General features: G+C 62.0%; 93 protein-coding genes, 2 pseudogenes and 1 riboswitch (2 of these 96 cut by a window edge). Of the genes and pseudogenes, 53 read left to right on the top strand and 42 right to left on the bottom strand.

The window, feature by feature from the left end; genetic code table 11:
- The 10 genes and pseudogenes from pilM to hemE form a co-directional block, all read left to right on the top strand.
- On the top strand, positions 1–571 hold the 3' portion of the coding sequence (gene pilM / locus HCF10_RS12100; RefSeq protein ID WP_131697042.1) for a type IV pilus biogenesis protein PilM. 86 nt of this gene lie to the left of the window's left edge; 571 of the gene's 657 nt are visible here — the last part of the coding sequence; its start codon lies off the left edge, out of view; the stop codon is at positions 569–571.
- Positions 568–1,119, top strand: a complete 552-nt coding sequence (locus HCF10_RS12095) for a PilN domain-containing protein (protein WP_167655595.1) — start codon at positions 568–570, stop codon at positions 1,117–1,119. Before pilM ends, HCF10_RS12095 begins: the two co-directional genes overlap by 4 nt.
- Positions 1,116–2,087, top strand: a complete 972-nt coding sequence (locus tag HCF10_RS12090) for a pilus assembly protein PilP (protein ID WP_167655594.1) — start codon at positions 1,116–1,118, stop codon at positions 2,085–2,087. Before HCF10_RS12095 ends, HCF10_RS12090 begins: the two co-directional genes overlap by 4 nt.
- 138 nt (positions 2,088–2,225) lie before the next feature.
- Positions 2,226–3,482 (top strand): annotated as a pseudogene (locus HCF10_RS12085) (type IV pilus secretin PilQ); the annotation flags it as partial.
- A 4-nt stretch (positions 3,483–3,486) separates the two neighbouring features.
- Positions 3,487–4,005, top strand: coding sequence for a shikimate kinase AroK (gene aroK, locus HCF10_RS12080; RefSeq protein WP_003171222.1), 519 nt, complete (start codon positions 3,487–3,489; stop codon positions 4,003–4,005).
- A 125-nt stretch (positions 4,006–4,130) separates the two neighbouring features.
- Positions 4,131–5,231 carry a 3-dehydroquinate synthase gene (aroB, locus tag HCF10_RS12075; RefSeq protein ID WP_122673881.1) on the top strand — a complete coding sequence of 367 codons (1,101 nt, stop codon included), beginning with the start codon at positions 4,131–4,133 and terminating at the stop codon, positions 5,229–5,231.
- Positions 5,232–5,241: 10 nt separating this feature from the next.
- Positions 5,242–6,774 carry an SPOR domain-containing protein gene (locus tag HCF10_RS12070; RefSeq protein WP_167655593.1) on the top strand — a complete coding sequence of 511 codons (1,533 nt, stop codon included), beginning with the start codon at positions 5,242–5,244 and terminating at the stop codon, positions 6,772–6,774.
- A gap of 351 nt (positions 6,775–7,125) precedes the next feature.
- Positions 7,126–11,571, top strand: coding sequence for a glutamate synthase large subunit (gltB, locus tag HCF10_RS12065; RefSeq protein ID WP_131696859.1), 4,446 nt, complete (start codon positions 7,126–7,128; stop codon positions 11,569–11,571).
- Between the two features lie 32 nt (positions 11,572–11,603).
- The gene (locus tag HCF10_RS12060; RefSeq protein ID WP_092489391.1) at positions 11,604–13,022 is read left to right on the top strand and encodes an FAD-dependent oxidoreductase; all 1,419 of its coding nucleotides are present in this window, start codon (positions 11,604–11,606) and stop codon (positions 13,020–13,022) included.
- 242 nt (positions 13,023–13,264) lie between these two features.
- Positions 13,265–14,332, top strand: coding sequence for a uroporphyrinogen decarboxylase (gene hemE / locus HCF10_RS12055; RefSeq protein ID WP_131696858.1), 1,068 nt, complete (start codon positions 13,265–13,267; stop codon positions 14,330–14,332).
- 115 nt (positions 14,333–14,447) lie between these two features.
- Here the strand turns inward: hemE and HCF10_RS12050 are convergent, their stop codons facing one another.
- The gene (locus HCF10_RS12050) at positions 14,448–15,674 is read right to left on the bottom strand and encodes an MFS transporter (RefSeq protein WP_205885663.1); all 1,227 of its coding nucleotides are present in this window, start codon (positions 15,672–15,674) and stop codon (positions 14,448–14,450) included.
- Between the two features lie 172 nt (positions 15,675–15,846).
- Here HCF10_RS12050 and HCF10_RS12045 point away from each other — a divergent pair, with 172 nt between their 5' ends.
- Complete coding sequence (locus tag HCF10_RS12045; RefSeq protein WP_167655591.1) at positions 15,847–16,770, top strand: LysR family transcriptional regulator; 924 nt, start codon at positions 15,847–15,849, stop codon at positions 16,768–16,770.
- Between the two features lie 118 nt (positions 16,771–16,888).
- Here HCF10_RS12045 and HCF10_RS12040 read toward each other — a convergent pair whose 3' ends face one another.
- The 20 genes from HCF10_RS12040 to HCF10_RS11945 are packed head-to-tail and all read right to left on the bottom strand — an operon-like array spanning position 16,889 to position 34,142.
- On the bottom strand, positions 16,889–17,335 hold the full coding sequence (locus HCF10_RS12040; RefSeq protein ID WP_131696855.1) for a hypothetical protein: 447 nt from the start codon (positions 17,333–17,335) through the stop codon (positions 16,889–16,891).
- A gap of 25 nt (positions 17,336–17,360) precedes the next feature.
- Positions 17,361–18,587 carry a beta-ketoacyl-ACP synthase gene (locus HCF10_RS12035; protein ID WP_167655590.1) on the bottom strand — a complete coding sequence of 409 codons (1,227 nt, stop codon included), beginning with the start codon at positions 18,585–18,587 and terminating at the stop codon, positions 17,361–17,363.
- The gene (gene fabG / locus HCF10_RS12030; protein ID WP_145335929.1) at positions 18,587–19,315 is read right to left on the bottom strand and encodes a 3-oxoacyl-ACP reductase FabG; all 729 of its coding nucleotides are present in this window, start codon (positions 19,313–19,315) and stop codon (positions 18,587–18,589) included. Before fabG ends, HCF10_RS12035 begins: the two co-directional genes overlap by 1 nt.
- Entirely contained in the window at positions 19,312–19,773 is a 462-nt protein-coding gene (locus HCF10_RS12025; RefSeq protein ID WP_131696852.1) for an ApeP family dehydratase, read from the bottom strand. The genes fabG and HCF10_RS12025 overlap by 4 nt, the downstream gene beginning before the upstream one ends.
- Positions 19,770–20,936 (bottom strand): beta-ketoacyl-[acyl-carrier-protein] synthase family protein, encoded by a 1,167-nt coding sequence (locus HCF10_RS12020; RefSeq protein WP_167655588.1) that lies wholly within the window; start codon positions 20,934–20,936, stop codon positions 19,770–19,772. The genes HCF10_RS12025 and HCF10_RS12020 overlap by 4 nt, the downstream gene beginning before the upstream one ends.
- Positions 20,933–21,415, bottom strand: coding sequence for a hypothetical protein (locus HCF10_RS12015; RefSeq protein ID WP_167655587.1), 483 nt, complete (start codon positions 21,413–21,415; stop codon positions 20,933–20,935). The genes HCF10_RS12020 and HCF10_RS12015 overlap by 4 nt, the downstream gene beginning before the upstream one ends.
- Positions 21,412–22,146, bottom strand: coding sequence for a methyltransferase domain-containing protein (locus tag HCF10_RS12010; protein ID WP_167655586.1), 735 nt, complete (start codon positions 22,144–22,146; stop codon positions 21,412–21,414). The genes HCF10_RS12015 and HCF10_RS12010 overlap by 4 nt, the downstream gene beginning before the upstream one ends.
- Complete coding sequence (locus HCF10_RS12005) at positions 22,143–23,390, bottom strand: NAD(P)/FAD-dependent oxidoreductase (RefSeq protein WP_337782121.1); 1,248 nt, start codon at positions 23,388–23,390, stop codon at positions 22,143–22,145. The genes HCF10_RS12010 and HCF10_RS12005 overlap by 4 nt, the downstream gene beginning before the upstream one ends.
- Positions 23,391–23,423: 33 nt before the next feature.
- Positions 23,424–25,736, bottom strand: coding sequence for an MMPL family transporter (locus HCF10_RS12000; RefSeq protein WP_167655585.1), 2,313 nt, complete (start codon positions 25,734–25,736; stop codon positions 23,424–23,426).
- Positions 25,726–26,316, bottom strand: coding sequence for an outer membrane lipoprotein carrier protein LolA (locus tag HCF10_RS11995; protein WP_145335936.1), 591 nt, complete (start codon positions 26,314–26,316; stop codon positions 25,726–25,728). Before HCF10_RS11995 ends, HCF10_RS12000 begins: the two co-directional genes overlap by 11 nt.
- Positions 26,313–26,738, bottom strand: a complete 426-nt coding sequence (locus HCF10_RS11990; protein ID WP_131696846.1) for an acyl-CoA thioesterase — start codon at positions 26,736–26,738, stop codon at positions 26,313–26,315. The genes HCF10_RS11995 and HCF10_RS11990 overlap by 4 nt, the downstream gene beginning before the upstream one ends.
- Positions 26,731–28,272 (bottom strand): HAL/PAL/TAL family ammonia-lyase, encoded by a 1,542-nt coding sequence (locus tag HCF10_RS11985; protein WP_167655584.1) that lies wholly within the window; start codon positions 28,270–28,272, stop codon positions 26,731–26,733. Before HCF10_RS11985 ends, HCF10_RS11990 begins: the two co-directional genes overlap by 8 nt.
- Positions 28,256–29,191 carry an LpxL/LpxP family acyltransferase gene (locus tag HCF10_RS11980; RefSeq protein WP_167655583.1) on the bottom strand — a complete coding sequence of 312 codons (936 nt, stop codon included), beginning with the start codon at positions 29,189–29,191 and terminating at the stop codon, positions 28,256–28,258. The genes HCF10_RS11985 and HCF10_RS11980 overlap by 17 nt, the downstream gene beginning before the upstream one ends.
- On the bottom strand, positions 29,188–29,922 hold the full coding sequence (locus HCF10_RS11975) for a glycosyltransferase family 2 protein (RefSeq protein WP_131696843.1): 735 nt from the start codon (positions 29,920–29,922) through the stop codon (positions 29,188–29,190). The genes HCF10_RS11980 and HCF10_RS11975 overlap by 4 nt, the downstream gene beginning before the upstream one ends.
- A complete protein-coding gene (locus HCF10_RS11970) occupies positions 29,915–31,585 on the bottom strand; it encodes an acyl-CoA synthetase family protein (protein ID WP_167655582.1) in 1,671 nt (556 codons plus the stop codon). The genes HCF10_RS11975 and HCF10_RS11970 overlap by 8 nt, the downstream gene beginning before the upstream one ends.
- Positions 31,582–32,127 (bottom strand): hypothetical protein, encoded by a 546-nt coding sequence (locus HCF10_RS11965; RefSeq protein ID WP_131696841.1) that lies wholly within the window; start codon positions 32,125–32,127, stop codon positions 31,582–31,584. The genes HCF10_RS11970 and HCF10_RS11965 overlap by 4 nt, the downstream gene beginning before the upstream one ends.
- Entirely contained in the window at positions 32,124–32,378 is a 255-nt protein-coding gene (locus tag HCF10_RS11960; protein WP_003187949.1) for an acyl carrier protein, read from the bottom strand. Before HCF10_RS11960 ends, HCF10_RS11965 begins: the two co-directional genes overlap by 4 nt.
- Before the next feature lie 9 nt (positions 32,379–32,387).
- Positions 32,388–32,657 carry a phosphopantetheine-binding protein gene (locus HCF10_RS11955; protein ID WP_145335942.1) on the bottom strand — a complete coding sequence of 90 codons (270 nt, stop codon included), beginning with the start codon at positions 32,655–32,657 and terminating at the stop codon, positions 32,388–32,390.
- A complete protein-coding gene (locus HCF10_RS11950; RefSeq protein WP_167655581.1) occupies positions 32,635–33,447 on the bottom strand; it encodes a lysophospholipid acyltransferase family protein in 813 nt (270 codons plus the stop codon). Before HCF10_RS11950 ends, HCF10_RS11955 begins: the two co-directional genes overlap by 23 nt.
- A complete protein-coding gene (locus tag HCF10_RS11945; RefSeq protein ID WP_131696838.1) occupies positions 33,423–34,142 on the bottom strand; it encodes a beta-ketoacyl synthase chain length factor in 720 nt (239 codons plus the stop codon). The genes HCF10_RS11950 and HCF10_RS11945 overlap by 25 nt, the downstream gene beginning before the upstream one ends.
- A 337-nt stretch (positions 34,143–34,479) precedes the next feature.
- Here HCF10_RS11945 and HCF10_RS11940 point away from each other — a divergent pair, with 337 nt between their 5' ends.
- Both HCF10_RS11940 and HCF10_RS11935 read left to right on the top strand, forming a co-directional pair.
- The gene (locus HCF10_RS11940; protein WP_053139210.1) at positions 34,480–35,250 is read left to right on the top strand and encodes a ParA family protein; all 771 of its coding nucleotides are present in this window, start codon (positions 34,480–34,482) and stop codon (positions 35,248–35,250) included.
- Positions 35,251–35,720: 470 nt separating this feature from the next.
- On the top strand, positions 35,721–35,936 hold the full coding sequence (locus HCF10_RS11935) for a DUF6124 family protein (RefSeq protein ID WP_095186109.1): 216 nt from the start codon (positions 35,721–35,723) through the stop codon (positions 35,934–35,936).
- Positions 35,937–36,024: 88 nt separating this feature from the next.
- Here the strand turns inward: HCF10_RS11935 and trxC are convergent, their stop codons facing one another.
- The 6 genes and pseudogenes from trxC to HCF10_RS32020 all read right to left on the bottom strand — a co-directional run.
- Complete coding sequence (trxC, locus tag HCF10_RS11930; protein ID WP_167655580.1) at positions 36,025–36,459, bottom strand: thioredoxin TrxC; 435 nt, start codon at positions 36,457–36,459, stop codon at positions 36,025–36,027.
- Positions 36,460–36,611: 152 nt separating this feature from the next.
- Positions 36,612–38,075, bottom strand: a complete 1,464-nt coding sequence (selO, locus tag HCF10_RS11925; RefSeq protein ID WP_167655579.1) for a protein adenylyltransferase SelO — start codon at positions 38,073–38,075, stop codon at positions 36,612–36,614.
- Positions 38,076–38,123: 48 nt separating this feature from the next.
- Positions 38,124–41,507 (bottom strand): mechanosensitive channel MscK, encoded by a 3,384-nt coding sequence (gene mscK / locus HCF10_RS11920; RefSeq protein ID WP_167655578.1) that lies wholly within the window; start codon positions 41,505–41,507, stop codon positions 38,124–38,126.
- A gap of 52 nt (positions 41,508–41,559) precedes the next feature.
- Positions 41,560–43,302, bottom strand: a complete 1,743-nt coding sequence (locus HCF10_RS11915) for a potassium/proton antiporter (protein WP_167655577.1) — start codon at positions 43,300–43,302, stop codon at positions 41,560–41,562.
- A gap of 233 nt (positions 43,303–43,535) precedes the next feature.
- Positions 43,536–44,399, bottom strand: a complete 864-nt coding sequence (locus HCF10_RS32025; RefSeq protein WP_443200911.1) for a methyl-accepting chemotaxis protein — start codon at positions 44,397–44,399, stop codon at positions 43,536–43,538.
- Positions 44,391–45,146: pseudogene (locus HCF10_RS32020) on the bottom strand (MCP four helix bundle domain-containing protein); the annotation flags it as partial. The gene HCF10_RS32025 and the pseudogene HCF10_RS32020, both read right to left, overlap by 9 nt.
- 291 nt (positions 45,147–45,437) lie before the next feature.
- On the opposite strand from HCF10_RS32020, the gene HCF10_RS11905 reads away from it, so the two are divergent.
- On the top strand, positions 45,438–45,668 hold the full coding sequence (locus HCF10_RS11905; RefSeq protein ID WP_003187970.1) for a hypothetical protein: 231 nt from the start codon (positions 45,438–45,440) through the stop codon (positions 45,666–45,668).
- Positions 45,665–45,955, top strand: coding sequence for a cell division protein ZapA (locus tag HCF10_RS11900; protein WP_017526490.1), 291 nt, complete (start codon positions 45,665–45,667; stop codon positions 45,953–45,955). The genes HCF10_RS11905 and HCF10_RS11900 overlap by 4 nt, the downstream gene beginning before the upstream one ends.
- Here HCF10_RS11900 and HCF10_RS11895 read toward each other — a convergent pair.
- Both HCF10_RS11895 and putA read right to left on the bottom strand, forming a co-directional pair.
- Complete coding sequence (locus tag HCF10_RS11895) at positions 45,952–47,754, bottom strand: acyl-CoA dehydrogenase (RefSeq protein ID WP_131696832.1); 1,803 nt, start codon at positions 47,752–47,754, stop codon at positions 45,952–45,954. The two genes, HCF10_RS11900 and HCF10_RS11895, sit on opposite strands and share 4 nt — an antisense overlap.
- Before the next feature lie 169 nt (positions 47,755–47,923).
- A complete protein-coding gene (putA, locus tag HCF10_RS11890; protein WP_131696831.1) occupies positions 47,924–51,877 on the bottom strand; it encodes a trifunctional transcriptional regulator/proline dehydrogenase/L-glutamate gamma-semialdehyde dehydrogenase in 3,954 nt (1,317 codons plus the stop codon).
- A gap of 460 nt (positions 51,878–52,337) precedes the next feature.
- Here putA and putP point away from each other — a divergent pair, with 460 nt between their 5' ends.
- The 3 genes from putP (at position 52,338) to HCF10_RS11875 (ending at position 56,782) form a co-directional block, all read left to right on the top strand.
- Positions 52,338–53,822: a sodium/proline symporter PutP gene (gene putP, locus HCF10_RS11885; RefSeq protein WP_131696830.1), complete on the top strand. Its 1,485-nt coding sequence runs from the start codon at positions 52,338–52,340 to the stop codon at positions 53,820–53,822.
- A gap of 205 nt (positions 53,823–54,027) precedes the next feature.
- Positions 54,028–56,082, top strand: a complete 2,055-nt coding sequence (locus HCF10_RS11880; RefSeq protein WP_131696829.1) for a type VI secretion system Vgr family protein — start codon at positions 54,028–54,030, stop codon at positions 56,080–56,082.
- Positions 56,057–56,782: a DUF4123 domain-containing protein gene (locus tag HCF10_RS11875; RefSeq protein WP_167655575.1), complete on the top strand. Its 726-nt coding sequence runs from the start codon at positions 56,057–56,059 to the stop codon at positions 56,780–56,782. Before HCF10_RS11880 ends, HCF10_RS11875 begins: the two co-directional genes overlap by 26 nt.
- Here the strand turns inward: HCF10_RS11875 and HCF10_RS11870 are convergent.
- Entirely contained in the window at positions 56,768–58,045 is a 1,278-nt protein-coding gene (locus HCF10_RS11870) for an O-acetylhomoserine aminocarboxypropyltransferase/cysteine synthase family protein (protein WP_167655574.1), read from the bottom strand. The genes HCF10_RS11875 and HCF10_RS11870 overlap by 15 nt on opposite strands.
- Before the next feature lie 175 nt (positions 58,046–58,220).
- Between HCF10_RS11870 and HCF10_RS11865 the strand changes: the two genes are divergently transcribed.
- On the top strand, positions 58,221–59,057 hold the full coding sequence (locus HCF10_RS11865) for a 23S rRNA (adenine(2030)-N(6))-methyltransferase RlmJ (protein WP_131696826.1): 837 nt from the start codon (positions 58,221–58,223) through the stop codon (positions 59,055–59,057).
- A gap of 68 nt (positions 59,058–59,125) precedes the next feature.
- On the opposite strand, the gene msrA is transcribed toward HCF10_RS11865, so the two are convergent.
- From msrA to aceE, 4 genes are all read right to left on the bottom strand, one after another.
- Positions 59,126–59,773 (bottom strand): peptide-methionine (S)-S-oxide reductase MsrA, encoded by a 648-nt coding sequence (msrA, locus tag HCF10_RS11860; RefSeq protein ID WP_167655573.1) that lies wholly within the window; start codon positions 59,771–59,773, stop codon positions 59,126–59,128.
- Between the two features lie 72 nt (positions 59,774–59,845).
- Positions 59,846–62,539 (bottom strand): putative bifunctional diguanylate cyclase/phosphodiesterase, encoded by a 2,694-nt coding sequence (locus HCF10_RS11855; RefSeq protein ID WP_131696824.1) that lies wholly within the window; start codon positions 62,537–62,539, stop codon positions 59,846–59,848.
- A gap of 304 nt (positions 62,540–62,843) precedes the next feature.
- Entirely contained in the window at positions 62,844–64,496 is a 1,653-nt protein-coding gene (aceF, locus tag HCF10_RS11850) for a dihydrolipoyllysine-residue acetyltransferase (RefSeq protein WP_167655572.1), read from the bottom strand.
- Between the two features lie 11 nt (positions 64,497–64,507).
- Complete coding sequence (gene aceE, locus HCF10_RS11845) at positions 64,508–67,153, bottom strand: pyruvate dehydrogenase (acetyl-transferring), homodimeric type (protein ID WP_131696822.1); 2,646 nt, start codon at positions 67,151–67,153, stop codon at positions 64,508–64,510.
- Positions 67,154–67,536: 383 nt separating this feature from the next.
- Here aceE and glnE point away from each other — a divergent pair, with 383 nt between their 5' ends.
- The 12 genes from glnE to HCF10_RS11785 all read left to right on the top strand — a co-directional run bounded on the left by glnE (position 67,537) and on the right by HCF10_RS11785 (position 82,082).
- Positions 67,537–70,476 carry a bifunctional [glutamate--ammonia ligase]-adenylyl-L-tyrosine phosphorylase/[glutamate--ammonia-ligase] adenylyltransferase gene (gene glnE, locus HCF10_RS11840; RefSeq protein WP_167655571.1) on the top strand — a complete coding sequence of 980 codons (2,940 nt, stop codon included), beginning with the start codon at positions 67,537–67,539 and terminating at the stop codon, positions 70,474–70,476.
- Between the two features lie 54 nt (positions 70,477–70,530).
- The gene (gene waaF / locus HCF10_RS11835; RefSeq protein WP_167655570.1) at positions 70,531–71,565 is read left to right on the top strand and encodes a lipopolysaccharide heptosyltransferase II; all 1,035 of its coding nucleotides are present in this window, start codon (positions 70,531–70,533) and stop codon (positions 71,563–71,565) included.
- A gap of 1 nt (position 71,566) precedes the next feature.
- Positions 71,567–72,628, top strand: coding sequence for a lipopolysaccharide heptosyltransferase I (gene waaC, locus HCF10_RS11830; RefSeq protein WP_131696819.1), 1,062 nt, complete (start codon positions 71,567–71,569; stop codon positions 72,626–72,628).
- Entirely contained in the window at positions 72,628–73,752 is a 1,125-nt protein-coding gene (locus HCF10_RS11825; protein ID WP_167655569.1) for a glycosyltransferase family 4 protein, read from the top strand. Before waaC ends, HCF10_RS11825 begins: the two co-directional genes overlap by 1 nt.
- Complete coding sequence (gene rfaP / locus HCF10_RS11820) at positions 73,749–74,555, top strand: lipopolysaccharide core heptose(I) kinase RfaP (protein ID WP_167655568.1); 807 nt, start codon at positions 73,749–73,751, stop codon at positions 74,553–74,555. Before HCF10_RS11825 ends, rfaP begins: the two co-directional genes overlap by 4 nt.
- Positions 74,555–75,289, top strand: coding sequence for a lipopolysaccharide kinase InaA family protein (locus HCF10_RS11815; protein WP_167655567.1), 735 nt, complete (start codon positions 74,555–74,557; stop codon positions 75,287–75,289). Before rfaP ends, HCF10_RS11815 begins: the two co-directional genes overlap by 1 nt.
- Positions 75,286–76,038, top strand: coding sequence for a lipopolysaccharide kinase InaA family protein (locus HCF10_RS11810; protein WP_131696815.1), 753 nt, complete (start codon positions 75,286–75,288; stop codon positions 76,036–76,038). The genes HCF10_RS11815 and HCF10_RS11810 overlap by 4 nt, the downstream gene beginning before the upstream one ends.
- Entirely contained in the window at positions 76,038–77,480 is a 1,443-nt protein-coding gene (locus HCF10_RS11805; RefSeq protein WP_167655566.1) for a lipopolysaccharide kinase InaA family protein, read from the top strand. Before HCF10_RS11810 ends, HCF10_RS11805 begins: the two co-directional genes overlap by 1 nt.
- Before the next feature lie 190 nt (positions 77,481–77,670).
- Positions 77,671–78,657, top strand: a complete 987-nt coding sequence (locus HCF10_RS11800; protein WP_131696813.1) for a sugar ABC transporter substrate-binding protein — start codon at positions 77,671–77,673, stop codon at positions 78,655–78,657.
- Positions 78,657–80,180 carry a sugar ABC transporter ATP-binding protein gene (locus HCF10_RS11795; protein WP_167655565.1) on the top strand — a complete coding sequence of 508 codons (1,524 nt, stop codon included), beginning with the start codon at positions 78,657–78,659 and terminating at the stop codon, positions 80,178–80,180. The genes HCF10_RS11800 and HCF10_RS11795 overlap by 1 nt, the downstream gene beginning before the upstream one ends.
- Positions 80,173–81,159 carry an ABC transporter permease gene (locus HCF10_RS11790; RefSeq protein ID WP_145335974.1) on the top strand — a complete coding sequence of 329 codons (987 nt, stop codon included), beginning with the start codon at positions 80,173–80,175 and terminating at the stop codon, positions 81,157–81,159. The genes HCF10_RS11795 and HCF10_RS11790 overlap by 8 nt, the downstream gene beginning before the upstream one ends.
- The gene (locus HCF10_RS11785; RefSeq protein ID WP_167655564.1) at positions 81,156–82,082 is read left to right on the top strand and encodes an ABC transporter permease; all 927 of its coding nucleotides are present in this window, start codon (positions 81,156–81,158) and stop codon (positions 82,080–82,082) included. The genes HCF10_RS11790 and HCF10_RS11785 overlap by 4 nt, the downstream gene beginning before the upstream one ends.
- Before the next feature lie 191 nt (positions 82,083–82,273).
- Here the strand turns inward: HCF10_RS11785 and HCF10_RS11780 are convergent, their stop codons facing one another.
- Entirely contained in the window at positions 82,274–84,373 is a 2,100-nt protein-coding gene (locus HCF10_RS11780) for a TonB-dependent receptor family protein (RefSeq protein ID WP_167655563.1), read from the bottom strand.
- Positions 84,374–84,689: 316 nt separating this feature from the next.
- Here HCF10_RS11780 and HCF10_RS11775 point away from each other — a divergent pair, with 316 nt between their 5' ends.
- From HCF10_RS11775 to HCF10_RS11745, 7 genes are read left to right on the top strand one after another with little or no spacing between them, the layout of a single operon-like run.
- Positions 84,690–86,447, top strand: a complete 1,758-nt coding sequence (locus HCF10_RS11775) for a carbamoyltransferase family protein (protein ID WP_131696808.1) — start codon at positions 84,690–84,692, stop codon at positions 86,445–86,447.
- Entirely contained in the window at positions 86,431–87,561 is a 1,131-nt protein-coding gene (locus HCF10_RS11770) for a glycosyltransferase (RefSeq protein ID WP_131696807.1), read from the top strand. Before HCF10_RS11775 ends, HCF10_RS11770 begins: the two co-directional genes overlap by 17 nt.
- Positions 87,561–88,457 (top strand): GNAT family N-acetyltransferase, encoded by an 897-nt coding sequence (locus HCF10_RS11765; protein ID WP_167655562.1) that lies wholly within the window; start codon positions 87,561–87,563, stop codon positions 88,455–88,457. The genes HCF10_RS11770 and HCF10_RS11765 overlap by 1 nt, the downstream gene beginning before the upstream one ends.
- On the top strand, positions 88,454–89,851 hold the full coding sequence (locus tag HCF10_RS11760; RefSeq protein ID WP_167655561.1) for a PIG-L deacetylase family protein: 1,398 nt from the start codon (positions 88,454–88,456) through the stop codon (positions 89,849–89,851). Before HCF10_RS11765 ends, HCF10_RS11760 begins: the two co-directional genes overlap by 4 nt.
- 11 nt (positions 89,852–89,862) lie before the next feature.
- Positions 89,863–90,819: a glycosyltransferase family protein gene (locus tag HCF10_RS11755; protein ID WP_145335984.1), complete on the top strand. Its 957-nt coding sequence runs from the start codon at positions 89,863–89,865 to the stop codon at positions 90,817–90,819.
- A gap of 49 nt (positions 90,820–90,868) precedes the next feature.
- Entirely contained in the window at positions 90,869–91,633 is a 765-nt protein-coding gene (locus HCF10_RS11750; RefSeq protein ID WP_131696803.1) for a glycosyltransferase family 2 protein, read from the top strand.
- Positions 91,634–91,672: 39 nt separating this feature from the next.
- Entirely contained in the window at positions 91,673–92,770 is a 1,098-nt protein-coding gene (locus tag HCF10_RS11745; protein ID WP_131696802.1) for a glycosyltransferase, read from the top strand.
- Here HCF10_RS11745 and HCF10_RS11740 read toward each other — a convergent pair.
- A complete protein-coding gene (locus HCF10_RS11740; protein WP_178116734.1) occupies positions 92,759–93,325 on the bottom strand; it encodes a toluene tolerance protein in 567 nt (188 codons plus the stop codon). The genes HCF10_RS11745 and HCF10_RS11740 overlap by 12 nt on opposite strands.
- A gap of 148 nt (positions 93,326–93,473) precedes the next feature.
- On the opposite strand from HCF10_RS11740, the gene HCF10_RS11735 reads away from it, so the two are divergent.
- From HCF10_RS11735 to HCF10_RS11710, 6 genes are all read left to right on the top strand, one after another.
- The gene (locus HCF10_RS11735) at positions 93,474–94,652 is read left to right on the top strand and encodes an O-antigen ligase family protein (RefSeq protein WP_131696801.1); all 1,179 of its coding nucleotides are present in this window, start codon (positions 93,474–93,476) and stop codon (positions 94,650–94,652) included.
- A 9-nt stretch (positions 94,653–94,661) separates the two neighbouring features.
- Positions 94,662–96,470, top strand: coding sequence for a lipid A export permease/ATP-binding protein MsbA (msbA, locus tag HCF10_RS11730; protein ID WP_131696800.1), 1,809 nt, complete (start codon positions 94,662–94,664; stop codon positions 96,468–96,470).
- Between the two features lie 153 nt (positions 96,471–96,623).
- Positions 96,624–97,328, top strand: coding sequence for a sulfotransferase family 2 domain-containing protein (locus HCF10_RS11725; RefSeq protein WP_131696799.1), 705 nt, complete (start codon positions 96,624–96,626; stop codon positions 97,326–97,328).
- Entirely contained in the window at positions 97,321–97,929 is a 609-nt protein-coding gene (gene cysC, locus HCF10_RS11720) for an adenylyl-sulfate kinase (RefSeq protein ID WP_145335986.1), read from the top strand. Before HCF10_RS11725 ends, cysC begins: the two co-directional genes overlap by 8 nt.
- 103 nt (positions 97,930–98,032) lie before the next feature.
- Positions 98,033–99,457 carry a bifunctional D-glycero-beta-D-manno-heptose-7-phosphate kinase/D-glycero-beta-D-manno-heptose 1-phosphate adenylyltransferase HldE gene (gene hldE / locus HCF10_RS11715; RefSeq protein ID WP_145335988.1) on the top strand — a complete coding sequence of 475 codons (1,425 nt, stop codon included), beginning with the start codon at positions 98,033–98,035 and terminating at the stop codon, positions 99,455–99,457.
- Positions 99,450–100,385 (top strand): NAD-dependent epimerase/dehydratase family protein, encoded by a 936-nt coding sequence (locus HCF10_RS11710; RefSeq protein ID WP_167655560.1) that lies wholly within the window; start codon positions 99,450–99,452, stop codon positions 100,383–100,385. The genes hldE and HCF10_RS11710 overlap by 8 nt, the downstream gene beginning before the upstream one ends.
- Before the next feature lie 24 nt (positions 100,386–100,409).
- On the opposite strand, the gene HCF10_RS11705 is transcribed toward HCF10_RS11710, so the two are convergent.
- The 4 genes from HCF10_RS11705 to HCF10_RS11690 form a co-directional block, all read right to left on the bottom strand.
- Positions 100,410–101,378, bottom strand: coding sequence for a metal ABC transporter ATPase (locus HCF10_RS11705; protein ID WP_131696795.1), 969 nt, complete (start codon positions 101,376–101,378; stop codon positions 100,410–100,412).
- A 41-nt stretch (positions 101,379–101,419) separates the two neighbouring features.
- Positions 101,420–102,232, bottom strand: coding sequence for an aldo/keto reductase (locus HCF10_RS11700; protein WP_167655559.1), 813 nt, complete (start codon positions 102,230–102,232; stop codon positions 101,420–101,422).
- Positions 102,229–103,404: an NAD(P)/FAD-dependent oxidoreductase gene (locus tag HCF10_RS11695; RefSeq protein ID WP_167655558.1), complete on the bottom strand. Its 1,176-nt coding sequence runs from the start codon at positions 103,402–103,404 to the stop codon at positions 102,229–102,231. The genes HCF10_RS11700 and HCF10_RS11695 overlap by 4 nt, the downstream gene beginning before the upstream one ends.
- Positions 103,405–103,524: 120 nt before the next feature.
- Positions 103,525–103,860, bottom strand: coding sequence for a DMT family transporter (locus tag HCF10_RS11690; protein WP_074848568.1), 336 nt, complete (start codon positions 103,858–103,860; stop codon positions 103,525–103,527).
- 102 nt (positions 103,861–103,962) lie between these two features.
- Between HCF10_RS11690 and HCF10_RS11685 the strand changes: the two genes are divergently transcribed.
- Together HCF10_RS11685 and waaA are read left to right on the top strand one after the other, a co-directional pair.
- Positions 103,963–104,853, top strand: a complete 891-nt coding sequence (locus HCF10_RS11685) for a LysR family transcriptional regulator (RefSeq protein ID WP_131696792.1) — start codon at positions 103,963–103,965, stop codon at positions 104,851–104,853.
- 23 nt (positions 104,854–104,876) lie between these two features.
- Positions 104,877–106,154: a lipid IV(A) 3-deoxy-D-manno-octulosonic acid transferase gene (waaA, locus tag HCF10_RS11680; protein WP_167655557.1), complete on the top strand. Its 1,278-nt coding sequence runs from the start codon at positions 104,877–104,879 to the stop codon at positions 106,152–106,154.
- Positions 106,155–106,181: 27 nt separating this feature from the next.
- On the opposite strand, the gene HCF10_RS11675 is transcribed toward waaA, so the two are convergent.
- A complete protein-coding gene (locus HCF10_RS11675; protein ID WP_131696790.1) occupies positions 106,182–107,621 on the bottom strand; it encodes a TolC family outer membrane protein in 1,440 nt (479 codons plus the stop codon).
- Positions 107,622–107,817: 196 nt separating this feature from the next.
- Positions 107,818–107,923: riboswitch (TPP riboswitch) on the top strand.
- A gap of 148 nt (positions 107,924–108,071) precedes the next feature.
- Here HCF10_RS11675 and thiC point away from each other — a divergent pair.
- Entirely contained in the window at positions 108,072–109,961 is a 1,890-nt protein-coding gene (thiC, locus tag HCF10_RS11670) for a phosphomethylpyrimidine synthase ThiC (protein WP_145335998.1), read from the top strand.
- Positions 109,962–110,141: 180 nt separating this feature from the next.
- Complete coding sequence (gene cytX, locus HCF10_RS11665; protein WP_131696788.1) at positions 110,142–111,431, top strand: putative hydroxymethylpyrimidine transporter CytX; 1,290 nt, start codon at positions 110,142–110,144, stop codon at positions 111,429–111,431.
- On the opposite strand, the gene HCF10_RS11660 is transcribed toward cytX, so the two are convergent.
- Positions 111,400–112,146, bottom strand: coding sequence for an RsiV family protein (locus tag HCF10_RS11660; protein WP_167655556.1), 747 nt, complete (start codon positions 112,144–112,146; stop codon positions 111,400–111,402). The genes cytX and HCF10_RS11660 overlap by 32 nt on opposite strands.
- Positions 112,147–112,340: 194 nt before the next feature.
- Between HCF10_RS11660 and HCF10_RS11655 the strand changes: the two genes are divergently transcribed.
- The 5 genes from HCF10_RS11655 to parE form a co-directional block, all read left to right on the top strand.
- Positions 112,341–112,958 (top strand): NUDIX domain-containing protein, encoded by a 618-nt coding sequence (locus HCF10_RS11655; protein WP_131696786.1) that lies wholly within the window; start codon positions 112,341–112,343, stop codon positions 112,956–112,958.
- Complete coding sequence (locus tag HCF10_RS11650) at positions 112,949–113,398, top strand: DUF1249 domain-containing protein (RefSeq protein WP_003171323.1); 450 nt, start codon at positions 112,949–112,951, stop codon at positions 113,396–113,398. Before HCF10_RS11655 ends, HCF10_RS11650 begins: the two co-directional genes overlap by 10 nt.
- Before the next feature lie 97 nt (positions 113,399–113,495).
- Positions 113,496–114,311, top strand: a complete 816-nt coding sequence (gene cpdA / locus HCF10_RS11645; protein WP_167655555.1) for a 3',5'-cyclic-AMP phosphodiesterase — start codon at positions 113,496–113,498, stop codon at positions 114,309–114,311.
- Positions 114,312–114,360: 49 nt separating this feature from the next.
- Positions 114,361–114,969, top strand: a complete 609-nt coding sequence (locus HCF10_RS11640; protein WP_167655554.1) for a YqiA/YcfP family alpha/beta fold hydrolase — start codon at positions 114,361–114,363, stop codon at positions 114,967–114,969.
- A gap of 54 nt (positions 114,970–115,023) precedes the next feature.
- A protein-coding gene (parE, locus tag HCF10_RS11635; protein WP_027604917.1) for a DNA topoisomerase IV subunit B crosses the window boundary here: on the top strand, positions 115,024–115,343 show its 5' end (the start). Its footprint extends 1,585 nt past the window's final position; the window shows 320 of its 1,905 coding nt (coding positions 1–320); the start codon lies at positions 115,024–115,026; its stop codon lies beyond the right edge, outside the window.

Below are 115,343 nucleotides of genomic sequence, written 5' to 3'. Positions count from 1 at the left end.
CTGTTCAGCCAACCGTTACACCGTGCAGGGCTACGCCACACAGGCGCTGCCGGCCCAGGCGGTAGCCGACGGCGTCTGGCTGGACCTGGAAGGCATAGGCCATGCGCTGTACATGGCACTGTCCCGGCTGCGGACGTCAACCAGGCAGGCGGCAGTCGCCGTTTCCGGTCCATCGGTCATTACACAGGTAATTGAAATGCAGGCGGGGCTTGGCGACGACGAAATGGCCTGGAGGGTGCAGATGGAGGCAGATCAATATATTCCCTACCCGCTGGACGAGGTGGCGCTGGACTTTCAGGTTCAGGGGCCGTCGACACAGGATCCCGCGCGGGTCGAGGTGTTGCTGGCGGCGTGTCCCAAGGAACACGTCGAGGTCCGTGAAGCCGTTTTGGCCTTGGCGGGGCTGGTGCCCAGGGTGGTGGATGTCGAAGGGTTTGCATTGGCGCGCGCTTGCCGTCAGGATTTCTCCAGCTTTACGCCGGGCCATCGAGTCGATGGTGCACAGTGGATCGTGGACGCCCCTGGGATGGGAGTCGCTTGCGGGTTGGCCCTGAGGAGTTTCGCTGGATGACACGAATCAATCTTTTGCCTTGGCGCCAGGCGCTGGCTGAACGGCGGCGTAAATATTTCCTGATACTGCTGGTGGCGTTTGCCTGCGTGGCGCTCGGGACGGTGTGGCTGGCAGACCAGGTGATCGACCAGGCGATCGACCGGCAGGTGACGCGAAACGATCATGTGCGTAAGGACGTCGGCGTCCTGGACTCGCGTATCAAGACCATTGACGACCTCCAGGTGCAAAGCCAGCAATTGGAGGAGCGTATGAAAGTCGTGCAAGACCTGCACGATAATCGCTCGGCCGGTGCACAACTGCTGGATCAGTTGGCCCGTGCGGTGCCTGACGGTGTGCATTTGCATGAGGTCGTGGCGAAAGGCGATACGGTGAGTATCAGCGGCAGTGCTGAATCCAGCCAGGATATTGCCCAGTTGATGCGTCGCCTGGAGGCATCCGAGGGTGCCCACGCCACTCGCCTGCAACACGTACGAACCGACAGCACTCGCGGCAATAATGAATTCCAGTTGATGGTGCGCCAGGGCGAATCGTCCGAGGCCCAGCCATGAGCCGGCCCTGGCTCGAATTTTCCGCGCTGACTCACACTGCTGCCAAATGGCCCTTACCCGGCAAGATCTTACTGGGCTGCGCGTTGGCCGGCGTGGTGCTGCTGGTGGGCGACCTCGTGTACCTCAGCCCGTCGCGGGAGCGCTTGCGTGAGGTCCAGGTGCAGGAAGTGAGCTTGCAGCAGCAACTCGCGGAAAAAGCCGTCTTGGCTGTCAATCTTGAAAGGCGGGCTCGCCAGGTCCAGCTTATGCAGGAGAAGGTCAGCGGGCTTTTGCAGCAAATGCCGGAAGAGTCCGAAATGCCCGGCTTTCTTGAAGACATCGCCAGGATGGCGCTGGCCAACGGTTTGTTGATTGAGAGCGTCACTCCGTTGGATAAGCTGTCTCGGCCGTTCTATCACGAACAGCCCGTTCGCATCGGCGCCACCGGTACCTATCACGACCTGGCGACGTTTGTGGGTGCCCTGGGTAGCCTTTCGCGAATCGCCACAGCGCACGATATTGCCATGCGACGTGACGGCAAACTGCTGCACCTTGATCTGCTGGCCAAGACTTATTGGCATGAGCGACAAGGCATCAAGCGGGACACGGCTGTCATGCAAGGGCAATCCTTTGTATACGGCGCCTCCGGTATTCGTGATCCGTTCCAACCCATTGCCCTGCAAGTCGAGCGTGCGCCAGGGCGGACGGCCGCTGCGCCGGACCTCGCTCGACCGCGCGAAGCCTTGGAAGGCTACCCAGTGGATCAGTTCGAGATGGTCGGCACGTTGTCCCGTGGGGCGCAGACCTTCGCCTTGCTGCGCCAAGCCTCAACCGTGCATCGCCTGGCAGTCGGCGACTATGTGGGGCCGGATCATGGTCGAGTCACAGCGATTCATGAGGGCCATATCGAACTGGTCGAGTTATTTCCCGATGAACAGGGCGCATGGCTGGAGCGCCCTCGAACCCTCGTGCTAAACGTCAACTCATAACGGAACCAAACAATGAAAAGGACTTTCTCGTCCTTCGGTGTGGCGCTATGGATAGCGTTCACGGCACCGATGGCTGCAGCTGTGCCCAACCGCGTGGACCTGATCCAGCTACCGCCTCCCGGCAGCGCGGTGTCCGGTGCCTATAGCGGTGACAAATTGAACCTCAACTTCCAGGACATCGGGCTGCGCGCTGCCTTGCAGCAAATCGCCGACGTGGCAGGCCTCAATCTGGTGGTCGGCGATGACGTGCAGGGCTCTATCACCCTACGGCTCAAAGACGTGCCCTGGGATCAGGCGCTGGACCTGGTGCTGCAAACCAAGGGCTTGGATAAGCGGATAAAGGCCGGCGTCCTGCTGGTGGCGCCTGCCGAGGAGCTGGCCGCTCGCGAGCTGCTGACGCTGGAATCGCGCAAGCAGATGGCCGACCTGGCGCCGCTGCGCCGTGAGCTACTGCAAGTCAACTACGCCAAGGCAGCAGACCTGGCCAAGCTGTTTCAGTCGGTGAGCGGCTTTGAAGGCACGACCGATGAGCGTGGTTCAGTGGCAGTGGATGACCGCACCAATAACATCATTGCCTACCAGACCGGCGAGCGCCTGGAAGAGTTGCGGCGGATCGTGGCGCAACTGGATGTGCCGGTGCGCCAGGTGATGATCGAAGCACGGATTGTCGAGGCCAACGTCGACTACGACAAAAACCTGGGCGCGCGTTGGGGTGGGCGGCTCAATCGAGGGAATTGGGCGGCTGGAGGTATCCAGAAACCTTTGCCGGACGGCGCCCAGGCGCCGGAAAACGTGCCCAGCTCGCCATTTGTCGACCTGGGTTCACTCACGGGTACATCAGGCCTGGGGATCGCCTTCATCACCGATAACCTCCTGCTGGACCTGGAACTGACCGCCATGGAGAAAACCGGCAATGGCGAAATCGTCTCGCAGCCCAAGGTGGTCACTTCCGACAAGGAAACCGCGCGCATTCTAAAGGGCACCGAAATTCCCTATCAGGAATCCACCTCCCAAGGGGCTACGTCGGTGTCGTTCAAGGAGGCTTCCCTGTCATTGGAGGTCACGCCGCAAATCACCCCCGATGACCATGTGATCATGGTGGTCAAGGTCACCAAGGATGAGCCCGACTATCTCAATAAACTCAACGACGTACCGCCGATCAAGAAAAACGAGGTGAATGCCAAGGTGCTGGTCAAGGATGGCGAGACCATCGTCATCGGCGGGGTTTTCTCCAATACTCAAAGCAAAGTGGTAGATAAAGTGCCATTTTTGGGCGATGTACCGTATCTTGGCCGCCTTTTCCGGCGCGATGTGCTGGCGGAGAAAAAATCCGAGCTGCTGGTATTCCTGACTCCGCGTATTATGAATAACCAGGCGATTGCTGTGAGTCGTTGATTCTGTGCGAAATTTGATTCTTGTAGGACCGATGGGGGCTGGAAAAAGCACCATCGGCCGATTGCTGGCCAAAGAGCTGCGCCTGCCATTCAAAGATTCCGACAAGGAAATTGAATTGCGCACGGGTGCCAATATCCCATGGATCTTCGATAAGGAAGGCGAGCTGGGCTTTCGCGACCGCGAGCAGGCGATGATTGCCGAGCTGTGTGGCTGTGACGGCGTGGTATTGGCCACCGGCGGCGGTGCGGTAATGCGCGATGAAAATCGGCGGGCGCTGCATGCCGGTGGTCGGGTGGTCTATCTGCATGCGTCGGTCGAGCAGCAGGTGGGTCGTACCGCCCGCGATCGCAATCGTCCTTTGCTGCGCACGGCGAACCCGGAAAAAACCTTGCGGGACCTGCTCGCGCTGCGCGATCCGCTGTATCGGGAAATCGCCGATCTGGTGGTGGAAACCGATGAACGGCCGCCTCGGATGGTGGTTCTCGACATTCTTGAGCGCCTGCAACGGCTGCCACCCCGTTAAAGCCAGGCCCGAAATGCGCTATTCTCGGCGGCGCGCTATCACCCTGCGGGGTGTGGCGTAGAGCCATCAGGCGGCGTCAGATATCGACGTTACCGGTCGTCAATACATCTTCAACGCGGGGACACATGCAGACACTTAAGGTCGATCTAGGCGAGCGCAGCTACCCGATCCATATTGGCGAAGGTCTGCTGGACCAGCCTGAATTGCTGGCACCGCATATTGCCGGGCGGCAAGTGGCAATCATCTCCAATGAAACGGTCGCGCCACTGTATCTTGAGCGTCTGAGCCGCAGCCTGGCGGCGTACTCAGTGATCTCCGTGATATTGCCCGATGGCGAAGCCCACAAGAACTGGGAAACCCTGCAACTGATCTTTGATGGCCTGCTGACCGCGCGCCATGACCGCCGAACCACCGTGATTGCTCTGGGCGGCGGTGTGATCGGCGACATGGCCGGCTTTGCAGCGGCCTGTTACCAGCGCGGCGTGGACTTTATCCAGGTGCCGACCACCCTGTTGTCCCAGGTCGATTCGTCGGTGGGCGGCAAGACCGGCATCAACCACCCGCTGGGCAAGAACATGGTCGGCGCGTTCTACCAGCCTCAGGCCGTGCTGATCGACACCGCAACCCTCAACACCTTGCCACCGCGCGAACTCTCGGCGGGGCTGGCGGAAGTCATCAAGTACGGGTTGATCTGCGACGAACCCTTCCTGACCTGGCTGGAAGAGCATGTGGACGCCCTGCGCGCACTCGACCAGGTGGCGCTCACCGAGGCGATTTCCCGCTCCTGCGCCGCCAAGGCGTTGGTGGTGAATGCCGACGAACGGGAGTCCGGTGTACGGGCCACCTTGAACCTGGGCCACACGTTCGGCCATGCGATCGAAACGCACATGGGCTATGGTGTGTGGTTGCATGGGGAGGCCGTAGCGGCTGGCACAGTGATGGCGTTGGAAATGTCGCAACGCCTGGGTTGGATCAGCGCCCAGGAGCGGGATCGCGGTATCCGCCTGTTCCAGCGTGCCGGTTTGCCGGTTATCCCGCCGGAAGAGATGACCGAGGCGGACTTCCTCGAACATATGGCAATAGACAAGAAAGTGATCGACGGTCGACTGCGACTGGTGCTGTTGCGCCATATGGGCGAAGCGGTAGTGACCGACGATTATCCGAAAGAGATTTTACAGGCCACGCTGGGAGCGGATTACCGCGCCCTGGCTCAGCTGAAAGGTTAATAAGATCCCGATGACTAGTTTGCATGCCGACGAGGCGTTCCTCGGCCATTACCAGTTAAGCCACGACCCTTTTGCTCCACGGGTGCCTGGTTTCAAATTTTTCCCGGCCCAGCGCAAGCCGGTGCTGGGGCAACTGCACCATCTCGCGCGCTACAGCCAACTGCTGCTGGTCGTCACGGGCCCGCTGGGCAGCGGCAAGACCTTGCTGCGCCAGGCCCTGGTGGCCAGCACCAACAAACAGTCCGTACAGAGCGTGGTGGTGTCTGCCCGTGGTGCCGGTGATGCGGCGGGCGTGCTGCGCCAGGTAGCCCAGGCGCTGGATGTCGCCACTGCCGAGCCGAATGCGATCCTCAAGCAGGTGGTGCAACTGGGTCTGACCGGCCAGGAAGTCTACCTGCTGGTGGATGACGCCGAGCAGCTCGACGAATCCGCCCTGGAAGCGCTGCTGGCGCTGGCAGCGGGCACGCCGGAAGGTCGCCCCCATGTGTTCCTGTTCGGTGAATCGTCGTTGATCGCCGATCTGGAGCAGATCAGCGGTGATCAGGAGCTGTTCCACGTCATCGAACTGCAGCCGTACGAAGAGGAAGAAACTCGCGAATACCTGGCCCAGCGCCTGGAAGGCGCAGGGCAGGGCATCGAACTTTTCTCCGCTGCGCAGATCTCTGATATTCACGAAAGCTCCGACGGCTGGCCTGGCACCATCAACCAGGTCGCCCGCGATGCCATGATCGAAGCCATGATTGCCAGCCGCTCTGCGGTCAAGCGTCCTAAGATGGGGTTCACTATGCCTAAGAAGCACGTATTGGCAATTTCCGCCGTTGTCGTGGTCGCTGTAGCCGCTGCCTGGTTGATTCCGGGTCGCAGCAAGGCACCGACCACTGCGGGCGCGCCAACCGAACAGGCGCAGTTGCCACTGGGCAAGCCCACGCCAAACGTTGAATTCGCGAACTCCGGTCAACCGACCAATCTGCCGATGGTCGGCCAGCCAGTGATGCGCGGCCCGCTCGCCGAAGAAGCCGGTGGTATCTCCGAAGGCGATGACGGCGTGCCTGTGGAAGGCTCCAGTGCCACGCCGCCGACCGTAACCACTACAGCGCCACCTGCGGGCGTCCCCGCTGGTACGCCAGCGGCCCCTGCTGCACCAGCCGCCAAGCCGACCCCGGCACCGACCGTTGCCACCGCCAAGCCGGCTCCAGCGCCAGCCGCCAAGCCGGCTGAAAAACCAGTCGCCACCGTTGCCAAGGCTGGCGCTGCCGGCAGCAGCTGGTACAGCAGCCAGCCCACCGGCAACTTCGTCGTGCAGATCCTCGGCACCAGCTCCGAAGCCAACGCTCAGGCGTTCGTGAAAGAGCAGGGCGGCGAATACCGTTATTTCAAGAAAGTGCTCAACGGCAAGCCTCTCTACGTGATCACCTACGGCAGCTTCCCAAGCCGTGCCGCAGCTGATTCCGCCATCAAAGCCTTGCCAGCGAAGGTTCAGGCTGGTAAACCTTGGCCTCGCACTGTCGCCAGCGTTCAACAAGAACTGGCAGCAACTCGCTGAAGATCCGGCGGCCTTACCCAGGTCGCCCTCCCGGCACCTCAAAAAAGATCGCAAGGCGTGCAGCCCCTCCAGGCCGCGCGCTTTGTGGTGTCTGCGTTACAGTAGCTTTTGAGTCGTAGCGGTCAGAATTAAAAAAGTTTTGACTAGCACAGCATATCGCTTTAAACCTTTCATAAATGCGACATAGATTTGCGACATTTCGTCGCTAAATTTGTGAGCGTCTGTGTCGGTGTGTACAATGACCTCCCTTTTGCCCCCGCTAAGTCGGCGTACGTTCGGCGTGGAAGGTAACCGGTTGAATTGAAAAGAAATTTGCCTCGATATAAGAGGCAGCCTGGTGAGAAAGTGTCTATGAAAGCAGGTCTGTACCAACCCGATGAATTCAAGGATAACTGCGGTTTCGGCCTGATAGCCCATATGCAGGGCGAGCCCAGTCATACCCTTTTGCAAACGGCCATCGAGGCCCTGACCTGCATGACCCACCGCGGTGGGATCAACGCCGACGGCAAGACCGGTGACGGTTGCGGCTTGCTGATTCAAAAGCCCGACCAGTTCCTGCGCGCAGTCGCCAAAGAGCATTTCGCTGTCGACCTGCCCAAGCAGTACGCCGTGGGCATGGTGTTTTTCAACCAGGACCCGGTCAAAGCCGAAGCCGCTCGCGAGAACATGAACCGCGAGATCGTCGCTGCCGGCCTGCAACTGGTCGGCTGGCGCAAAGTGCCGATCGACACCAGCGTGCTCGGCCGCCTGGCCCTGGAGCGCCTGCCGCAGATCGAACAAGTGTTCATCGCAGGCGACGGCCTGAGCGACCAGGACATGGCGATCAAGCTGTTCACGTCCCGTCGTCGCTCGTCCGTGTCCAACGCGGCGGATGCCGACCACTACATCTGCAGCTTTTCCCACAAGACCATCATTTATAAAGGCCTGATGATGCCGGCGGACTTGACCGCCTTCTATCCAGACCTGAGCGATGAGCGCCTGCAAACCGCCATTTGCGTGTTCCACCAACGCTTCTCCACCAACACCTTGCCGAAATGGCCGCTGGCCCAGCCATTCCGCTTCCTCGCCCACAACGGCGAGATCAACACCATCACCGGCAACCGCAACTGGGCCGTGGCCCGTCGCACCAAGTTCGCCAACGATTTGATGGACCTGGAAGAGCTCGGCCCGTTGGTCAACCGCGTGGGTTCCGACTCCTCCAGCATGGACAACATGCTCGAACTGATGGTCACCGGCGGCATCGACCTGTTCCGTGGCGTGCGCATGATCATTCCGCCTGCGTGGCAGAACGTCGAGACCATGGACCCCGATCTGCGGGCGTTCTATGAGTACAACTCGATGCACATGGAACCGTGGGACGGCCCGGCCGGCGTGGTCATGACCGACGGTCGCTACGCGGTGTGCCTGCTCGACCGTAACGGTCTGCGCCCGGCACGTTGGGTCACCACCACCAACGGTTTCATCACCCTGGCGTCGGAAATCGGCGTGTGGGACTACAAGCCTGAAGACGTGATCGCCAAGGGCCGCGTAGGCCCTGGCCAGATCCTCGCCGTCGACACCGAAACCGGGCAGATCCTCGACACCGATGCGATCGACAACCGCTTGAAGTCCCGTCACCCGTACAAGCAATGGCTGCGCAAGAACGCCCTGCGCATCCAGGCGACCATGGAAGACAACGACCACGGTTCGGCTTTCTACGACATCGACCAACTCAAGCAGTACATGAAGATGTACCAGGTCACGTTCGAAGAGCGCGACCAGGTGCTGCGTCCACTCGGCGAGCAAGGCTACGAGGCCGTCGGTTCCATGGGCGACGACACGCCGATGGCCGTGCTGTCCCAGCGCGTGCGTACGCCGTACGACTATTTCCGCCAGCAGTTCGCCCAGGTGACCAACCCACCGATCGACCCGCTGCGCGAAGCCATCGTGATGTCCCTGGAAGTCTGCCTCGGTGCCGAGCGCAACATCTTCCAGGAGTCGCCTGAGCATGCCTCCCGCGTGATCCTCAGCTCGCCGGTCGTGTCTCCGGCCAAGTGGCGTTCGCTGATGACCCTGGAGCGCCCGGGTTTCGACCGCCAGATCATCGACCTGAACTACGACGAGAGCCTCGGCCTTGAAGCCGCTGTGCGCAACGTCGCCGACCAGGCCGAAGAAGCCGTGCGCGCCGGTCGTACCCAGATCGTGCTGACCGACCGTCATATCGCTCCAGGCAAGTTGCCGATCCACGCTTCGCTGGCCACCGGCGCGGTGCATCACCGCCTGACCGAAAAAGGCCTGCGCTGCGATTCCAACATTCTCGTGGAAACGGCCACCGCCCGCGACCCGCACCACTTTGCGGTGTTGATCGGCTTCGGCGCCTCGGCGGTGTACCCGTTCCTCGCCTATGAAGTGCTGGGTGACCTGATCCGTACCGGTGAAGTACTGGGCGACCTCTACGAGGTGTTCAAGAACTACCGCAAGGGCATCACCAAAGGCCTGCTGAAGATCCTGTCGAAGATGGGCATCTCCACCGTCACCTCCTACCGTGGCGCGCAGCTGTTCGAAGCCATCGGCCTGTCGGAAGAAGTTTGCGAGCTAAGCTTCCGTGGCGTGCCGAGCCGCATCAAGGGTGCGCGTTTCGTCGACATCGAAGCCGAACAGAAAGCCCTGGCCGCTGAAGCCTGGAGCGCGCGCAAGCCGATCCAGCAAGGTGGCCTGCTCAAGTTCGTGCACGGTGGCGAATATCACGCCTACAACCCGGACGTGGTGAGCACCCTGCAAGCCGCCGTGCAGCAGGGCGACTACGCCAAGTTCAAGGAATACACCGCGCTGGTGGATAACCGCCCGGTGTCGATGATCCGTGACCTGCTCAAGGTGAAGACCCTGGACACGCCGTTGGCCATCAGCGAAATCGAACCGCTGGAATCGATCCTCAAGCGCTTCGACTCTGCCGGTATTTCCCTGGGCGCCTTGTCGCCTGAGGCCCACGAAGCCCTGGCCGAAGCCATGAACCGCCTGGGTGCGCGTTCCAACTCCGGCGAAGGCGGTGAAGACCCGGCGCGCTACGGCACCATCAAGAGCTCGAAAATCAAGCAGGTTGCCACTGGCCGTTTCGGCGTGACCCCGGAATACCTGGTCAACGCCGAAGTGCTGCAGATCAAGGTTGCCCAGGGCGCCAAGCCCGGTGAGGGCGGCCAGCTGCCGGGCGGCAAGGTCAACGGTCTGATCGCCAAGCTGCGTTATGCGGTACCCGGCGTGACCCTGATTTCGCCACCGCCGCACCACGACATCTACTCGATTGAAGATTTGTCGCAGCTGATTTTCGACCTGAAACAAGTCAACCCGCAGGCCCTGGTCTCGGTGAAACTGGTAGCAGAAGCGGGCGTGGGCACCATCGCCGCCGGCGTGGCCAAGGCCTATGCCGACCTGATCACCATCTCCGGCTACGACGGCGGCACTGGCGCATCGCCGCTGACCTCGATCAAGTACGCCGGCGCGCCGTGGGAACTGGGCCTGGCGGAAACCCACCAGACTTTGCGCGGCAACGACCTGCGCGGCAAAGTGCGGGTGCAGACCGACGGCGGCCTGAAAACCGGCCTCGACGTGATCAAGGCCGCCATCCTCGGCGCCGAGAGTTTCGGTTTCGGCACCGCGCCGATGATCGCCCTGGGCTGCAAATACCTGCGCATCTGCCACCTGAACAACTGCGCCACCGGCGTCGCCACTCAGAACGAGAAGCTGCGCAAGGATCACTACATCGGCACCGTCGACATGGTGGTGAATTTCTTCACCTACGTCGCCGAAGAAACCCGTGAGTGGCTGGCCAAGCTGGGCGTGCGTTCGTTGGAGGAGCTGATCGGTCGCACCGATCTGCTGGACATCCTCGAAGGCCAGACCGCCAAGCAACAGCACCTGGACCTGACTCCATTGTTGGGCAGCGATCACATCCCGGCAGACAAGCCACAATTCTGCCAGGTGGATCGCAACCCGCCGTTCGACAAAGGCCTGCTGGCCGAGAGAATGGTCGAAATGGCCGGTTCCTCGATCAACGACGCCAGCGGTGGCGAATTCGCCCTGGATATCTGCAACTGCGACCGTTCCATCGGCGCACGCATCTCCGGCGAAATCGCACGCAAGCACGGCAACCAGGGCATGGCGAAGGCGCCAATCACCTTCCGCTTTAAAGGCACTGCGGGCCAGAGCTTCGGCGTCTGGAACGCCGGCGGCCTGCACATGTACCTGGAAGGCGACGCCAACGACTACGTAGGCAAGGGCATGACCGGCGGCAAGCTGGTCATCGTTCCGCCCAAGGGCAGCGTCTACAAGACCCAGGACAGTGCCATCATCGGTAACACCTGCTTGTACGGCGCCACCGGTGGCAAGCTGTTCGCCGCGGGTACGGCCGGTGAGCGTTTCGCCGTGCGTAACTCCGGTGCCCACACCGTGGTGGAAGGCACTGGCGATCACTGCTGCGAGTACATGACTGGGGGCTTTGTCGCGGTATTGGGCAAGACCGGTTACAACTTCGGTTCGGGCATGACCGGCGGTTTCGCCTACGTGCTCGACCAGGACAACACCTTCGTCGACCGGGTCAACCACGAGTTGGTCGAGATCCAGCGGATCAGCGGCGAAGCCATGGAGTCCTACCGGAACCACTTGCAGCACGTGCTGGACGAGTACGTCGAGGAGACCGGCAGCGAATGGGGTCGTAACCTCGCCGAAAACCTCGATGATTACCTGCGTCGTTTCTGGCTGGTCAAGCCCAAGGCTGCCAACCTGAAATCGTTGCTTTCCAGCATCCGTGCCAACCCGCAGTGATATGCGCCTGAAGAGTTTGATGAGGTTTTAACATGGCTGAACGTCTGAATAACGACTTCCAGTTCATCGATGTCGGGCGCAAAGATCCGAAGAAGAAACTGTTGCGTCAACGCAAGAAAGAGTTCGTGGAAATCTACGAGCCCTTCAAACCCCAGCATTCGGCCGATCAGGCCCACCGCTGCCTGGGTTGCGGTAACCCGTATTGCGAATGGAAGTGCCCGGTGCACAACTTCATTCCCAACTGGCTCAAGCTGGTGGCCGAGGGCAACATCCTCGCCGCCGCTGAGCTGTCGCACCAGACCAACACCCTGCCGGAAGTCTGCGGCCGGGTGTGCCCGCAGGACCGTCTGTGCGAGGGCGCGTGCACCCTTAACGACGGCTTCGGCGCGGTGACCATCGGTTCGGTGGAGAAGTACATCACCGACACCGCGTTCGCCATGGGCTGGCGTCCGGACATGTCCAAGGTCAAGCCGACCGGCAAGCGTGTGGCGATCATCGGTGCGGGCCCGGCGGGCCTGGGCTGTGCCGACGTGCTGGTGCGTGGTGGCGTGACCCCGGTGGTGTTCGACAAGAACCCGGAAATCGGCGGCCTGCTGACCTTCGGCATCCCCGAGTTCAAGCTGGAAAAAACCGTACTGAGCAACCGTCGTGAAGTGTTCACCGGCATGGGCATCGAGTTCCGCCTGAACACCGAAATCGGCAAAGACGTGACCATGGAGCAACTGCTCGCCGAATACGATGCCGTGTTCATGGGCATGGGCACCTACACCTACATGAAGGGTGGCTTTGCCGGTGAAGACCTGCCGGGCGTATATGACGCGCTGGATTTCCTGATTGCCAACGTCAACCGCAACTTGGGCTTTGAAAAGTCGCCGGAAGATTTCGTCGACATGAAAGGCAAGAAGGTCGTAGTACTCGGCGGTGGCGACACCGCGATGGACTGCAACCGTACCTCGATCCGCCAGGGCGCCAAGTCGGTGACCTGTGCGTATCGTCGTGACGAAGCCAACATGCCCGGTTCGCGCAAAGAGGTGAAGAACGCCAAGGAAGAAGGCGTGAAGTTCCTCTACAACCGCCAGCCGATCGCCATCGTTGGCGAAGACCGCGTCGAAGGCGTGAAGGTGGTCGAGACCCGTCTCGGCGAACCGGACGCCCGTGGCCGTCGCAGCCCCGAGCCGATCCCGGGCTCCGAAGAGATCATCCCGGCCGACGCCGTGGTCATCGCCTTCGGTTTCCGTCCAAGCCCGGCGCCGTGGTTCGAGCAGTTCGAGATCCAGACCGACAGCCAGGGCCGTGTCGTGGCCCCGGAACAAGGCCAGTACAAGCACCAGACCAGCAACCCGAAAATCTTCGCCGGTGGCGACATGGTGCGCGGGTCTGACCTGGTGGTGACGGCGATCTTCGAAGGCCGCAATGCCGCCGAAGGGATCCTGGACTACCTGAACGTCTAACCCTGATCCCAGGTTGAAATGGGCTCAAAATGTGGGAGGGGGCTTGCCCCCGATAGCGGTGGTTCAGTGACAGATTCTGAGACTGACACACTGCAATCGGGGGCAAGCCCCCTCCCACATTTGATTTGCGAAGGTTCAAGATATTGTCGTAAATCAACCCGATAGACAAAAGGCACCGCTCTTGCCGTGCCTTTTGCGTCGCGCTCTGAGAAAATGCCCGCACTTTTTTTGCGGATGCCGACATGACTGCCCTCAAGAACGACCGTTTCCTTCGTGCCCTGCTCAAGCAACCCGTGGACGTCACCCCCGTGTGGATGATGCGTCAAGCCGGTCGCTACCTGCCGGAATACCGCGCCAGTCGCGCCCACGCCGGCGACTTCATGAGCCTGTGCATGAACCCGGAGTTCGCCTGCGAAGTCACGATGCAGCCACTGGACCGCTACCCTCAACTGGACGCGGCCATCCTCTTCTCCGACATCCTCACCATCCCTGACGCCATGGGCCAAGGCCTGTACTTCGAGACCGGCGAAGGCCCGCGTTTCAAGAAAGTCGTCAGCACCCTGGCCGATATCGAAGCCCTGCCGATCCCCGATCCACACAAAGACCTCGGCTACGTGATGGACGCCGTGAGCACCATCCGCCGCGAGCTGAACGGCCGCGTGCCGCTGATCGGCTTCTCCGGCAGCCCATGGACCCTGGCCACCTACATGGTCGAAGGCGGCTCGTCGAAAGACTTCCGCAAGACCAAGGCCATGCTCTACGACAACCCGCAGGCCATGCACCTGTTGCTGGACAAGCTGGCCCAGTCGGTCACGTCCTACCTCAACGGGCAGATCATGGCCGGTGCGCAAGCCGTACAGATCTTCGATACCTGGGGCGGCAACCTGTCGGCGGCGGCGTACCAGGAGTTCTCCCTGGCCTACATGCGCAAGATCGTCAGCGGCCTGATCCGTGAACACGAAGGCCGTAAAGTGCCGGTCATCATGTTCACCAAGGGCGGTGGCCTGTGGCTGGAAAGCATCGCCGATGCTGGCGCAGATGCATTGGGCCTGGACTGGACCTGTGACATTGGCGACGCCCGTCGTCGTGTCGGTGACAAGGTCGCGCTGCAAGGCAACATGGACCCGACCGTGCTGTACGCAAAGCCGGAAGCGATCCGCACCGAAGTCGGTCGCATCCTGGCCAGCTACGGCAAAGGCAGCGGCCACGTGTTCAACCTCGGCCATGGCATCACTCCGGAAGTGAACCCGGAGCATGCCGGCGCGTTCCTGCGTGCGGTGCATGAGTTGTCGGCGCAGTATCACGAGTAATTGCAGCCCAATAAAAAACGCCCGGCTTATGCCGGGCGTTTTTGTTTGAGGTCAACGGATGAAGCGCAAGCCTGTTGCGAAAAAAACGCTGTGAAGCGGTTTTTTCAGCAGTACTTCAAGCTGCTGTTCGCCCCAACGGTGGCAACTTCGCCAGCTTCAACGCCACCAGCAACGCACCTATCAACAGCGCCACGATAAAAGCGCCGATGCCGTTCCATCCACCGAAGTGCCAGAAGAACCCGCCCGCGGTGCCGGCGATGCTCGATCCCACGTAATAGCAAAACAGATACAGCGACGACGCCTGCCCCTTGGCTTTCACTGCGCGGCGCCCGATCCAGCTGCTGGCCACCGAGTGGGCGCCAAAGAAGCCGAAGGTGAAGATCAGCATGCCCGGCACCACCAGCCACAGCGGGGTGAACAGAGTCAGGGCCATGCCGGCGAGCATCAGCACAATGGTGGCCCACAGCACGCGGCGGCGGCCGAGGCGGTCGGCCAGGGAGCCGACTTTCGCCGAGCTGTAGATGCCCGAGAGGTACACCAGTGACAGCAGGCCCACCACGGCCTGGCTCAGATCGTACGGGTCCGCCAGCAGGCGATAGCCGATGTAGTTGAACATCGTCACGAACGCGCCCATTAGCAGGAAGGCTTCAAGGAACAGCCACGGCAGGCCGGCGTCCTTGAAGTGCATGACGAAGCCATCTACCAGGCTGCGCGGCTTGAGGCTGCTGGCGCGGAAGTTGCGCGATTCGGGGAGGATCTTCCAGAACACCGTGGCGGCAATCAGCGCCAGGGCGCCGATGATCAGCATTGCGGTGTGCCAGCTGACGAAGTCGATCAGTACGCCGATGATCAGGCGCCCGCTCATGCCCCCGATGGCGTTGCCGCCGATGTACAGGCCCATGGCCAGGCCGATGTGCTGGGGGTGGATCTCTTCGCTCAGGTAAGTCATCGCCACGGCAGCCAGGCCGCTCAAGGACAGGCCCACCAGCGCACGCATCAGCAGGATCCCTTCCCAGGACGGCATCAAGCCACTGGCAATGGTCGCCAGCGCGGCGCAGAACAACGCGGCGACCATCACCGGCTTGCGCCCCAGGGTGTCGGAAATCGGCCCGGTAATCAGTAGACCCAGCGCCAGCATCGCCGTGGACACCGACAGGATCAGACTGCTCTGCGCCGCATTGATCGAGAACTCGTGGGACAGTGCCGGCATCATCGGTTGCACGCAATACAGCAGGGCGAACGTGGCGAAACCGCCGGAGAACAATGCCAGCACCGTGCGCATGAACATCGGCGTGCCTTTTTCGATATACGCGTCGTTGAGCTGCGCCACTACCTCATCCAGTGCGGTGGGTGGGACTTCTTGAGCGTATGGAGCGACAGCAGATTTCACGGGGACCTCGGGGAGGAAGGGCGTGCCAGGACCGGCAATGTGAAAAAGAATATAGCTGGCTAATGATTCTTTCCAATATATTGTTCGACCTGTTTGATAGCTTTTACGACCTAATGAGGCTGGTATGGAATTACGTCACCTGCGGTACTTCATCGCCGTCGCCGAAGAGCTGCACTTCGGCCGCGCCGCGCAGGTGCTGGGCATCTCGCAACCGCCGCTGAGCCAGCAGATCCAGGCGCTGGAGCAGGAGGTGGGCGCTCGGTTATTCGAGCGTACCAATCGTCGGGTCGAGCTGAGCGAGGCCGGGCGCCTGTTCCTGCACGAGGCGCGGCTGGTACTGGCCCAGGTCGACAAGGCGGCGGATGTGGCCCGCCGTGCACAGTTGGGTGAACTGGGCGAGTTGAAGATCGGCTTCACCTCGTCGGCGCCGTTCAACTCCAGCATCCCGCAGGCGATCTTTGCGTTTCGCCAGGCCTTCCCGGCCGTGCACCTGAACCTGCAGGAAATGAGCAGCACCGAAGTGGCCGAATCGCTGGTGGATGAGTCGATTCAGGTTGGGCTGATGCGCCCGTTGCCGTTGCCGGATTCATTGACCGTCATCGAGCTGATGCGTGAACCGCTGGTCGCTGTGTTGAATGCCGGTCATCCGTTGGTGGAGGGCAGCGAGAGCGGCCTGCACTTGGCGCAACTGGCGCAGGAGCCGTTTGTGTTTTTCCCGCGCACTTACGGCAGTGGCCTGTATGCCCAACTGCTGAACCTGGCCCGCGATGCCGGCTTCAGCCCGCACTTCGCCCAGGAAGCGGGGGAGGCGATGACCATTATCGGTTTGGTGGCGGCGGGCTTGGGCGTGTCGGTGTTGCCGGCGTCCTATCAACGGATACGGATCGATGGTGTGGTCTATCGCACGTTGCTGGATCAGGAGGCGGTGACGGCGGTATGGCTGGTGCAGCGCAAAGGCGCACAAACGCCGATGGCGAAGGCGTTTGTGGAGTTGTTGGTGGCGAGCGGGCTTGCCCCGCGTTGGGCTGCGCAGCAGCCCCAAATCTGACGCTGTGATCTGCCTGAAAAAACGCGGTGATCTTAATGGGGCTGCTACGCAGCCCAACGCGGGCGGTGCGACGATTCGACAAGCCCGCTCGCCACAGAGGTTATGCCTGGCCTTGGTTTTACTTTGAGGTGCCCGTCTGCTCGAACAACTGCGCCGCCGACCCTGCCTCACCACTCACGCCATTGCTGCGCAATCCCGCCATGATGTCGCTGTCCAGATTGTTCACCCAACGGTTGTAGTTGCGATGGATCTTGCCGTCCTTGTAGCCCAGCTGGCGGCTGTCGCGGTAGGTGATGGCGTAGCTGTTGCGGGTGTAGCGGATGTCGATGGCCGCGTAGTACTGGTTGCGCACGGTGATCTCGGCCTGAACCAGCTGCGGGCTCAGGCGTTGCACCGTCCACTCGCGTTTTTGCAGGGCGTTGACGATCACCGTTTTCATTTTTTCTTCGCTGACCTGGGCATCGGCCGGCAGGTCGTGCTGGGTGTTGAGGATCGGTTTGCTGGTACAGCCGGCGGTGGTCAGCAGGGCCAGGGTGATCAGCGTAGCGCGTAGTAAGGAAGACATTCCGTATTCTCCAATCATTAAAAAGTCAGGACCAGCGGCGGAAGATCAGCGACGTATTGACGCCGCCAAAGGCAAAGTTGTTGTTCATCACGTAGTCGTGGTGCATCTCGCGAAATTCACCCTGCAGGTAATCCAGCGCGCCGCATTGCGGGTCGACGGAATCCAGGTTGAAGGTGTGCACGTACTGGTCGCGGTTCATCATCTCGATGCTGAACCATGACTCCAGCGCCCCGCAGGCGCCCAAGGTGTGACCGAGGAAGCTTTTCTGCGAGCTGATGGGCATGCGGCTGCCGAACAGGCTGCTGGTGGCCTGGGTTTCGGCGATGTCGCCCTGGTCGGTGGCGGTGCCGTGGCCGTTGACGTAGCCGATGGCGACAGGCTCCAGGCCCGCATCTTCCAGGGCCAGTTCCATGGCGCGGCGCATGGTTTTCTGTTCCGGGCGGGTGGTGTGCTGGCCGTCGGCATTGCTGCCAAAGCCGACGATCTCGGCATGGATATGCGCACCCCGCGCCAGTGCGTGGTCCAGCTCTTCGAGCACCAGCATGCCGCCGCCTTCGCCGATCACCAGGCCATCGCGGCCGCTGTCGTAGGGGCGCGGGCTGGTCTGCGGCGCATCGTTCTTCAGGCTGGTGGCGTAGAGCGCATCAAACACCATGGCTTCGGTGGGGCACAGCTCCTCGGCGCCGCCGGCGAGCATCAACGGCAGGCGACCGAACTTGATCGCCTCATAGGCGTAGCCGATGCCCTGGCTGCCACTGGTGCACGCGCTGGACGTGGGGATCAGCCGCCCAGTGAGGCCAAAGAAAATGCTGATATTCGCCGCCGTGGTGTGCGGCATCATGCGCACGTAGGAATTGGCATTGAGCCCCTCGGCCACCGAGTTCAGCAGCATATTGCCGAACGCCTTGATCTCGTCGGTGCTGCCGGTGGATGAACCGCAAGCGACGCCCATGCGCCCGTCCTTGATCGACTCGTCACCGAGTAAACCTGCGTCCTGCAACGCCTGCTCCGCGGCCCATACCGCCAGGCGCGAGACGCGGCCCATGCTGCGCAGCTGCTTGCGCGTCCAGTGGGCGGGCACGACGAAATCATCGATCGGCCCGGCCAGGCGCGTGTTCAATTCGGTAAAGCGATCCCACTCGTCCATGCGCCGGATGCCGCTGCGGTTGGCGCGAAAGTTGGCGGCGATGGTGTCCCAGTCGCTGCCCAGGGAGGTCACGCCGGCCATGCCGGTGACGACGACGCGCTTCATCAGCACAGGCCTCCATTCACGGCCAGGACCTGGCGCGTGATATAGCCGGCTTCGGCCGACATCAGGAAATTCACCGCACTGGCGACTTCTTCCGGGGTGCCCATGCGTTGCGCCGGGATCATCTTCATCAGTTCTTCCACTGGTACGTTTTCATCCAGCATGGCGGTGTCGATCAAGCCGGGCGCAACGCAGTTGACGGTGATCTTGCGCTTGCCCAGCTCGATGGCCAACGCCTTGGCCGCACCGATCAGGCCGGCCTTGGAGGCGCTGTAGTTGACCTGGCCACGGTTGCCGATCAGTCCCGAGACCGAGGTGATGCAGACGATACGCCCGGCCGCGCGACGCCGAATCATCGGCATCATCACCGGGTGCAGCACGTTGTAGAAACCATCGAGGTTGGTGCGCATCACCACGTCCCAATCGTCTTCCGACAAGGCCGGGAAGGCGCCGTCGCGGGTCAGGCCGGCGTTGAGCACCACGCCGTAATAAGCGCCGTGTTGCTCCACGTCGGCTTCAAGGATTTCCTTGCACGCGGCGCGGTCGGCCACATCGAATTGCAGCACCCGCGCCTGGCGGCCCAAGGCTTGAATCTCGAGCTGTACCGCGCAGGCTTCGGCCCGCCCGCTGCGGCAATGCAGCACGATGTCATGCCCGGCCTGGGCCAGGCGCAGGGCAATGGCGCGGCCGATGCCACGGCTGGAGCCGGTGACCAGTACGGATTCAGTCATGGCGTTTCGTCCTTCGAGTCATCTAAATAGTTGGCCGCCTGGGGCGGTCGAAATACGTTCAGGCGCGCGCTGGCCTGGATACCGTCACCGCTCAAGTGGCATTCGAACACACCCATGCCGTTGTCGTCTTCCAGGGAGCGCAGGCCGTGGATGTTCAACTCGGCGCCGGCCGGGAAGTGTTCCACGTTGCACTCGAACTTGCGTGTGCCGAGCAGGAAGCCCAGTTCCACCTCTTCACCCTTTTGACGGGCGCGACAGCCGGCGTAGGCGGCGACGCTTTGTGCCATCAGCTCGATACCGACCCAGGCCGGCAGGCTGCCGTCAGGGCGATTGAACAGGCCGACCGGCTTGACGGTGAGGCGGGTGTGGATCTGCTCTTCATCGAACGACAGCACCTGGTCGATCAGGATCATGTCGCCCGCGTGGGGCAACAGTTCGGCGAGTGGCCAATCGGTCATGGGGCGGCTCCGATTATCAGGCTGACGTTGTTACCGCCGAAGGCAAACGAGTTGCTCATCAGGAAGGGTTTATCCAGGGTTTCGTCGCTGAGAGCCCATTGCAAGGCGGGCAGCGTGGGGTCGGCCTGGCCGTCCCACACATGGGGCGGCACCCGGCCGTGGGCCAGGCTCAGCCAACAGAACGCGGCTTCCAGCGCACCGGCCGCGCCCAGGGTGTGGCCGCTCATGGGTTTGGTCGACGAGCAGGCCACGCCTTTGGGGAACAGGCTGGCGACGGCCAGGCTTTCCATGGCGTCGTTGTGTTGGGTGGCGGTGCCGTGCAGGTTCAGGTAGCCGATCTGCTCGGGTGCAAGCTTCGCGCTGGCCAGCGCCTTGCGCATCGCTTGCAACGCGCCTTTGCCGGTGGGTTCCGGCGCGGAGATATGGTGCGCATCGCTACTTGCACCGCAGCCCAGCAGGGCAATGGGCCCAGGGGCTTTGCTCATCACAAACAGCACCGCCGCTTCACCGATATTGATGCCGTTGCGGTTCACCGAAAATGGATTGCAGCGCTCGTTGGACACTGCTTCCAACGCGCTGAAGCCGTTGAGGGTCAGCTTGCACAGGCTGTCCACGCCGCCGCAGATCACCGCATCGCATACCCCTAGGTCGAGCAGGCGCTGGGCGCTCATCAGCGCGCGGGCGCTGGACGTACAGGCGGTGGAGATCACATAGGCCGGGCCGCTCAGTTGCAGCCAGTCGGCGAGGAAATTCGCCGGCGCGCTGAGTTCCTGTTGCTGGTAGTCATAGTCGCCGGGGAAGTGCTTGTCGCGTAAATACTGGGCGATGCCGCGGCTGGCTTCATCGATGCCCGAGGTGCTGGTGCCCAGCACAATGCCGACCCGTGAGGCGCCGTAGGTGTGGATGGCCTGGCGAATCTCGCTTTCGATCTGCAACGCCGCTTCCAGCAGCAACTGATTGTTGCGGCTGCTCTGCTGGCCGAGCTCCACCGGGATAATCGCCAACTCGCCGTGCACACCCGCCACCGGCAATATGCGCTCCGGCACCCAGCCACTTTCAGCGCGCATGCCTGAGCAATCACCGGCAAACAGGCTGCGGCTGACTTCAGCCGGGTTCCGACCGAGGGCGCAGATCACGCCGAGGGCGTTGAGGTAGGCGGTCATCGGGCGGCACCGAGTGGCGTAATACGGTAGCTCAGGGGCTGGCCTGCCATGTTCACGCTGAACACCTCTGAGGATTGATAGGCGATTTGCCAATGGCCCGGCAGGGTGCGCGTGAGGTCCATCGCCTGGGCGCCGGGATAGAGTGCGCGCACCTCATCCGCCGAGCTCAAGGCAAACAACAGGGCGGCAAACAGCTCACGCGCCTGAGGATTGGGCGGCAGCAGACCATCGGCCTGCCACTGGCCATCGATCAGTTTTTGCCGAGCCTGGGGGATGCCCAGCGGGTCCATCATCGACCAGCGAATGCCAGCGCCTTCGCGTTGGATCACCAGCAGCCAGTCCTGGCTCTGGCCGCCTTCCAGGCGCTGCACATGCAATTGCAGCGGCAGGGTCAGGGCCGGGGTTTTTTCAGGCAGCGGCGGCTGGCTGGCGCAGGCACTCAGCAGCAACAGGCAACCCATCAACAGCAGGCGGATCATGGTGCGGTGCTCGCCAGGGGTTTGCGCGCCACGCAGTTGACCAGGGTTTCTTCGCGTTGGCCCACCGGCGGCGCCTTGCGCAACCCCCAGCGTTCCAACAGGCCGAAGTCGCTGGAGCGGCTCCACCACAGGTACGGGTACGAGATGTTCTGCGGGCCGAAGGTGAAGCCTTGCTCGCGGAGCATCTCCAGGTATTCTTCGGCGCTTTTTTGCACGTGCATCGGGTGGCGGAACAGCCAGCGGATCACCCAGGTGTCGATATAGGCTTCGGTGGATTCGGCAAACAACAGGTAACCGCCAGGCTTGAGCACCCGATAGAACTCGCTCAACGCACGTTGCTGTTCGACCAGATGATGGAAGGTCTGGTGACAGAACAGGATGTCGACACTGGCATCCGGCACGTCCAGGGTGGCGCAGTCACTGCCGATCAGCTCGACGTCCAGGCCTTGACGAGCGGCTTCCTGGCGGCTCAGTTCCAGGCTGTGCGGGTCGGCATCCAGGCCGATCAGGCGTGAAGGCGCAAACACCTGCTGCAGCAACTTGAAGGATTTGCCCTGGCCGCAACCGGCGTCCAGCAACACCGGGGCCTCGGGCAGGGGTTCGCTGAAGCGGCTGCGCAAGTCATTGATCGCCACGCGCAACACATGGTGCTGCCACGTGTGGCTGCGTAGGAACCAGAAGCCGAACTTGGTTTCCTCAACATAGTTCTTACTTAAGTACCGACTGCTCACGCGGGATCCCCTGCACAAATTTCCGACAACATCCGCAACCGCCGCTTGGGCTCACTGACGAAGGGGTTGCGCTCGTCCCATGCATAGCCAGCGAGGATCGAGCTGATCATCCGGCGAATTTCCGGTGAGCTGCCGGCGTGGAAAATCACATCCTGGAACGTACCGGCGTACCAGCCTTCGACGTAGCAGCGGAAGGTGTCGACACCGCGCTTGAGCGGCTCGGCAAACTCGGTTTGCCAGTCTACGGTCTCGCCTTTGAACTGACGATGCAGCACGCCAGCGGCCATGCTCGCCGAACGCATGGCGATGGTCACACCGGAGGAGAACACCGGGTCGAGGAATTCCGCCGCATTGCCCAGCAGCGCAAAGCCCGGGCCGTGCAGGGTTTTGACGTTGGCCGAGTAGCCGCCGATGGTGCGCGCTGGCGTGTCCCATACGGCGTTATGCAGCACGCCGGACAAGCTCGGGGTTTCGTCGATAAAGCCGCGCAGGCAGGCGTCGAGGTCAGCGTCGCGACCGTCGAAATGCTCCTTGGCCGCAACCACGCCCACCGAGCAGCGACCGTTGCTGAACGGGATGGTCCAGAACCAGATGTCGCGCTTCGTAGGGTGTGTGGTTATCAGGATCTTGGTGCGGTCGAAGCCTGGGTGTTCGATGCGGTCTTCAACGTGGGTGAACACCGCCTGGCGCAGCGGGAAATTCGACGGTGCCTCCAGGTCGAGCAGGCGCGGCAGCACACGGCCGTAGCCGCTGGCATCGAGCACGAACTTGGCCTTGATGTGGTACTCGCTGCCGTTCTCGCGGCGCACATGCAGGTAGCGGCACTCACCGGAGAAATCCACGCCGACGATGGTTTCGCCGTAGCGGATGTCGACGCCTTGCTGGGCTGCCTGATCGGCCAGCAACTTGTCGAACTCGCCGCGCTGCACCTGGAAGGTGGTCGGCTTGCCGTTGCTGAAGGTGTCACCGAAATCAAATGCGCTGTAACGCTCGCCCCAGGCAAACGCGGCACCGGTTTTTACCTGGAAACCCGCGGCCTGCACGGCGTCGAGCATGCCGGCTTCCTCGATGAAATCGATGCAGTGCGACAGCAGGCTTTCACCGATCGAGAAGCGCGGAAAATGCTGGCGCTCGATGATCAATACATCATGCCCTTTGCGCTTCAACAGCGCGGCGGCAATCGCGCCGGATGGCCCGGCACCAATCACCACCACCTGGCGACGTTCCATTTCAACTATGGGCACGAGGGCTCCTTGCCGCTTTGGCGATAACTACATTCATGAGGCATGTTTCCGTTGGCCGGCCCAGGGCGCCAGCATAAAGCTGAATGCCAGGCCCAGGCTGACCGACAGGCCGAAATTACTCACTGCGGGGGTGCTGGACACCGCCAGCAGGCCGAATGACAACCAGGTTGTCAGTGCCGCCAGCAGTGTGCCTAAAAGGCTGACAGCAGGGCCGCCGATCTGTTCGCGCATCAAAATCGCATAGTCGACACTGATGGCCGTGACCAGCAGCAACCCGAACAGGCTGAACAGGGTCAACGGCTGGCCCAGCCAACCCAGGCTGGCCAGGCTGCACAGCGCCGCCAGCAACGGCAGGGCGACGATGCGCAAGGCACCGCTAAAACCGAACGGCAGGATCAGTAACAGCACGATCAGCACGCACGACATCAACTTCAATTCGGCGGCGCTGATCTGCGTGTCGGCGAATACACGGTTCAAATCACCGAGGCGATCCACCAACTGCACGCCGGGCAGATCCACGGCCTGCACTCGCAGCAGCGCCGGGTTGTTCAAGCCCTGCAGGCTGACCATGGCCGCCACACCGCCGTCCACCGGGCCGAGCCACAGCGTGCGCCAGGGTTCGGCCAACGGCCCCACCAGCGCAGCGTCGATGTCTTCGGTAGGTAGCGCTTGCAGTTGCGCGACTTCGGCTTGCAGGGCGCTGGCGGGCACGCCGAGGTCCAACAGTGGCTGCCAATGGTGTGGAAGTGCGCTCAGGGCATCGCGCAGTTGCTGTTGTTCGGCGGGCAGGCTGACCAGTTGGTTGAGCGCCAGGTAACCCTGGAGCTTGTCCATATTCACCAGTTGGTCCAGGCGTTGGCCCAGGGCGGCTTGCCGCTCCAGCAACTGCGGCTGGTTATCCGCACGTATCAGGAAAAACTGGCTGGTGGGCTGGAAACCGGTAATGCGTGCCACCGCCTGCGCCTCTTGCAGCAACAGCGGCGGCGCGCCGATCCACTGGCGAATATCGTTTTTGCTGTTCAGCTGCCACAGGCCACCGGCGCAGAACAACAGTACCCACGCCAGCAAAAATGGGCTCGGCACGCGCTTGAGCAAGGAAGCCCGCACCAGCCACAGGCACTCGGCAATGCGCAGCGGCCATTGTGCCGGGCGCAGTTCGACACCCTTGAGCAGTGCCGGCAGCAGGCACACCGCTGACAGGTAGGCGCCGATCAGACCCGCGGCGGAGAACACCGCGATTTGCGTCAAGGCCGGAAACGGCGTCCAGGCCAGCGCCAGGTAGCCGATGCAACTGGTGGCCAGGCTCAGGCTCAGCCCTGGCAGCGTCAGGCGCAATGCCGGCCAACTGCGCCAGGGGGTCATGCTCCAGCTTTTCGACAGGTAGTGCAGCGGGTAATCCACCGCGACGCCGATCAGGCTGGAGCCGAGCACCAGGGTCATCACATGCATATGGCCGAACAGCGCCACGCAAGCGACGGCACCAAACAGCATGCCCACCAGCACCGGCACAAACGCCAGCAGCACTCGCCAGCGGCGGAACGCCAGCAACAGCAACAGCAGGATGCCGACGGTGGCGCCACCGCCAACCCAGGTAATTTCCCGCGTGGCCTGCTGCTGGCCGTTCGCCGCGTAAAGCAAACCGCTGGCGGCGAGCAATTGCGCGCCGTGTTCACTGGCCTGCGTGCGGCTGGCCTGGAGCAAATCCGCCACTTGCAGCGGCAGTTTCATGTCGAAGGCATTGCCGGTGGTGCGTGCGCGCAGCAGCACCCAGCTCTTGCCGTCGGCATCGGCGATCAAGGCGCCGCTGCCGATGTCCAGTTGCACCGAGCCGTGTTGCGGCTGGCTGTTCTGGATGCGCCCGGTCAGGCCGAGCCAGTCGTCCTGGCTCGGCACCAGGCTGAAGCCGGTAAAGGGGTCGAACAGTGACTGCACCCGTTGCTGGATGAACGCGTCGGGGTGGTCGATCAGTTGTTCACGGTCCTTGGCCGAGAGCATCGCCAGCCGCCCGCGCAGCAACTGCTCACGCAGCGCCGGCAGGTCGGCTTGCAGGTTCCATTGGACCTTCTCGAACAAGCCGCTGGCCTGCCAGCGTTCGCCCAATTGCTGCGCCACGGCCACCGCTTGCTGGCGATCGGCGTGCCCCACCAACACCAGTATTTCGCGGTTGAGCGGCTCCTGCATGCGCTGTTCGGCTTGCAACTCCAAGGCGTCCGGCGTGCTGCCCGGCACCAGCTCCATCAGGTTGGCCGACAGCGGTGCGCCGTGGCGCCACTGCCAACCGGCCAGGGCCAGCACGGCCACCAGCAGGATCAGGAACAGGCGCGGCAATAGACGCTCACTGGGCAAAGTCGTGTTGCTCCGCGTCGCTCAATGGCTGGCCGGCGGTGCTGTCCTGCATGCGCAGTACGGTGCTGTCGCCTTGGGTTTCCAGCAGTTCGATGGTGTGTACCAGCTCACCGCCGTCGATATTGATCTGGGTGAATACCTGCTTGAGCAGCAGTGAACGCGGGATCAGCGTGAGCTTCCATTGCCGGGCTTCGCCTTGCAGTTGCAGCTCGAAGTCACGCTGCAAGCCGCTGCTGTCGCCCTGGAGCACGGCGAGGAACAGACGGTTCTGTTCGGCACCGGCGCTCTTGTTCGGCAGCAGTTGCCAGCCGTTGGCGTCACGGCGGGCGATGCCCTGGGCGCTGATGCGGTAGTCCTGTTGCAGCGGGGTTTTCAGCAGCCACAGGAGGCCGTGGTCCTTGGCCAGGACGAAGGTGCCCTTGCTGACCAACGGTTGCGGCAGCGCACGCAGGTGTTTTTCCTGGGTGAAGCTGCCGTGGATCACTGAGGGTTTGGCCAACTGGTCGCTGAGTTGTTGCAGGTCGAAGGCCTGGGCTTGAAGCGACAGCAGCAACGCGCCGAGGAAGGTGATCAGTTTCATGACAAGGCCCTGTCGACGGCGTCGGTGAATACTTTGGGGGACGCCAGCTGCATCTCGCGACTGGCGATTTCCACCGCTACCTGCACAGTGCTGGCGCGGGTCAGGCGCTCGCCGCTGGCCAGGTCGGTGATCAGGTAGTTGACCTTCAAACGGTTCTCCCACTCCACCAGGCTAGCGCGAACGTTGATCGTCTGGCCGAACACCGCACCGCGCACATAGCGCAGTTGCATGTCGATCACCGGCCAGGCGTAGCCGGCTTCGAGCATCGCCGTGTAGTTGTGGCCGATCTTGTCCAGCAGCGCGCAGCGTGCGACTTCCAGGTACTTCACGTAATGCCCGTGCCAGACGACGTTCATGGTGTCGACGTCAAAAAACGGCACGAGGATTTCGGTGTCGCTGTGCAATACGCCAGGGCTACGCATGCAGCCTCCAGTGTTGCTCGGCGATGCGTTGCAGGCACAGGCGCAGTTCGCCTTCGAGGGCGCGGTCTTCGATGACCGGCGGGAAGTCCTGGGCCAGCTCTGCATGCATGGCCGCCAGCGCCGGTGGCAACGGCCGTGCGTCGTCGGCCTGGGCACGCAGCCACACGCCCTGGTTGGCGGCGAGCAGAGTGGCGGCGGCGACCTGTTCGGTCAGTTCCAGCACGCGGATCGCATCGCGGGCGGAGATGGTGCCCATGCTCACCTTGTCCTGGTTGTGGCACTCGGTGGAGCGCGAGAACACGCTGGCCGGCATGGTGTTTTTCAGCGCTTCGGCGGTCCAGGCGCTGGTGCCGATCTGCACGGCCTTGAAGCCATGGTTGATCATCGCGCGGTCAGCCGGCGCGCCGGACAGGTTGCTCGGCAGACCGTGGTTGTAGCGCACATCCACCAGCAGCGCGAGCTGGCGGTCGAGCAGGTCGGCGACGTTGGCCACCAGGGTCTTGAGGCTGTCCATGGCAAAGGCGATATGCCCACCGTAGAAGTGCCCGCCATGCAGCACGCGCTCTTCCTCAGCGTCGATGATCGGGTTGTCGTTGGCGCTGTTCAGCTCGATCTCGATAAACGAGCGCAGCCAGTTCAGGCTGTCCGCCAGCACGCCGAGGACGTGGGGCGCGCAGCGCAGCGAGTAGCGATCCTGCAGGCGATGCAGCGGCGCGGTCGGCGCGTCGATCGCCAGGTCCTTGCGCAGCCAGGCGGCGACTTGCATCTGCCCCGGATGTGGCTTGGCGGCGAACAGACGCTCGTCGAAGTGTTCCGGATTGCCTTGCAGCGCCACCACGTTCAGCGCGGTGATGCGTGTGGCCAGTTGCAGCAGGTAGTCGGCACGGGCAAAGGCCAGGCAAGCGATGCCGGTCATCACCGCGGTGCCGTTCATCAGCGCCAGGGCTTCCTTGGGACGCAGTACCAGCGGCTCCCAGCCGAGTTCGCGGTGCACGTCGGCGGCCAGGCGACGCTCTCCCCGGAACAGCACTTCGCGCTCGCCGGACAGGGTCGCGGCCACGTAGGACAACGGCGTCAGGTCACCGCTGGCGCCCACCGAGCCTTCTTCCGGGATCAGCGGCAGCACGTCGTGTTCGAGGAACCCATGCAGGCGCTCCAGCAGTTCCACGCGCACCCCGGAGACACCGTGGCACAACGACTGCAAGCGCGCCGCCAGCACCGCACGGGTGGCTTGGGCGTCGAGCAACTTGCCCAGGCCGCAACCGTGGAAGGTGTACAGGTGACGGGGCAGGGCCTCGACATGTTGCAACGGCACCGCGACCACGCAGGAGTCACCGTAGCCGGTGGTTACGCCGTAGATCACGCCTTCCTTGTCCAGCAGCGAGTCGAGGAACTGCGCGCCCTTGGCAATGCGTTGGCGATACGCGGCATCGCTTTGCAGCTGGGTAGGCACCTGACGGTTGGCCAGGGCCAGCACGTCTTCGATGCGCAGGGGGCGTTCGCCAAAGGTTACCGGCTCAAGATGCGTCGTCATCGGTCTTCCAGAAAGGGTAAAAGTTGAACCATTGTTGGGGCGCTTCCAGGCAGAACTGGCCCAGGCGTGCGGCGTAGCGCGCGGTCCACAGGGCGATGACCTGCTCGCGGGTGCTGCGTTTCCATTCGATCAATTGCGCGAAGGGCTCGATGGTCAGGCGATAGCGGCCCTGGTGTTTCAGGCACATCAGCAGGTTGACCGGGCATTTCAGCAGGCCCGCCAGCAGCCACGGGCCTTGGGGGAAGGCCGCGTCATAGCCGAGGAAATCCACGCGCACCGTGCGCCCGCCATGCAAGGGCACGCGGTCGCCGGCAATCGCCAGCCACTCGCCGTCGTCCAGGCGCTGGCTGAGCAGCAGCATGGTGGCAGGGTCCAGCTCGCTGACCTGGATCAGGCGCAAGTGGGTGGCACCGGCTTCGCCCAGCAGGCGGTTGAAGCGTTCGGCGTGCTTGGTGTGCACCAGCACGTTCATGGTGACCTTTTCGCCGATTTCCGCCAGCGCGCGGCACACTTCGAGGTTGCCCAAATGTGCGCCGACCAGCATCTGGCCGCGCTCGCCGCGCAGTTGCCCGCGCAGTTTCGCCGGGTCGTTAATCTCGATTTGTTCCAGGCGCAGCTTGCCGTTCCACACGTCGAGTTTGTCGAGCAGGGCGTCGGCGAAGGCCATGAACTGGGCGAAGACTTTGCGCTGGCTGGGGCGCAGTTCGTCGCGCCCGCTCCAGTCGGCCAGGCGCTGCTGGTATTGCCAGGCGCTCTGGCGCGCGGTGCGGCCGAACAGGAAGAAGTACAACACGATGCCGTACAGCACCGGGCTCAGCAGGCGGCGGCCGAGGACCTTGGCGGCGAGGGCGGTGAATTTCATCAGCCAGTAGCTGCCGCGCTCTTCGCGGTCGGCCCAGTGCTTGGTGCTGTCACTCATGCCTGCCACCGTCGCCACAGGATCAGCGGTGCACGCACCAGCATGCCGAAGAACAGTCGGGTGTGCATGGCGCTGATGCGTACGTTGTCGCGGAACAGGCGGAAGTGCGACAGGCCGTCGGCAGGGTAATGCACCTGGGTCGGCAGCCAGCGCATCGGCTGGTTACGCCAGGCCAGGCGCACCAGGATGTCGGAGTCGAAGTCCATGTGCGTGCCGATGTAGGCGGAGTCCATCAGGGCCAGCACCGGGGCCAGCGGATACACACGAAAGCCGCACATCGAGTCGCGGATCTGCAGCGACAGGGTGTTGATCCACACCCACACGTGGGTCAGGTAACGCGCGTACAAACGGCCTTTGGGCACGCTTTCGTCGTATTCGGGGTAGCCGCAGATGATTGCGTTGGGCTGCCTGCGGGACGCGTCGATAAACGTCTCGACTTCACGCAGGTCGTGCTGGCCGTCGGCGTCGACCTGCAAGGCGTGGCTGAAGCCCAGGCGTGCCGCTTCGCGAAACCCGGCCATCACCGCGCCGCCTTTGCCTTGATTGTTCGGCAGGGTCAGCAGGGTGACGTTATCCAGGTCCGCCAATTGCGCCAGTACCGCTGCGCAGGCTGGGCTGCTGCCGTCGTCGACCAACAGGCACGGCAGGCCGCTGCTCAACAGGCTGTGGACCACGGCGGGCACAGCGGCCTCGTGGTTGTAGACCGGGATCAGGGCGCAGGGGTTATGCATGGGCGGCTTCCAATTGGATCCGGCCGCTGGAGCAGGCCGCGACGCCGTTGCGATAGGCGAAATACAACTTGCTGCGTTCCTGGTCGAAGCGCAGGTGCAGTTCGATGCGATCGCCGGGGCGTACCAGTTGCTGGAACTTGAGCACTTCCATGCCGGCAAAGGTCGCGGGCAGGTCGAGCAGTTGCTGGCCCAGGTTGAAAGCCCATTCCACTTGCACCACGCCGGGCAGCACAGGTGTGACCGGAAAGTGCCCGCTGAAGTAGGCCAGGTCCGGCGGGATGATCATCTGCACGGTCCATTCGCCATCGACTTCGATTTGCTCCAGCACTTCCGGTGCTTTTGGCCGGGGCGCCAGCAGCAACGCGGCCACATCGGCCTGGGGCAGTTTGCCCTGGGCATTCAGCGGCAGCTGGCGCAGCAGCCGCCAGCGGCGCGGCAGCGCCAGGGTTTCGCAATGCTGGCTCAAATGTTGGCGCAGGGTTTGGGTGACGGTGCGTCGGCCCTGGTTGCGCAGGGCGTGCAGGCCGTCGGCACTGAGCACCACCAGCGCGCCGAGTGAGGCGCGGTTTTCCTGCACCACGCCCAGGCGCGTTTCGGCGACCCACGGGTGGGCCATCAGCGCCTGTTCGAGCATGGGCAGGGAGATGCGTTTTTCTTCCAGCTTGACGATACGGTCCAGGCGCCCGAGCAGCTCGAAGCGACCATCGGCATGGATGCGCGCCGCGTCAGCGGTTTGCTCTATATGCCCGACGGGCAAGTAAGGCGAAGCGATGCGCAGTGCACCGTCGGCATCCTGGCTCAGGTGTATATCGGCGAACGGCTGCCAGGGTTGCGCGCCCTGGCGCCAGGCGATGCCACCGGTTTCCGAGCTGCCGAGAATCTCTGTCGGCCATTGCTGCAAGCGCTCGTAAAGACTGCTGGCCGCCTCGATGGGCAAGGCACCGCCCGACGAGAACACCCGCGATACCTGGCTAAGCGCTGGCCAATCGAGGTTGTCGCCCATGCGCTTGAGCAGCGCCGGGCTGGCGACCCAGGCGAATTGCGAGTGTTCGCGGCTGGCGCGTTGCATGTCTTCCGGAAAAGCCAACTGGCGGCGCACAAAGCTGCGCCCGGCGCACAGCGGCCACAGCACGCGGAACAGCAAACCGTAGATGTGCTGGGTGGCGACGCTGCCGATGATGCAGGCGTCTTTAAGGTCTGCACCCCACAACGCTTCCAGGGCCTGGACCTCATTGGCCAGTTGGCGCAGGGTCTTGTCGATACGCTTGGGTTCGCCGCTGGAACCGGAGGTGCACAGGCTCAGTTGGCAGGTGTCCAGGTCGAGGGCGGCCGGGCTCAACGGCGCTTGATACAACGCTTCCAGGTCTGGCGCTTCAGTCAGCCAGGCGTCGACAACCGCGTCCCAGCGTTGGCGGGTCTGGGGTTGCAGATCGGCGGGCAGCAGCACGCTGGCCCCGGCGCGCCAGGCGCCCAGCAGTGCAATTGCCAGCAGGCCTGCGTCTTCCAGGTGCAGGGCCAGGCGCTGGATGCCACGCGCTTGCAACCCGGCCGCCAGGCTCAGGGAGTGTTCCCACAGCTGGGCGTGATTCATCGCAGGTTCGGTGGTCACCAAACGCTGTTCCAGCGGCTCGAGCAACAGGTGCTCAAGATTCAACCCATTCATACGCGGCCTCGAACCCTTTGTCGTACCAGCCATTCCACGGCAAACAACAGCCCCATCAGCCCGTAGGCGATCAAGCCGTTGTACAACGTCCACCAGCTCAACGGCGCCCATAGGGTGAGGGCAGCGGCGAGCAGGCCATTACACAGAAAAAACACGCACCACACCACGGTGACCTGGCGCGTATACACAATCGCGTTTGGCGGCAGTACCGGGTCGGTCATGCGCGCCAGGCGCTCTACCATCGGCGGGCCGTATTTCAGGCTGAGGCCGAACAGCGCCAACATGAACGCACTGACCAGGCTCGGGTACCAGCGCAACAGGTGCGGGTTATCGAACCAGGCCAGGGCCAGGCAAAACACGATCACTGCCACCGCCATCCAGCGGCTGCCGGGGCGGTGGGCACCGGTAAACGCGCGGAGCAGCCACAGGCTGCCCAGCAGCAACCCGAACTGCCACGGCGCAAAGTGCTCGGTGCCGTAATACACCGCAAAGGGGTACAGCAGCCCCGCCAACAACAGGCCAAGGCCGATCAGCCGGCTCATGCGGCGGGTTGGACCAGACGGTACACCGCCTCAACCACGTCGTTCACGGTGCGCACGGCCTTGAACTCTTCGGCAGCGATCTTCTTGCCGGTCTGGCGCTTGATATGGTCGATCAGGTCCACGGCATCGATGCTGTCGATTTCCAGGTCCTGGTACAGGTTGGCGTCGAGGGTGACGCGTTCCGGCGGCAGTTCAAACAGTTCCACCAAGGCATCGCGCAGGGTGTTGAAAATATCGTCACGAGTTTGCATGGTCCGGTCTCAAGCTGCCTGTCTGGCCGTGACGAACGCCGCAAGGCTGGCCACGTTGGTGAAGTGATCGCGTGTGTCCTTGGCGTCGGCATCGATCTTGATGCCGTACGTTTTCTGGATCGCCAGGCCCAATTCCAGGGCGTCTACCGAATCCAGGCCCAGGCCTTCGCCGAACAGGGTCTGGTCGCTGCCGATGTCGTCGGCGCTGATGTCTTCCAGGCCCAGGGCCTCGATGATCAGTATCTTTATGTCGTGCTCAAGGCGTTGTTGGTCGCTCATCTTCGGCGAGCTCCTTAATGAAATAGTGGTGCAGGTAATCGTTGAGCTTGCGTGAGGCCTGGGGCGCGGGCCCCAGTGTTGCGAACGCCTGTGGTTCTATATCGGCACCCACCCGCAAACTGAAGTGAAAACGGCGTTTCGGGATGCGATACCAGGGTTCGGCCTTGGTCAGGGTGGTGGGGCTGACCTTGATCACCACCGGGGTGATGATTGTCGCACCACGCAGCGCAATGGCAGCGGCCCCGCGATGAAAGGCGGGCGCCACGCCGGGTGTGGTGCGGGTGCCCTCGGGAAAGATGATCAGCGTCTGGCCTTCGCGCAGGGCGTCGGCGGCGGCGTCGAGCATGTCCGCGCTGCCGTCGTTGCTTATATAGCCCGCGTCGCGCACCGGGCCACGGGTGAACGGGTTTTGAAACAGGCTCTGCTTGATCACGCAATTGGTCTGGCGCATCAGGCCGATCAGGAACACCACGTCAATCAGCGACGGGTGGTTGGCGATGATCATCTGGCCCGGCTGGCCGAGCCTTTCGGCGCCTTCGACGCTGTAGGTCAGCACCCCGGCGCGCTGCATCATGCGGATAAAGAACCAGAACAGCTTGCTGATGGTATGACGGGCGCGGCGCTGGTGTCTTTCGACGTTGCCCGGCAGGCAACTGAGCAAGGGAAACACCAGCAAACGCAGGCACAACCCGCCGACGCCAAACACGAAGAAGCTGGCGGCAGTGGCGAACAGGCGCCAGTAGTAGGCATCCCGTGGCTTTTCGTTCACGGCTTGCGTTGCCAGTTCCATACACGGTTCTTCCAGGCATGTTGGCAGGCGCCCTGTTCGGTGAGCAGGGTGCGCAGCAGGTTCAGGGCGTGGGGCCACTGGGTTTGAGTGAGTTGGACAGTGCTCGCGGTGAGTTCCAGTTGCCACTCGTCGCCTGGTGTCAGCAGCAGGCCGAGGGCGTAGGGGAAGGGCACGTCAACGATCCAACTGGCGTAGGCCTCGGGTGGCTGTTCTTCGGTGATCACGAGCAATACTGCCGGGGCGCCTTCATTGAGCAGCGCGGCGGCTTCGAGCATGCCGTGCTCCAGGCCATCGCCTGCAGCGGCGAGGGCCGTCATCTCGCTGGTTTCATTGCGCAGGATCGACCATAGGCCAATCACCGCGTTATGCACCGACAGGCTGAACTGGGTCGGCGACAGCGGCTGGTCGTTGGCCAGGTCACTGAGGATGTCCAGGGTGCGCGGGGTTTCGCCATGCCGGGAAATAAACACCAGCGGCAGGTCTTGCAGGCCTTCGGCCAATGGCCAGCCCACGCTGAATGCCATGCGTGCCAGGCGGCTCAGGCGGCGGCGCTGCATGGCCGGCAGGAATGACACGTCGGGGGACGCATCGCTGGCAGGCAGCAACACCGGGGCCTGGCACCAGGCGTGCCAGTCGTCCGTGCTTTCCAGGCCAGGAGCCCAGGCACGCCATTGGGCGATGTTGAAGTTGATCACTGAGAAGTTATCCCGCCCCTGCGGGCTTCCATGTGCGGCTTTTGGCCCCGAATACCGGGACAGGGAGCAATCGCCGAATGGCGCGCATTATCCCGGTGCCGTGGGGTTCTAGCAAACTTTGGTAAAGAAATGTGCACGGCCGATTACAAATAGTGGGGAAGATTTACAGATTGTCCTTCAATGGGGGGGCAAGTTGGATCGTCGGACACTTCCTTTTCACTTGTCCGCGACGTATGACAGGGCAGATGCGATGCAGCAATGCATCGATGAACGAGGTAGCTAACAGGCGCTTTTGCCCTCTACACTCGGACATTCATTGATACACGGAGGTTTTTCCATGCGGCGCGTGGTGTTCAATCAAAAAGGCGGCGTTGGTAAGTCCAGCATTGCCTGCAACCTGGCGGCGGTCAGCGCCAGCGAAGGCTATCGAACCCTGTTGGTGGACCTCGATGCACAAGCCAACTCGACCCAGTACCTCACCGGGCTGACCGGCGATGACATCCCTATGGGGATCGCGGACTTTTTCAAGCAAACCCTGTCTTCCGGGCCGTTTTCGAAGAAGAACAAGGTGGATATCTACGAAACACCCTTCGACAACCTGCACGTCATCACCGCGACCGCCGAACTCGCGGACTTGCAGCCCAAGCTTGAAGCCAAGCACAAGATCAACAAGCTGCGAAAGCTGCTGGATGAGCTGAGCGAGGATTACGACCGGATCTACCTGGATACCCCGCCAGCCCTGAACTTTTATGCGGTTTCGGCGCTGATTGCCGCTGATCGTGTGCTGATCCCCTTCGATTGCGACAGCTTCTCGCGCCAGGCACTGTATGGCCTGCTGGCCGAAATCGAAGAATTGAAGGAAGACCACAACGAAGGCCTGGAAGTCGAAGGTATCGTGGTCAACCAGTTCCAGGCGCGGGCGAGCCTGCCGCAGCAAATGCTCGATGAGTTGATTGCCGAAGGCTTGCCGGTGCTGCCGGTGTACCTGGCCAGCTCGGTGCGCATGCGCGAGTCGCACCAGGAGAACAAGCCGCTGATCCACCTGGACCCACGGCACAAGCTCACTCTGCAATTTGTGGAGTTGCATAACCTGCTGGAAAACGCCTGATTTTGCTGGCGACACAAAACCTCTGTGGGAGGGGGCGTGCTCCCGATGGCGGTGTATCAGTCACGAGTACTTTGACTGACTCACCGCCATCGGGAGCAAGCCCCTTCCCACATTTGAATTGCATTTCAGTCGGGGATTGGATTTTTCCCACAGGGGCTGTAGGAAGGGTCTGGCTAGAGGGGGTGTGGCTTGTATCGTTGCCTACAGGTACGCCAGAATCCGCCGGCTTGTGCGTCTGGATGGGCATCTCTAAGGTTCTGCGGTCACTGAATGTTCAGTGATCGGGTTTAGTAGCCCGAGGTGAGACGTACGGCAATTCGTCGATCAGGAGCTTCCTGAATTTGATGGTGGCTGTACGGAGGGCGCTTTCGAGCGCGCCGGTTGCGTCTCCCCGGTCTACTAACCTGCGTACAGCTGCCACCCTCCGTTTAGTAGCGGCCGGTTGCGGCTCCACTACTCGGAGACGATCCATGGTTAACCTCTATACCGTTACACCCAACCTCCCCACCGAAGCGCTCGTGCTCAACAGCTACGAAACCTTCTCCTCCGTCCGCACCCTGTTACTCAACCTGTCCAACGACCTCACCGGCGAACACCGCGACGTGGCCCTGGCTATCCACCAATTGAGCGAACTTGGCGTAATGCTGGTCGGCCAGATAATGGACCGCGAAGCCCCCGTGGCCTGAAGATAACACTCGGTCAAATGTGGGAGGGGCGGTGCGACGATTCGACTTGCCCCCTCCCACACTGTCCAGCCTTGTTCTCAAGGCCCGGTTACACCCCCTGGCTACGCAACCAACTCATCAACTGCGGCAACGGAAACGCCCCGCTCTGGCGCGCCACTTCGCGGCCGTTCTTGAACAGAATCAGACTGGGGATCGACCGAATCCCCAATTGCGCCGACAGCTGCGGATTGGCCTCGCTGTCCAGCTTGGCCAGCCGGCACTTGCCTTCCAACTGCCCGGCCGCCTGCTCAAACACCGGCGCAAACGACTTGCACGGCCCACACCAATCGGCCCACACGTCCACCAGCAACGGCAAATCGCCCTTGATCTGACTGGCGTAGTCGCCTTGCTTCAGCTCGAAAGGCTTGCTCAGTAGAACCGCTTGCTTGCAACGCCCGCACTTGGGCGTATCACCCAGGCGTTCGCCGGGGACGCGGTTGAGGCCGTTGCAATGGGGGCAGGGGATAACGAGAGGGTCGGACATGGTGGGCTCCTGAGTATGGCCATTAGTCTCTATTTGGAGTCAGCGCCGATAGTTATCAAGATAGATACATGACTGTGACGAGCGGGCTTGCCCCGCGTTGGGCTGCGCAGCAGCCCTGCGGGAGTAAGCTCTCTCGCCACAGCCTCTCTGTCTTACGACGAACAACTGATCTCCAAATGCTTGCCCCAATCCGGCGGTCGTTGCGCGTACTGTTCCATCCCCGCCTGCTCCTCGAACGGTTTGGAAAGCACCTCATGTAACCGTCGCACTTCGCTGTAATCGCCTGATTCGGCGGCAGCGATAGCGTTCTGTGCGAGGTAGTTACGCAGGATGTACAGCGGGTTCACTGCGTGCATCCGCACACGGCGCTGTTCCTCGCTGTAATCCCCATCCCGCTCAATACGAGCCTTGTACAGTCCTGCCCAGGCATCAAAGCCGGCGAGGTCGACAAAATCATCGCGCAGCTTCGCCACCGCCAGCGCTGCCGGTTCATCCCCCAGCCGCCGGAAGAACAGCGTGTAATCCACACCGCTGTTCTGCATCAGCTTCAGCAACTGCTCGACCAGCTTCTGGTCCTCGTCTTCGGCAGTGGTCAGCCCCAATCGGCGGCGCATCAGGTCCAGGTAGTGGGCCTGGTACAGCGGCAGATACAGGCCAAGGGCTTCTTTCAAGGCGTCGACGCTGATAAATGGCGTGAGCGCCTGGGCCAGCGCGCTGAGATTCCACTGGCCGATGGGCACTTGGTTACTGAAGGAATAGCGCCCTTCATGGTCCGAGTGGTTGCAGATGAAGTGCGCGTCAAAGTCGTCGAGAAACGCAAACGGCCCGAAGTCGAAGGTGATGCCGAGGATCGACATGTTGTCGGTGTTCATCACCCCGTGGCAGAAACCATAGGCCTGCCATTTGGCGATCATCTCGGCGTTGCGTTCGACGATTTCGCGGAACATCGCCAGGTAGGGCTCGGGCTGTTCCCGGCACTCGGGGTAGTGCAGGTTCAGCACGTGTTCGGCCAGCTCGGCCTGCTGTTCGGGCTTCTTGGTGTAGTAGAAATATTCGAAATGACCAAAGCGGACATGGCTGGGCGCCAAGCGTAGCACCATCGCCCCACGTTCCTGCTTCTCCCGCCAGACCGGGGTGCTAGAGCCGATCACGCACAACGCGCGGCTGCTGGGGATGCCCAATGCATGCAGCGCTTCGGAGGCCAAGAACTCCCGGATTGACGAGCGCAGCACCGCGCGGCCATCGCCCATGCGTGAGTAGGGCGTCATCCCGGCGCCCTTGAGGTGCAGATCCCAATGTTCGCCGGCCTCGTTGTACACCTCGCCCAGCAGCAACCCTCGGCCATCGCCCAGTTGTGGGGTGTAGCCGCCAAACTGATGCCCGGAGTAGACCATCGCCCGCGGCTCGGCTTCGGCCCACAGCGTGTGGCCGCTGAACAGCTCGGCAAACACCGGCGTTTCGGCCACTGCAGGGTCGAGGTCGAGCAGGGCCATGGCGGCATTGCTTGCCACCACTAGGCGCGGTTCGTCGAGGGGCTCGGGCAATACGTGGGTTGAGAACGCGTCGCCCAGGCGTGCGAAGCGGTTGTCGAAGGTCAGTTCGTCGAGGGCTTTCACCGGCCATCTCCAGCAGAATGTCCGAGCATTCTGCTGGGGATAGGGCGTTTAGTCGAGTTTGCTGGGTGGTGGCTCGGGTGCATCCGCCACTTTGCCCGCCGGCGGCTCTGGCACATCTTGCGCCTCGGCCGGCCCGACGATGGTTCTCTTCTCGTCTTCCACCGGCACCAGCTTGTATTCCTGGCCGTGGAGGTTTTTGAGGTACACCTCCATCTGCCGGAAGGAGATGTTGATGTGGTGGTTCTTGAACTCGCGGTTGATAAAGCGGTTCACTTCGTCGATCACCGGGTTGCGGTCGCCGAGGTCGCGCACGTGCATGCGCAGTTCGTGGTCCAGTGTACTTTCGCCGAAGTTGAGGAAGTACACGTGGGGTTCCGGTTCCTTCAACACCCTCGGGTTTTCTCGCGCGGCCTTGAGCAACAATTCCTTCACAAGGTCCAGGTCGGAGCCGTAGTCCACGCCCAGCTTGAGGGTGACACGGGTGATGGTGTCGGTCAGCGACCAGTTGATCAGTTGCCCGGTAATGAACGTCTTGTTGGGGACAATGATGTCCTTGCGGTCGAAGTCGGTGATGGTGGTGGCGCGGATGCGGATCTTGCTCACCGTACCCGACAGGTTGCCGATGGTGATGGTGTCGCCGATCCGCACCGGGCGTTCGAACAGGATCATGATGCCGGAGATGAAGTTGGCGAAGATCTCCTGCATCCCGAAGCCCAGGCCCACCGACAGCGCGGCGACCAGCCACTGCAACTTGTCCCAGCTCACGCCGAGGGTGGACAGTGTGGACACGAAGCCCACGCCGGCGATCACGTAAGACAGCAATGTGGTGGTGGCGTAGGCGCTGCCCTGGGCCAGGTCGAGCTTGGACAGTACGAGTACTTCCAGCAAACCCGGCAGGTTACGCGCCAGTGCGAAGGTGATGCCGATGATGATCAGCGCGCCAAGCAAGTCGCCGATGCTGATCGGCACCATGCTGATATTGGCACCGGTGCCGCTGGTGTATTCGTACAGGGTGACGTTATCCAGGTACGAAAACACCGAGATCAGGTCCGACCACACCCAGTACAGCGCGGCGATAAAACCGCCGAGCAGGGCCAGGCGAATCAGGCGCATGGACTGTTCGTTGACCTGCTCGATGTCCAGGGTCGGTTCTTCGATCACCGCTTCGCCGTCACCCGCTTCCTTGGCCGCCTGGCGTTTGGCCAGGGCGCGGGAATAGGCCAGGCGCCGGGCGGCAACGCCGAGGCCGCGGACGAAGGTGGCTTCGATCACCAGCCAGAACATCAGCAGGTACAGGGTGTTGATCAACCGGTCGCTGAGCTTGAGCGCGGTGTAGTAGTAGCCAAAGCACACGGCGATAAACAGCGCGATAGGCAGCGCGGTGAACACCAGGCCCATGGCTTTGCGGAACAGCGAGGCTTTTTCGTGGGTCGGGCTGTGGAGCAGCAGGCGCCCCAGCAACCAGGCCATCAGGGCGTAGCAGGTCAGGACCACGGCGATGCCCAGCACGTCGTCGGCCAGTGCTGCCGGTTGGTGCTCGGCGATGGCCACCACAGCCACCAGGGCCAGCACCACCAGCCCGAGTTTGCGCACCCAGCCTTGGAGGAATTCGACTTGGGGCTTTTCCCAGCGGAAGTGCAACTCGGCCACGCCGCCCGGCGCCAGGATGCGGTAGGCGGTGTAGAACACCAGCCACGCCTGGGCCAGTTGCAGCAGGGCTGAACCCAGGTTGGCGTTTTGCCCACGGGCGTCGATCTGCAGCGCGTAGCCGCACAGCGCCAGCCCCAACGATACGGGCATGGCCAGCAGGATATTGATCAAGATCGCTTGCGGTGTGTGCCACTGGCTGTCGCGCTTGAAGTGACCGATGTCCAGGTGGACCTTGTTCAGGCGTTGGTACAGGGCCTTGCGTCGCCACAGCAGCGCGCCGATCAACAGCAGCAACGGCAGGAACAGCAGCGGGCGCTGGGTCAGGCCGTCGTACAACTCGCTCACGCTGGAAGCCCAGGGCAGGGTGGCAACCTGCTTGCTCAGGTGCGCCGGCACGGTTTCCAGCCACTCGGTGTCCAGCGGCTTGTTGCTGGGGATCCAGAACATCTGTTCATCGAGCGTCGCGCGCAGGGTGGTGGCGGTGCTGAGCAGTTGTTTCTGGTTCAGTTGAAGGGTGATGGATTCGTTAAGCAGCGCGCTCAACTCTCGGCTCAGGCGCTCCAGCAGGTCACTGCGGGTAATCGCCAGTTCCAGCAGGGTGCGCCGCAGTTGCGGGGTGACGTCGGCCGGCGGCTGGTTGGCCAGCAGGTTGTCCACATAGGTGCTGGGGGAGCTGATCAGCTCGCGCTGTTGGTTGACCTCAAACTGGTACAGGCGAATGTTGGCGATGTCGTCCGCCAGGTCGCGGTCCACGGTCAGGCGGGGCAGCGCTTGTTTCTGCTTATACAGAATCTTCGACAGCAGCAGGCTGCCCTTGAGCACGTTGATCTGCTCGTCCAGGGCCGAATCGCTCTGGGTCACGGTGTCCAGTTGCTGTTTGGTCTGCAGGTTCTTCTGGGTCAGGTCGTTGAGGCGGTCGGTGCTCTTGAGCAGGTAGTCGGACAGCTTCAGGTTGGCCGCGCTTTCCGTGGCCAACAGGCTGCTGCCGCCGGCCTTTTGCGCTTCGATGGACTGCTGGGTAACGGTCTGTTGGGACTGGGCCAGGCGTTTCTGGTTGATCAGGGTTTGCAGGTCCTGGATCTCTTGTTCCAGGCGCGCGGTTTTTTCCACCACCAGGTCGTGCTGGCTGTTGCCCAGGTCTTGCAGTTGGCTGTTGCCGGCCAGTTCCTGGCGGCGCAGGGGAATCAGGGCATTCAGTGCGGCAAGTTCGGCATTCAGCTGGTTGCGCTGGTCGCTGCTGAGGGCTTTGCCATTGTCCTTGCCGGCCTTGAGGGTCGAATTGATCTGCTGGATGCGCGTCTGGCTGCTGCTGATTTCGGTCTGGGCACGCTCGGGGCGGGTCTGGGCCGCGATGGTCAGGCTGTTGGCTTCGGCCAGGTCTTTTTGCAGGTCGCCTTGTTGGGTGGTGCGCTGCACCAGCAGTTGCTCGAGCTGCGGTACCGGCAGGGTGGCGTAGCGCTGGGCGACCGGAATGATCTTGGTGGCCTTGAGCCGGGTCAGTTCGCGCTGGTTCTCGCTGGTCTGGCGCGGGGCGTCTTCCAGCTGGCGTTTGAGGTCGACCAGACGCTGTTCGTAATCCTGCTTGTTGCCCAGGTAGGTCAGGGTCTGTTGCAGGATCGACTGCAGCGCCTTCATGTCGGCGTCGGGCAGTTTGCGATCAGGCAGCTTGTCCAGGGTTTGCTGGATGGCGTCGGCGCTGGGCGGGTCGGCGGCGTAGACGCTGCCGACACAAAGGGTCAGGCCCAGCAGGGCAGTGGCGAGAAAAGTGCGCAGGGTTGGCATAGAGACCGATCGAGCAAGGTGAAGAATCGGGGGCGTGCTGTCGCCCCGCAGTTTAGAGGAAGAGTCCGGGGGCCGGGCGACTTCCTTCGGGGAATCTGACGCCGACTTTGCCAATCTTGTTCCCGTCCATGACCGCGACGGTCCAGATGGTGTTGTTCCACTCCACCTGGTCGCCCACCACCGGCGCGCCGCCGACTTTCTGGGTGATGAAGCGGCTCAGCGGCATGTCCGGGTCGATCCCTTCCAGCTTGAGGCCATACAGGGCGGAAACCGCGCCCAGCTGGGCGTCGCCTTCGAGCACGAAGTCGCCGAAGAAGCGCAAATCGAGGCCGCGCTGCGGTGCCTGGCTGAACAGTTTGCCCAGGGCCGGCAGGTTGTGTTCGTGGCCGATCACGCAGAGCAAATCGCCGACTTCCAGCACCGTACTACCCGACGGATGGAGCAGTTGCTGGCCACGGAACAGGGCAGCGATACGCGTGCCTTCGGGCATTTTCAGCTCACGCAGGGCCGCGCCAATGCACCATTTTTCTGCGCCCAGGCGGTAGACGAACAGCTCCCATTCGCTGGTGACGTGCACTTCCAGGGCGGCGCGGGAGATCGGCGCCGGGTCCGGCGGGACGGTCACTTTCAGCAGCTTGGCCACCCACGGCAGGCTGGTGCCCTGTACCAGCAGCGACACCAGCACGATAAAGAACGCCAGGTTGAAGTACAGCTGCGCGTGGGGCAGCCCCGCCATCAACGGGAACACCGCCAGGATGATGGGGACCGCGCCACGCAGGCCGACCCAGGCAATAAAGGCCTTTTCGCGGCCATGGAACGCCTTGAACGGCAGCAGACCGACCATCACCGACAGCGGCCGCGCGAACAGGATCATCCACAGCGCGAGGCCCAGGGCCGGCAGGGCAATCGGCAGCAAGTCATGGGGCGTGACCAGCAGGCCCAGCACCAGGAACATACCGATCTGGGCCAGCCAGGCCATACCGTCGAGCATATGCAAAATGCCATGACGGCTACGCACCGGGCGATTGCCGATCACCAGGCCGCACAGGTACACGGCGAGGAAGCCGCTGCCATGCAGGGCGTTGGTCAGGGCGAACACGAACAGGCCACCGGCGATTACCAGGATCGGGTACAGGCCGGTGGCCAGGTTGATGCGGTTGACCATCTGCAGCATCAACCAGCCGCCGCCGAGGCCGACGATGCCGCCGATGCCGAACTCGCGCACCAGATGGGTCAGCAGGCTCCAGTGCAGGCCGGTCTGGCCGCTGGCGAGCATGTCGATCAAGGTGACGGTGAGGAACACCGCCATCGGGTCGTTGCTGCCGGATTCGATCTCAAGGCTGGCGGTCACCCGTTCGTTCAAGCCCTTGCCGCCCAGCAGCGAGAATACGGCTGCGGCGTCGGTTGAGCCGACAATCGCGCCGATCAGCAAGCCTTGAATAATATTCAGGTTGAACAGCCAGGCCGCCGCCATGCCCGTGAGGCCGGTGGTAATCAACACCCCCACCGTGGCCAGGGACAACGCCGGCCAGAGTGCCACGCGGAAACTCGCCACCCGCGTGCGCAAACCGCCGTCGAGCAGGATCACCGCCAGCGCGAGGTTGCCCACCAGGTAGGCAGTCGGGTAATTGTCGAAGATGATGCCGCCGCCATCGACGCCGGCGACCATGCCCACGGCCAGGATGATCACCAGGATCGGGATGCCCAGGCGCGAGGAAAGAGAACTCACCAGAATGCTCGCACTCACCAGCAACGCGCCGATCAAGAACAGGCTGTTGATGGTTGTCGCATTCAAAGGCAGTACTCCATGAGCAAATAAGGCGAGGCGCAAACTGACCATGCAGTCTGCGTGCCAGGGATTCTAACCTGTTGAATTGCTGTGCTGTCAAAAAGCTTTTAACGCCGGGCGCAGATCTGAATGTGGGAGGGGGCTTGCCCCCGATGGCGGTATTTCAGTCAGCTTATCTGTAACTGACCCACCGCTATCGGGGGCAAGCCCCCTCCCACATTTCAAGCCAGTGCAGGCAGTTAGAGGCGGAAGCGGCCAACCATCCCATTCAAATCCACCGCCAGGCGCGACAGCTCATTGCTCGCCGCACTGGTCTGGCTGGCGCCCGTGGCCGACTGCACCGACAGGTCACGGATATTTACCAGGTTGCGGTCCACTTCCCGCGCCACCTGCGCCTGTTCTTCCGCCGCGCTGGCGATGACCAGGTTGCGCTCGTTGATCTCGACAATCGCCGTATTGATGGTATCCAGCGACATCCCTGCGCCTTTGGCGATGTTCAACGTCGACTCCGCGCGTTCGGTGCTGTTGCGCATCGAGTCCACCGCGTGCTCGGTGCCGGCCTGGATACTGCCGATCATCCGCTCGATCTCGCTGGTGGACTGCTGGGTGCGATGGGCCAGCGCCCGCACTTCATCGGCAACCACCGCGAACCCACGACCGGCTTCCCCGGCACGCGCCGCTTCAATTGCCGCGTTCAGGGCCAGCAGGTTGGTCTGGTCGGCCAGGCCGCGAATCACGTCCAGCACTTTGCCGATATCGCGCGACTCATTGGCCAGTTCGCCAATCAGCGTGGCGGTCGCTTGCACATCGCCGCTCATGCGCTCGATGGCGCTGACGGTTTCCTGCACCAGGTCGCGGCCGTCACCAGCGGAGGTGGTGGCGTTGCGCGAGGCTTCAGAGGTGCTCACCGCATTGCGCGCGACTTCTTCGACGGCGCTGGTCATCTCGTTGACGGCGGTGGCGGCTTGTTCGATTTCGTTGTTCTGCCGGGTCAGGCCGCGCGCGCTTTCGTCGGTGACGGCGTTCAGCTCCTCGGCGGCGGAGGCCAGCTGGGTGGCGGAGCCGGCGATGCGTTGCAACGTGTCGCGCAGCTTGTCCTGCATCTTGGCCATGGCCGCCAGTAGGCGCCCGGCTTCGTCGTTACCGTCGACCTTGATCGGCCGCGTCAGGTTGCCTTCGGCGACTTCTTCCGCCGCTTCGAGCGCTTGGGAAATCGGCAGGGTGATGCTGCGGGTCAGCAGCCAGGCGAACAACATCGTCAGCGCCGTGGCGATCACCAGCAGGCCAATCACCCAGTCAAAGGCCATGTTGTACTGGTCTTCGGCCTGTTGATTGGTGGCCAGGGCGGCCTTGTTGTTGTAGTCCAGCAGGCGGTTGAGCACCATGTTGACCTGCTCGGAGTTGTTCAACAGTTCTGTGTTGAGAAGGTTGCGCAGCTCATCGATCTGGTTGGCGCTCGACAGGCTCTTCATACGCGCTTCAATCTGCTGGTACTGGGTAAGCAGGCGTATATATTCGTCGTAGATCGAGCGTTCTTCGCCGCTGTCGATCAGTTTCTCGTAGACGCCCTGGGCGGTGCGGATCTGCTGGTTGCGCAGTTCGAAGGCTTCCAGGGTCTTTTGCTGCACGTCCGGCTCGCGGTTGGTCAGCAAGCGGTACGACAGCACGCGCAGGCGCAGGGTCAGTTGGGTGAACTCATCCAAGGCGCGAATGCTTGGCACGCTGGACTGGGTGATGTCTTGGGTGGCGCCACGGATCTTGCTCATCTGGTTCAGGGCGAACACGCCTAGAAACAACATCAACGCGCCAATAAGCGAGAAGCCGAGGAAGGCCCTCGGAGCGATATTCATATTACGAAGCGACATGCGGAAATCCTGGGAGAGGCGCGATCCGTGCGGTCATGAGACGGGGTGTGCCTCTCTATCGGGCATACGACTAAAGTCTATAGGGGGCTGTGCGTTTTTGTCGCACCTGACGAGGGGTTGCGCGGATTCAGGAACCAGAAGGGGGAAATGCAGTCACTAAGGCTCGAAAGCGTGGCCCGGCCCTTAAAAAACGGGCTGCGCGCCAGGGATAACCCTGGCATCCGAGGTGAATTTTCTTTATCGTCACCGCCCTTTGAAAAAGCCCGAGAAATCAAAATGTTAGAAGCATCCCTCAGCCAACTGGAACAACTGGTCAGCGACCTGGTACAGCAGAATCAGGAGCTACTGGGCAGCAACGAATCCCTCAAGGCCGAACTGGCTCGCGCCAAGGATGAGAACGACAGCCTGCAACTGAACCTGATGGAACAGGAAGAAAAGCACGGCGCGACGGCAGCGCGTATCCAGGCGCTGGTTGAGCGCGTGAGCGCAGGCCCTGTCAGCGCATGAATGAAGGGATAAAGGTCGTTTCGATTCTCGGAGAGGATTACTCGATCAAGGCCCCGGCCGGGGAAGATAAAACCCTGATGCACGCCGTGACCATGCTCAAGGCCTCCCTGGCCACCACCAAGAAAAAGTACCCGACCCTGATCGGTGACAAGCTACTGGTGCTGGCGGCGCTGAACCTGTGCGCCGAGCAGATCGAAATGCAGCAGGCTCACCAACAGGAACTCGACCGTTACCAAGAGCAAGTCAGCGCCACGGTCGAGGTGATTTCCAAGGCGATCCAGCCCTAGAACCACTCATCCTGCATCCCCAGGCACGTATCATCCCGTGCCTCCAGAATCGCCAGTTCATGATGGCAGCCCGGTACTTCCCAGGTCAGGAAATACCGGGCGGCCTGGAGCTTGCCTTTATAGAAGGCGACATCGGCCACATTGCCCTTGGCCAGCCCTTCTTCGGCGCGAATCGCCTGTTCTAGCCAGCGCCAGCCAATTACCGTGTGCCCGAATACCTTCAGGTACAGCGCCGAGTTCGCCAGGCTGCTGTTGACCTTGCCCTGGGCGAGATCCGTCAGCAGGCCGATCGTCACGCTTTGCAGACGGGCCACGAGGTGTTCCAGCGGTTCTCCTAACGCCGTCAGGCCTGGATATTCCTGTGCCCGCGAGCCCGTGTCGGCGATCAGCCGGATCAGTTGCTTGAGCCCCGCGCCGCCGTTCTGCGCCAATTTGCGCCCCAGCAAGTCCAGGGACTGGATGCCATGGGTGCCCTCGTGGATCGGGTTCAGGCGGTTGTCGCGGTAGTACTGCTCCACCGGGTATTCGCGGGTGTAGCCGTGGCCGCCGAGGATCTGGATTGCCAGCTCGTTGGCCTTGAGGCAGAACTCCGAGGGCCAGGATTTGACGATGGGCGTGAGCAGGTCCAGCAGTTCGTGGGCCTGTTTACGCTCTGCCTCGGTTTCCAGCGTCGTGGTGTCATCGAACAGGCGCGCGGCGTACAGGCCCAGGTCGAAGGCGCCTTCGACGTAGGCTTTTTGCGTTAGCAGCATGCGCTTGATATCGGCGTGCTGGATGATCGAGACCGGCGCGGTGGACGGGTCTTTGCTGTCGGGCAGGCGACCTTGCGGACGTTCGCGGGCGTATTCCAGCGAATAGAGATAGCCGGCGTAGCCGAGCATCACCGCGCCCATGCCCACACCGATGCGCGCCTCGTTCATCATCTGGAACATGCAGCTCAGGCCCTGGTGCGGCTTACCCACCAGATAGCCGACGCAGTTACCGTTATCGCCGAAATTCAGCGCCGTGGACGTGGTGCCCCGCCAGCCCATCTTGTGAAACAGCCCGGCCAGCAGGACATCGTTACGTTCGCCCAGGCTGCCATCATCGTTGACCAGGAACTTGGGCACGATAAACAGCGAAATGCCCTTCACCCCGGCCGGCGCGTCCGGCAGTTTGGCCAGCACCATGTGCACGATGTTTTCCGACAGCGGGTGGTCGCCTCCGGAGATAAAGATCTTATTGCCCTTGAGTCGATAGCTGCCGTCAGCCGCTGGTTCGGCGCGGGTACGAATATCTGACAGCGATGAGCCGGCGTGGGGTTCGGTCAGGGCCATGGTGCCGAAGAAGCGGCCTTCGATCATCGGTTGCAGGAAGCGCTGTTTCTGCTCCTCGGTGCCGAAGCTTTCGATCAGGTTGGCGGCGCCCATGGTCAGGAACGGGTAGGACGTCGAGGCCGCGTTGGCGGATTGGAAGTGAGCGAAGCAGGCTTGAGACAGCAGGGTCGGCAACTGCATGCCACCGGCTTCGAAGCTGCGGGCCGCATTGAGGAAGCCGGCTTCAAGGAACGCATCCACCGCCGGTTTCACTTCCGGAATCAGAATCGCCTTACCGTCCTCAAAACGTGGTTCGTTCTCGTCGTTTTTGCGGTTGTGTGGCGCGAAGTACTTCTCTGCAATGTTGCGGGCCGTGCTGATGGCCGCATCGAAGGTTTCGCGATTGTGCTCGGCAAACCGCTCGCGCTGGGTCAGGCCCTCGGCATCGAGGACTTCGTACAGCTCGAAAGCCAGATTGCGGGAACTGAGCAGCGTCTCGGACATGGCGGCTTACCTTTGGAGGAATTGGCCTGAGTCTAAGTGCGCGAATAAAGACTGGATAGCAAGATTGATCTGGGTGATGAAGAGGCAGAACGAGGGGAGGGGAATTGAAATGCGATCAAATGTGGGAGGGGGCTTGCCCCCTCCCACAGGGTTTACCGCATTTTCAGGGTTAGCCGATGGTCATCAGGCTGGCATTACCGCCGGCAGCTGCGGTGTTAACGCTCAACGCACGCTCGATCACCAGGCGCTCCAAGGCAATTGTTGTTTCGCCTTGGGACAAACCATGTACCCCGACAATCGCGCCACCACGTTGGGCCACTTGCTGGCACACCGCACGCAGTTGGTCGGAATCCCCGTGATGGAGAACGGCGTCAAACACCACCTCGTCCTTGGTCCAATCCGCCACGCGCTTGATTTTCGCCTGAATCTCCTTGGGCAAGCGTGGGAACACGGCTTTGGTCAGGTCGGTTTCCGGCCATACCGCCGAACCGCCGACGGCCAATACCGCCGCCAGTTGAGTCAACAGATCGCCTTCCACGTCCGCCAGGCACAGTACGTGCTCGCGAGGCAGGATGGCGTAGCTGTTGCGCTCGCCGGTCGGGCCAGCCAATTGACGGGTGATACCGCTTTGGGATTGCGCGGCGAACTGGCTGCACAGGGCACTCAGCTCGCTGAACTTATTGCTGTCGGCCCAGGTTTTCAGGGCGGTCAGCGGCTGGCTCATGGCGTCGCGCAGACGTACATCCGGTGCCGCCAGTTTGTCGCCACGTACGAAGGATTGCTCGATCGCATCGGTAGGACGGGTCGACAGCAAGCGGTACAGGTACAGCGGACCACCGGCTTTCGGACCAGTGCCCGACAGGCCTTCACCGCCGAATGGCTGCACGCCGACCACGGCACCGACGATGTTGCGGTTCACATAGACGTTACCGGCATTGACGTTGTCGATCACCTTGGCGATGGTCTCGTCGATACGGGTATGCACGCCCAGGGTCAGGCCATAGCCGGAGGCGTTGATCTGGCCGATGAGCTGGTCGATCTCCTTGCGCTTGTAGCGCACCACGTGCAGCACCGGGCCGAAGATCTCCCGTTGCAGTTCGTCGAAGCTTTCCAGCTCGATCAGGGTGGGCATCACGAAGGTGCCGCGCTTGATTTCTTCACCGTCGGCAATCGCCACCTGGTACACATTGCGGCCTTTGTCGCGCATGGCCTGGATGTGTTTCTCGATGCCGGCCTTGGCTTCGGCGTCGATCACCGGACCGATGTCCACCGACAGGCGCTCCGGGTTGCCCAGGCGGCATTCAGCCATGGCGCCCTTGAGCATTTCGATCACGCGGTCTGCGGAGTCTTCCTGCAGGCACAACACGCGCAGGGCCGAGCAACGTTGACCGGCGCTGTCGAAGGCCGAGGACACCACGTCGATGACCACTTGTTCGGTGAGTGCCGAGGAATCGACGATCATTGCGTTCTGGCCGCCGGTTTCGGCGATCAGCGGGATCGGACGGCCCTGGGCATCCAGGCGCCCGGCGACATTGCGTTGCAGCAGGCGCGCGACTTCGGTGGAGCCGGTGAACATCACGCCTTTGACGCGATCATCACCCACCAGGCGGGCACCGACGCTTTCACCCTGGCCCGGCAGCAATTGCAACACGCCTTCCGGAATACCCGCTTCCAGCAGGATGCGCACGGCTTGGGCGGCGACCAACGGGGTTTGCTCGGCAGGCTTGGCCAATACCGGGTTACCGGCGGCCAGTGCGGCAGCCACTTGCCCACTGAAAATCGCCAGTGGGAAGTTCCACGGGCTGATGCACACCACAGGGCCCAATGGGCGGTGCGCGTCATTGGTGAAGTCGTTGCGGGCCTGCACCGCGTAGTAGCGCAGGAAGTCCACGGCTTCACGCACTTCGGCGATGGCGTTGGCGAAGGTCTTGCCGGCTTCGCGAGCCAGCAGGCCCATCAGTGGCTGGATCTCGCCCTCCATCAGGTCGGCGGCACGTTCCAGGATCGCGGCGCGTTCGGCGGGCGGCGTGGCCTGCCAGATCGGGCCAGCGCTGATGGCGCACTGGATCGCGTTGTCGACGTCTTCGACGGTGGCTTCTTGCACGTGGCCGACCACGTCACGCAGGTCGGACGGGTTCAATACCGGTGCCGCCGCTTGATCGCTGGCGGCGCAACCGAGCATCGGCGCGGCCTTCCAGTCGTTGTGCGCGGTGGCCAGCAGGGCGCAGGACAGCGATGCCAGGCGGTGTTCGTTGGCCAGGTCGATACCGGCCGAGTTGGCGCGGTCGCTGCCGTACAGGTCACGCGGCAGCGGGATACGCGGGTGCGGCAGGCCGAAGCCGCCTTCCAGCGTCGCCATCTGCTCGATGCTGGCCACTGGATCGGCCACCAGCTCCTGGATCGATATGGACTGGTCGGCGATGCGGTTGACGAACGAGGTGTTGGCGCCGTTTTCCAGCAGGCGACGCACCAGGTAAGCCAGCAGTGTTTCGTGAGTGCCGACCGGTGCGTATACGCGGCATGGACGGTTGAGCTTGCCTTCCGAAACCTTGCCTACTACCTGCTCGTACAGCGGTTCACCCATGCCGTGCAGGCATTGGAACTCGTACTGGCCGGGGTAATAGTTCTGACCGGCGATATGGTAAATCGCCGACAAGGTATGGGCGTTGTGCGTAGCGAACTGCGGGTAGATGACTTCCGGTACCGACAGCAGTTTGCGTGCACAGGCAATGTAGGAAACGTCGGTGTACACCTTGCGGGTGTATACCGGGTAGCCTTCCAGGCCTTCGACCTGGGCGCGCTTGATCTCGCTGTCCCAGTACGCGCCTTTTACCAGGCGGATCATCAGGCGATGGCGGCTGCGGCGCGCCAGGTCGATTACGTAGTCGATCACATACGGGCAACGCTTCTGGTAGGCCTGGATCACGAAGCCAATACCGTTCCAGCCGGTCAGTTGTGGCTCGAAGCACAGGCGCTCGAGCAGATCCAGCGACAGCTCCAGGCGGTCGGCTTCCTCGGCGTCGATGTTCAGGCCGATGTCGTATTGCTTGGCCAGTAGGGTCAGGGACAGCAGGCGCGGGTACAGCTCATCCATCACCCGTTCGTACTGCGCACGGCTGTAACGCGGGTGCAGTGCCGACAGTTTGATGGAGATGCCCGGGCCTTCATAAATCCCACGGCCGTGGGAGGCTTTGCCGATGGAGTGAATGGCTTGTTCGTACGAGGCCAGGTATTTCTGCGCGTCGTGTTCGGTGAGTGCGGCTTCACCGAGCATGTCGTAGGAGTAGCGGAAACCCTTTGCTTCGAATTTGCTGGCGTTGGCCAGGGCTTCAGCGATGGTTTCGCCGGTCACGAACTGCTCGCCCATCAGGCGCATGGCCATGTCGACGCCCTTGCGGATCATCGGCTCGCCGCTTTTGCCGATGATGCGGCTCAGGGACGAGGTGAGGCCGGCTTCGTTATGGGTGGCGACCAGTTTACCGGTCAGCAGCAGGCCCCAGGTGGCGGCGTTGACGAACAGCGACGGGCTGTTGCCCAAGTGCGGATGCCAGTTGCCGGTGCTGATCTTGTCGCGGATCAGGGCGTCGCGGGTGCCTTTGTCCGGGATCCGCAGCAGCGCCTCAGCCAGGCACATAAGGGCCACGCCTTCCTGGGACGACAGCGAGAATTCTTGCAGCAGGCCCTGAACAATACCGGCACGGCCGCCAGCACTCTTCTGATTGCGCAGTTTTTCGGCAATCGAAGCGGCGAGCTTGTTGGTGGCTTCGGCCATTTGCACCGGCAGGCGAGCCTGCTCGATCAGCATTGGTACCACTTCCGGCTCGGGGCGACGGTAAGCGGCGGTGATCGAAGCGCGCAGGACGGATTGCGGCAGGATGCTCTCGGCGAACTCAAGGAAGCACTGGTGGGCGTGGTCGGCCTGGACTTCGCCAGCGTCCTCAGCATCCTTGTTGCTCAAGCCATTGAGCTCGGTCAGGGTTGCGCCACCCTCCAGTTTCTCCAGGTAATTGAAAATCGCCTGCTTGATCAGCCAGTGCGGCGTGCGATCAATGGAGGTCGCGGCCGCCTTCAGGCGTTCGCGGGTCGGGTCGTCGAGTTTGACCCCAAGGGTGGTCGTAGCCATTTTCTTATCCTCATGGGTGCCACTACCGAGTGGCATCAGCTGGCGGCAAGATTAGCTTTGCGCAGGAAGAGGTGCAACCGGGTGCAACCCATTTTGTTCATGATTTTTTCGACAGTTGATCGGAAAAAAATCGACCTTCGACGGAATCCGCTTTGCCTTGGTGCGTTTGCTTCTGAGATCGGCTGTTCTTGCTCCGAAAAGGAGCAAAAAAGCGGCGTTTTACGTGTTTTACACTTGGGTGCAACTTATTCCCAAGAAACTGGTTGCACCTTATTTGCTTTGTTGAATAGCATTCGCGCCCAAGGTGCAACCGACTGTGTGGTCTGGTTCATCGGCTGGCGGCTTTCCTGGGGAAACGTCAGTCATAAATGCGCGGCACTCAGTTACGTTTACCTACTTCCAGTAGGTGGCCTTCTGACAGACCGCCGCTACATAAAAACAAAGCCAGGGCGTCACTCATATGAGCGTTAGTAATCCAACCCTGATCACGTTCGTGATCTACATCGCAGCAATGGTGCTGATCGGCTTCATGGCCTATCGCTCCACTAACAACCTTTCCGATTACATCCTGGGCGGTCGCAGCCTTGGTAGCGTGGTGACTGCCTTGTCAGCCGGTGCTTCCGATATGAGCGGCTGGTTGTTGATGGGCCTGCCGGGCGCGATCTACATGTCCGGCCTGTCGGAAAGCTGGATCGCCATCGGCCTGATCGTCGGTGCCTACCTCAACTGGCTGTTCGTGGCCGGTCGCCTGCGGGTACAGACCGAGCACAACGGCGACGCCCTGACGCTGCCGGATTACTTTTCCAGCCGTTTCGAAGATAAAAGCGGCCTGCTGCGGATCATCTCTGCCGTAGTGATCCTGGTGTTCTTCACCATCTACTGCGCTTCCGGCATCGTGGCCGGTGCCCGCCTGTTCGAAAGCACCTTCGGCATGTCCTACGAGACCGCGCTGTGGGCCGGCGCTGCGGCGACGATTGCCTACACCTTTGTGGGTGGTTTCCTGGCAGTCAGCTGGACCGACACCGTACAAGCCACGCTGATGATTTTCGCGTTGATCCTCACGCCGATCATTGTGCTGCTGGCCACCGGTGGCGTCGACACCACCTTCCTGGCCATCGAAGCCAAGAACCCCGACAACTTCAACATGCTGAAAAACACCACCTTCATCGGCATCATCTCGCTGATGGGCTGGGGCCTGGGTTACTTCGGCCAACCGCACATCCTCGCGCGCTTCATGGCGGCGGATTCGGTGAAGTCGATCGCCAACGCGCGTCGCATCTCCATGACCTGGATGATCCTGTGCCTGGGCGGCACCGTGGCGGTGGGCTTCTTCGGTATTGCTTACTTCTCGGCGCACCCGGAAGTGGCAGGCCCGGTGACTGAAAACCCTGAGCGTGTGTTCATCGAGCTGGCCAAGATCCTGTTCAACCCATGGGTTGCTGGTGTCCTGCTGTCGGCCATCCTCGCGGCCGTCATGAGCACCCTGAGCTGCCAGTTGCTGGTATGTTCCAGCGCCCTGACCGAAGACTTCTACAAGACCTTCCTGCGCAAAAGCGCTTCCCAGGTTGAACTGGTGTGGGTCGGCCGCTTGATGGTACTGCTGGTGGCCTTGATCGCCATCGCCATGGCTGCCAACCCGAACAACCGTGTGCTGGGCCTGGTGAGCTACGCCTGGGCCGGTTTCGGCGCTGCGTTCGGCCCTGTGGTGCTGATCTCGGTGATCTGGAAAAACATGACCCGCAACGGCGCACTGGCCGGCATCCTGGTCGGCGCGATCACCGTGATCGTGTGGAAGCACTTCGAACTGCTGGGCCTGTACGAAATCATCCCAGGCTTCATCTTCGCCAGCCTGGCGATCTACGTCGTGAGCAAGCTGGGCGCGCCGACAGCCGGTATGGTCGAGCGCTTTGATGCGGCGGAAAAAGACTACAACCTCAATAAGTGATTCGCCGGGCGCTGAGCGCTCAATGAATTAAAAGAAGGCCCGCGTCCTACGGATGGCGGGCCTTTTTTTTGCGTGCGATTTGAGCTTGATTGAGTAGGACTCCTACGCTCGCGCGTAGGGTTTTACTGATTTGTTTGGGGCGCGCTCATCCGCGTGGAACGGTGGTGCAGAATCTCCCGCCCACCCCCTCGCAGAGAAACACCGGATGTTCGCTCCTGCCAATCAAAGTGCCTTTACCCTGACCCTTGACGGTGTGCCAAGTGAACTCAAGGTGTTTGAGTTCCAGGGCCGCGAAGCCATCAGCCAACCGTATCGTTTCGATCTTGAACTGGTCAGCGAACAGCCCGACCTGGACTTGGAAAACCTGCTGCATCGCCCGGTGTATCTGGGCTTTGATGCTCACGGCCATGGCGTCCACGGCTTGGTTTATCGGGTGGCGCAGGGCGACTCCGGGCGACGGCTGACGCGTTACCAGATCAGCCTTGTGCCGCAGTTGGCCTATCTCGCGCACAGCAGTCACCAGCGGATCTTCCAGCACAAGACGGTGCCGCAGATCATTGCGCAGGTGCTGGCGGAGCAGCGGCTCCATGCCGACCAATTCGAATTTCACCTCAGTGGTGCCTATCCTGAGCGCGAGTATTGCGTGCAGTTTGGCGAGAGCGACCTGGCCTTTATTCAGCGGCTGTGTGCCGAACAGGGGATTCACTATCACTTCCAGCATTTGCCCGGAGGACACCTGCTGGTGTTTGGCGATGACCAGACAGTTTTCGCCCGGCCCGATCAACCTACGCCCTATAAGCCGGGCTCCGGGATGGTGGCGGATACGCCGGCCATCAAGCGCTTTGCGCTGCGGTTGGAAACCCGCACCACAGCGGTCACTTTGCGTGACTACGACTTTCTCAAGCCGAGCCTGGTGCTGGAGAGTGGCGTGGTCGGTGAACAGCTTCCACGGTTTGAGGAGCAGGCCTACCCCGGTCATTTTTCCGATCGCCCCTACGGCAAATACCTCGCGCAACGTGGCTTGGAACGGCACCGTAGCGACTATCGAATAGCCCGTGGTAACGGTGATGACCCCGCAGTGACCAGCGGTCGGTTCCTCAAATTGACCGGGCATCCGCGGGACGAATGGAATGACTTGTGGCTGGTGACGCAAGTTACCCACGAAGGCAGGCAGCCTCAGGTTTTGGAGGAGGCTGTCACCGAGGTTGGTGGTGGAGATTTTTTTCAGGGGTATCGCAATGAATGTGTGGTGACTCCGTGGGACGTGATCTTCCGCCCGCCCTTGCCTGAGCAGGCGCGGCCGGCGTTGTCGGGTTATCAAAACGCGGTGGTTACCGGCCCCGTCGACAGTGAAATCCACTGCGACGAATACGGCCGGGTCAAGGTGCAGTTGGCCTGGGATAGCGCTGGGGAGCATGACGATCATTCCAGCTGCTGGCTGCGGGTGGCCAGCGGTTGGGCCCATGACCGCTATGGCTCGGTGCTTATCCCGCGAGTGGGTATGGAAGTACTGGTGGGGTTCGTCAACGGGGATATGGACATGCCGCTGGTGATGGGCTGCCTGCCGAACGCGGCGACGCGGGTTCCCCTCGATCTGCCGGCAGACAAGACCCGCAGCATCTTCCGTAGCCAGAGCAGCCCCGGTGGTGGTGGCTACAACGAACTGCGCATCGAAGACCGCAAGGGCGCCGAGGAGATCTACCTGCGCGCCCAGCGGGATTGGACCCAGCATGTGCTGCATGACCAGCAGGTGCAGATCGACAATCAGCGCCGCATCAGGGTGGGCGGTGAGTCGCACCATGAATTGCAAGGCGAAGAGCAGCGCATCACCCATGGCAACCGTTTGACGGAACTCAAGCAGGACGACCATCTGGTGGTTGGCGGATCGCAGCAGATGCGCGCGGGGCGGACCATCCAGATTGGCGCCGGGCAGAGCGTCGTTATAGACGCGGGTGCGACCGTGACAATCCAGGCCGGTGGGCAGTCGATCACGCTGTCGGCAGAGGGGATTTTCAGCAGCACGCCCATTCAACTGGGAGGCGCGCCTGCTCCGGCGGCGTCACCCTTGATGCCTGGGGTGAAAGCGGCGTTGCTGGCGGTTATGCCCGCACCGCTGAGCCGGATACAGGTCGCCAGCCTGAAACGGAACGCGCCATTTTGTGAAGAGTGCCAACGCTGCAGTGATGGGCAGTGCGGTCTCCCGTTCCATTCAACCTTAAAAGGAATTTACCCTGATGTCCCAGCCCTTGACCCCCAATGACTGGCTAGCACAATGCCCTCTACTCCCCAATGAGCGGCTTTACGTGGTCCTTGGCCGTGCCAGTGACGCGAAGCCGCTGGCTGCGTGGCAAGTCTCGGCCATCGGGATGTCGCCTCAAGCGCTCTGGGCAGGCACGGCCTATGCCGGGTGGGATGAGGTGATGCCCTACGCAGGGGTTGTCGAACCCGACAGTGCCTTCCTCGATTGGATCGCAACCACTGACGCCTCGGATTGGGGTTGGCTGGCGGTATCGTCCAGCCCGTGGGAAGTCGTAGTTGCTCACCTGCAAAGCCTGACCAAAATACTGCTTCCCGATGAGCGGAGCGTGTTCCTGCGCTTCTGGGATGGCGCTCAGTTTCTGCCGATTGTGCAGAAGCTGGGTGATGAAATCGGCGCGGTGTTGCCGGTGTTCCAACGGTATCTGATCAACGGCCAGCCGCTGAGCGTTGCGACGCCGCCAGTCACGGCGGCCAAAGCCAGTCCTTGGTGGCGAGTGCCCGAATCGCTATTGGAGCACTTGGCCGCGCAATCACCACAGACCCTGATCGACAACCTGCTGCAGTGGCTTGAAGAGCAGCGCCCCGACCTGTATGCCGCCTTTACGCCGGCGACCTTGCAGCACAAGGTCGCCTACTTCGTACGCAGCGCGGATATCAGCCCTGAAGCGCTGGCTGGCTACCTGGACTCAGAGTTGAGTTGAGGCCAGCGCCTGTTGCAGGTCGTCGATCAGGTCTTCAATCGCTTCGATACCCACCGACAGGCGAATCATCTCCGGCTTTACACCGGCCTTGGCCTGTTCCTGCTCGTTCATCTGCCGGTGAGTGGTGGAGGCCGGGTGGCAGGCCAGGGACTTGGCGTCGCCGATGTTGACCAGGCGCTTGAAGATTTGCAGCGCGTCGTAGAAGCGCACACCGGCATCAAAGCCGCCCTTCAAGCCGAAGGACAGGATCGCCGACGGTTTGCCCTGCATGTATTTCTGCGCCAATGCGTGGTGCGGGTGGTCCGGCAGGCCGGCGTAGCTGACCCACTCCACCTCGGCATGGCCTTGCAGGAACTGTGCGATTTTCAGGGCGTTTTCGGTGTGGCGCTCCATGCGCAAGGCCAGGGTTTCCAGGCCTTGCAGCAACAGGAAGGCATTCATCGGTGCCAATGCGGCGCCGGTGTTGCGCAGTGGCACGGTACGGGCACGGGCGATGAAGGCGGCGGGGCCGAATTTTTCGGTATAGACCACGCCGTGATAGGCCGGCTCGGGCTGGTTGAGGCCGGGGAATTTATCCGCGTATTTCGTCCACGGGAACGTGCCGCTGTCGACAATTACACCGCCCAGGGAGTTGCCATGGCCGCCGACGTATTTGGTCACCGAGTGCACCACGATGTCGGCGCCGAACTGGATCGGTTTGCACAGGATCGGCGTGGCCACGGTGTTGTCCACCACCAGCGGCACGCCACGGGCATGGGCAACGTCGGCCAGGGTCTCGATGTCGATGATATTGCCCGCCGGGTTGCCGATGCTTTCGCAGTACACCAGCTTGGTGTCGTCGTCGATCAGTTCGGCGATGGCTGCGGCGGAGTCATCGCGGGCGAAACGCACATCCACGCCAAAGCTCGGCAGCAGGTGGGCGAACAGCGTGTAGGTGCCGCCGTAGAGTTGCGGTGTGGTGACGATATTGTCGCCCGCCCGGGTCAACGTCTGGATGGCATAGTGGATCGCCGCGCTGCCGGCCGAGACGGCCAGGGCCGCGATACCGCCTTCAAGGGCGGCGATGCGCTGCTCCAGCACATCGTTGGTGGGGTTCATGATGCGCGTGTAGATATTGCCGGGCACGTCCAGGTTGAACAGGTCGGCGCCGTGTTGAGCGTTATCGAATTCGAAGGCGACGTTCTGGTAGATCGGTACGGCGACGGCCTTGGTAGTCGGGTCCGACTTGAAGCCGTGGTGCAGCGCGATGGTGGCGTCTTTCATGATTGTTATTGACCTCCCTGGAGTGGTGGAAGGCCACAATAAATCCACCCTGGCGGCGGCATTTAGATTTTTTTCAACTGGCCGCCTGCGTTTGCGACATAAGCACCGCCCGGCATGCGGCCCTGCACCTTTGCGCCCGTAGAAGGTAAACTTCGCCCCCTGCGCAGGAGCAACCATGAATTATCGTCACGCCTTTCACGCCGGCAACCACGCCGATGTCTTCAAACACCTGACCTTGACCCGCCTCATCGCCCTGATGTCGCGCAAGGAGCAGCCGTTCGCCTACCTCGACACCCACGCCGGGATTGGTCTGTACGACCTGCAAGGTGACCAGGCCAACCGCACGGGTGAGTACCTGGAAGGTATCGCGCGCTTGTGGGGCGCCGACGATCTGCCGCCGCTGACTGACGACTACATGCGCGTGCTGCATGAGATGAACCCCGATGGCCAGTTGCGCTACTACCCAGGCTCGCCGGAGCTTGCGCGCCGCCTCACGCGTCCCCAGGACCGCGTATTGCTCAATGAAAAACACCCGGAAGACGGCGTGCTGCTCAAGGACAACATGAAGGGTGATCGTCGGGTCAAGGTGCACTTGGGCGAAGGCTGGCATGTGCCGCGCGCGCTGTTACCGGTGCCGGAAAAACGTGCGTTGATGCTGATCGACCCACCGTTTGAAAAGCTCGACGAAATGCAGCGCTGCGCCGCGTCCCTGAAGGAAGCTGTCAGCCGTATGCGCCAGACCGTCGCGGCGATCTGGTACCCGGTGAAGGACCAGCGCATGCTGCGTCGCTTCTACCAGGACCTGGCCGGCACTGGCGCGCCGAAGTTGCTGCGGGTTGAGTTGCTGGTGCATCCGCTGGACACGCCCAACACCCTGACCGGCTCGGGCCTGGCGATTGCCAACCCGCCGTGGGGCCTGGAAGAGGAGTTGCGTGAGCTGTTGCCGTGGCTGTCCAGGAAGCTTGGCCAGACCCAGGGTGGGTGGCAGATGGATTGGCTTATTGCCGAGTAACCAAGTCTGGCGCCAACCCAATGTGGGAGGGGCGGTGCGCCCCTCCCACATTTTGATTCGCGTCGGTTTTAGATCGGGCAGGTCACACCGGTACCGCCGATCCCACAGTAGCCCTGCGGGTTCTTCGCCAGGTACTGCTGGTGATAAGCCTCGGCGAAGTACACCGTTGGCGCTTCTTCGATTTCGGTGGTGATGGTGCCCAGGCCGGCTTTGGACAATTCGGCTTGATAGGCATCGGCACTGGCCTGCGCCGCCGACAATTGCTCAGGCGTGGTCGCATAGATCACCGAGCGGTACTGGGTGCCGATGTCGTTACCCTGACGCATGCCTTGGGTCGGGTTGTGCAGCTCCCAGTACATCTTCAGCAGGTCTTCGTATTTCACCTTGGCCTGGTCATAGACCACCAGCACCACTTCGCTGTGGCCGGTCAGGCCCGAGCAGACTTCTTCATAAGTCGGGTTCGGCGTGAAACCGCCGGCGTAGCCGACCACGGTGCTGACCACGCCATCGCGCTGCCAGAACTTGCGTTCGGCGCCCCAGAAACAACCCAGGCCGAAGATCGCGAAGCCAACGTCGTCGACGAACGGGCCCAGCAGCGGGTTGCCGTTGACGAAGTGCGTTTCCGGCAGGTTCATTGGGGTTTCACGACCAGGCAACGCTTGTTCTTGAGTAGGCAGCACGTTTTTGTTCACCAGAATTTCCGAGCGCAAGACCATGAGCAGTCCTCTCGTCAGGTTGAGTTAGCGGTAAATTTCAGACAGCCAGTGTGCCCGAGTGTTACAGCGCTGTCAGGCGATTGGCCCGCGCGGGTAGCGTCTAAGCTTCTCGAGCAGCTCTGCACCGGGGATCGGCCGGTCGAACAGGTAGCCCTGGCCAACGTCGCAACGGTGCCGACGCAGGAACGCCAGTTGTTCGGCGGTCTCGATGCCTTCGGCCACCACCTTGAGCTTGAGGTTGTGGGCCATGGCGATCACGGCTGAGGTGATTTCCATGTCGTCCTGGTTGTCCGGGATTTCGTGGATAAAGCTGCGGTCGATCTTGATGATGTCGATGGGGAATTTTTTCAGATAACTCAGCGACGAGTAACCGGTGCCGAAGTCATCCATGGCCAGGGTCAGGCCGAAGCTCTTCAACTGGTCCAGTTGCAGGCGCGTGTCTTCGGTCGCTTCCAGCAGCAGGCCTTCGGTCAGCTCCAGCTCCAGCAGGTTGGCCGGCAGCTGTTCTTCCTTGAGGATCGTGGCAATCGAGGCGACCAGGTCCGGGTCGGAAAACTGTTTGGGCGACAGGTTGATTGCTACCTGCAAATTGCCCATGCCAGCGGCGCTCAGTTGCCTGCTCATGCGGCAGGCCTGGCGCGCGATCCATTTGCCGATCGGGATGATCAAGCCGGTTTCTTCGGCGACGCTGATGAACTGATCGGGGCGGATCATGCCTTTTTCCGGATGGTTCCAGCGCAGCAGCGCTTCCATGCCCAGTAAACGGCCGCTGCGCAGGCACAGCTTGGGCTGGTAGAACACGTCCAGTTCGTTCTGGGTCAGGGCACGACGCAGGTTGTTCTCTACGAACAGCTTGTAGCTGGCCTCGGCGTTCAAGGCTTCGGTGAACACCTGTACCTGGTGTTTGCCGTTGGCCTTGGCTTTGTGCAGGGCCAGGCCGGCGTTGCGCATCAGGGTCTGCGGGTCGCGGCCGTGCAGCGGTGCACAGGCCAGGCCTACGGAGCCGGTGACGCTGATCAATTGGTTGTCGACGAACATCGGTTTGTCGAGCGTCGCCAGCAGCTGGCTGGCGACCTGCTGGCCGCTTTCCAGGTCAGTGTCGTCCAGCAGCACCGCGAATTCGTTACTTGCAAAGCGCGCCAGGCTGCCGCCGGTACTCAGGCTGTTGCGCAGGCGACGGGCCAGGCTGATCAGCAGCTTGTCGCCGGTCTGGTGGCCAAGGCTGTCGTTGATGCGCTTGAAGTTGTCGATGTCCACCAGCAACAGGCTGATCGGGCTGTCGCTGTCGCGGGCAAAGCGCTCGTCGAGGTTACGGATAAACGCCGGACGGTTGCCCAGGTTGGTCAGGTTGTCGGTATAGGCCAGGCGCTCGATGCGCTGCTGGGCCAGTTTGGTCTGGGTGATATCTTCGTAGATGCCGATGTAGTGGGTCAGTTCACGGTTATCGCCGTAGACCTTGGAGATCGACAGTTGGCCCCAGTAGGGTTCGAGGTTTTTGCGTCGGCTCTTGAACTCGCCCTGCCAGCTGTTGCTCTGGGCCAGGCTCGATGGTGCGTCGAACAGCAATTCGCTGAGGTTTTCCAGTGCCGGCAAATGTGCCAGGCGGTGGCCGTGGACTTCTTCGGCGCTGTATTGGGTGATCGCGGTAAAGCTTGGGTTGACGTACTCCACCACGCCGTCGCAGTTGACCAGCAGAAAGGCATTGGCGCTTTGCTCCACCGCGCGCTGGAACAGGTGCAGGGCGCTGGTGGCGGTACGGCGGTTGTGGTTGTTGATCACTTGCGCGAATTGGTCGGCCAGCTCGCCGGCAAAGGCAATTTCATCGGCCTGCCAGGCACGCGGGCTGCCGCCCTGTTCCAGGCACAGCACGCCGACCACCTGGCCATCGACACGGATACTCGCATCGAGCATCGCGTGGACGTCCCTGGCGCGCAGGTTTTCGACCATTTCACGGGTACGGGGGTCGCGCATCGCGTTGGTGGCGTCGATGGCGCGGCTGGTATGCAAGGCTTCCAGATAGTCCGGGAAGCAGCTTGCGTCGATCGGCTCAGGCAGGTGGTGCCGTTGGTCGTCGCGGTGGTAGGCCGAGATCGGCACCAGGCGCTGGCCTTCGAGGTTCCAGATGCTGGCGCAGTCGATCTGGTAGATGTCACAGGCGCTGCGGGTGATCAGCTCTGCGGCTTCCTGCAGCGAATTGTTGACGGTGTAGCGCTGGCGGGCCAGCAACAGGATCAACTCCTGCTGGGCACGCACCCGCTCCAGGTGCTGCAGCTGTTCCTGCTGGGCGCGCTGGTTGAGCTCCAGGGCGATCTGCAGGCGGCTGTTCTGGCTCTCCAGGTCCGCTGTGGGGGCGGGTGGGGGGATTTCACTGAACAGCCCGTCTACAACCATAAGGTAGCCGCGCAGCAGGTGGCGATTGTGCTGTTTGTAGGCTTCGCCCATTTCCAGCAGGCTCAGGGGGCCATCGTTGGTGTGCAGGGTATAGCGCACCAGGTAGTGAGGGCTCTCGCTCAGTTGCTGTTGGATGGTGTCGTGCAGTTGATAGCGTGCCTGAGGCTCCATCAGGCTGGCGAAGGGGGTGCCGAGCAGTGCACACAGCTCGACCGCCGACAGGCCGAATTGGCGCTCGCAGTTAGGGTCGAGGTACAGAAGGGCCCAGCTTGCCTCATTAAGCCGCTCGAAACGCAGCATACCGAGGCGCGAAGGCACCGGTAACTGCGTCACTACCTCGGCCGCCATACGGGCGACATCGGGTTGGCTTTTCATGGGGGGGGAACTCACTTCAAATAACGCGTACGGCGCCGGGCTCACGCCCTCTTTACTGTTGCCTGCGGCAAGGTTGCATCATGCGGCGCGGGCTGACAAGAGAGGATGAAGGCTAAGTGCTATAAGGGGGTTATCGGCCGGGCGGGGGAATTCTTCAGTCAGGATGACAGAAGGTGTACAACCCTGTTCTGTCTGTAAAGAAAAGCAAAAAAAGCCCCGCCAAATTGACGGGGTTGAGGTACGAGCGTGGCGCTCGGAAATCGGTGCAACCAGGCCTCCCCGATGAAAGGGAGGCCGCTGTGGCTTACAGCAGGATGGTGCGGATGTCGTTCAGCAACTGGCTCAGGCGCTGGGTAAAGCGTGCAGCGGCCGCGCCGTTGATCACACGGTGATCGTAGGACAACGACAGTGGCAGCATCAGCTTCGGCTGGAACGCTTTACCGTCCCAGACTGGCTGGATGGTGGCCTTGGACACACCCAGGATCGCCACTTCCGGCGCGTTGACGATTGGCGTGAAGCCAGTGCCGCCAATGTGGCCGAGGCTGGAGATGGTGAAGCATGCGCCCTGCATGTCGTCCGGGGTGAGCTTCTTGTCGCGGGCCTTGGCAGCCAGTGCAGCGGCTTCGGCAGCGAGTTGCAGCAGGCTCTTCTGGTCAACGTTCTTGATGACCGGCACCAGCAGGCCATCCGGGGTGTCGACCGCAAAACCGATGTGCACGTACTTCTTGCGGATGATCGCCTTGCCGCTTGGTGCCAGCGAGGCGTTGAAGTCCGGCAGTTCCTTGAGCAGGTGCGCGCACGCCTTGAGCAGCAGTGGCAGCACAGTCAGTTTCACGCCGGCCTTTTCGGCCACGGCTTTCTGCGCAACGCGGAAAGCTTCCAGATCGGTGATGTCGGCCTGGTCGAACTGGGTCACGTGCGGGATGTTCAGCCAGCTCGCGTGCAGGCCGGCCGCGCCGATTTGCATCAGGCGGGTCATCGGCACTTCTTCGATTTCGCCGAAGCGGCTGAAGTCCACGGTACGGATCGGCGGAATGCCCGAACCACCGGTAGCGCCACCGGCAGCCGGCGCTTCCTTGGCTTTCTGCATCATGGTCTTGACGTAGACCTGCACGTCTTCCTTCAGCACGCGACCGTGAGGGCCAGTGGCTGACACCGCATTGAGCTCAACGCCGAACTCACGGGCCAGTTGACGCACGGCAGGGCCGGCATGAACCTTGGCACCGCTTGGCGCAGGTGCGGCAGCAGCAGGGGCCGGTGCGGCCTCGGCTTTTGCAGCGGGCGCAGGGGCAGCAGCCGGAGCCGGAGCCGCTTCAGCCTTGGCGGCCGGAGCAGCAGCCGGTGCTGGAGCAGCGGCAGGCGCAGCGCCTTGTACTTTCAGCTTGAGGATGAAGTCGCCAGTGCCGACTTCGTCTTCCAGCTTGACCGCGATGCTTTCCACAACGCCGGCAGCCGGCGAAGGGATTTCCATGGAGGCCTTGTCGGACTCCAGGGTGATCAGCGACTGGTCCGCTTCGACAGTGTCGCCGACCTTGACCAGCAGTTCGATGATCTTGGCCTTGCCCGACGAGCCGATGTCCGGAACATGAATGTCCTGGACAGTCGCTGCGGCTGGAGCAGCAGCCGGGGCTGCAGGAGCCTCGGCAGCAGCGGCAGGTTTTTCCGCGGCAGGCGCCGGTGCAGCAGCGGCAGCAGGAGCCGCCGCAGGGGCCGCATCAGCGGCACCTTCGATTTCCAGTTCCAGCAGTTCGTCGCCTTCTTTCAGGCGGTCGCCCAGCTTCACTTTCAGGCTCTTGACCACGCCAGCCTTGGGAGCAGGAATTTCCATGCTCGCCTTGTCCGATTCCAGGGTCAGAATGCTCTGGTCGGCTTCGACGGTGTCGCCGACCTTCACAAACAGCTCGATTACTTCACCTTCACCGCTGCCGATGTCAGGTACGCGAATGAGTTCGCTCACAAAAAGTCTCCTCAGCAGTCCAGTGGGTTGCGTTTTTCCGGGTTGATCCCGAACTTGACGATAGCGTCCGCTACCACCTTGGGTTCGATCTCACCACGGTCAGCCAAGGCTTCCAGGGCTGCCAACACCACGAAGTGACGGTCGACTTCGAAGAAGTGACGCAGCTTCTTGCGGCTGTCACTGCGGCCGAAACCGTCGGTGCCCAGGACTTTGAATTCCTTGGACGGGACCCACTGGCGAATTTGTTCAGCAAACAGTTTCATGTAGTCGGTAGAGGCAATGACCGGGCCTTTACGGCCGGCCAGGCACTCTTCGACATAGCTCTGCGCAGGCTTCTGACCCGGGTGCAGGCGGTTGTTGCGCTCTACGGCCAGGCCATCGCGACGCAGTTCGTTGAAGCTGGTAACGCTCCACACATCGGCGCCGACGTTGAACTCGTCACGCAGGATCTTCGCCGCTTCACGGACTTCACGCAGGATGGTGCCGGAGCCCATCAGCTGCACGTGGTGCGCCGCTTCCTTGGTGTCTTCTTCGAGCAGGTACATGCCCTTGATGATGCCTTCCTCAACACCGGCCGGCATGGCGGGCTGCTGGTAGGACTCGTTCATCACGGTGATGTAGTAGAAAACGTCCTGCTGCTCTTCGGTCATCTTCTTCATGCCGTCCTGGATGATCACCGCCAGCTCATAGCCGTAGGTTGGATCAAAGGTGCGGCAGTTCGGGATGGTGGCAGCCAGGATGTGGCTGTGACCGTCTTCGTGTTGCAGGCCTTCGCCGTTCAGTGTGGTACGGCCGGCGGTACCGCCGATCAGGAAACCACGGGTACGGCTGTCGCCTGCTGCCCAAGCCAGGTCGCCGATACGCTGGAAACCAAACATCGAGTAGAAGATGTAGAACGGCAGCATCGGCTGGTTGTGGCTGGAGTACGAAGTACCGGCAGCGATGAAGGAGCTCATGGCGCCCGCTTCGTTGATGCCTTCTTCGAGGATCTGGCCCTTCTTGTCTTCCTTGTAGAACATCACCTGGTCTTTATCGACTGGCTCGTAGAGCTGGCCGACGGAGGAGTAGATGCCCAACTGACGGAACATGCCTTCCATACCGAAGGTACGGGCTTCGTCCGGGATGATCGGCACGATACGCGAACCGATTTCCTTGTCCTTGACCAGCTGCGCGAGGATCCGCACGAAGGCCATAGTGGTGGAGATTTCACGGTCGCCCGAGCCGTCCAGGATCGCCTTGAGGGTATCCAGCGGTGGTGTCGGGACGTTGAAGCTCTTGGCGCGGCGCTGTGGCACGAAACCGCCCAGTGCGGTACGACGTTCGCTCAGGTAGCGGGCTTCGGCGCTGTTCGGCTCCGGCTTGAAGAACGGCAGGTTCTCCAGCTCTTCGTCCTTGACCGGGATGTCGAAGCGGTCGCGGAACAGCTTCAGGCTGTCGACATCGACTTTCTTGGTGTTGTGCGCGGTGTTCTTCGCTTCGCCGGCACCGGTGCCATAACCCTTGATGGTCTTGGCCAGGATGACAGTCGGTTGTTCTTTGTGGTTGACCGCTTCGTGGTACGCCGCATAGACCTTGTACGGGTCGTGGCCGCCACGGTTGAGTTTCCAGATCTCGTCGTCGGACAGGTCGGCAACCATGGCCTTGAGTTCAGGCGTGTTGAAGAAGTGTTCACGCACGAACGCGCCGTCTTTGGCCTTGTAGTTCTGGTACTCGCCGTCGATGACTTCGTCCATGCGACGTTGCAGGATGCCGTCGACGTCCTTGGCCAGCAGTGGGTCCCAGAAACGGCCCCAGATGACCTTGGTCACGTTCCACTGGGCACCGCGGAACACGCCTTCGAGTTCCTGGATGATCTTGCCGTTGCCGCGAACCGGGCCGTCGAGGCGCTGCAGGTTGCAGTTGATGACGAAGATCAGGTTGTCCAGCTTCTCGCGGCCGGCCAGGGAGATGGCACCCAGGGATTCCGGCTCGTCGCACTCGCCGTCGCCCAGGAAGCACCAGACTTTCTGCTTGCCTTCCGGGATGAAGCCACGGGCTTCCAGGTACTTCATGAAACGTGCCTGGTAGATCGCCTGAATCGGGCCCAGGCCCATGGATACAGTCGGGAACTGCCAGAAATCAGGCATCAGCCAAGGGTGCGGGTAGGACGACAGGCCCTGACCGTCGACTTCCTGGCGGAAGTTGTTCATTTGCTCTTCGCTGATGCGACCTTCCATGAACGCACGGGCGTAGACGCCTGGCGAGGTGTGGCCCTGGAAGTAGATCAGGTCGCCGCCGTGTTCTTCGGTCGGGGCCTGGAAGAAGTAGTTGAAGCCGATGTCATACAGGGTTGCGCTGGAAGCGAAGCTGGAGATGTGACCGCCCAGGTCAGAATCTTTCAAGTTCGTGCGCATTACCATCGCCATGGCGTTCCAACGTACCAGCGAGCGAATGCGGCGTTCCATGAACAGGTCGCCAGGCATGCGTGCTTCGTGGGTAACGGGGATGGTGTTGCGGTATGGCGTGGTGATGGCGTAGGGCAGTTGCGAGCCGCTGCGGGTCGCGAGTTCGCCCATACGGGTCATCAGGTAGTGAGCACGGTCTTCGCCTTCTTTGTCGAGAACCGATTCCAGGGCGTCCAGCCATTCCTGGGTTTCGACGGGATCGAGGTCTTGCATGGCTTGCTCCAGGGCGGAAAGGCTACCAGAATCGGTTGCCTGAAGTTTGCGACTGGCCTTGTGGGCAGACGACATAAATTCTTGGATGGCCGAAGGTTGCTTCGGCGTCCTGTAGTTTTACTACAAATCGTCGGCCATTTCAGCCTTTCGAATGTATATACGAGTAGTAAAACTACACAAGACTGAGCGGATTGCTCGGTCTAGCTGGTGAGCATAATCGTTATTGTTGATCTTTTGCGAACAAGAAAAGGTAGAAGTTTAATGTTGCCTGCCAAAAATTACATATTTTCAGCTATTTATCACCTTTGTTCGACAGTCCTTCATCAAGCGCGGTGCTCGCCTTCACAGCAGCAAGCCATTTACGCGCCGACCAAGGATAGACCATGAGCCTTCCAACGCTGACCGAACTGCCGGCCATTCTGTTGCCAAAAGCCCAGCGGGCCGAGCAGTCATTTCGTGACGCCGTGGCCGCGCTGGACGCCGATCATGGCCTTTCTGCGTGGACGCCGCAACGGTGGGCCGACTTCGCCCGGGTGTGCGCCGCCAGTGATTTCGTCATTGAACAGAGTGTTCGTGACCCTTTGATGTTGCTCGAGTTGGCTGCCTGGGGCGAGCTGGACCGCGGCTTTGCGCCGGGTGAGCTGTGCGGGCAGATTGCCGGGGCCGTGCAACAGGTCGAAACAGAAGATGAGCTGGGCCGTGTACTGCGTCGCCAGCGTACGCGCCAGCAAGTGCGCATCATCTGGCGCGACCTGACCCGCCAGGCCGACCTGGTGCACACCTGTCGCGACCTCTCCGACATGGCCGACGCCAGTATCGACCAGGCCTATCAATGGCTGTACCAGCGCCACTGCGTACAGTTCGGCACGCCGACCGGGCGGCGCAGCGGCGAGCCGCAGCACATGGTCATCCTCGGCATGGGCAAGCTCGGTGCGGTAGAGCTGAACCTGTCGTCGGATATCGACCTGATCTTCGCCTACCCCGAGGGCGGCGAAACAGTGGGCGTGAAGCGCTCCCTGGATAACCAGGAATTCTTTATTCGCCTTGGTCAAAAATTGATCAAGGCCCTCGACCCGATGACCGTCGACGGCTTTGTGTTCCGTGTCGACATGCGCCTGCGCCCCTACGGTTCGGCCGGTGCCCTGGTGCTCAGCTTCAATGCGCTGGAACAGTACTACCAGGACCAGGGCCGCGACTGGGAACGCTACGCCATGATCAAGGCGCGCGTGGTCGCCGGTGACCAGGTTGCCGGTGCGCAGTTGCTCGATATGCTGCGACCGTTCGTGTACCGCCGCTACCTGGACTTTTCCGCCATCGAAGCGCTGCGCACCATGAAGCAGCTGATCCAGCAGGAAGTCCGGCGCAAAGGCATGGCCGACAATATCAAGCTGGGCTCGGGCGGCATCCGCGAAGTGGAATTTATCGCCCAGGCATTCCAGCTGATCCACGGCGGCCGCGACCTTAGCCTGCAGCAACGGCCGCTGCTCAAGGTGCTCGGCACCCTGGAAGGCCAGGGTTACCTGCCGCCGGCGGTGATCGCCGAGTTGCGCAATGGCTATGAATTCCTGCGTTACACCGAACATGCGATCCAGGCGATTGCCGACCGCCAGACCCAAATGCTGCCGGACAGCCCTGAAGACCAGGCGCGCATTGCCTTTATGCTCGGCTTTGCCGACTGGACGGCGTTCCATGAGCGCCTGATGTACTGGCGTGGCCGCGTGGACTGGCACTTCCGCCAGGTGATTGCGGATCCCGATGAGGAAGAAGGTGCGGAAAGCGAGTTGGTCGTAGGTGGGGAATGGTTGCCGCTGTGGGAAGAGTCCCAGGACGAAGAGGCCGCCTGCCGCCAATTGGCTGAAGGCGGCTTCACTGACGCCACCAAAGCCCTTAAAGCCCTGGCCAGTCTGCGCAACAGCCCGCAACTGCGCGCCATGCAACGCTTGGGGCGCGAACGCCTGGATGCGTTTATCCCACGCCTGCTGGCCCAGGCCGTCGAGCACGCCAACCCGGACCTGGTGCTGGAGCGCGTACTGCCGTTGGTGGAAGCTGTCGCCCGCCGTTCGGCCTATCTGGTGCTGCTGACGGAGAATCCCGACGCCCTGCGCCGCCTGCTGACCCTGTGCGCCGCCAGCCCGTGGATCGCCGAGCAGATCACGCGCTTCCCGCTGCTGCTGGATGAATTGCTCAACGAAGGCCGCCTGTTCAAGCCACCGCTGGCGCCGGAACTCGCCGCCGAGTTGCGCGAACGCCTCACGCGCATCCCCGAGGATGACCTGGAGCAGCAGATGGAAGCCCTGCGGCACTTCAAACTGGCCCACCGCCTGCGCGTGGCCGCTTCGGAAATCGCCGGCAGCCTGCCGTTGATGAAAGTCAGCGACTACCTGACCTGGCTCGCCGAAGCCATCCTCGAACAAGTGCTGGCCCTGGCCTGGCGCCAGACGGTCGCCCGGCACGGTTCGCCGCAGCGGTTGGACGGTACCCTGTGCGATCCTGGGTTCATCATTGTCGGTTATGGGAAAGTCGGCGGCATCGAATTGGGGCATGGTTCTGATCTGGATCTGGTGTTTATCCACGATGGCGATCCGCAGGCCGAGACCGACGGTGCCAAGCCGATCGACGGCGCGCAGTTCTTCACGCGCCTGGGCCAGCGGATCATTCACCTGCTGACCACCCAGACCAACTCCGGCCAGTTGTATGAAGTGGACATGCGCCTGCGACCTTCCGGCGCATCCGGGTTATTGGTCAGTTCCCTCGGGGCGTTTGACCGCTATCAACAAAGTGAAGCATGGACCTGGGAACATCAGGCCCTGATCCGCGCGCGGGTGCTGGTGGGCAGCCAGGATGTGGGCCACGCATTCGAGCAGGTACGGGCTAAAGTGTTGGGGCGTGAGCGCGACTTGGCGAAGTTGCGCCAGGAGGTCAGCGAGATGCGCGCCAAGATGCGTGACAACCTGGGTACCAAGGCCACGGCGGCCGGCACCGGCGCCAATGCCTTCGACGCCACGGCGCTGTTCGACCTCAAGCAGGACGCCGGAGGTATCGTCGATATTGAATTTATGGTGCAATACGCGGCTTTGGCGTGGTCTGCGCAACATCCATCGTTGCTGCGCTATACCGACAATATCCGCATTCTGGAAGGCCTGGAGCAGGTGGGGTTGATGCCCGCCGCCGATGCCCATCTGCTGCGCGAGGTGTATAAGGCCTACCGTTCCGCCGCGCATCGCCAGGCCTTGCAAAACGAGGCCGGTACGGTGCCCGGTGATCAGTTCGCTGACGAACGGCGCCAGGTGATGCGAATCTGGCAGGCGCTGGGGTTGAGTTGAAACACTATTAGGGCGGGGAGGCATAAGCCTCCCCGCATCGTTTGTGGAAACTACATGAATATTCTGATCGTTGGGCCCAGTTGGGTCGGTGACATGGTGATGGCGCAGACACTGTTCCAGAGCCTGCGCGTGCGCTACCCAGACTGCCAGATCGACGTGCTCGCTCCTGAGTGGAGCCGGCCGATCCTCGAGCGCATGCCCGAAGTGCGCAAGGCCTTGAGCTTTCCGCTCGGCCACGGTGCCCTGGAACTGGCGACCCGCCGTCGCATCGGTAAATCCCTGGCGGGCCAGTACGACCAGGCGATCCTGTTGCCCAACTCGCTGAAGTCGGCGCTGGTGCCGTATTTTGCCGGCATTCCCAAGCGCACCGGCTGGCGCGGCGAGTTTCGCTACGTCTTGCTCAACGACGTGCGCACGCTGGACAAGGCGCGCTACCCGCTGATGATCGAACGTTTCATGGCCCTGGCCTATGCGCCGGGTGCCGAGTTGCCCAAGCCATACCCGCGCCCCAGCCTGCAGATCGACCCGGTGACCCGCGATGCGGCACTCGCCAAATTCGGCCTGGCCCTTGATCGCCCGGTGTTGGCCCTGTGCCCCGGCGCCGAGTTTGGCGAGTCCAAGCGTTGGCCGTCGGAGCACTACGCCAAGGTTGCCGAGACCAAGATCCGTGAAGGCTGGCAGGTGTGGTTGTTTGGTTCGAAGAAGGATCACCCGGTAGGTGAGGACATTCGCCAGCGCCTGATCCCCGGCCTGCGCGAAGAAGCGGTGAACCTCAGTGGCGACACGTCCCTGGCCGAGGCCATCGACCTGCTGTCCTGCGCCGATTCGGTGGTGTCCAACGACTCCGGCCTGATGCACGTCGCCGCTGCGCTGAATCGCCCGTTGGTGGCGGTGTACGGTTCCACCTCGCCGGGCTTCACCCCGCCGTTGGCCGACCAGGTCGAAGTGGTGCGCCTGGGGCTGGATTGCAGCCCTTGTTTTGATCGCACCTGCCGTTTCGGCCATTACAACTGCATGCGCCAATTGCTGCCGCAGCCGGTAACCGATGCCTTGCAACGGTTGCAGGGCGACGTGGTCGAGGTTCACTGAGTTGCGGGTACTGGTAATCAAGACCTCATCCCTGGGCGACGTGATCCATGCCTTGCCGGCACTGACCGACGCGGCGCGGGCGATCCCTGGCATTCGCTTCGACTGGGTGGTGGAAGAAGGCTTCGCCGAAATCCCCACCTGGCACCCGGCCGTCGACAAGGTGATCCCGGTGGCGATCCGCCGCTGGCGCAAGAACCTCTGGCAAACCTTCAAGAGCGGCGAGTGGCGGCGCTTCAAGCAGCAAGTCCAGTCGACCAAATACGACCTGGTGATCGATGCCCAGGGCCTGTTCAAAAGTGCCTGGCTGACCCGCTACGTGCGTGCTCCGGTGGCCGGATTCGACCAGCACTCGGCCCGTGAGCCGATTGCGGCGCGCTTCTATTCGCGGCGCCTGGCCGTGGCCCGTGGGCAGCATGCGGTGGAGCGTTTGCGTCAACTGTTCGCCGTGGCCCTCGGCTATGACTTGCCCAAAGGCTTGGGTGACTACGGCCTCAGCACCGAAAAACTCCTCGGCCTGCCGCCGAAAAAGCCCTTCGTCCTGCTGCTGCACGGCACCACCTGGGACACCAAGCATTGGCCCGAAGCCTATTGGCGCGAGTTGGCTGAACGCATGGGCCGCCTGGGCGTGGACGTGAAGTTGCCCTGGGGCAACGCCGCCGAAAAGGCCCGGGCTGAGCGCTTGGCCCAAGGCCTGAACAACGCCGAAGTGCTGCCCAAGCTGAACCTGGCCGGTGTGGCCCGTGTATTGGCTGGCGCCCGCGCCTGTGTGGCGGTGGACACCGGATTGGGGCATCTGGCGGCGGCACTGGATGTGCCGACCATTTCCCTGTTCGGCCCCACCAACCCCGGCCTGACCGGCGCCTACGGCAAGGGCCAGATTCACCTGGCCAGCGACTTTCCGTGTGCGCCGTGCCTGCAAAAACAATGTACCTATCAACCGACAGCCGACGACCTGCGTCGGTTCGACATCAAGCGCGAGTCGCCCCTGTGTTTCACGCGCCTGAACCCTGAGCGTGTGGCAACCCGGCTGAGCACGTTGTTACTGGCTGAGGAGCTGCACTGATGCAACTGGCTTTTGTTCTGTACAAATATTTCCCCTTCGGCGGCCTGCAGCGCGACTTCATGCGCATCGCCCTGGAATGCCAGCAGCGCGGCCATCAGATTCGTGTCTACACGCTGATCTGGGAAGGTGACATTCCGCCGGGTTTCGAAGTGCTGGTGGCGCCGGTCAAGGCGTTCTTCAACCATCGGCGCAACGAGAAGCTCAGCGCCTGGATGGCGGCCGACCTGGCCAAGCGCCCGGTGGACCGTCTGATCGGCTTCAACAAGATGCCCGGCCTCGACGTGTACTACGCCGCCGACGGCTGCTTTGAAGACAAGGCGCAAAACCTGCGCCATTCGCTGTACCGCAGTTTTGGCCGCTATCGCCATTTTGCCGAGTACGAGCGCGCGGTGTTTGCCAAGGACGCCAAGACCGAAGTCTTGATGATTTCCGAAGTGCAGCAGCCGCTGTTCATCAAGCATTACGACACGCCGCTGGAGCGCTTTCACCTGTTGCCACCGGGCATTGCCCAGGACCGCCGCGCGCCGCCGAATGCGGCCGAGATTCGTGAAGGCTTCCGCAAGGAATTCAACCTGGGCGATGACGACCTGCTGCTGGTGCAAATCGGTTCCGGCTTCAAGACCAAGGGCGTCGACCGCAGCCTCAAGGCCGTCGCCGCGTTGCCGACCGAGCTGAAAAAACGCACGCGCCTGTTTGTAATCGGCCAGGACGACCCCAAGGTATTCCAACTGCAAAGCGCCACCCTTGGGCTGGGCGATAACGTGCAGTTCCTCAAGGGTCGCAGCGATATTCCGCGTTTCTTGCTGGGCGCCGACCTGTTGATCCACCCGGCGTACAACGAAAACACCGGCACCGTATTGCTCGAAGCCCTGGTGGCCGGGTTGCCGGTGCTGGTCTCGGCCGTGTGTGGTTATGCCCATTACATCGCCGAAGCCGACAGCGGCATGGTGCTGGACGAGCCGTTTGAACAGGCTCAGTTGAACCAGTACCTGGCGCAGATGTTGACCGATTCTGCACAGCGCGCGGCCTGGGGCCGCAATGGGTTGGCCTTCGCCGAGACGGCCGACCTCTACAGCATGCCGCAGCACGCTGCGGATGTGATTCTGGCGGAGCCAAAACGATGAAGTTGATTCTTGCCGAACCGTTCAAGACGTTATGGGCCGGGCGTGACGCCTTTGCCGAAGTCGAGAAACTGCAAGGCCAGGTATTCCGTGAACTGGCGGCGCGTCGCACGCTGCGCACCGAGGTGGATGGCCGCCCGTATTTCGTGAAAATCCACCGTGGCATCGGGTGGGCGGAAATCTTCAAGAACCTGATCACCGCCAAGCTGCCGGTGCTCGGCGCCGGCCTGGAATGGGATGCCATTCACCGCTTGCAGGAGATCGGCGTACCGACCATGACCGGCGTGGCCTTCGGCGAAAAAGGCAGCAACCCGGCGGACCAGCACTCGTTCATCATCACTGAAGAATTGGCGCCGACCGTCAGCCTTGAAGACCTCACCGTCAACTGGGTCGCCGAACCGCCCACACCTGCACTGCGCCATGCGCTCACGGCCGAACTGGCGCGCATGGTCGGCGACATGCACCGGGGCGGCGTGAATCACCGCGATTGCTACCTGTGCCACTTCCTGTTGGACACGTCCAAGCCGATCGACGCACGCAACATCAAGCTCTCGGTGATCGACCTGCACCGGGCGCAGATGCGCGCCCATCTGCCAATGCGTTGGCGCGACAAGGACCTCGCCGCGCTGTACTACTCGGCGCTGGAAATCGGCCTGACCCGGCGCGATAAACTGCGCTTCCTCAAGGGCTATTTCCGCCAACCGCTGCGTCAGATCCTGGCCGAGCAATCGGCGTCCCTGAGCCTGATGCAACGCAAGGCCGACAAGTTGTACGCCCGCAAGCAACGTTACGGGGATGCGATCTGATGGCGGGTTGGAACCTGGAACCTGCCTACGCCGCCCTGGCGGATGATTTTGGAAGTCTCGAAGCGGTGTTTGCCCTGCAAGGCGAGCGGCTGACCCGCGACCCACTGTCGGAAGTAATCCGGGTGGAGCGTGACGGGGTCAATTACTACGTCAAGCGCTACACGGGCGCCGGCAAGGGCCTGCGGCGTTACCTGGGCAAGCCGCGGGTCAAGTCCGAATGGCAGAACCTCAAGCGCTTCGCCAAGTGGGGCATTCCCACTGCCGACGTGGTCGCCTGGGGCCTGGAACGCAGCGGCCTGGCCTATGATCGTGGCGCGATGATCACGCGCGAGTTGCCGAGGACAGAAGACCTCTCGGTCCTGGCCGAACGTAAGGATGCGCGCCTGCGCGATCCCAGGTGGGTCAGCGCGGTCAGCCGCCAGCTCGCCGAATACACGCGCACCATGCACGATCATCGCTTTACCCATAACGACTTGAAGTGGCGCAACCTGCTGATCGACGACCAGGCCACCCTGTACCTGATCGATTGCCCCAACGGCGATTTCTGGCGCGGTTTCTGGCTCAAGTACCGCATTACCAAGGACCTGGCCTGCCTGGACAAGGTGGCCAAGTATCACTTGTCGGCCACCCAGCGCCTGCGCTTCTACATGCAGTACCGTCAGTGTCGGCACCTGAGTGAGTCGGACAAACGGCGGATTCGCCACGTAGTGAAGTTTTTCGAGGGACGTGAATGAGTGATTTCCTGGCGGCTGAAGATCGCGCCCTGCTGGAGCGCCACGGCCTTGCGACCTTCGACGCCCTGTGGGCCAAGCAACTGGACGCGGTGGACGAGCCGAACACCAGCCGTGGCGGCTGGAGCAGCGTGTTTCGCCTGGAGCTCGACGGCCACGGTTATTACCTCAAGCGCCAGAGCAACTACCTCACGCGCAGCTTGCACCGGCCCTTGGGCGAGCCGAGTTTTTCCCGCGAGTTCCGCAACATCAGCCGTTACCGCAAGCTCGGGATCCCGGCGCTGCAGGCGGCGTTCTACGGCGAGCGCAAAGTCGCCGGTGAACACCGCGCGATGCTGCTGACCCGTGCCCTGGACGGCTGGAATGACCTGGATTCGTTGCTGGAACAATGGGCGCAACTGAGCGACGCCCAGCACCGCGCAATCCTTCTGGCCTGCGGCCTGTTGGCGCGCCGGTTGCACAGCGTCGGCCAGGTGCATGGCTGTTTTTACCCCAAGCATATTTTCCTGCAGGCCACTGGTGACGGCTACGCCGCGCAGTTGATCGACCTGGAGAAAACCCGCCCGCTGCTGTTCGGCTGGCGGGACCGGGTCAAGGACCTGGAACCGTTGTTGCGCCGTGCGCCGCAGTGGTCGGACGCACAGGTGCGTCAGCTGCTGGCGGCTTACCTCGATCAGCCCGAGGGCAGCGCACTCGTCACCGCCTGGCTGCAACGCCTGACGAAGCGGCGTAGCCACAAGGAGAACCGCTGATGCGTCTGTCCGAGTTGAAACACGCCGGCCGCACGCCGAGCCTGCCCCTCACTATCGACCTGGCGGATGCCGCCGGCCCTGGCCAACTGCAGCTGCTGAGCCTGTTGCGGGTGTTGCCGGGCGAGCGCTACGTGGGCGCGGCGGTATGGCGCGGGCGTCCGGTGCTGGCCAAATTATTGGTGGGCAGCAAGGCCGCGCGGCATTTCCAGCGTGAACTCAGCGGCGTTCGCCTGCTGGCCGAGCAAGGCCTGACCACCCCGCTATTGCTCGCCGATGGCTTGCAGGAAGGCGAGGGCGGCTGGCTGCTGTTCGAGTTTATCGAAGGTGCCGAGAGCCTGGCTGATGCCTGGCAGGCAGTCGAAGCGCTGCCGCCCCTGGCCGACGAGCAAACCGCCGTGCTGGCCGAGGCGCTGGGTGCGATCGGGCAGATGCATGCCAAGGGCCTGTGGCAGGAAGACCTGCACCTGGACAACCTGCTGCGTCAGGACGGCAAGCTGTACCTGATCGATGGCGCCGGTATTCGCGTCGAAGAGGCCGGCAAGTCACTGTCGCGTAACCGCGTGCTGGAAAACCTCGGGGTATTTTTCGCCCAATTGCCGAAAAACCTCGAGCCGTTTACCGAAGAATTACTGGTGTACTACCTGCTGGGCAACGGCGAGCACGCCTTGCCCCTCGAAGCCCTGGAAAAGCAGGTGCGCAAGGTCAGCGCCTGGCGCCTGAAGGACTTCTTGAACAAGGTGGGCCGCGACTGCACGCTGTTCAGCGTGGTGCGTGGCGCCTTTGCCTTGCGCGCGATTCGTCGCGAAGAAGAGTCCGCGATGCTGCCGGTGCTGGCGCAGGCGGATGCGCTGCTGGATCAGGGCCACCTGTACAAGACCGGTGGTGCGGCCAGTGTGGCCAAGGTCGAAGTGGCCGGCCGGCCGCTGGTGATCAAGCGCTATAACATCAAGGGCTTCGCCCATTGGCTCAAGCGCTTCTGGCGCCCGAGCCGCGCCTGGCATTCCTGGCGCGAAGGCAATCGCCTGGCCTTCCTCGGCATCGCCACGCCCAAGCCGCTGGCCGTACTGGAAAAGCGTTTTTTCTGGCTGCGCAGCCGCGCTTACCTGGTCACCGAATACCTGCCGGGCCCGGACATCATCGAGCGTTTCGCGCCCTATATCGAACACGGTGACGCGCCGGAAGATGAACTGCTGGCGCTGGACCATTTGTTCGCCGAGCTGATTCGCGAGCGCATCAGCCATGGCGACTTCAAGGGCCATAACCTGTTCTGGGATAAGGATCGCTGGTCGCTGATCGACCTCGACGCGATGTGCCAACACAGCTCTGCCGCCAGCTTCGCCCCGGCGTATGCCAGGGACCGTGTGCGGTTTATGCGAAATTGGCCTGAGAGTAGTGCGTTGTATCAGATGATTGATCAGCGTTTGCCGAAGCAACCGACCTGATCGTTCCCACGCAGGGTGAACGATCAAGAACTGTTGCCTGAGCAACAGTTATCGGACAGTTGTTGGCTCATAACGACAGCCCGCCTTAACCCGCAAACGTTATGCCCTTGATTTGATGCAATAAAAATCCTGGCACGGGCTCTGCAATGCCTCCTGGTGAACCCTTTCACCGGTCGCAGCGGAGCCCTGTATGCCTTCCAGCCTTTCCTCGTTTTCCCGTTTGATCTGCCTTGGCGCCGTGCTGTTGCTGGGCCATGTCGTCAGTGTCCAGGCCGCCGAGGGCGATGATGCGGTGCCGTCCCTGGCCGGCAAGCGCATTGCAGTGAGCATGACCGGCACCAGTCACTATTTCGATATCAAGGCGTTCCAGGCCCAGGTCGATGAGATCAAGCGCCTGGGCGGCACGCCGATCACCCTCGATGCCGGGCGTAATGACAAGAACCTGGTGACCCAACTGCAAACGGTGGTCACCCAGAAACCCGACGCCGTGATCCAGACCCTCGGCACCCTCAGCGTGATCGACCCCTGGCTCAAGCGCATCAGCAAGGCCGGCATCCCGTTGTTCACCATCGATGCACCGTCCCAATACAGCCTCAACAACACCACCTCCGACAACGTCGCCACCGGCAAGGCCTTGGCCGATCAATTGATCAAGGACGCTGGCGGCAAAGGCAAGATCCTGGTGTTCAACGGCTTCTACGGCGTGCCGGTGTGTGCGATCCGTTATGACCAGTTGAAGCTGGCGCTCAAGGATTACCCCCAGCTGGAAATCATCCAGCCGGAGCTTCGCGACGTGATCCCCAACACCGTGCAGGACGCCTATTCCCAAGTGTCGGCGCTGCTCAACAAATACCCGGCGGGCAGCGTCTCGGCGATCTGGTCGGCGTGGGATATTCCGCAACTGGGCGCGAGCAAGGCGCTGATCGATGCAAAGCGCACCGAGATCAAGACTTACGGCGTCGACGGTACGCCGGAAGTGCTGGCGCTGCTCGGCCAGGCGAATTCGCCGGTGGGGGCGGTGGTGGCGCAGCAACCGGCGTTGATCGGCAAGACCGCTGTGCAGAACGTGGCGCGTTACCTGGCCGGGCAACGTGACCTGCCCAAGGAAACCCATGTCGCCACGCTGCTGACCACCGCCGCCAACCTGGCGCAGGTTCAGCAACTGCGGGGTGACTGATGCCGGCATTGCACCTGCAACACCTGCATAAACGCTTTGGCGCCACCCTGGCGCTGGATGATGCGAGCCTTAAAGTCGAACGCGGCAGCATCCACGGCCTGGTCGGGGAGAACGGTGCGGGCAAGTCGACCTTGATCAAGATCCTGGCCGGCATCCACAAGGCGGACGCGGGGCAGGTGAGTATCGGTGGCCAGTCGTACGCCGCGCTTTCACCGCGTCAGGTGGATGCGCTGGGCGTGCAGTTCATCCATCAGGAGCGCCTATTGCCGGCGAGTTTTACCGTGGGCGAAGCGCTGTTTTTCGGGCATGAGTTGCGGCGCGGGCCGTTTGTGGATCGACGCCGGCAGCAGCGTGAAGCCGAGCGCTTGCTGGCGGAATATTTTGATCTGCAATTGCCCGCCGGCGCGCTGGTGAGTGAGCTGAGCAGTGCCGAGCGCCAGGTGCTGCAAATCACCCGTGCGTTGATTCGCCAGCCCAAGATTCTGGTGTTCGACGAACCCAGCGTGGCGCTGGTCAAGCGCGAAGTCGACCAGTTGCTGCGCATCGTCAAGCGCCTGCGCGACCTGGGTTTATCCATCCTGTACATCTCCCATTACCTGCAGGAAATCGACAGCCTGTGCGATGAAGTCACGGTGCTGCGCAATGGTCGGGACGTGGCGGTGGTGCAGCCCCGGCATACGTCCAGCGCCGAGATTGCGCGGCTGATGGTCAATCGCGAAGTGCAGGAGATGTACCCCAAGGCCAAGGTTGCGCTGGGGGCGCCGTTGTTGCAGGTGCGCGGGTTGAGCCTGGCGCGGCGCTATCGGCAGATCGATCTGGACGTGCGGCGCGGAGAAATCGTTGGCCTGACCGGGTTGGTCGGCTCGGGAGCCAAGGAATTGTTCAAGACGCTCTTCGGTGTCGAGCGCGCCGACAGCGGCAGTGTGCATCTGGACGGGCGTCTACTGCGCCTGCGTTCGCCGGGCCAGGCGATTGCCGCGGGTATTGCGCTGGTGCCCGAAGAGCGGCGCAGCCAGGGAGTTTCGCCAGTGCTTTCGGTGCTGGAAAACCTCACGCTGGCGGGGCTCGGGCGGTTCAGCCGCTGGGGGTTGTTAAGCCGCCGCAAGGAGCAGGCGGAAAGCCTGCGGCTGATCGACGAATTGGCAATCAAGGCGCCTGGGCCCCAAGCGGCCGTCAGCCAGCTCAGTGGCGGCAACCAGCAGAAGGTCGCCCTGGGAAAATGGCTGAGCCGCCGCTCGGCGGTGTACCTGCTGGATGAACCCTGCGTGGGGGTGGATGTGGGCGCCAAGGTGGAGATCTATCGCTTGATCGGGCGCTTGGTGGAAGAGGGGGCGGCGGTGCTGGTGTTGTCTTCGGATTTGCCGGAGTTGTTGGGGATCAGTGATCGCATCCTGGTGTTGCATCGGGGGGAGATCGCCGCTGAATTCCGTGCGGGGGAAGCGGACAGCGATCAGTTGCTGGCCTGTGCGACGGGAGCCGTGGCTGCTGCGGCTTCAAACGTTCGCGAGGTGGAACATGCTTGACGCGGCGGCTCCTGGGTTATCGCAGCGGTTGTGGGTGCTGGTGCTGCGCCGTGGTTCGGTGGGCGTGTTTGTGGCGATCCTGCTGGGGTTTGCCGTGGCTGCGCCGAACTTTCTGTCGGTGGGTAATCTGGCCAATGTGTTCAGCCAGTCGGCGATCCTCGGTGTGCTGGCCTTCGGGCTCACCTGTGTGATTATCGGCGGCGGTTCTAACGTGGTGTCCGGAGGACTGGACCTGTCGCTGGCGGCCAACCTGGGGTTGTGCGCGGCGGTGTTCAGCCGCCTCAATAATGCCGGCCTGGATCTCGGGTTGACGTTGCTGCTGACCCTGGGCTGCGGCCTGGCGGTCGGCTTGCTCAATGGAATGGCCGTGGTGGTGCTGCGTTTGCCGCCGTTGCTGGCGACCCTGGCCAGCATGAATGTGTTGGCCGGGCTGGAGTTGGTGTTGACGGAGAACACGGTGGTCTCCACGGATTCGCCGTTACTGGACCTGCTCAGTGGCGGCGCCTGGTTGGGCGTACCGGCCCTGGCCTGGGTGTTGTTGCTGACAGCGGGGGCGCTGACATTGCTGATCCAGCATTCGGCCTACGGGCTGCGCCTGCATGCGGTGGGCGAATATCCCCAGGCGGCCGAAGCGGCGGGTATTGGCGTGTCCGCCTACGTGCTGTCGAGCTATTTACTGTCCGGCCTGTGCGCCGCCGTGGCTGCGCTGTGTTCGGCGGCGTTTTTCAGCGGCAGCACTACCGGTTCTGGCGACATGCTGCTGTCGGTGGTGGCGATCGCCTTTCTCGGCGTGGTGTTTTCCCGGCGGCTGGTGGCGAGTATTCCGGGGACTTTACTGGCGGCGTTGTTGATCGGTTTTCTGATCAATGGCTTTCAATTGCTTAACGTCTCCAGCTTTTGGGTCAATGGTGTGCAGGGCGTGTTGATCTTGCTGGTCGTCGCGGCGTCCAGTGCATTGAACCGAGGGGCGACGGCATGAACGCACGGGCCTTATTGCCGCTGACATTGCCACTGGTATTCACGCTGATTGTCGTGGTGTTTGCGCTGCAAGCGCCGGGCTTCCTCAGTGCAGGCAACCTGCAAAGCCTGGTGCTGAACAACTTCGTGCTGCTGGCGATTGTTGCCATCGGCATGACCTACGCGGTGGCGGCCGGTGGCATCGACCTGTCGGTGGGCACGGCGCTGGACTTTGCCAGTTTCAGTTTTGTCGTGCTGCTCAACGCCGGGCATGGCTGGGCGGTGGCCGTAACGGGCGCGCTGGCGGCGGCGCTGCTGGTGGGGCTGGTCAATGCGGGCTTGATTGCCGGGCTGCGGATCAGTCCGTTTCTGGCCACGCTTGGGACTCTGTTTATCGGCACCAGCGCCCAGCAATTGCTCTCGGACGGCGGCCAGCCGATCTATATCGTCCAAGGCTTGAAGCCTGAGCTGACGGGGCTGACACCGCTGCTGATCGTAGTGGGGCTGGCGCTGTTCTACGGCCTGGCACTGGCGCGCGGACGCCTGGGTCGCGAGTTGCTGGCCCAGGGCACCCAGCCGCTGCTGGCGTATTACTCGGGGTTGTCGGTGCGGCGTATCGTCACCGTCGTGGCCCTGGCTACCGCCCTGGCCTGTGGGGTAGCGGGCGTGTTGCTCGGTTCGACAGTCAGCGCCTATGTGCCGCTGTCCGGTAACGCGTTTTTGCTCAATGCGATTGGTGCGGTGTTTATCGGTACCACCTTGAGCAGACAGGGCCGGGCGAATATTCCCGGGACCCTGCTGGGCGTGTTGTTTATCAACGTGATCGCCAACGGGCTGCTGCTGATCGGCTGGAATTTCTACTGGCAGCAGGTGGCGACCGGGGTGCTGATCTTTATCGTGCTGAGCTTCAGTTTTGCCAGCCGGCGGATGCTGGAGCGCGTCTAGTGTTGCACCCCGAAAGCTGGACTCCATCCGACGCTTGGGGGGGCATGAGCAAGCTCCCCTTATTGCATAAACAATTTCAGGCGACCGAATTCCTGTGGCGAGCGGGCTTGCCACAGGGGTTCCGGTTTGCTCCGCGACAGCGCTATGTCGAAGAGGTAGCGGGGGCCTTCCACATTTAATGTGTGGGGCGTTCAGAATTGATACTCGGCACCCGCCCCGGCATACCACGAGCGTCCAGGTGCCGCCTCGTAGTAGCGGCCGTTGCCGTCGCCGACGATCACCGAGCCGACGTACTGGCGGTCCAGCAGGTTATCCAGGCGCAGGGTCTGGTGGAAGGTCCAGTGTTCGACCTTCTGCTCGAACCGTGCGCGCCAGTTGAACACGCTGTAGCCCGGCGCGGCGTGTTGGCTGTTGGTGTCTTCGACGTAGACCTTACTGCGGTACATGCCCTCGACAGCGGTGCTGACCCAGTCCCGGGGTTTCCAGTTCAGCTCGGCGAACAGCGTGGTTTGGGGTACGCCGGGAAGGTAGTTGCCTTTGTCGACGGGTTTTGCGCCGCCGATGAAGTCGCTGTCGTAGGTGGCTTGCAGGCGGGTGTAGGCGAGGTTGGTGCTCCAGTGTTCGGCGAGTTGGCTTTCGATACCCAGTTCGAAACCCCGGCGCAGGGTGCGGCCGGCGTTTTGGTAGGTGGTGCGCCCTCCGCTGGATTGCTGCACTACCAGTTCGTCCTCGGTGGTGATCTGAAAGAGGGCCGCATTCACGCGGGTGTCCTGGCCAATGCGAGCTTTCAGGCCAACTTCATACTGTTTGCTGACCGATGGCTTGAGCGCAAAGTTGAAGCCGTTCGCCGTGCTGGAATATGCGGACTCGGCCTGAGTTGGGGTTTCGAAGCCCCTGCCCGCGCTTACATAACCGTGCAAGTCAGGCGTGAAGGCGTACATGACGCTGACCGACGGCGTGTTCTTCTGGTAGGTCTTGCTGCCGCCGTCGTTGCCGTCGCTGAGGAAGTGATCGTCTACGTCCATTTCCATGGTGCTGTGGCGCAGGCCCGCTTGCAGGGTCCAGTCACCCAGCAGCCAGTTGGCTTGCACGAACGGGTCGAGGCTGGTGGCGGTATCGATTTCATCGCGGCCCAAGGCCCCTTTGACACCATGCACCCCATTGACGGTGTTGGAATAACCTTGGCGATCATCCTGGCTGCGGTCGTAGTCGAGGCCGGTGATCAGGGTCAGCTCGCCGGGTGCGCTGGTGATGGGTTGCAGCCAATGGAGGGAGCCGCCATAAAACTTGCGGTCGAAAGCCACCACACCGCCGCGAGCGTTAGCCGGATTGGCGGCTCCACTGCCGAACTTGTCCGGGATCGACAGATACTGAATCACACTCCGGCGCCCGGTATACCCGTTCACCTGCAGCGTCGCATCACCGAAGTACCGCTCATAATTCATGCCCAATTGCTGATGATCGATACTTTTGCGCGTGTTGTACGTCAGCGCATTGGTGCTTACCGAGCGCGGGTCGGCCTTGTAGGCGTCCCAGGTCTGTCCCAATGGATCCTGGGTGCCATTCTGCTCCAGGCTGCTGTAGATCAGCGCGAGCTTGCTGTCGTCATCCGGTTGGACATTGAGCTTGGCGAAGGTCTGGTCGCGACGGGCGCTGCTGTGGTCGCGGTAGCCGTTGGTGTCCATGCGCGAGGCGTCGAGTACAAAGCCTGCGCCATTCGCCGCGCCTTCGGCGTTCAGGTGGTTTTTGTTCAGGCCGTCGCTGCCCACCAGGGTTTCGGCGCCGATGCGCGGCGGGCCTTCGCCATCGCGGGAAAACATCTGGATCACGCCGCCGGCATTGCTGCCATACAGGGTGGCGGCCGGGCCGCGTAGCACTTCGATGCGCTCGGCGGTGTCGAGGTTGAACGTGGCGGCCTGGCCCTGGCCGTCCGGGGTGCTGGCGGGAATGCCGTCGGCGATCAGCTTGATGCCGCGCACACCGAAGGCCGAACGGGCGCCGAAGCCGCGGGAGGAAATCTGCAGGTCCTGGGCATAGTTCTGGCGGTTCTGCACCACCAGGCCTGGCACGCGGGACAGGGCTTCGGAGGCGTTGATGCCCAATTGGCCGTCGCTGATCTGCTCGCGGCTGATGCCGTCCACCGAGTACGGCAGGTCGAAGGTCGGGCTGGCGCTGCGCGAGCCGGTAACGACGCTGGGGTCGAGAATCAGGGCGGTATCATCAGCCTGGACGACGCCGCACAGGGCGAGCAGGCCGGGCAGCAGCAGGTTGCAGCGGGCGAGGGGGGTCATGAGTCAGCCGGAATCCGTAGCGCTTAGGGTGTAAACGCGCAAAAGGGCGCGAGTTTAGTGGCTTGGAGGATTTTTATCATTCAGGAATCCGGCAGTGCGACCGATCAGCACGGTCGCACTGGGCGCAGGCGGGGCGCGTCAGCGTGATCGGCCTTTGCGAACGGCGATGGCAGGCGACTCTTGCCGCTCGCCGCTAACAGCTTTCCACTGCTTTTGAGCTATAATCCCGCCCTTTAGCTGTTTCCTGCCCAGGCGGGAAGCACACTTTTTTCAGGCGCAACCCGCCTGCATGCAGACTAAAAGAGGCTAGACCCCTGTGGCATTGACGATTCTTGGCCTGTCCGGCGCCCTTAGCCATGATCCTTCCGCAGCCTTGTATATCGACGGCAAGCTGATCGCGGCCGCCGAAGAAGAGCGCTTCGTACGCGACAAACATGCAAAGAACCGCATGCCCTACGAGTCGGCGAAGTTCTGCCTGGAACAGGCCGGCATCAAGCCTTCCGACGTTGATGTGGTGGCGATCCCGTTCGCCCCGATCAGCCTGTTCGGCGAGGCGCGCTGGCACTACGCCAAGCGTTACTGGTACGCCCCGGACCGCGCACTCGACGCGATCCTGATGGGCAACCGTCGTTACAAGCGCTATCGCAACAAGATCGTCTGGTGCCTGGAGCAACTGGGCTTCGATCCGAAGAAAATCAAGATTGAACCGGTTGAACACCACCTGGCCCACGCGTCCAGCGCCTACCACTGCTCCGGCTTCCAGGAGAAGACCGCGATCCTCGGGATCGACGGCAAGGGTGAGTACGCCACCACGTTCTTCGGCTACGGCGAGAACGGCAAGATCCACAAGATCAAGGAATTCTACGATCCGGACTCCCTCGGCGGCCTGTACGGCGCGATCACTGAGTTCCTCGGTTTCGAGATGCTCGACGGCGAGTTCAAGGTCATGGGTATGGCGCCTTACGGCGATGCCAGCAAATACGATTTCTCGCGTCTGGCTTCGTTTGAAAACGGTGAGTTGGTGATCAACACCGACTACGCCAACGTCATCGGCCTGCGCCGTTATAAAGAGAAGGGCAAGGGCTTCTACTTCTCGCCGAAACTGATCGAATGGCTGGGGCCCAAGCGCGAAGGCGACATCGCCGACGAGCCGTACATCCACTACGCCGCCAGCATGCAGGCGTTGTTTGAAAAGCTGGCCTTGCAGATGATCGACCATTACCTGGGCGACATCCTCAAGGACACCGGCAAGCTGGCCTTCGCCGGCGGCTGCGCGCTGAACGTCAAGCTGAACCAGAAGATCATTGCCCGTGACGACGTGAAGGAGCTGTTCGTGCAGCCGGCGTCCGGCGATGCCGGCACCGCCGTCGGTGCCGCCGCCTACGTGTCCCACGCCCGTGGTGTACCGGTGGAGAAGATGGAACACGTCTACCTCGGCCCGTCCTACAGCAACGAAGACGTAATCGCCGCGTGCGCCAGGCACGAGAGCAAGCCGAACTGGCGCAAGATCGAGAACATGCCTGCGCGCATCGCCAAGATCATGGTCGACGGCAACCCGGTGGCCTGGTTCCAGGGGCGCATGGAGTTTGGCCCGCGCGCCCTGGGCGGTCGTTCGATCATCGGTTGCCCAAGTGCAACCGGCGTGGCAGACCGCATTAACCACCAGATCAAGTTCCGCGAGCGCTGGAGGCCTTTCTGCCCGTCGATGCTCGACACCGTGGCGCCGCAGATGATCAAGGTCGACCACCCTGCGCCGTTCATGACCTTCACCTTTGAAGTGTCGGAAGAGTGGAAGACCCGCGTGCCGGAAGTGGTCCATGAAGATGGCACCTCCCGCGCCCAGGTGCTCAAGCGCGAATACAACCCGCGCTACTACGACATGATGAAAGAGCTGGAAGTACTGACCGGCAATGGCGTGTCCCTGAACACCTCGCTCAACCGTCGTGGCGAAGCGATGATCTGCTCGCCGACCGACGCGCTGAACATGTTCTTCGGCTCCGACCTGCAATACCTGATCATGGAAGACATCCTGGTCGTCAAAGACGGCGTGGACCCTTATGACGCGCTCGGCTGAACGCCACGTCCTGCAGTTCTGCCATGGCTATGACGGGCCGTTCCTGGACTGCGCGCGGCAGTACGCCAGCTTGTTCGCAGACTCCGGCTACAAGGTGACCACGGTGTTTCTCACCGGGGTCGCCGACCCGCAAGTGGCCGCCGGTTGTGCGTCCGATGAGGTGTTGTTCATGGAATTCAGCTCCAAGGCCATTCGTGGCCTGAAGCTGGGTGCCATCCGTGAACTGCGCAAGATCGCCGCGTCGCGCAACTTCAGTTTTTGTATCGCGCACCGTTTCAAGCCGATCTACATTGCCTTGCTCGGCACGCGGCTGCCGGTGATTGGCGTACATCACGCCTTTGGTGATTACCAGCGCCGCAGCCGCAAGCTGTTTGCCGGGATTTTCCGCAAACGCTTGAGCCTGCTGGGTGTTTCCGACGCGGTGCGTGATGACATGCGCCACTGCTTGCCGACCTGGCCTGCGGCACGTATCCAGACCTTGTATAACCGCATCGACGTTGACGCTTTGCAGGCCACCCAGGTGCCTGCGCATGAGGCGCGCGATGCGCTGGGGTTGTCGCCGGACGAGTGGGTGGTCGGCAATGTCGGCCGCCTGCACCCGGACAAGGACCAGGCCACGCTGCTCAAGGGCTTTGCCCTGGCGCTGCCGCACCTGCCGGCTGAAAGCCGCCTGGCGATCCTCGGCAGCGGGCGCCTGGAGCAGGACCTCAAGGCTCTCGCACACGAGCTGGGTATTGCCGACAAGGTGTTGTTCCTCGGCCAGGTGCCGGAGGCGCGCCGGTATTTCCGTGCATTCGATGTGTTTGCCCTAAGCTCCGACCACGAACCCTTTGGCATGGTGCTGCTGGAAGCCATGGCGGCCGGCGTCCCGCTGCTGGCCACGGCCTGTGGCGGCGCGAAGGAAGTGGTCGAAGGCGTGGGTATCCTGTTTCCCTTCGGCGATGCCGAACACCTCGCCCAGGGGCTGCGGCACCTGGCAGCGATGGATCAACACCAGCAACGGCAGTGCGCCGAGATGATGCTGGAGCGCCTGCGCGAGCGTTTCTCGGACCAGGCGGTACGCGATACCTTCTGGCAATTGCCGCACGTTATTGAACTGACTGCGGGGGCTTGATGCTCAATCGATTCCAAGGCTGGCGTGAGCGTGGCTGGTCCGTCGTCGACGCGCCGGTCTACAGCGATGCCTGGCAGCGTTTTGGCGGCAGTGTCGCGACCCATCCGCAAGTGATCGAACGTTTGGCCGGGCTGGCCGACATCCCGGTGCGTTACCTGGCCTGGGAGCAGGGTGGCGAGCTTCAGGCGTGCATCGCGACCTGGGGGCGCGACCTGGCCTTGTCCAAGGACGTGCTCAAGCAGCGCGGCAAAAAAGGCCTGTTCGACCTGGGTAACGCCGAGTTGATCCTGCCGGCCGCGCCTGCAGCCCAGGCGCCCTTGCGGCACCGCGCACGCTACTTGTCGGCCCTGAATGAAGGCCGTTTCAGCGGCCTCAAGCCCCAGGCCGAACAATTGGCCATGGCCCGCACACCGGAAGAACTGTCGAAGAAGTTCCGCTACAACCAGCGTCGCGAACTGCGCTTGCTCGAAGAAGCCGGTGGTGTGGTGCGGCCGGTGAGCGAGTTTTCCAGCGAGGAGCTGGCGGCGATCTACTGCGACCTGTTCCTGCGTCGCTGGGGCTTTGTCGCCACGGGCGCCGAACGTATGGCCGAGGTGATCGAGCTGTTGCGCGACTGGCTGATCGGCTCGGTGATTTTCCTCAATGACGCGCCCATCGCTATCCAGTTGGTGTACCGGGTCGAGTCGCCGGAGTGGATCAGCGTGGAGTACGTCAACGGTGGTGTCGACCCTGAAACCCGTGCATTCAGTCCGGGCAGCGTCCTGAGCTTCCTCAATACCCAGAGCGCCTGGGAACAGGCGCGTGAAGTCGGCAAGCCGCTGCGTTTTTCCTTTGGGCGTGCCGACCGCGAGTACAAGGACCGTTGGTGCAACCCTGTGCCGGTGCTGACCGTATGAGCCGCAAACAGCAATTGCTCAAGCGCCATCGGCGCAATAAACGGGTCGGCTTGCTGATCGGCCTGCTGTTGCTGGTGGTGATTGGCCTCTGGGCGGCCTGGTGGCTGCCGTTGGTGCTCGGTGTGCTGGCCTGGGTCGCCCATGAGGCATGGTTTGCCGACCATCTGTTTTATGCGCCCAACGAAGACTACCAATACCGGTTTTCGGCGGACGCCGAGGTGGCTGGGGTTCGCTTCGAAGGTAACCGGCTGCGGGTGGATTCGCCGCTGCAAGCCGAGGCGACGCTGGTGTTGGCTATCAAGGTCAAGGGCAGCTGGCTGGGACGTTTTCTCGACCCTGTGGTTGAAATTTCGGCGGGTGACAACACGGACCGGCAAGCTTTCGAGCGTGGGGTAAACGGTGTCCGTTATCTGAACCTCAGTGGCTGGGCACCGGCCCTGATGTCCGGTGAGCTGCGTTTACGCGGGCGCTTTTGCAGCCTGCAGGGCGCTCCTCGGCTGTGGGCCTGGGGCACGCCGGATTATTCGGCGCAACGGGTCATGGTTATCGCGCCTCACGCCGACGATGCCGAACTGGCTGCCTTTGGCCTTTACAGCCAGGCCGACAAGCCGTGGATCGTGACCCTCACCGCCGGTGAAATCGAAGCCGAGCACTATCAGCACATGGGCCTGGATCCGGTCGAGGCCGCGCGAATCAAAGGGCGCCTGCGTGCCTGGGACAGCATTGTCGTGCCGCTTTGGGCCGGGGTGCCACAGGCGCACTGCGTACAGCTGGGTTACTTCTGCCTGCAACTGCCGGCGATGCGCGCTGCGCCTGATCAGCCGATCGCTTCGCGCGAGGCCGACCTGTCGGATACCCGCCTGTTCCGCCAATTCAATCCTTTCCCGTTGCCGGCGGATGCCGATGGCCTGCCGACCTGGCAGAACCTGCTCGCTGATCTGCGTCAGTTACTGCTGACCGCACGCCCTGAAGTGATCGTCTTGCCCCATCCGATCCTGGATCCCCATCCTGACCACATCTGCGCGCAGCAAGCGGTGATCGAAGCCTTGCAGGGTTTGGAGTGGCAGCCGACCACCGTGCTCGGTTACGCCAACCACCTGCATGACAACGACCGCTGGCCCATGGGGGACGCGGGTGCCGGTATTGCCTTGCCGCCGCTGTTCGATGACGCGCTGGAACTGTGGCCGTGCAGCCTGTCGCTGTCGCCGGCACAGCAACGCGACAAGGCCATGGCGCTGGGCATGATGCATGACCTGCAACCCGCCCCGCCGTTCAAGCGCCGTGTGCGGCGCTGGCTGCAGCGGGTCTTGGCGGGGCGGGCGCGGTCGCCTTATGGTGAGAACGAGTTTTTCCGCAAGGCCGTACGACGGCATGAGTTGTTCTGGCGTTTGTGAAAGGAAAGGTCATGAAAGTTTTGTTTCTGGTACAGAAAGAACAGCGCGCGATTCTGGATCGCCTGTACGAAGGCATCGCCGAGCACTGCGAGTGTGATACGCGTTGGCTGAGCAGCGCTGATCAGCGCAACCTGCGCGCTTACTTCAGGCGCGAAGTCGACGTGACCCGTTATGACCGCATCGTGTTTTTCCTGCGGTTCAAGCAGGAAATTCGCCAGGCCGGCTTTATCCGTACGATCCCGAACCTGGTGATCCTCGAACACGACGCCTACCAGAACTACATTCCCTGCAAGTACACGGGCAAGTTCAGTGCCCATTACCGTCGCTTGCCGTGGGCCCGGATCATCAGCTCGGGGTATATGGTGACCGAGCGCCTGCGCGCCGAGGGCTTTGATGCGGTGTTCGTGCCCAAGGGCTACGATCAGGCGCTGTTGCAGGCCCAGGGGTTGGAGCGCGACATTGAGCTGGCATTTGTCGGCAGCACCAACAGCGTGGCCTATAGCGGTCGCAAGGCGTTGCTCGATGAGTTGGCCCGCGTTGAACCTTTGGTGGTCACGCGCACCAAATCGGGTGAGGAATATTGCACGACCCTCAACCGGATTCGTTTTTTCGTCAGTGCCGACGTGGGCATGGGCGAGTATATGATCAAGAACTTCGAGGCCATGGCCTGTGGTTGTGTGCTGTTGGCGTTTGACCAGGGGGCCGGGGAAAACCAAGCCCTTGGCTTCAAGGACATGGTCAATGTGGTGTTCTACAAAGACATTCCCCAGTTGCAGGAAAAACTCGCCGCATTGCGATCAAATCCTCAACTGGCGGCTGAGATTGCGCGCAGCGGGCAAGACCTCGCGGTCAGCCAGTTCAGCTTTGCGCGCATCGGCCAGCGCATTGTCGAGGCCCTGGAGCCGCCGCTGCGTCCCCGAGCACCGTTGAGTTTGCTGGAAACATTGCGCTTGAAACTAGGCGTTTGATATCTGCCAGTGGCCGCGTCTGGTGGCCTTATGATATTTCGAGGCTTGAATGCAGTTCTCCCCTCAAAGCGATATAACGCTCGTCGTGACCAGTTGTGGTCGCTTCGATTTGTTGAAGCGCACGCTCGCGAGCTTCGATCTGTTCAATACAGCGACCATCCGCGAAGTCTTCATTACCGAAGACTCTGGCGATGACGCGGTACGCCTGGCGATTCCTGAGCATTGGCTCGGCCATTGTACGTTCTTGATCAACCGTCCGAAGCTGGGGCAATTGGCATCCATCGACTTGGCCTATGGGTTGGTCAAGACCCCGTACATATTCCATTGCGAAGATGATTGGGCGTTTTATCGACCCGGTTTTGTCGAGGATTCCAAGACGGTCCTGGAGCAACGCCCCGATATTCTGCAGGTCTGGTTGCGTAATTACGTTTACGATTTACAGGTGCACAGTCCCTATATCCATCTGGGGGCGCGTGAGGTGATTGGTGGGGTGCCTTGTTATCCCTTGCTGTCCGATAAGCCTGACTGGCAGGGGTTTTCGCTGAACCCGGGCCTGCGGCGTATCAAGGAATATTGGTTATGTGCGCCCTATGCCGGTTTTGAAGGTGAGAAGGGGCTTTCCAGGCGTTACGCGCAGTTGAACCTGCCCGCGGTTACCCTGGAAGGTGATGCCGTTTTGCACACCGGTTTTGGTTTGCATGTGGCGACGGCAGCAGAGCGCTTGACCAAGGCGCGGCGCAAGCGGCGAGAGCGGATCAAGCTGGTGCTCATGCTGATCCTGGGGGTTGGTATCGGCTGGTTGATCCACCAGTAAATACGACGAGCTCTACCAACGCCGCATAAGGTTTTTTCGATGAGTATTCTCAACATCATGTGGGCTGGTGGCTCTGCATTTGCTTCGGTGCAGAAGGTTCATCAGCAAATATTGTCCCATGCCGACGGCGACGTGCCGATTCACACCTGGTTGCTTCAGGGCAGTGCGGTTGGTAGCGATGGCCTGGTCGAACAGGCCGTCGAGTGGAACCTCTCGTCTGCCAGGCTCAAAGGGCGGCACCTGTGGAAGTGGCTGATGCCCTGGATGCGCGCGCGCTTCCAGAAGGCCCTGCCTGAAGATGTGCAGGTTGTGCTCCTTGATGGCATCGGTGTCGCGCGGGTGCTTCTACCGGTGCTCAAGCACCTGCCGCAGGTGCGGGCAGTGGTGATTTTTCATGGTGTCACGCGCTTGCGCAAAGCTGATCACAAGCTCTTCGAGCAGTTCCCAGCGTCGCAACTGACGCTGGCGGCCGTGTCGCAAACCCTCGCCAGCTCCCTTGAACGTTACCTGCAACGGCCCGTGGCGGTGTTGCGCAGTGCCTTCGATCCTGCTGTGTTTCGTGCCGCAGCGCTTTCCCGTGAGCAGGCTCGCTCCTGTCTAGACTTGCCGTTGGAGAGCTCACCGGTGGTGGGTGCGGTAGGTCGGTTGGTAGACGGCAAGGGGTTTGGCTGTTTGCTGGAAGCCTTTGCCAGTGCAACGGCCGATCAGCCGGGGGCGCGCCTGGTGATCGTCGGCGAGGGGCCGGCAAGACCCAGGCTTGAGGCGCGTATCGAGGCGCTTGGCTTGCGCGACAAGGTGTCCTTGCCGGGGCATCTTCCTGAGGCGGCGACCCTTTATCGGGCGTTTGACTGGGTCGCCATTCCGTCGACGGAAGAGGGCCTGGGGTTGATCCTGCAAGAGGCGGTGATGGCTGGCGTGCCGGTACTGACCAGTGAGCTGGCGGTGTTCCGTGAACAACTGGGTGATGCCGGCTGGTACGCGCCCGTAGACAGCACCGCGTCCTGGGCTGACCTCCTGACCCGTGCGTTCGTGAGTTCCGGCGAGCAGGTAGTCGAAGCTCAGTCGCGGGCGTTGGCGCCGGAGCAGGCCTGGAATGATTTCACTGAAACCACCCGGCGGCTGTTCTCATGCTGCTAGCAGCGCTTGCTCCAGTGCTTGCATTGGAAAGCGCTCGTTCAGCTTCTCGCGCGCAATATAGCGAGCGAAGTGTTGCAGGTTGCGCCTTGCCAATTCCGGGTTCAAGGGCGCGCGCAGGAAACGCATGTCGGCCACGTCGATCAGGCCCATTTCATTGTCCGGTGTCACGACAATATTGCCCAGGTGCAACGAGCGGAAGTAGATGCCCGCGCCATGCAGACGGCGAATAAGGGCCACGAGCGGGTCGAGGTTCGTGTGCCAGTCAAAGCCTTCACGATTGGAAATCTGGCGCAGCGTTTCGCCCGGCAAAGGACGGTAGAGTACGGCGGTCATGCCGGGCCTCGTCAGTTGAAAGAACGCGAGCACGGTCATGGTCGGGATGCCGCGCTGTTGCAACTGCGCCACATTGTCGATGAAACGCTTGGAGTACGGGCGAAACAGCGCGGACGAAAGCAGGCGCTTGCGACGAAACAGTTTGAGGATATTCCCGTCGGTCAGCAGGTAGACTTTGGGGCCATAGCTGTCCTGTTCCAGGATTTTGGCACCTTCAATCATCGCGGTTAAATCGGCTTGGGAAAGCCTTGAACATTGCATCGTCGGAAAGCCTTGTGGGAGTCGCGGGCACAGTGGTCGGTAATAATGCCGAAAGTTTTGGGTTTTAACCATGCCGGGTTGGCGGGTTGAACGTATTCAGGAGCGGGTGATGCAAGCAAGTCGTTGGGCGCAGGTATGGATGATTTTCGGGTTACTTTGGTTTTTGTTGGCGATTGCTTTTGCCCCGACCAATAAGATTTATCAACAGGGTTTGACACTGTTTCTGTGGTTGCCGGCGATGGTGTTTGCCTGGTCGGCCCGTGAGCGTCTCAAGGAAGTCTGGCGCGAACAGCGCTGGCTGTGCCTGATGGTCGCCGCGCTTGCCGTCTGGGGGGCGATCAGTCTGTTGTGGACCAACGCCCAAGACCCGTCGCGCGAGGCCAAGCGTCTGCTGTACATCGGCGTGTTCCTGCTGTTCTTCCCGGTGTTTGCGTGTGGTCGAACTGAAGGCGTCATTCGTGTGATGCAGTGGGGCGGCTTCGGGCTTGCCGTGTCGTCGCTGGTGGCGATCATCAAGTTCTATGGCTTTGAGCAGAATGCCTGGAATGCCCGCCTCGAAGGTTTAGGGCAGTTGTCCCACCCGATACTGGGCGCCTACGTGATTGGCCTGGCTGCGGTTTGGCTGTTGCACTGGTTGCCCCGTGGTCGTTGGATGCAAGTGGCGTGGGTGCTGTCTATCGGTTTTCTCGGGCTTTTCGTGGTGTTGAGCCAAAGCCGTGGTGCCGCACTGGCCTTGTTGCTGACTGTGGTGGCAATGCCCGCCTGGTGCCGTGACCGCCGTAGCACGGTGATTGCCATTGGCGCGGTCATCGCGGCGCTAGCGGTGTTCTTCGCCATGCAGTCCCTGATGCTGGCCCGTGGTGTGTCTTACCGCCCGCAGATCTTCATGGCCGCCGTGCAGATGATCAGCGAGCGCCCGTGGACCGGTCTGGGGCTGGGCGGGGACTACAAGGTATTTGCCGATAACCTCTTTTTTGATCACTCCCACAACCTGTTCACTCACGTGAGCATCGAGTTGGGCCTGCCGGGCCTGCTGCTGTGGAGCTGCCTGTGGTTCGGTGTGCTGTGGCAGGCCTGGAAGGCCCGCGACACGCTCTATGGCAAGGGCGTCATCGGCATGTGGGTGTTTTCGTTCCTGGCCATGCAGTTCGATGCCGCCAGCCTGACCGGCACGCCGCGGGCCGAGTGGTTTATCTCCTGGCTGCCGATTGCCATGTCCAGTGTTTTGGTCTGGGCTCGGGCCAAACCCGACGCGTGTGATAAAGTTCGCGTCCTACCCAACCAGTGAGCTCGACACATGAGTGACGCACCGCCCAAAGCGGACCAGGAATCCAGCCTGAAAATCTATTTCCGGTTGCTGGGCTATGTGAAACCGTACCTCGGCATGTTCCTGCTGAGTATCGTGGGCTTCGTGATCTTCGCTTCGACCCAGCCAATGCTTGCCGGGATTCTCAAGTACTTCGTCGATGGCTTGAGCAACCCCGATGTGGTGTTCCTGCCCAACATCCCGTTGTTCAAGGACCTGAAGTTGCTGATGGCCGTGCCGCTGCTGATCATCCTGATCGCCGCGTGGCAGGGGCTGGGGTCTTTCCTGGGCAACTACTACCTGGCCAAGGTTTCCCTGGGGCTGGTGCATGACCTGCGGGTCCAGCTGTTCAACAAGCTGCTGGTATTGCCTAACCGCTATTTCGATACCCACAACTCCGGGCACCTGATTTCCCGTATCACCTTCAACGTGACCATGGTCACCGGTGCGGCCACCGATGCAATCAAGGTGGTGATCCGCGAAGGCCTGACGGTGGTGTTCCTGTTCGGCTACCTGCTGTGGATGAACTGGAAGCTGACCTTGGTAATGCTGGCAATCCTGCCGCTGATCGCGATCATGGTCGGCAGCACCAGCAAGAAATTCCGCAAGCAGAGCAAGAAAATCCAGGTGGCAATGGGCGACGTTACCCATGTCGCCTCCGAGACCATCCAGGGCTACCGCGTGGTACGCAGCTTCGGTGGCGAAGGCTACGAGGAGCGTCGATTTGCCGCTGCCAGCCAGGGCAATACCGACAAGCAACTGCGCATGAACAAGACCGGTGCGGTCTATACGCCGATGCTGCAACTGGTGATCTACACGGCCATGGCCGCGTTGATGTTCCTGGTGCTGCTGTTGCGCGGTGAAGCCACCGCAGGTGACCTGGTGGCCTACATTACGGCTGCGGGCCTGCTGCCCAAGCCGATTCGCCAGCTGTCGGAAGTCAGCTCGACCATCCAGAAGGGCGTGGCCGGTGCCGAGAGTATCTTCGAACAGCTGGATGAAGAGCCCGAAGTCGACAGCGGCACTGTGGAGCGCGATCGCGTCAGCGGTCGCCTGGACGTGCGCAACCTGAGCTTCACCTACCCGGGTACGGAGCGTGAGGTGCTCAAGAACATCAGTTTCAGCGCAGCCCCCGGGCAGATGATCGCCCTGGTCGGGCGTTCGGGCAGCGGCAAGTCGACCCTGGCCAGCCTGATCCCGCGTTTCTACCATCACGAAACCGGGGAAATCCTGTTGGACGAGGTCGAGATCGAAGACTACCGCCTGCGTAACCTGCGTCGTCACGTGGCCCAGGTGACCCAGCATGTGACCTTGTTCAACGACACCGTGGCCAACAACATCGCTTACGGCGACCTCGCGGATGCACCGCGTGCCGACATCGAGAAAGCCGCCGCCGACGCCTACGCCATGGACTTCATCTCCGAGCTGCCAAAAGGCCTGGACACCGAAGTCGGTGAAAACGGCGTGCTGCTTTCCGGTGGTCAACGTCAGCGCCTGGCGATCGCCCGGGCCCTGCTGAAAAATGCCCCGCTGCTGATCCTCGATGAGGCGACTTCGGCCCTGGACACCGAGTCCGAGCGGCATATCCAGGCCGCGCTGGACAAGGTCATGAAAGGTCGCACCACCTTGGTGATTGCGCACCGCTTGTCCACCATCGAGAAAGCCGACCTGATTCTGGTGATGGACCACGGTGAAATTGTCGAACGCGGGACACATCTCGAACTGCTGGCCATGGGCGGCTACTACTCGCGCCTGCACGCCATGGGGCTGGACGAGCCGGTCACGGCGAACATCACCTGACCAGCCGGGGCGCGCAATGCGCCCCGGTGTTTGTATCGGGCCCGTTACAGGGCTTGACCAAAGCCAAATAATCCAGCGCCCATCGTTTGTTATGTTGGCCTTCTCGATTCGAATGACGAACGAGAGGGCTAACCTTCTTACGTGAGTATTGGAATGTTGCAACGTCTACTGTGGAAACTGCTTCCCAAACACCAGAGGGTGTTTCTGCTGGGGCGTTTGTCGGTGGTGGATCGCCAGGCGGTGAACAAATCCCTGTCTGGGGTGGCAACGCTTAACCCAGCTTTCGAACGACACCAGTGCGTGTTTATCCATGTGCCCAAATGCGCCGGCAGCAGCGTGTGTTCGGCACTTCTCGATGGGCGCTGGCCGGGGCATTTGCCGTATTACTGGTATGAGCAGCAATTTCCCCAGCACTGCGAGCGCAGCTTCAAATTTGCTTTCGTACGTGACCCGCTGGAGCGTGCCTACTCGGCCTATACCTATTTGCGCGGCAACGCCATGGGCCCTCGCGACCTGCAAGCCCAGGCGCTGGTTTCCAGCTACCGTGACTTCGACCATTTCGTTGCCGGCTGGCTGCACCCGGACAACCTGCGACGCCAATTGCACTTCGCTCCCCAGACGGACTTCCTGGTCGATCACATGGGCCAGATGGCCATGGAATTTCTCGGGCGCCAGGAGTCTTTGCAGCAAGACTTCCAGCACCTGTGCGAACGCCTCGGCGTGGACTCATCCCTGCCACATCTGAATGTTTCACTGGGGCGTCGCCACGAACCGGTCAGGGACTTTTGCTCCTCGCGTACGCGCCGTCTGGTCAGGCGTGCCTATCAACGTGATTACGAGGTGTTGGGTTATGAATAGCCAGTTGCTGACCGGCGGTTGCGGCGCCATCCGCCCCTTTGCCCTGTCCTTGTCGGCGACCGCACGGGCGGCGCTTAAGCACCAGCAGCCTTGCTGCGTATGGCTGACGGGGCTGTCCGGGTCCGGCAAATCGACCCTGGCCAATGCCCTGGAAGTGCAACTCAACGAGCAGGGGCGGCACACCTTCGTGCTTGATGGCGATAACTTGCGCGCGGGGCTGTGCAATGACCTGGGCATGAGCGATGCGGCGCGCAAAGAAAACATCCGGCGTATCGGCGAAGTGGCGCGGCTGATGGTGGACGCAGGTTTGATTGTCATTGTTTCGGCGATCTCGCCATTCAGTGTCGATCGGGCGACCGCCAGGGCTCTGTTCGGGCCGGAGCAATTCTTTGAGATTTACATCAGCACACCCTTTGACGTGTGTGCCCAGCGCGATCCCAAGGGCTTGTACCGCGCGGCACTGGACGGGCGCATCAAGGCGTTCACCGGCTTGGACAGCCCCTATGAGGTGCCGCTTGCGGCCGACTGCGAAATCAATACCGATGAGGTCGAGCTGGCCGAAGCCGTGGCGCAGATCCTGGCGGTTTTGTTTAAAAAATGATCAGTTTTTGTGCCTGATGCATCGCGGATAAAGCTCTCGAACTAGGCGGCGCTCACCCTGTGCTAATATCGCGCCCCTGTTCATTTTGTATGTGGGTTGCTCCATGAAGTTGTCCATGCCGCGATTCGATCAAGCCCCTGTCTTGGTGGTCGGCGATGTCATGCTCGACCGTTACTGGCATGGCGGTACCTCACGGATTTCCCCTGAGGCGCCGGTACCGGTAGTCAAGGTCGAGCAAATCGAAGACCGTCCAGGTGGCGCTGCCAACGTTGCCCTCAATATTGCCGCACTCGGCGCCCCGGCCTCCCTGGTCGGTGTGACCGGCGACGACGAAGCCGCCGACAGCCTGGCCAACAGCCTGCGCGGTGCCGGTGTGCGCGCGGTGTTCCAGCGCATTGCCCACCAGCCGACCATCGTCAAGCTGCGGGTCATGAGCCGTCACCAGCAATTGCTGCGTATCGATTTTGAAGAACCCTTCGCCACCGACGCCCTGGCCCTCAGCGGCCAGGTCGACGAACTGCTCGAAGGTATCAAGGTGCTGGTGTTGTCCGACTACGGCAAAGGCGCCCTGAAGAACCACCAGGAACTGATCCAGGCCGCCAAGGCGCGGAACATTCCGGTACTGGCCGATCCCAAGGGCAAGGACTTCTCGATTTATCGTGGAGCCAGCCTGATCACGCCCAATCTCAGCGAGTTCGAAGCCATCGTCGGCGGCTGCGCCGATGAGCACGAACTGGTGACCAAAGGCGCGGCGCTCATGGCCGATCTCGACCTGGGCGCCTTGCTGGTGACCCGTGGGGAGCACGGCATGACCCTGCTGCGCCCGGGCCACCCGGCGATGCACCTGCCGGCGCGTGCCCGTGAAGTGTTCGACGTCACCGGCGCCGGTGACACCGTGATTTCCACTCTGGCCGCCTCCATTGCGGCCGGCGAGGAGCTGCCCCACGCCGTGGCCCTGGCCAACCTGGCGGCGGGCATTGTGGTCGGCAAGCTGGGTACGGCCGCGATCAGCGCGCCTGAACTGCGCCGTGCCATCCAGCGCTCCGAAGGTTCGGAACGTGGTGTTCTGAGCATCGAGCAATTGCTGCTGGCGATTGACGATGCCCGTGCCCACAACGAGAGCATTGTGTTCACCAACGGCTGCTTTGACATCCTGCACGCCGGCCATGTGACCTACCTGGAACAGGCTCGCGCCCAAGGTGATCGACTGATCGTCGCGGTCAACGATGACGCGTCGGTCAGTCGCCTGAAAGGCCCTGGCCGTCCGATCAACAGCGTCGACCGACGCATGGCGGTATTGGCGGGGTTGGGCGCGGTGGACTGGGTGATCAGCTTCCCTGAAGCAACCCCGGAAAACCTGCTGGCCCAGGTCAAGCCGGACGTGCTGGTCAAGGGCGGCGACTACTCCGTCGACCAGGTGGTCGGCGCCGACATCGTCAGCGCCTACGGCGGTAAGGTCAAAGTGCTGGGCCTGGTCGAGAACAGCTCGACCACCGCCATTGTCGAGAAGATCCGCAACAATGAGTAAGGCTGATCCGCTGGTCCTGATCACCGGTGGCGCGGGCTTTATTGGCTCGCACCTGGTCGATGCGCTGCTTGCCAAGGGCTACGCGGTGCGTGTGCTGGATAACCTGTCCACAGGCAAGCGCAGCAACCTGCCGCTGGACAACCTGCGCGTCGAGCTGCTTGAGGGAGATGTCGCCGATGCCGGGCTGGTGGCGCGTGCCGCTGTCGGTGCCACAGCGGTGGTGCATCTGGCGGCGGTGGCCTCCGTGCAGGCTTCGGTGGATGATCCGGTCAGCACGCACCAGAGCAATTTCGTCGGCACCTTGAATGTCTGTGAAGCGATGCGCCAGGCGGGCGTGAAGCGTGTGGTGTTCGCTTCCAGCGCCGCGGTATATGGCAACAACGGCGAAGGCGCTTCGATTGACGAAGAGACCACCAAGGCGCCGTTGACGCCCTATGCGTCCGACAAGTTGGCCGGCGAGCATTACTTCGACTTCTACCGCCGCCAGCACGGCCTGGAACCGGTGATCTTCCGCTTCTTCAATATCTTCGGGCCACGCCAGGACCCGTCATCGCCGTATTCCGGCGTGATCAGTATCTTCTGCGAGCGTGCACAACAGGGTAGGCCGATCGCCGTATTCGGCGATGGCGAGCAGACCCGCGACTTCATGTATGTGGAAGACCTGGTGGACGTGCTGGTGCAGGCCATCGAAGCACCGGAGCCGCCTTTGGGTGCGATCAACGTCGGCTGGAACCGCACGACTACCCTCAAGCAGGTGCTGCAGGCACTGGAAGAGGCAATTGGTACGTTGCCCGCCGTGACATATGGGCCGGCACGCTCGGGAGACATTCGGCATTCGCGGGCGAATAACCAGCGTTTGCTGACCAGCTTCAAGTTGCCTGAGCCAACACCGCTGGCGGTTGGCCTGGCGCGGTTGCTCAAAGGCTGACTGTTCACCTGTAGGAGCCAGCCCTTAGCGGCTGGCTTTTTTCTTCGGCACGATCTTGCGCAGCATCTGGCGCGCCTTGCCGGTCAGGCGCTTCAATTTCGAGTCTTTCTCAGGCTCCGCCAGGCCTTGCTGCCGGACCCAATCCTTCCAGCGAATGCGCTCATCGCGGACCAGCCAGCCTTCCTGCTGGGCAAAGCTTTCCGCCAGGTACAAGCCCCGTGTACTGGCCGGGTAAAGTTGGTCCTTCTTGACGGTGTACAACTCGGCGAGCGGCTGGCCATCTTTCAGCGGCATCAGGTACAGGTCCGGACGCTGGCGGTCCAGGCGTGCCACCAGTTGGTCGCCTTCCAGGCGCTCATCCACATGGAACAGGCTCAGGGATTTGGCTTCCTTCGGCACTTCCAGGCGCAAGTCATAAATCAGTTGCAGCGACGCGGTCGGCACATGCACATAGGCCCGTGGGCGCTCGATCAGTTGGGTGGTCGCGCAACGTACCGGGCGTGCGGCGCCAGACAAAGGGCTCAAGCGAAACGGCAAGGCTTCACGGTAATGCAGCGCGGCGGAGTAGGGGGCCGGCAGCCAAGTGTCGTTGAAGCGCCCGCTGAGCCAGCCTTCCGGCGTTTCCAGCAGGCATTCCTCGGCGATCTCCTGGATGGCGGTGTGCAGCGGCAGGTTCAGTTCGTGAGCGGGGACGTAGCCGGAGATCAGCTTGAGCACCACATCGCCACGGTCCTGGCGACGTTGGCGCACCAGCACCCAGTAATCCTTGTTTTGCCAGTGCAGGGTCAGTCGTACCGACACTCCCAGGTTTGCCAGCTCCAGCGCGAAACGCTCGGCATCCGGCACGTCTACCGGCTTGCGCCGCTGCAGGGTCTGGGCGAAGTTGAGCGGCATGCCCACGCTCTGGTAGCTCAGGCCTTCGGGGGTGGCTTCGACGTGCAGCGGCAGTGTTTTGAAGTTGTTGGGGTTTTTTCTTATGAGCGTTCGCGGCATGTCGGCTCCTTCTTGCGACGGGGTCGGCCGCGTCGGCGGCATCAGAGTTGACGAATGACCTTGGCAGCGGTCGCCACGTTATGGGCCAGGTGCAGCGGATTAATGGTCCCGACAATAGCACTGGCGACGCCCGTTTGCGCAAACAACAGCATGAAACTGGCATGTATTGGATCCACTCCCGGCTCCAGGCACACGTGGCCGCTGGCCAGGGCCTTTTTGACCAGAATGCCCTTGCCATGGGTCGCCGCATAATCAATGACGGCTTTTTCCGCCTGTTCGTTCAGATTGTAGGTGACCATCGCGCAATCACCTTGTTCCAGAGCCTTCACGCCGCCTTCGACGGTTTTGCCGGAGAAGCCGAAACCGCGAATCTTACCCTCTTGCTTCAACTGCGCCAGGGTCTGGTAAACCTCACAGTCGTTGAGGATGTGCAGGTCGTTGCCGTCGGAGTGCACCAGCACCAGATCGATAAAATCCGTTTCAAGTCGTTTCAAGCTGCGCTCAATGGACAGGCGGGTATGGGTTGCGCTGAAATCGTGGCGCGACAGGCCCTCTTCGAACTCTTCACCGACCTTGCTGACAATCACCCAGTCCTTGCGCTGGCCGCGCAACAGCGGCCCCAGGCGTTCTTCACTGCGGCCATAGGCCGGTGCGGTATCGATCAGGTTGATACCCAGCTGGCGCGCCTGGCGCAGCAACATCCGAGCTTCGTCATCATCGGGGATGGTGAAACCGCTGGGGTATTTCACACCCTGGTCGCGGCCCAGCTTGACGGTGCCCAGGCCGAGTGGCGATACCACCAGGCCGGTGCTGCCCAGCGGGCGGTGCAGGTCGTGCAAGGTCGGCAGGCTCATGGCAACAGTTGCTCCCAGGCTGGTACGCCGATGGCGGGTTTTGGCAGGGCGGGCAAAGGCTCCATTGCGCTTGGGTGGATACCGTCGCGTTCGAGACTGTTGATCACTCGATCGGCGAAATCCGGCGCCAGCGCCAGCTTGGTCGGCCAGCCCACCAGCAGGCGGCCCTCTTCGGCGACAAAGGCATTGTCGGGACGGCTCAGGCCCGATTGCAGAGGCTCGGCACGGTCGACGCGCAGCGTAGCCCACCGGGTCTGGCTCATATCGATCCAGGGCAGCAGTTGCGCCAGTTCTTTCCGGGCGGTGGCGATCTGTTCTTCGGACGTGCGTGCCACGCCGTCCGCCTCGGCAATGTCGCCGCCCATGTACCACACCCAGTTGCCATCGGCAGCAGGGTGCGTGGTGACGGTGAGGCGCGGCTTGGTACCGCCGCCCAGGCAGTGTGCGTACAGCGGCTTCAAACCCGGGCCCTTGGCGATGACCATATGCAGCGGGCGCTTTTGCATGGCGGGCTGGCTCAGGCCCAGGGCGGCGAGCAGCTCGGCGGTACCGCCGCCTGCGCTCAAGACGATGCGCTGGGCGCGGATCTCGCGGCCATCGACCTTCAAGCCCACCAGGGTGTCGCCTTCGCGCAGGGGTTCTATGCGCTGCCCGGCGAGCAAGCCGTCACCGGCCAGTTGCGCCAGGCGCTCGATCATGCTGGGTACGTCCACCACCAGTTCGGCCAGTCGATAGACCTTGCCCTTGAAGCCACGGTCTTGCAGCGCCGGGGGCAGGTCGTCGCCCTTGACCTGATCGACACGGCCGCGCACGGCCTTGCTGGCAAAAAAACTGGTGAGGTTGCCGGCGATCGTGCCAGGGGACCACAGGTAATGGGCCTGCGAGAGTACACGCACGCCGGACAGGTCCAGTTCACCGTCACCGGCCAGGGCTTCACGCCAGCGGCGCGGCATATCGGCAATCGCTTCGGAGGCGCCGGTGAGAGCGCCGTGCAGGGCGTATTTGGCACCGCCGTGGATAATCCCCTGGGATTTCACGCTTTGCCCGCCACCCAGGGTGGCGCTTTCCACCACTACCGTGGAAAAGCCCTGGCGGCGCAGGCGCGCATTCAGCCAGAGGCCGGCAACCCCGGCGCCGACAATCAATACGTCGGTGGAAATAACGGATGGCATGGGCGACCTCATTTTTAAACAAGGCCGCAAGTATACATTCTCACGCCATGCACACCGTAGGCGCTGTCGAGCTTTGGCGCGACTGCGAATGTTGGGTTCACTTGAGTCTCAAGTGAACACTCAATGCCCGGCGGTTTTCGAGAACAGCTGGATGACCACCACGCCCAGCACAATCAGACCCATGCCCAGCATTGCCGGGAGGTCCAGCTTCTGCCCGTAGATGAACAGCGCGGCAATGCTCACCATCACGATGCCCATCCCCGCCCATACCGCATAGGCCACGCCGACCGGCACGGTACGCACCACCAGGGTCAGCATCCAGAACGCCACGCCATAGCCGACGATCACCAGCAACAGAGGGATAGGAGTGCTCCAGCCCTTGATGGCTTTCATGGAAACGGTGGCGATCACTTCCGAGCAGATGGCGATGGCCAGGTAGCAGTAAGCGGCGTTCATGGGTGAGTCCTCGGTGTAAAGCAATCTGATAAGGCCGGCATTCTAGAGTTTTATCAGATGGGGTAAAGTCATTACCTATCCGAAATTAAGATGGGTTGTGGGATGAGCATGCAATGGAACCTGGAGCAGATGCGTTTGTTTGTCAGCGTCGCCGAGCAGCGTTCGTTTTCAGCGGTAGCGCGTGGGCAGCGCAAGGCGCAATCGGCAGTCAGCAACGCGATTGCGATGCTGGAGACGGACCTCGGCGTGAGCCTGTTCGACCGTAGCAGCGGCCGCCAGCCCAGCCTGACCGAAGCCGGCAGCGTGTTGCTGGAGGAGGCGCGCGAAGTGCTGCGCCAGTGTGAGCGGCTCAATGGCCGGGCACTGTCACTGACCCGCGGTGAAGAAGCCTGCCTGCGCCTGGCCCAGGATGAAGCCATGCTGTTCCAGCCGGTGCTCGACAGTCTTGAGGCATTGGCGGGGCAGTACCCGCTGCTGGAAGTACAGCTGTCCAGCGCCGCCCAGGGCGATGTGGCGCGCAAGTTGGTGGAGCGCCAGGCCGACCTGGGTCTGCTGTTCTATCACGACCAGATCCCCGAGGCTCTGGAGCGGCGGGTGGTGGGCAGCGTGGAGATGGTCACCGTGTGCGGCGTGAACCACCCGTTGGCCAAGGAGAAGTACGTGACGTGCCAGCACCTGGCCCAGTTTCGCCAGTTGTTGATGTCGACTCAGACCAGCGTCTACCCCGGCAGCGAAGCGGCCAGCCCACTGGTGTGGCGCGCCGACAGTTTCTACGTGCTGGCCGAATGGCTGATGAGTGGCCTGGGCTGGGCGTGGTTGCCACGGCATATCGTGCAGTACCCCACCTATCAACAACAAATGGTGGAATTGGACAGCGAATGGACGCCGCCGGCCCTGGTGGTGGAGCTGGTATGGCGGCGCGACGAGCACCTCGGCCCCGCCGCGCGCTTTCTCGCCAAACGTTTTGCTGAGTGCTTGCAGGCGATCGACTGAAAAAGCCGATAAACTCCGCCGCCATGAATAGAACTCTCTACAGCTGTCTGTTTTACCTGGCGCTGCCGTTGGTGGCCTTACGTCTATGGTTGCGCGCACGCAAGGCGCCGGCCTATGCCCGGCGCGTCGGCGAGCGGTTTTCCTATGGCTTGCCGGTGATGCAACCGGGCGGGATCTGGGTGCACGCGGTGTCGGTGGGCGAAAGCATTGCCGCGGCGCCGATGATCCGCGGCTTGTTGGCGCGTTATCCAGACCTGCCGGTCACCGTCACCTGCATGACGCCCACCGGTTCCGAGCGCATCCAGGCGTTGTTCGCCAACGAGCCGCGCATCCAGCATTGCTACCTGCCGTACGATTTGCCCTGTGCGGCCAAGCGTTTTCTTGATCGTGTACAGCCCAGGCTGGCGGTGATCATGGAGACCGAGTTGTGGCCCAACCATATCCACGCCTGCGCCCAGCGCGGTATTCCGGTGGCCTTGGCCAATGCGCGGCTGTCAGCGCGTTCGGCCAAGGGCTACGCACGGTTTTCCAAACTCACGGCGCCGATGCTGGCGCAAATGAGCCTGTTCGCGGTACAGACCGAGACCGAGGCCCAGCGTTTCCTGAGCCTGGGTGCGCGCCCGGAAACCGTCGAGGTTACCGGCTCGATCAAGTTCGACCTGACCATCGACCCCGAGCTGCCGGTGCGCGCCGCCGCCCTGCGCGAACAATGGGGCGCCGCTGAGCGTCCGGTGTGGATCGCTGCCAGTACCCACGAAGGCGAAGATGAAGTGGTGCTCGCGGCCCACCGCCAACTGCTCGAAAGCTACCCCAACGCGTTGCTGATCCTGGTGCCGCGTCATCAAGAGCGCTTCGGCCCGATGTTCGAGCTGTGTACGCAACAAGGGTTTACCACGGTGCGTCGCTCAAGTGGCGAGGCCGTTACCGCACAAACGTCGGTGTTGCTCGGCGATACCATGGGCGAACTGCTGTTTCTCTATGCCTTGGCCGACAGCGCCTTTGTCGGCGGCAGCCTGGTGGCGACCGGTGGGCATAACCCGTTGGAACCGGCGGCGCTGGCCAAGCCGGTAATGATGGGCCCCCACGTGTTCAACTTCCTCGACATCACCGCGATGATGCGCGAAGCGGGTGCGTTGCGAGAGGTGGAGGACGCAGAAGGGTTGGCCGAGGCCGTACGACAGCTGTTCGAGCTGCCGCAGGATGCACGCCGGATGGCGCAGGCGGGGCTCAAGGTGATGCAGGCTAATCAGGGGGCGCTTAAGCGCTTGCTGGATGGCTTGGGCCGATTGATCTCTCACTGACCCAACACCGATCCAAATGTGGAGTGTTCAATAGCCCGGGCGGGCCTTGAGTTGCTCGGCGGCCGCCTTGGCCAGGTCCGGTGGCAGAAAGTCACGATCCGGGTTGTAGTCCGCCTTGAGGTAACGCGTCAGGTCTTGCAGGTCCCCTGGGTTCAAGGTGCCCGCTGCCTGCTTCAAGCGCAGGTTATCGAGGATGTAGTCGTAGCGGCTGTTGTTGTAGTTGCGCACCGACGAGTACAGCTGGCGTTGTGAATCCAGCACATCGACGATATTGCGCGTCCCCACCTGATAACCGATTTCCGTGGCTTCTACCGCGCTCTGGTTGGAGATGATCGACTGGCGGCGCGCCTGTACCTGCTCCACATCGGTGTTCACCGCACGGTGCAGGTTGCGCGTATTTTCCACCACCTGACGGCGCAGGCCTTCGCGTTGCTGCTCGGTCTGGCCCAGGCGCGAGTACGACTCACGTACTTGCGAGCTGGTGAGGCCGCCGCTGTAGAGGGGGATGTTCAGGCGCAGGCCGATGGTGCGCTGCTCGACATCGCCACGATACGGCGTGCCAAAGGCATTCGGGTTGCTGAAGCCAAGGGCGTCGTTGTCACCTTTTTCGTACTGCGCGACGGCGTCCAGGGTCGGCGCGTGGCCGGCCTTGCGCTGCTTGAGGGTCTCTTCGGCGGCCGTGACGGCGTAGTTGCTGGCCAGCAGGTTCAGGTTCTGGCGGCCGGCCGTCTCGACCCAGGCCTTGGCGTCGTTGGGCAGCGGCGGCAACACCGGCAGCGTGTGGACAATGCCCTGGATCGAGTTGTACTGGCGGTTGGTCAGGGTAACCAGTGCTTCAAAGGCATCGTCCACCTGACGCTGGGCCAGGATCCGGTTCGCCCGTGCAGTGTCATAGCTGGCCTGGGATTGCAGCACATCGGTCTTGTCCGACAGGCCGACGTCGAAGCGCTCGTTGGATTGATCCAGCTGGCGCTTGAAGGCATTTTCCTCGGCCTTGGTGGAGGCCAGGTTGTCCTGGGCGCGCAGCACGGCAAAGTAGCTCTCGGCGCTTTGCAGGATCAGGTTCTGTTCAGTGGCCGAGAGTTGCAGCGCCGCCTGTTCATTGGTGGCCTCGGCGGCTTGCAGTTGGAACCAGCGATCGGCGCGGAACAGCGGCTGGCTCAGGGTCGCGCGCCAGGAGTGGGCGTCGCGGTTGGCAGTCGCCGCCGGTGTGTCGATCTGGGTGCGCACGTTATTGATGTCGGCACCGCCCGACAGGTTCGGCAGCAACCCCGCTCGAGCCTGGGGCACGACTTCTTTCTGCGCGCCGTATTGGGCGCGGGCGGCGGCCAGGTCGGCGTTGTTATCCACTGCTTCCTGATAGACGCTGACCAGGTCAGTTTTGGCGGACAAGGGCGCTTCAGCTGCCCAGACCATTCCGTTGGTCGCACAAGACACGGCGAGAGCCAGTGAAAGTTTGCGCAGCATGAGGCGATCCCTAGTGTGAATATTATGGTGATAATTTAGCGCTCAAGGCTACGGCTGGCCAATCCTGGCGTCAAGCAGTGAGGCGGCTCTCGAGTGTAGTGGCGAGATCCCCGGGCAACAATCCCGCAATCACGCCATTCATCACGCTGAATACACCGCTATTGGCAATTTGCCCGCGGCATGGTCTAGACTGGCCACGTTCTTGTCGGGGTGCCTTGTTGGAAGGCTGAGATCGGTAAATACCGGATCCCGTTGAACCTGATCAGGTTAACGCCTGCGTAGGGAACAAGATTTCTCGTCACCCGGCGAGTCCTCTTGTGCTTCGTCCGGGATGTTGTTCGACCTTCGAACAACCCTCGTGCACCAAGCACAGCACTGCTTCCAGTGCGTCCATCCGTCACAGGTTCGCTCCGACAGAAATCCACCGCCTGGATAGTTGGAGAGCCCGTGATGAGTACAAAATTAAAAAACACCGTGCACTTGAGTGAATCGGCCAAGGTCGACTCCGGTTCCGTACAGCCGTTTACCCGCTCGCAAAAAATCTACGTGCAAGGCACCCGCCCGGACATTCGCGTGCCGATGCGTGAAATCAGCCTCGACGTGACCCCAACCGACTTCGGCGGTGAAATCAACGCGCCCGTGGTGGTCTACGACACCTCCGGCCCCTACACCGACCCCAACGTCATCATCGACGTACGCAAAGGTCTGGGCGATGTACGCTCGCCGTGGATCGAAGTCCGTGGCGACACCGAACGCCTGAGTGGCCTCAGCTCGCATTTCGGCCAGCAACGTCTGAGCGATGCCGAACTGACCGCGCTGCGCTTCGCCCACGTGAAAAACCCGCGCCGCGCCAAGGCCGGCGCCAATGTCACGCAGATGCACTACGCGCGCAAAGGCATCATCACCGCCGAGATGGAGTACGTCGCCATCCGCGAAAACATGAAGCTGGAAGAAGCCCGCGCCAGTGGCCTGCTCGACCAGCAACACGCCGGCCACAGCTTCGGCGCCAGCGTGCCGAAAATCATCACCCCTGAATTCGTCCGTGAAGAAATCGCCCGTGGCCGCGCGATCATCCCGGCCAACATCAACCACACCGAACTTGAACCGATGATCATCGGCCGTAACTTCCTGGTGAAGATCAACGGCAACATCGGCAACAGCGCCCTGGGTTCGTCCATCGAAGAAGAAGTGGCGAAACTCACCTGGGGCATTCGCTGGGGCTCGGACACGGTGATGGATCTGTCCACCGGTAAGCACATCCACGAAACCCGTGAGTGGATCATCCGCAACTCGCCGGTGCCGATCGGTACCGTGCCGATCTACCAGGCCCTGGAAAAAGTCGGCGGCGCGGCCGAAGACCTGACCTGGGAGCTGTTCCGCGACACCCTGATCGAACAGGCCGAGCAGGGCGTCGACTATTTCACCATCCACGCCGGTGTGCTGCTGCGCTACGTGCCGCTGACCGCCAAGCGCGTGACCGGCATCGTGTCCCGTGGCGGTTCGATCATGGCCAAGTGGTGCCTGGCGCACCACAAAGAGAACTTCACCTACACGCATTTCGACGAAATCTGCGAAATCATGAAGGCCTATGACGTCAGCTTCTCCCTCGGCGACGGCTTGCGCCCGGGCTCGATTGCCGACGCCAACGACGCCGCGCAGTTCGGCGAGCTGGAAACCCTCGGCGAGCTGACCAAGACCGCCTGGAAGCACGACGTGCAAACCATGATCGAAGGCCCTGGCCACGTGCCGATGCAGTTGATCAAGGAGAACATGGACAAGCAGCTCGAATGCTGCGACGAAGCGCCGTTCTACACCCTCGGCCCGCTGACCACCGACATCGCGCCGGGCTATGACCACATTACCTCCGGCATCGGTGCGGCGATGATCGGCTGGTTCGGTTGCGCCATGCTCTGCTACGTCACACCCAAGGAGCACCTGGGCCTGCCGAACAAGGATGACGTGAAGACCGGGATCATCACCTACAAGATCGCCGCCCACGCGGCGGACTTGGCCAAGGGGCATCCGGGCGCGCAGATCCGCGATAACGCCTTGAGCAAGGCGCGCTTCGAGTTCCGTTGGGAAGACCAGTTCAACCTTGGCCTGGACCCGGACACCGCGCGTTCCTACCACGACGAAACCCTGCCGAAAGATTCGGCCAAGGTCGCGCACTTCTGCTCGATGTGCGGGCCGAAGTTCTGCTCGATGAAAATCACCCAGGAAGTGCGCGAGTACGCGGCCAACCAGCGCATTGAAGCCGTGGATGTGGATGTGGCCAAGGGCTTGGCGGAGCAGGCGGAGCGGTTCAAGCAGGAAGGCAGTCAGCTGTACAAGAAGGTCTGATCCAGAGACGGCGGTGCCTGTACCGCCGTCATCGGGGCGGTGCGACGACTCGACAAGCCCCCTCCCACATTTTGACTGAGGTATGCACAGTTTTTGTGTTCACAGCAGATCCAATGTGGGAGGGGGCTTGCCCCCGATAGCAATCTTTCAAACAAAAAATGCCCCTCAGAGATAACACCCTTGAGCATTCAACCCAGCACCTACTCCCCCGACATCGCGGTGCCTGCTGACAAGCGCGTCTTCGGCGCCCGCGACCTGTTCTCCCTGTGGTTCTCCCTCGGCATCGGCCTGATGGTCCTGCAAACCGGCGCCTTGCTCGCGCCGGGCCTGGGCTTGTCCGGTTCATTGCTGGCGATTTTCCTCGGCACCCTGGTCGGCGTGCTGTTGCTGGCTGCCGTCGGCGTGATCGGCAGCGACACCGGCCTGTCCGCCATGGCCGCCCTCAAGCTCAGCCTCGGAGCCAAGGGCGCGAGCCTGCCGGCGTTGCTGAACCTGCTGCAACTGATCGGCTGGGGCTCGTTTGAAATCATCGTGATGCGCGATGCCGCCAGCCTGTTGGGCGCGCGGGCGTTGAGCGACGGCAGCCTATTGGCCAGCCCGTTGTTGTGGACACTGTTCTTCGGTGGCCTGGCGACCTTGCTGGCGGTCAGCGGGCCATTGACGTTCGTACGGCAGATTCTGCGCAAATGGGGGATCTGGCTGCTGCTGGCGGCCTGCCTGTGGCTGACCTGGAACCTGTTCGCCAAGGCTGACCTCGGCGCACTCTGGGCTCGGGCCGGTGACGGTTCGATGCCCTTTGCAGTCGGCTTTGATATCGCCATCGCCATGCCGTTGTCGTGGCTGCCGCTGATTGCCGATTACTCCCGCTTCGGCAAGCGCGCCAAAAACGTATTCGGCGGCACCGCCCTTGGCTTCTTTATCGGTAATTTCTGGCTGATGAGCCTGGGCGTGGCCTACACCCTGGCGTTTGCGCCCAGCGGTGAAGTGAATGCGCTGCTGCTGGCACTGGCCGGGGCCGGCCTGGGGATTCCGCTGCTGCTGATCCTGTTGGACGAGTCGGAAAACGCCTTTGCCGATATTCACTCGGCGGCGGTGTCCAGCGGGATTCTATTGCGCTTGAAGGTCGAGCACCTGGCCCTGGCCATCGGTGTGATCTGCACCCTGATCGCCTGTTTTGCCCCGTTGGCGCAATACCAGAACTTCCTGCTGCTGATCGGCTCAGTGTTTGCGCCGTTGTTCGGCGTGGTGCTGGTGGATCATTTCATCCTGCGCCGTCGTGGCCAGGGTGTGATTGCCAGCCTGCGTTGGCCGGCACTGTTGGCCTGGCTGGGCGGTATCGGCACTTACCACCTGTTGGCCAACCTGTACCCGGATATCGGCGCAACCCTGCCGGCGCTGGCGCTGGCAGGGTTGTTGCAATTCATCCTGGGACGGGCCTTCAGCGGCGCGCGGGCACCAGCTCAGGCTTGAGGATGCCTTCCAGGCGCGAGTAGGGAATCTGCAACTCGACATGGCCCAGGGCGTACGGCGCGATGGTGCTGGTGGGGTACTTGAGGATCACGCCACCATAGGTCAGCGCCACATTCGGGGTTTTCTGGAACGGGTAGGTTTTCACGAACTCCGGTTCCAGGCTCAGGCGGGTGCTGATCAGCCAGCTGTTGTGCGCCACCTGGGCGGCTTTCCAGAACGCGTCTTCCTTGCCGGGCAGCAGCATGTCGCTCAGCCACAGGGCCTTTTGCTGCTGGCGCGAATAGTTGATGAACGCGCGGCCTGGCTCGCCGTGGGTGGCGCCCTGGTCCAGGTAGCTGGACAACTCGATGATTACCAAACCGTCATGCTGCTCCCGTACCTTGGCCTGCAAGTACATGCTGTTGCGTGGGGCTGCGGTGCTGAGGAATTGCTCGCGGTAAGACTCAAGGCTCGACGGCAGCGGGTCGCCCGCGTTGGTACGGGTCATTTCCAGCAGGCGTTGCTCGATCAAGGCATCCAGCTTGGGTTCCTTGGCAAAGTGCACGGTGTCGATATTCACCAGCGGGCAATCGCTGCTGGCGCAGCCTGGCTTGCTCTGCTCGGTGGCGTCGCGGGTGGCTTCCAGTGGAGTGCGATAGCTGGGTTGGAACAGGCTTTGGCAGGCGCCGAGGGTCAAGGCGATGCAGGCCACGGATGCGATTTTTAAAAGCGACATGGATGTCCTTCGTCTATCGATAAGAGCGAAATTTGTGGAGCTTCGACTACCGGCAGGGCAGTCAGTTCGCCACTAAGCTGATTGAGCGTGAGTTTGACCTCCTCCGTCTGGCCCGGCAACCGCAAAGGGGCTGCATCAATGGGCAGGAGCGCGTTAGGATGGCGCGAATTGCACCGGACATGATGAGGAAGGGTATGACGGACATTGCGAAATCGACGCCGAGTACGATCGAGATTGTTCAGCGCGACAATGCCTACAAGGGCTTCTACCAGCTCGATCGCGTGCAACTGCGTCATGAAAAGTTCGATGGCGGTATGAGCCGAGTGATCAATCGCGAAGTGTTCGTGCGCCATGACGCGGTATGCGTGTTGCCCTACGACCCGCAGCGCGATGAAGTGGTGCTGATCGAGCAGTTTCGCGTGGGCGCCATGGGCCGCAGCAATAACCCTTGGCTGGTGGAAATGGTCGCGGGGCTGATCGACAAGGACGAAGAACCGGAGGAGGTTGCACACCGCGAGGCCGAGGAGGAAGCTGGGCTGACGTTCTCCGCACTGTGGCCGATCACCAAGTATTTCCCGTCGCCCGGTGGCAGTACCGAATTTGTCCACTTGTACCTGGGCCGCTGTGACAGCACGGGGGCGGGTGGTGTCCATGGACTGGAAGAAGAAGCAGAGGACATCCGCGTTACGGTCTGGGCATTTGAAGACGCCCTGCAAGCCGTTCGCGATGGCAAAATTTCCAACGCAGCCAGCATTATCGCCCTGCAATGGCTTGCGCTTAATCGCGCGGAAGTGAGGGGGTTATGGCAGTAAAGGCACGGGAACGATATCGAGTCGACCTGATCGGGCTGCAAGCCGCCTGCGAGGCCAACTATGCGCGGCTGATGCGCCTGCTGCCCGACATGCGCCACGCCCCGGAGGCGCGGCGCATCGGCGTGACCCATGGCGACCAGATGCTGGGCGTGCTGGCCCTGGAAGTCATCGTCAATTGCCCGTACACCACCACCCTGCGCGTACGCCAGGAACACAGCCTGCCGTGGCTGCCGGTGCCGCAACTGGAAGTGCAGGTGTACCACGATGCGCGAATGGCCGAAGTGATCAGCGCCGAACATGCGCGGCGCTTTCGCAGCATCTATCCTTACCCGAATGTGTTCATGCACCAGCCCGATGAGAAAGCACAGCTCAATGTGTTCCTCGGTGAATGGTTGAGTCATTGCCTGGCCCTGGGCCATGAGTTCGAAGTCGTGCGATAGATGTGAACTGCGTCGGCTTCCTGGGTTTCCTCTTTGCGTTCTGCCCCAGCATAATCGCTCCAACTCTATATTCCTGTGATTGCCTTGGGAGAGCGCCTTGCCGAGCGTATCCACCTTGAACCCCGATGCGCCGGCGTTGCTGGTGCAGCTGTCCGACAGCCACCTGTTTGCCGAGGCCGACGGCACGCTGTTGGGTATGAACACCTGCGAGAGCCTGCAGCGGGTGATCGAATTGGTGCGCGCGCAGCAGCCTCGGATCGATTTGCTGCTGGCCACAGGAGATTTGTCCCAGGATGGCACGCTTGAGTCTTATCAACAGTTTCGCGATATGACCCGGCAAATCGATGCTCCGGCACGCTGGATTCCCGGCAACCACGACGAACCGCAGATCATGGCGCACGCTGCCGCGCACAGTGACCTGCTGGAGCCCGTAGTGGACGTCGGCAACTGGCGTATCACCCTGCTCGACTCCGCCGTGCCCGGCTCGGTGCCGGGCTACCTGCAGGATTCGCAGCTGCAATTGCTGGCTCAAGCCTTGAGCGAAGCTCCGAACCGCCATCATCTGGTGTGTTTCCACCATCACCCGGTGCCCATCGGCTGTGCGTGGATGGAACCTATCGGCTTGCGCAACCCCGATGCGTTGTTTGCCGTGCTGGACCGTTTTCCGCAGGTGAGGGCAGTGCTCTGGGGCCACGTGCACCAGGAGATCGACCGCGAGCGCAACGGCGTGCGCCTGCTGGCTTCGCCGTCCACCTGCATCCAGTTCGCGCCGGGCAGCGAGGATTTCAAGGTCAGCGAGCAAGCACCGGGCTATCGTTGGTTGCGTTTGCATGCCGACGGACGGCTGGAAACCGGGGTAGAGCGCCTGGTCGGCTTCGCGTTTACGGTGGATTACGGTAGCAACGGCTACTGAGATTTACCTGTAAACTGCGCCTCTTTGGCTGAAGCACGGAGAGCCCGGCATGTCCGCTTCGATCCTGTATATCCACGGTTTCAACAGCGCGCCTGCGTCCAACAAGGCCAGCCAACTGATCACCGTGATGGATGCCCTCGGCCTGGCCGATCAATTGCGCGTGCCGGCCCTGCATCACCATCCGCGTCAGGCAATTCCTCAATTGGAGGAAGCCATTGCCCAGTTGGGACGGCCGCTGCTAGTCGGCAGCTCGCTCGGCGGCTACTATGCAACCCATCTTGCTGAGCACCATGGCCTCAAGGCGTTGCTGGTCAACCCGGCGGTCAGCCCCCATCGGATGTTCGACGGTTACCTGGGAACCCAGAAGAACCTCTACACCGATGAAACCTGGGAATTGACCCACGACCACGTCACGGCGCTGGCCGAGCTGGAAGTACCGGCGCCCCAGGACGCCGCGCGTTACCAGGTGTGGTTGCAGACCGGCGATGAAACACTGGATTATCGCCTCGCCCAAGCGTATTACCGTGCCTGTGCCTTGCGCATCCAGGCCGGTGGCGACCATGGTTACCAGGGGTTCGCCCAGCAATTGCCGGCGTTGTTGAGTTTTGCCGGTATTGGCGCAGATCAGTATCAATCCTTCGATTTCTCGGCACTGTAATTGCCTTGGAAATCGCAGGTCACTTTTTAATCGAACGACTCACGACGAGACCCCATGGCCACTCCCAGCGCTAGCTCTTATAACGCCGACGCCATCGAAGTCCTCTCGGGCCTCGACCCGGTGCGCAAACGCCCCGGCATGTACACCGACACCAGTCGGCCGAACCACCTTGCCCAGGAAGTCATCGACAACAGCGTCGACGAAGCCTTGGCGGGGCACGCCAAGTCGGTGCACGTCATTCTTCACGCTGACCACTCCCTGGAAGTGTCCGACGATGGTCGCGGCATGCCGGTGGACATTCACCCGGAAGAGGGCGTGTCGGGCGTCGAGCTGATCCTCACCAAGCTGCACGCCGGCGGCAAGTTCTCCAACAA

The sequence above is a fragment of the Pseudomonas sp. B14(2022) genome (genome assembly GCF_012030485.1).
Classification (GTDB): domain Bacteria; phylum Pseudomonadota; class Gammaproteobacteria; order Pseudomonadales; family Pseudomonadaceae; genus Aquipseudomonas.
Note: the sequence above shows the minus strand (reverse complement) of the source record. Positions and strands in the feature narration are given on the sequence as shown.

Excerpts from the sequence above, each read along its gene's own strand:
- HCF10_RS12095 (WP_167655595.1), top strand. The coding sequence starts at position 568 with ATGACACGAATCAATCTTTTGCCTTGGCGCCAGGCGCTGGCTGAACGG.
- HCF10_RS12090 (WP_167655594.1), top strand. The coding sequence starts at position 1,116 with ATGAGCCGGCCCTGGCTCGAATTTTCCGCGCTGACTCACACTGCTGCC.
- aroB (WP_122673881.1), top strand. The coding sequence starts at position 4,131 with ATGCAGACACTTAAGGTCGATCTAGGCGAGCGCAGCTACCCGATCCAT.
- HCF10_RS12070 (WP_167655593.1), top strand. The coding sequence starts at position 5,242 with ATGACTAGTTTGCATGCCGACGAGGCGTTCCTCGGCCATTACCAGTTA.
- gltB (WP_131696859.1), top strand. The coding sequence starts at position 7,126 with ATGAAAGCAGGTCTGTACCAACCCGATGAATTCAAGGATAACTGCGGT.
- HCF10_RS12060 (WP_092489391.1), top strand. The coding sequence starts at position 11,604 with ATGGCTGAACGTCTGAATAACGACTTCCAGTTCATCGATGTCGGGCGC.
- hemE (WP_131696858.1), top strand. The coding sequence starts at position 13,265 with ATGACTGCCCTCAAGAACGACCGTTTCCTTCGTGCCCTGCTCAAGCAA.
- HCF10_RS12045 (WP_167655591.1), top strand. The coding sequence starts at position 15,847 with ATGGAATTACGTCACCTGCGGTACTTCATCGCCGTCGCCGAAGAGCTG.
- HCF10_RS12040 (WP_131696855.1), bottom strand. The coding sequence starts at position 17,335 with ATGTCTTCCTTACTACGCGCTACGCTGATCACCCTGGCCCTGCTGACC.
- HCF10_RS12035 (WP_167655590.1), bottom strand. The coding sequence starts at position 18,587 with ATGAAGCGCGTCGTCGTCACCGGCATGGCCGGCGTGACCTCCCTGGGC.
- fabG (WP_145335929.1), bottom strand. The coding sequence starts at position 19,315 with ATGACTGAATCCGTACTGGTCACCGGCTCCAGCCGTGGCATCGGCCGC.
- HCF10_RS12025 (WP_131696852.1), bottom strand. The coding sequence starts at position 19,773 with ATGACCGATTGGCCACTCGCCGAACTGTTGCCCCACGCGGGCGACATG.
- HCF10_RS12020 (WP_167655588.1), bottom strand. The coding sequence starts at position 20,936 with ATGACCGCCTACCTCAACGCCCTCGGCGTGATCTGCGCCCTCGGTCGG.
- HCF10_RS12015 (WP_167655587.1), bottom strand. The coding sequence starts at position 21,415 with ATGATCCGCCTGCTGTTGATGGGTTGCCTGTTGCTGCTGAGTGCCTGC.
- HCF10_RS11995 (WP_145335936.1), bottom strand. The coding sequence starts at position 26,316 with ATGAAACTGATCACCTTCCTCGGCGCGTTGCTGCTGTCGCTTCAAGCC.
- HCF10_RS11990 (WP_131696846.1), bottom strand. The coding sequence starts at position 26,738 with ATGCGTAGCCCTGGCGTATTGCACAGCGACACCGAAATCCTCGTGCCG.
- HCF10_RS11985 (WP_167655584.1), bottom strand. The coding sequence starts at position 28,272 with ATGACGACGCATCTTGAGCCGGTAACCTTTGGCGAACGCCCCCTGCGC.
- HCF10_RS11980 (WP_167655583.1), bottom strand. The coding sequence starts at position 29,191 with ATGAGTGACAGCACCAAGCACTGGGCCGACCGCGAAGAGCGCGGCAGC.
- HCF10_RS11975 (WP_131696843.1), bottom strand. The coding sequence starts at position 29,922 with ATGCATAACCCCTGCGCCCTGATCCCGGTCTACAACCACGAGGCCGCT.
- HCF10_RS11970 (WP_167655582.1), bottom strand. The coding sequence starts at position 31,585 with ATGAATGGGTTGAATCTTGAGCACCTGTTGCTCGAGCCGCTGGAACAG.
- HCF10_RS11965 (WP_131696841.1), bottom strand. The coding sequence starts at position 32,127 with ATGAGCCGGCTGATCGGCCTTGGCCTGTTGTTGGCGGGGCTGCTGTAC.
- HCF10_RS11960 (WP_003187949.1), bottom strand. The coding sequence starts at position 32,378 with ATGCAAACTCGTGACGATATTTTCAACACCCTGCGCGATGCCTTGGTG.
- HCF10_RS11955 (WP_145335942.1), bottom strand. The coding sequence starts at position 32,657 with ATGAGCGACCAACAACGCCTTGAGCACGACATAAAGATACTGATCATC.
- HCF10_RS11950 (WP_167655581.1), bottom strand. The coding sequence starts at position 33,447 with ATGGAACTGGCAACGCAAGCCGTGAACGAAAAGCCACGGGATGCCTAC.
- HCF10_RS11940 (WP_053139210.1), top strand. The coding sequence starts at position 34,480 with ATGCGGCGCGTGGTGTTCAATCAAAAAGGCGGCGTTGGTAAGTCCAGC.
- HCF10_RS11935 (WP_095186109.1), top strand. The coding sequence starts at position 35,721 with ATGGTTAACCTCTATACCGTTACACCCAACCTCCCCACCGAAGCGCTC.
- trxC (WP_167655580.1), bottom strand. The coding sequence starts at position 36,459 with ATGTCCGACCCTCTCGTTATCCCCTGCCCCCATTGCAACGGCCTCAAC.
- mscK (WP_167655578.1), bottom strand. The coding sequence starts at position 41,507 with ATGCCAACCCTGCGCACTTTTCTCGCCACTGCCCTGCTGGGCCTGACC.
- HCF10_RS32025 (WP_443200911.1), bottom strand. The coding sequence starts at position 44,399 with ATGCAGGACAAGCTGCGCGACACGTTGCAACGCATCGCCGGCTCCGCC.
- HCF10_RS11905 (WP_003187970.1), top strand. The coding sequence starts at position 45,438 with ATGTTAGAAGCATCCCTCAGCCAACTGGAACAACTGGTCAGCGACCTG.
- HCF10_RS11900 (WP_017526490.1), top strand. The coding sequence starts at position 45,665 with ATGAATGAAGGGATAAAGGTCGTTTCGATTCTCGGAGAGGATTACTCG.
- HCF10_RS11895 (WP_131696832.1), bottom strand. The coding sequence starts at position 47,754 with ATGTCCGAGACGCTGCTCAGTTCCCGCAATCTGGCTTTCGAGCTGTAC.
- putA (WP_131696831.1), bottom strand. The coding sequence starts at position 51,877 with ATGGCTACGACCACCCTTGGGGTCAAACTCGACGACCCGACCCGCGAA.
- putP (WP_131696830.1), top strand. The coding sequence starts at position 52,338 with ATGAGCGTTAGTAATCCAACCCTGATCACGTTCGTGATCTACATCGCA.
- HCF10_RS11880 (WP_131696829.1), top strand. The coding sequence starts at position 54,028 with ATGTTCGCTCCTGCCAATCAAAGTGCCTTTACCCTGACCCTTGACGGT.
- HCF10_RS11875 (WP_167655575.1), top strand. The coding sequence starts at position 56,057 with ATGTCCCAGCCCTTGACCCCCAATGACTGGCTAGCACAATGCCCTCTA.
- HCF10_RS11870 (WP_167655574.1), bottom strand. The coding sequence starts at position 58,045 with ATGAAAGACGCCACCATCGCGCTGCACCACGGCTTCAAGTCGGACCCG.
- HCF10_RS11865 (WP_131696826.1), top strand. The coding sequence starts at position 58,221 with ATGAATTATCGTCACGCCTTTCACGCCGGCAACCACGCCGATGTCTTC.
- msrA (WP_167655573.1), bottom strand. The coding sequence starts at position 59,773 with ATGGTCTTGCGCTCGGAAATTCTGGTGAACAAAAACGTGCTGCCTACT.
- HCF10_RS11855 (WP_131696824.1), bottom strand. The coding sequence starts at position 62,539 with ATGAAAAGCCAACCCGATGTCGCCCGTATGGCGGCCGAGGTAGTGACG.
- aceE (WP_131696822.1), bottom strand. The coding sequence starts at position 67,153 with ATGCAAGACCTCGATCCCGTCGAAACCCAGGAATGGCTGGACGCCCTG.
- glnE (WP_167655571.1), top strand. The coding sequence starts at position 67,537 with ATGAGCCTTCCAACGCTGACCGAACTGCCGGCCATTCTGTTGCCAAAA.
- waaF (WP_167655570.1), top strand. The coding sequence starts at position 70,531 with ATGAATATTCTGATCGTTGGGCCCAGTTGGGTCGGTGACATGGTGATG.
- HCF10_RS11825 (WP_167655569.1), top strand. The coding sequence starts at position 72,628 with ATGCAACTGGCTTTTGTTCTGTACAAATATTTCCCCTTCGGCGGCCTG.
- rfaP (WP_167655568.1), top strand. The coding sequence starts at position 73,749 with ATGAAGTTGATTCTTGCCGAACCGTTCAAGACGTTATGGGCCGGGCGT.
- HCF10_RS11815 (WP_167655567.1), top strand. The coding sequence starts at position 74,555 with ATGGCGGGTTGGAACCTGGAACCTGCCTACGCCGCCCTGGCGGATGAT.
- HCF10_RS11810 (WP_131696815.1), top strand. The coding sequence starts at position 75,286 with ATGAGTGATTTCCTGGCGGCTGAAGATCGCGCCCTGCTGGAGCGCCAC.
- HCF10_RS11805 (WP_167655566.1), top strand. The coding sequence starts at position 76,038 with ATGCGTCTGTCCGAGTTGAAACACGCCGGCCGCACGCCGAGCCTGCCC.
- HCF10_RS11800 (WP_131696813.1), top strand. The coding sequence starts at position 77,671 with ATGCCTTCCAGCCTTTCCTCGTTTTCCCGTTTGATCTGCCTTGGCGCC.
- HCF10_RS11795 (WP_167655565.1), top strand. The coding sequence starts at position 78,657 with ATGCCGGCATTGCACCTGCAACACCTGCATAAACGCTTTGGCGCCACC.
- HCF10_RS11790 (WP_145335974.1), top strand. The coding sequence starts at position 80,173 with ATGCTTGACGCGGCGGCTCCTGGGTTATCGCAGCGGTTGTGGGTGCTG.
- HCF10_RS11785 (WP_167655564.1), top strand. The coding sequence starts at position 81,156 with ATGAACGCACGGGCCTTATTGCCGCTGACATTGCCACTGGTATTCACG.
- HCF10_RS11780 (WP_167655563.1), bottom strand. The coding sequence starts at position 84,373 with ATGACCCCCCTCGCCCGCTGCAACCTGCTGCTGCCCGGCCTGCTCGCC.
- HCF10_RS11770 (WP_131696807.1), top strand. The coding sequence starts at position 86,431 with ATGACGCGCTCGGCTGAACGCCACGTCCTGCAGTTCTGCCATGGCTAT.
- HCF10_RS11765 (WP_167655562.1), top strand. The coding sequence starts at position 87,561 with ATGCTCAATCGATTCCAAGGCTGGCGTGAGCGTGGCTGGTCCGTCGTC.
- HCF10_RS11760 (WP_167655561.1), top strand. The coding sequence starts at position 88,454 with ATGAGCCGCAAACAGCAATTGCTCAAGCGCCATCGGCGCAATAAACGG.
- HCF10_RS11755 (WP_145335984.1), top strand. The coding sequence starts at position 89,863 with ATGAAAGTTTTGTTTCTGGTACAGAAAGAACAGCGCGCGATTCTGGAT.
- HCF10_RS11750 (WP_131696803.1), top strand. The coding sequence starts at position 90,869 with ATGCAGTTCTCCCCTCAAAGCGATATAACGCTCGTCGTGACCAGTTGT.
- HCF10_RS11745 (WP_131696802.1), top strand. The coding sequence starts at position 91,673 with ATGAGTATTCTCAACATCATGTGGGCTGGTGGCTCTGCATTTGCTTCG.
- HCF10_RS11740 (WP_178116734.1), bottom strand. The coding sequence starts at position 93,325 with ATGATTGAAGGTGCCAAAATCCTGGAACAGGACAGCTATGGCCCCAAA.
- HCF10_RS11735 (WP_131696801.1), top strand. The coding sequence starts at position 93,474 with ATGCAAGCAAGTCGTTGGGCGCAGGTATGGATGATTTTCGGGTTACTT.
- msbA (WP_131696800.1), top strand. The coding sequence starts at position 94,662 with ATGAGTGACGCACCGCCCAAAGCGGACCAGGAATCCAGCCTGAAAATC.
- HCF10_RS11725 (WP_131696799.1), top strand. The coding sequence starts at position 96,624 with ATGTTGCAACGTCTACTGTGGAAACTGCTTCCCAAACACCAGAGGGTG.
- cysC (WP_145335986.1), top strand. The coding sequence starts at position 97,321 with ATGAATAGCCAGTTGCTGACCGGCGGTTGCGGCGCCATCCGCCCCTTT.
- hldE (WP_145335988.1), top strand. The coding sequence starts at position 98,033 with ATGAAGTTGTCCATGCCGCGATTCGATCAAGCCCCTGTCTTGGTGGTC.
- HCF10_RS11710 (WP_167655560.1), top strand. The coding sequence starts at position 99,450 with ATGAGTAAGGCTGATCCGCTGGTCCTGATCACCGGTGGCGCGGGCTTT.
- HCF10_RS11705 (WP_131696795.1), bottom strand. The coding sequence starts at position 101,378 with ATGCCGCGAACGCTCATAAGAAAAAACCCCAACAACTTCAAAACACTG.
- HCF10_RS11700 (WP_167655559.1), bottom strand. The coding sequence starts at position 102,232 with ATGAGCCTGCCGACCTTGCACGACCTGCACCGCCCGCTGGGCAGCACC.
- HCF10_RS11695 (WP_167655558.1), bottom strand. The coding sequence starts at position 103,404 with ATGCCATCCGTTATTTCCACCGACGTATTGATTGTCGGCGCCGGGGTT.
- HCF10_RS11690 (WP_074848568.1), bottom strand. The coding sequence starts at position 103,860 with ATGAACGCCGCTTACTGCTACCTGGCCATCGCCATCTGCTCGGAAGTG.
- HCF10_RS11685 (WP_131696792.1), top strand. The coding sequence starts at position 103,963 with ATGAGCATGCAATGGAACCTGGAGCAGATGCGTTTGTTTGTCAGCGTC.
- waaA (WP_167655557.1), top strand. The coding sequence starts at position 104,877 with ATGAATAGAACTCTCTACAGCTGTCTGTTTTACCTGGCGCTGCCGTTG.
- HCF10_RS11675 (WP_131696790.1), bottom strand. The coding sequence starts at position 107,621 with ATGCTGCGCAAACTTTCACTGGCTCTCGCCGTGTCTTGTGCGACCAAC.
- thiC (WP_145335998.1), top strand. The coding sequence starts at position 108,072 with ATGAGTACAAAATTAAAAAACACCGTGCACTTGAGTGAATCGGCCAAG.
- HCF10_RS11660 (WP_167655556.1), bottom strand. The coding sequence starts at position 112,146 with ATGTCGCTTTTAAAAATCGCATCCGTGGCCTGCATCGCCTTGACCCTC.
- HCF10_RS11655 (WP_131696786.1), top strand. The coding sequence starts at position 112,341 with ATGACGGACATTGCGAAATCGACGCCGAGTACGATCGAGATTGTTCAG.
- HCF10_RS11650 (WP_003171323.1), top strand. The coding sequence starts at position 112,949 with ATGGCAGTAAAGGCACGGGAACGATATCGAGTCGACCTGATCGGGCTG.
- HCF10_RS11640 (WP_167655554.1), top strand. The coding sequence starts at position 114,361 with ATGTCCGCTTCGATCCTGTATATCCACGGTTTCAACAGCGCGCCTGCG.